Genomic DNA, 113,552 nt, shown 5'->3' on the forward strand with positions numbered 1-113,552 from the left:
TACCGCGGCACCATCCGCGACGACGGCCTGCGCTGGGTGAATCCGCTCACCTCCCGCACCCGGATCTCCACCCGGGTGCGCAACCACGAGACCGCCGTCCTCAAGGTCAACGACGCCTACGGCAACCCGATCGAGCTCGCCGCGGTCGTCGTGTGGAGGGTCGAGGACACCGCGCAGGCCACCTTCGAGGTCGACGACTTCCAGGAGTTCGTCTCGACGCAGACCGAGGCGGCCGTGCGCCACATCGCCATCGAGTACCCCTACGACGCCCACGACGAGGGCGGCCTGTCGCTGCGCGGCAACGCCGAGGAGATCACCGAGAAGCTCGCCCTCGAACTGCACGCGCGCATCGAGGCCGCCGGTGTGCAGATCATCGAGTCCCGCTTCACCCACCTGGCCTACGCTCCCGAGATCGCCTCGGCCATGCTGCAGCGCCAGCAGGCAGGAGCGGTGGTCGCGGCCCGGCGCCAGATCGTGGACGGCGCGGTCGGCATGGTGGAGGCCGCGATCAGCCGGATCGCCGAGCAGGAGATCGTCGAGCTGGATCAGGAACGGAAGGCGGCGATGGTCTCGAACCTGATGGTCGTGCTGTGCGGCGACCGCGCCGCACAGCCGGTACTGAACACGGGCACGCTGTACCAGTGAGCCGCACGGACGAGGGCGGAACCACGGCAGGCGCGGCGGGCGCGGCGGACGGGGCAGGCGCGGCGGACCGGGCGGGCGCGGCGGACGGGGCGGACGGGGCAGGCGCGGCGGACGGGGCGGACGGGGCGGCAGAGGTGACGGGCGGGACGGAGGCCCCGGGCGCGGCGCAGGCCCCCGGCCGGGCGGGGACCGCCGGTGCGGCACAGCCTCCCGGCGAAACGCAGGCTCGCGGGGGGACGCAGCCCCCCGGCGGGACGCGGGATCCCGGCGGGGCGGAAGGCGCGAAAGGGGCGGACAGCGCCGGGGCGGGGCGCGCCGGCGCCGGTGGGGCAGGCCCGCGCACCGCCCGGCAGGCTCGCAAACAGGTGCTTCTGCGGCTGGATCCCCTGGTCCACGACGCGCTGGCCCGGTGGGCCGGGGAGGAGTTGCGCAGCACCAACGCCCAGATCGAGTTCCTGTTGCGCCGGGCCCTCGCCGAGGCCGGACGGCTACCCCGCGGCGCGGGCCCGATCCCGCGCCGCGGGCGGCCCCGGCAGACGGATCCGGCCCCGGAGCCGAACCCGGACAGTTGATCGGGTCGGACGCCCGGACGCCCGGACGCCTCGCACGCCACGCCCGGCCCCCTCCCGCGCCCCGCAGCCCCGTACCCGGGATCGGGCCCCGGCCGCCTGGTCGCGTCGGACACACGGTCGGGGCACCGGGCACCGGGCACCGGGCCGTGCGCCGGACACGGAGCCGGGCCCGGACCACGCAGTCGCGTCCGGACCACGCTGGTCGGCTCACGCCCCAGCGCTGTGCCGCCCAGGAAGTGATCTTCCGGGGCGGACCGCGGAGCCCGTGGGCGCCGCCCGTGCACTCCCGGGCGCCCCCGGGACGGCTATACATGAGACGTATACGCCATGTGTATAGTGGCCTCATGTCCATTGGTCACACCCTTCTCGGTCTGTTGGAGTCCGGCCCCCGGCATGGTTACGACCTGAAGCGGGCCTTCGACGAAAAGTTCGGTCAGGACCGCCCACTGCACTACGGGCAGGTCTACTCGACGATGTCCCGGCTGCTGAAGAACGGTCTCGTCGAGGTCGACGGGATCGAGGCGGGCGGTGGTCCCGAGCGGAAGCGCTACGCGATCACCGAGGCCGGCATCACCGACGTCGAGCGCTGGCTCGGGACTCCGGAGAAGCCCGAGCCGTATCTCCAGTCCACCCTCTACACCAAGGTCGTCCTCGCCCTGCTCACCCGGCGGGACGCGGCCGACATCCTCGACACCCAGCGCTCCGAGCACCTGCGGCTGATGCGCGCCCTCACCGAGCGCAAACGCAAGGGCGATCTGGCGGACCAGCTCATCTGCGACCACGCGCTCTTCCACCTGGAGGCGGACCTGCGCTGGCTGGAGCTCACCGCGGCCCGTCTGGACAAGCTCGCCAAGGAGGTCCACGCATGAGCATCCCCGAAGGCTCCCTGCTCGCCGCCCACGACCTCCACAAGGCGTACGGCCCCACCAACGCCCTCGACGGCGCCGCGTTCTCCATCCACCCCGGCGAGGTCGTCGCCGTGATGGGCCCCTCGGGCTCCGGCAAGTCGACCCTGCTGCACTGCCTCGCCGGTATCGTCACCCCCGACTCCGGCACGATCATGTACAACGGCCATGAGCTGTCCGCGATGAACGACGCGGACCGCAGCGCGCTGCGCCGCACGGACTTCGGCTTCGTCTTCCAGTTCGGCCAGTTGGTGCCCGAGCTCAGTTGCCTGGAGAACGTGGCCCTCCCCCTCCGCCTGAACGGCACGGGCCGCAAGCAGGCCGAGAGCACGGCGCTCACCTGGATGCAGCGCCTGGAGGTCGAGAACGTGGCCAAACAGCGCCCCGGCGAGGTCTCCGGCGGCCAGGGCCAGCGCGTGGCCGTGGCCCGCTCGCTCGTCACCGGCCCCCGGGTGCTCTTCGCCGACGAGCCCACCGGCGCACTCGACTCGCTCAACGGCGAGCGGGTGATGGAGCTGCTGACCGACGCGGCCAGGTCCGCCGGCGCCGCCGTGGTGCTCGTCACCCACGAGGCGCGGGTCGCCGCCTACTCGGACCGCGAGGTCGTCGTGCGCGACGGCAAGTCGCGGGACATGGAGCGGGTCGTATGAGCACCTCCCCGCCCCCCTCCCCGGCCGGGCCGGTGTCGGCCCGGCCACAGGTGCCGCAGCGACCGGGCGCCCAGGCCCGGCCCGGCCTGGTGCGCGTCTGGGCGCGCGACCTCGCCATGGGCGTCCGGTTCGCCGTGACCGGTGGCCGGGAGAGCTGGGCGCGCACTTGGCTCACGGCCGTGGGCGTCGGACTCGGCGTCGCACTGCTGCTGGTCACCGCCGCGGTCCCGAGCGCCCTGGGCAACCGGCACGACCGCGGGGCCGCCCGCGCCGACATCACCTACAGCGGCAAGGTCCGCCCGAAGGGCGACGACACACTGCTGGTGGGCGTCAACGACACCACCTACCGCAGTGAGAACGTCCGCGGACGCCTCCTGCAGCCGGAGGGCCCGAAGGCGCCGCTGCCGCCGGGCGTCGCGGCCTTCCCGCGGCCGGGTGACATGGTGGTCTCGCCGGTCCTGAAGAAGCTGCTGGCGTCGGACGACGGGGCGCTGCTGCGCGAGCGGCTGCCGTACCGGATCGCCGGCACCATCGCGGACCGGGGCCTCATCGGCCCGAGCGAGCTCGCCTACTACGCCGGTACGCGCACGATGCACGTCATTGCCGGTCAGAACAGGGTGGAGCGGATCGACTCCTTCGGCTCCACGGCCTCCGACGACGAGTGGGATCCGGTTCTGCTCCTCCTGGTGCTGCTGGTCTTCGTCGTCCTGCTGATGCCGGTCGGCGTCTTCATCGCGACGGCCGTGCGCTTCGGCGGCGAGCGCCGCGACCGCAGGCTGGCGGCGCTGCGCCTGGTCGGCGCCGACGGCCGGATGACGCGGCGGACAGCGGCGGGGGAGGCACTGGCCGGGGCCGCGCTCGGGCTGGTCCTGGGAGCCGTGTTCTTCGCGGTCCTGAGGCAGCTTGCCGGGCGGATCACGATCTTCGACATGAGCGTCTTCCCGTTCGATCTGGACCCGACGCCCGCCCTGGCCCTGCTGGTCGCCTGCGCGGTGCCCGCGTCCGCTGTCGCGGTGACGCTGTTCGCGCTGCGCAGTGTGGTGATCGAGCCGCTCGGCGTGGTCCGCACGACGCGGCCGACACGGCGGCGCCTGTGGTGGCGGCTGCTCCTTCCGCTGTGCGGCGTGGCCCTGCTCTACCCGATGACCGGCCAGGGCAACGACAACGGACGCTTCAACGAGTGGATGGTCATCGGCGGCACGGTCCTGCTGCTGATCGGCGTCACGGCCCTGCTGCCCTGGGCGGTGGAGGCGGTCGTCGTCAGGATGGGCGGTGGCACGGTCTCCTGGCAGCTCGCGGTCCGCAGGCTCCAGTTGAGCAGCGGCACCGCGGCCCGGATGATCAACGGCATCGCCGTCGCGGTGGCCGGGGCGATCGCGCTCCAGATGCTGTTCTCGGGCGTCCAGGGCGACTACACCCGGCAGACGAAGAACGATCTGGACCGCGCCCAGATGACGGTCAACCTCCAGCAGGACACCTCGCTGGCGGCCGCCGACCACGCCCTGCGGACGACCGGCGGGGTGCGGCACACCACCCCGATCGGCAACGCCACCCTGGCCCCGGACCGCAGGAACCCCGAGGCCGAGGTCTCCTTGAGCGTGGGGAGCTGCGCCGACCTCCGCAAGCTGGCGCACCTGCCCTCCTGCCACGAGGGCGACGTCTTCGTCGTCAGCGACGCCGCGTACGACACCCACACCAGGCATCTCGTCAAACCCGGCCGGACGCTGTACGCGGACCCGAGCTACGAGAACCTGAAGGGGCGGGAGATCCCCTGGCGGCTGCCCATGGACCTGCGGCAGGGTTCGAGCCGTGAGGACCCGACCGGGGTCGAGCGGGGCGGGATACTCGCCACTCCCTCGGCGCTGCCGCGCGAGGTGGCGAGTACGCTCTCCAACCAGGTCTTCCTCCGGGTCGATCCCTCCTATCCCGACGTACGGGACGAGGTGCGCAACACGGCCGCGAAACTCGACCCGCTGACGGACGTCTTCGTATTCGCCGCCAGCGAGCAGTCCACGCGCTTCTCCTCGATCCGTACCGGCCTGTTCGTCGGTGCCACCTGCGTCCTGCTGCTGATCGGCGCCAGCCTGCTGGTCTCCCAACTGGAGCAGTTGCGCGAGCGCAGGAAGCTGCTGTCGGTCCTGGTGGCCTTCGGCACCCGGCGCCGTACGCTGAGCCTCTCGGTGCTCTGGCAGACGGCCGTCCCGGTCGCCCTCGGCCTGCTGCTGGCCGCCGTGGTCGGCCTGACGCTGGGCACCGTCCTGCTGAAGATGGTCGACGCCTCGGTCTCCGTGGACTGGGCCGCCGTCGGCTCGATGACGGGCATAGGAGCGGCCGTCGTCCTCGCGGTGACGCTTCTGAGCATGCCACCCCTGCTGCGGATGATGCGTCCGGACGGGCTGCGTACCGAGTAGCCCGAAGGAGCCGTCCCCTCCCCGCCGTCCGGCGGCCCGACCCCCCACCGGGCCGCCGGACGGTCTGTGCTGTGTGCACCGCGTTGGGCGGCGGTCCCAGGGCCCGGCGCCGGAAGGCCACCCGGGCAGGAACCGGTTGGCCTGCATGGTATGGCCGGCACCGGGAGGCGGACGCCGGCCGGCCGGCACGGCTCGGCCCGCGCCGGTGGGCGGCGATGCCTTGCCAGCGCCTCGGTCCGCCCGGCAGGCGGGCGTTGTTCGGGCGGGCGCCGCTCGGCGCGGGCTACTTCCTCCGCTCCGGGACCCCTCGGGCCTCTTCTTCCCCACTGGCCCCACCGGCCCCCCGGGCCTCACCGGACACCGGCGGGGCGGTGGTGTCGGCGGGGGTTCCGGCGCCCACGGGAGCGGCAGTGGCGGACGGGGCGCCGGGTTCGGCGGTGTCGCCGGGCGCCGGGGCCGCGGGGGGCGTCCCCGAGCCCGCGGTATCGGCCGGTCCCGCGGCCGGCCGCCAGGTCTCCTGGGCGTACGCCCGCAGATAGCCGACCACCGTGTTGGTCACGGCCACCAGCGGCACCGCCACCACCGCTCCGCCGACGCCCGCCACCATGCCGCCCGCGGCGACCGACAGCACCACGGCCAGCGGATGCACTCGCACCGCACGGCCCAGGATGAACGGCTGGAGGATGTGCCCCTCGATCTGCTGCACCGCCAGCACCACGACCAGCGTCATCACGGCCGTGAAGACGCCCTGGGTCACCAGCGCCACGACCACCGCGAGCGCCCCGGAGACCACCGCCCCGACCAGCGGGACGAACGCGAAGAGGAAGATGAACACCGCCAGCGGCACCGCCATCGGCACCCCCAGGAAGAAGATGCCGAGGCCGATGAAGATGGCGTCGATGAGGGCGACGATCACCGTGCCGCGCACGTAGGCCGTCAGCGTCCGCCAGGCCTGCGGTCCCGCGCCCGCCATGCCGTCCCGGGCCTGTGCGGGGACGAGTTTGAGCGTCCACTCCCAGATGCGCCGCCCGTCGTAGAGCAGGAAAAGCGTGGAGAAGACGGCCAGCAGGATGCCGGTGAGGGCCTCCACTATCACGGTGACGCCTTCGAGTCCGGCGGACGTGATCTCCTCGGTGTTGGCGCCGATCGCATCGCGCAGGCTCTTCGCGATGTCGTTGATCTGGTCCTCGGTCACGTGGAAGGGGCTGTGGAGCAGCCAGCGGCGCAGCTCGTCGATGCCGTCCTGGACCTGTGCGGACAGGTTGTCCAGGTTCTCCATGACCTGCCAGACCACGAACCACCCGACCAGGCCCATGATGACGAAGCCGGAGATCGCGGTGAGGGCGGTGGCGAGGCCGCGGGGCAGTCCGAGCCGCCGCAGCCGGGCGACGGTGGGCTGCATCAGCGCGGTGATCAGCAGCGCGGCGACGAACGCCAGCACCACCAGTTGGATGGCGCTGATGACCCTGATCAGCACCCAGAGGGTGCCCGCGAGGATCAGCAGCCGCCAACCGGCCTCGGCGGCCACCCGCACTCCCCAGGGCACGGCCGCCTTGGGATCGGGACGGGACGGTATCGCGGGCGCGTAGGCGGGCGGCGGCGGGATGCGGCCGGGGGGTGCGTCGGCGCTCCTCGCCCGGGGCAGGCCGTGGTCCGCGGCCTTCTCCGCCGCGGCGCGCGCCTCGCTCAACCGCTCGCCCATCTGGGTGAGCCCCCTGCCGAACCTGCCGACCCACCCTCGCAACTGCGACATGTCCTGTCCCTTCCCCCCGTGTTCTTCCCCCAGTTCCCCAGTTCCCCACGCGGTGCGCGTCAGTCCCCGAAGTCGCCCGCTCCGGGGCCCCGCTGGAGAGACCGTACAGGGCGAGAGCCCCTCACCGTAGGACGGTGAGGGGCTCTCGGGGGTTGAGCGGGGGCCGGGTGGACCGGAGGGCGACCGGTGTCCGGCGGCGGGCTCAGTACCAGCTATTGGCCTGCCAGAAGGACCAGGCGCTGCACGGGCTGCCGTAACGGCCGTCCATGTAGCTCAGGCCCCACTTGACCTGCGTGGCGGGGTTCGTCTGCCAGTCGGCGCCGGCGGACGACATCTTGGAGCCGGGCAGCGCCTGGAAGAGGCCGTAGGCGCCGGAGGAGGCGTTGACGGCGTGGTAGTTCCAACCGGACTCGTGGCTCACGATGTTGCTGAAGCACTGGAACTGGTCGGCGGGCACCATCTGCCGGGCCATGGCCTGCACCTGCGCGACCGTGTACGAGGCCTGGGTGGCGAAGCTGGAGGCGTCGCGGGTGGCGGAACGGCTGGCCGCCTCCTTGCGCTCCTTCTCTTCCTTCGCCTTGTCCTCCGCGGCCTTCTGCTTGGCGACGGCGGTCTCCGCGGCCGCCTTGCGGGCCGCTTCCTCTGCCGACTTCTTGGCTGCGATGTCGGCGGCGTCGGCCTGTGCGGACGCCTGCTGGGCCAGTGAGGAGACCTGGACCTGGGCCTGCTGGCCCGCGGGAATGTCAGCGAGGAGTGTCGCGTCGCCTACCATCGCCTCGGCTTCGTTCGAGGGATGCTGGGGGCTGCCCGAGGCAACACCCACGACGGCGCCGACAGTGGTGACCGCAGTGGCGGATGCCACCGCGAATCCCCGGACCGAAATCCGGCTCACACGTTTTCCTTCCAGCATCGCCCGCTTAGGTGACCCTCGCGGACGCAATCGTGCCCCTGGCACTGGCCTCCCAACTGCGGGTCACAGGAGGCAACGGGCCCGGTGGGCAACTTCCGGAACGGAAGCGCCGCGTGGTGCTCGGGCGGCATACGACGGTCTCTATGTAGTTCTGTGATCCACTACGGTCGGCGGGACAACGATCCCTCGACGGTACGCAAGTGTCGTATGCGGGGCCTGACAGGACCCAGACTCTGCCGTAGCGGGACGTCGCAAGGCAATTCTGCGTTGCGTGTGAAAGCTCACACCTTGTTCGCCTCATAAGACTTCCGTAAACCCCCGCGCACACAAGCGCCGTCCGGCTAAGCTCTTCAGCTTCACCGGACGGCGTACATGTCTGCGTTACCGACGGACACCCGTCCTGACCGGCGCGAACACCCTTGGACGGCGGGGCCGCAGGGGCTTTTCGGGCCGATCTGCCCGGCCTGTCCCCGTCCACCCCGTACCGTCCAGGACTGCCCCGGACCGTTCAGGACCGCCCGGACCACCCCGAACCGTCCGGGAACCGTTCAGGGCAGTCGGATACATCCGGTCGGGTCCTCGGATACACCCGATCAGAGGTGTCCCTCCTCCAGCATCTCCGTCACCAGGGCGGCGATCTGCGAGCGCTCCGAACGGGTGAGGGTGACATGCGCGAAGAGCGGATGCCCCTTGAGCTTCTCCACCACCGCGACCACACCGTCGTACCGTCCGACGCGCAGGTTGTCGCGCTGGGCGACGTCATGGGTGAGCACCACCCGCGAGTTCGCCCCGATCCGGGACAGCACGGTCAGCAGGACGTTCCGCTCCAGCGACTGGGCCTCGTCGACGATGACGAAGGCGTCGTGCAGGGAGCGGCCGCGGATGTGCGTGAGCGGCAGCACCTCCAGCATGCCGCGGGCGGTGACCTCCTCGATGACCTCGCGGCTGGTGACGGCGGAGAGGGTGTCGAAGACGGCCTGCGCCCACGGGCTCATCTTCTCGGCCTCGGTGCCCGGCAGGTAGCCGAGTTCCTGCCCGCCGACCGCGTACAGCGGCCTGAAGACCATCACCTTCTCGTGCTGCCTGCGCTCCAGAACGGCTTCCAGGCCGGCGCAGAGCGCGAGCGCAGACTTGCCGGTGCCGGCCCGGCCGCCCATCGACACGATCCCGATGTCCGGGTCGAGCAGCAGGTCGAGTGCGATGCGCTGCTCGGCGCTGCGTCCCTTGATCCCGAACGCCTCGCGGTCCCCGCGCACCAGCTTGACCTGGCCCTCGGAGGTGACGCGGCCCAGCGCCTTGCCGCGCTCCGACTGGATCGTCAGACCGGTGTGCACGGGCAGGTCGGTCGCTTCGGGCACGTACAGGGTCTCCTCTTCGAAGAGGAGGTCCACCTGCTCCGCGGACAGGCTGAGTTCGGACATTCCGGTCCAGCCGGAGTCCGTGATGGCCAGCTCCGCGCGGTACTCCTCCGCGAGCAGGCCCACGGAGGACGCCTTGATGCGCAGCGGGAGGTCCTTCGAGACGACCGTGACGTCGTATCCCTCGGCCTGCAGGTTGCGGGCGACGGCGAGGATCCGCGAGTCGTTGTCCCCCAGGCGGTAGCCGGCCGGGAGGACACCCGGGTCGGAGTGGTTGAGCTCGACTCGCAGTGTCCCGCCGAGGTCCCCGATGGGCAGCGGGGCGTCCAGACGGCCGTACCGGACCCGGCAGTCGTCGAGCAGACGCAGGGCCTGGCGGGCGAAGTAGCCGAGTTCCGGGTGGTGCCTCTTGGCCTCCAGTTCCGTGACCACCACGACCGGCAGCACGACCTCGTGCTCGTCGAAGCGGGACAGGGCGCCTGGATCTGCCAGCAGCACGCTGGTGTCGAGAACGTAGGTGCGCCGGTCGGGCGTGCGGCGCTTTGTGCTGGTCACCACGGAAGGACGTACCCCCTCGGAAGAGGTCGGGGAGCGACGGCGTCGCGGAGCTTCCCCCGGGGACAGGGCTGCCCCGAGGGACGGGAGAGAACCGGGCTCAGGCCACCGCGCACGGGCCTGGCTCGGCCCTCCGCGTCATCCGCGTGGTCCGTACGGTGGGTACGGTCCTTCTGGTGCAACGGGCCTCCCGGGCGGACGGCCCCACGCCGCCCGCTGAGGTGCGCCACCCCAAGACGGGCACCGACTGCCGGTACCGCTCGGGTGTCGACCTGGAAGACATATTCCCTCCAACAGGCGCAGGCATGCCATGGCATATGACGACACCCAGGTGAACTCGGTGTCGGCCCTGTGTGCCCGTGCCGCTCCGGCACCGTCGGCCGTGCCGTCCGGGCCGCGCCCCAACACCCTTGACGGGCTTGGCGGTCAGCCGCCGAAGCGCCGGTGGCGCGCGGCGTAGTCGCGCAGCGCACGCAAGAAGTCGATCTTGCGGAAGGCGGGCCAGAAGACCTCGCAGAAGTAGTACTCCGAATGGGCCGACTGCCACAGCATGAACCCTGACAGGCGCTGCTCGCCGCTGGTGCGGATGACGAGGTCGGGGTCGGGCTGGCCGCGCGTGTACAGGTGTTCGGCGATGACGTCGATGTCCACGAGGTCGGCGAGCTCCTCGAAGCTGGTGCCCTTCTGGGCGTGGTCGAGCAGCAGCGAGCGCACGGCGTCGGCGATCTCCTGGCGGCCGCCGTATCCCACGGCGACATTGACGAGTATGCCGTCGATGTCGACGGTGGCCTGCTCCGCCTCCTTCAGCACCCTTTGGGTCTGCGCGGGCAGCAGGTCCATGGTGCCGACGTGGTGGACCCGCCAGCGGCCGTCCTCGGCGAGGCCGCGCACCGCGTCCTCGATGATCCCGAGCAGCGGGACCAGCTCCTCCTCGGGCCGGTCCAGGTTGTCGGTGGAGAGCATCCAGAGGGTGACGACCTCGACATCCGTCTCGGCGCACCAGCCGAGGAACTCGGTGATCTTGTCGGCGCCCGCGCGGTGCCCCTGCGCGGTGGTGCCGCCGGCCGCCTTGGCCCAGCGGCGGTTCCCGTCGAGGATGACGCCGATGTGGCCCGGCACCTGCTCGTGGTCCAGGCGGCTCTCCACCCGGCGTGCGTAGAGTCCGTACACCAGGTCGCGCAGGTTCACCGTGGTCAGCCCCTCCATGCGGATAACGCCCCGAGGTCGAAAGCCTACCGCTGCGGAAGGGGGGTCCCGTCCCGGGTGCGGCGGCCGCGGACGGCACGGCCGGGGCCCGCCCACCCGCCCGGTCCGGGGCCGCCGGAACCGGGCGGCGCGGGGGTGCAGGCGCGAGGGGCCGGCGGTCCGAGACGCGCGGAGCGGCCGGTCCGAGATGTGCGCGGGCATCGGATCCGAGGCGTGTGCAGGCGTCGCCCCCGAGGTGTGCGCAGGCGTCGGGTCGGGGGGTGGGGAGCGGATGGGCGGGCGGTGCCGGGCCGCGGGGGCGCTGACGTAGTTTCGTACCCATGAACGACACCTTCCTCTACCGGGCCTCCGACCAGCGCTACGACTCGATGGAGTACCGGCGCTCGGGCCGCAGCGGGCTGAAGCTGCCCGCCGTGTCACTGGGGCTGTGGCACAACTTCGGCGACGACAGGTCGCTCGACACCCAGCGCGCGATCCTGCGCCGCGCCTTCGACCTGGGCATCACCCACTTCGACCTGGCGAACAACTACGGCCCGCCGCCCGGCTCGGCCGAGCTGAACTTCGGCAAGCTGTTCCGGCAGGACTTCGCCCGGCACCGCGACGAGCTGCTCGTCTCCACCAAGGCGGGCTACCTGATGCACCCGGGCCCGTACGGGGAGTGGGGCTCGCGCAAGTACCTGCTGTCCTCTCTGGACGCCTCGCTCGCCCGGATGGGCCTGGAGTACGTCGACATCTTCTACTCGCACCGCTTCGACCCGGACACCCCGCTGGAAGAGACCATGGGGGCGCTGGCGTCGGCGGTACGGCAGGGCAAGGCGCTGTACGTGGGCATCTCCTCGTACACCAGCGAGCAGACCCGTGAGGCGGCGCGGCTGCTGAACGAGATGGGGGTGCGGCCGCTGATCCACCAGCCGTCGTACTCGATGATCAACCGCTGGACCGAGGACGACCACCTGCTCGACGCGCTGGAGGAGGCCGGCATGGGCTGCATCTCCTTCGCGCCGCTCGCGCAGGGCCTGCTCTCGGACAAGTACCTCGCCGGCATCCCGGAGGGCTCGCGCGCCACGCAGGGCAAGTCGCTGGACCCGAACCTGCTCTCCGACGAGGTGGTGGCGCGGTTGCGCGGCCTCGACGAGATCGCGCGGCGGCGCGGCCAGTCGCTGGCGCAGTTGGCGCTGACCTGGGTGCTGCGGGACGAGCGGATGACGTCGGCGCTGATCGGCGCGTCGAGCGTGCGGCAGTTGGAGGAGAACGTGGCGGCCCTCGGTGGGCCGCGTCTGACGGCTGAGGAGATCGCGGAGATCGACACGTTCGCGGTCTCCACGCCGGGCACGAACATCTGGGCCGGGCGGCGCTGACGCCCCATGCCGCACCGGGCGGCGCCTGCGGACGGCCCTGACGCTCCGCCCCGGCCGGGCAGGGCCTTGGAACAGGGCGTGCGCGGGGCAGAGAAAACGGGCCGGTCCGTGGGGGGGGAGACGGACCGGCCCGAGGGGGGGTTTCCACCATAACCCTTCGTAAGTCCCGACGGGTGCACCGGCATGCCACAACTACTCTCCGAATTCGGTTCGCGACGCCTCCCGGGTGGCCGGGAGGCGCGAGAGGGCCGGTTCGGCCAAAGAGGGCCGGGAGGACCGGTTCGACCGGGAAATGCCTGTTCGACCAGGGAAAGGCCGGTTCGCGGGCGGGGAGAGGCCGGCTCGCGGACGGTGCCCGGGTGCGGCCGGCCGCGGCGTGTGCGGCCCCTCAGGCGCTCACACCGCGCCGAGCAGCAGTCCCAGGAACGCGCCGCCCAGCATGAAGGGGCCGAGCGGGATGGCCGACTTCCGGTCGGCCCTGCGCAGCACCATCAGCCCGATGCCGTAGGCCCCGCCCAGCACCAGGCCGGCCACGAAGCCGACGAGCAGTACGGTCCAGCCGTACCAGCCGAGGACCGCGCCGAGGGCGAGGGCGAGCTTCACGTCCCCGAAGCCCATGCCCTTCGAGTTGACGAGGAACAGCACGAAGTAGCCGGCGCCCAGGACGAGGGCCCCGAGCAGGGCGCCCGGCCACGAGCCCCGGTGGCCCGGCAGCAGTGCGACCACCCCCAGCAGCGCGAGGAGCCCCGCGGCCAGCGGCAGCGTGAGCACGTCCGGCAGCCGGTGCACCGCATGGTCGACGAGGGCCAGCAGGACGGCGACAGGGACGGCGGCCAGCCACACCGCGGCCTCCGGCCGTGCACCCGTGGCAGCGGCCAGCGCCAGGCACAGGAGCGCCGTCACCGCGGCGACGAGCGGCGCGCGGGGGCCGTAGCGGGCGGGGCAGGAGGCGGATCCGGCCGGGGCGGATCCGGCCGGGGCGCCTCCGCCCGGGGCGCCTCCGCCCGGGGTGGGGGCGTCGGCTGGTGTGTCGGTGGGCGGCCCGGGCGCCCCGGTCGCCGGTCCCGTCCCGTACGCGCCCTTCTCCCACTCCGGTGCGCCCGCGCAGCGTGCCCGACCGAGCCAGCCGCCGAACGGGCCCGTGATCGGGTGGCCGCCGGGGCACGCGGCACGCCAGTGCTCGTCCGGCTGCACGGCGAGCCGGTAGGCGGCCCGCGGGACCAGCAGCCCGGATCCCGCGCCCCAGACGGCGGCGACTACGAGGAGGAGTACGTGCACGGTCGGACCCTACGCACTCGACGCCCGCGGTGGCATGGGCCCGTGGGCCCATGCGGGACCCAGTCCCGTACGGATACGGTCCTGGACGGCAACGTGCGCGGGCGGCCGCGGCACCGGAGCGCCCCCGGCACACGCCGCGGGCACACGGCCGCCGGCCGCGGGCGAGAGGGAAGGGAGGTGCCGGCGATGGCGCGCTGGCGCAACGGGCGGGGCACACTGGTCGTCGGGCCCGCGGAGACGGGGGCCTCCGGGCACGGGGACCCGGCGGCGGAGACGGCCGCGGACACGGCCGAGCCCTGGGCCGGGGGGCCCGTCACCGTTCCGCTGGAGATCGCCGCCTCCTACCGTGCCCGTACGCACGGGCTGCTCGGCCGCGACGGCATCCAGGGGGCGATCCTGCTCTCCCCCGCGAACAACGTGCACACCTTCCGGATGCGGTTTCCCATCGACGTCGCCTATCTGGACCGGAAGTTGCGCGTCGTGGCCGTCCGCACCATGAGGCCCAACCGGCTGGGCGCCATCCGCCTGCGCGCCCGTCACGTCCTCGAGTCGGAGGCGGGCACCATGGCCGACTGGGGCATCCGTCCCGGCGTCCGGGTGGCGGTGCGGGAGCCGGATGGGCGGGACGCGTGAGGTGACCCGGCCGCGGTGCGGGCGCCATGCGGCGGGATGTGCCGCGGGGCGTGCGCCGGGGTGTGCCGCGAGGTGTGCGGCCGGGCGTGCCGCGAGGTGTGCGGCCTATCCCTCGCCCGTGGTGCCGCCGGGCGTGCGCCGGTCCACGCGGTGCACGTCGCGTACGCACAGGTTCAGGACCGTCGCCGCGGCGATGACGGCCGCGCACACCAGCAGGACCGTTCCGTTGCCCCAGGTGTGGGCGGCGAGGGCGGCGGCGAGGTAGGCGAAGGGGACGGCGAGGCGTTCGCCGATGCCCGTGAAGGAGCTCATACGGCCCTGTTCGCCCTGGGCTACGTGGTGCTGGAGCGCGGTGGTCCAGGCGACGACGGCGATGTCGAGGCCGATGCCGCCCGCCCCGGCGCCGAGCAGTACCCAGAAAAGCGGCAGACCGAGACCCATCGCCGCCGGGGGCAGTGCGAGGCCCGCGCTGCCGAGGACGGCGACGGCCACGAGGCGTTTCGGCCTCCAGCGCAGGCACACGACGGTGCCCGCGAGCAGCCCGAGCGCGAACGCGCCCTGCACCAGGCCCCAGGCGCGCGCCCCGTCGTACCGCTGCGCCGCCACGATCGGCCCGAGCAACTGGTACCCGGCGAGCCAGGCGGCGACCACGACGGTCCCCGCGACGCTGTACGTCCACAGCCAGGTGCGCGACCGGAAGGCGTGCCAGCCGGCGCGGAGGTCGGCGAGCGGGGTGGTGGCCGGCGTGTTCGCCGCGGCGGACGCCGGCGGGCCGGACGGCGGCAGGGGCGGGGGCGCCGGAGCGTTGAGGCGCAGTCCGAGGAGCAGGAACGCGGCGATGAGGAAGCTGCACGCGTCCCAGCCCAGCGCCCAGGCCGGACCCGCCGCGGCCACGAGCACGCCGCCGAGCGCCGGGCCGAGCACCCGGACCCCGTTGCCCGGCAGCCGGACCAGCGCGTTGGCCTGCTGGCGGTGCCCCGGCGCGACGATCTGGGCGACGACGCCCTGTGCGGCCGGTGCGATGAGGGCCGTGGCCACCCCGGACACGAATCCGCAGGCCGCGATGGAGAAGGTGCCGGCCTGCCGGAGGCCGACCAGGAGGGCCAGCGCGGCCTGTGCGCCGGCTGCCAGGAGGTTCCCGCCGAACAGCAGTCGGCTGCGCGGGAGCCGGTCCGCGAGGACGCCTCCGGCGAGGGAGAAGACGATGGCCGGGACGGTGGTCGTGGTGAGCACCACACCCAGCGAACCGGCGCCGCCGCCCGTGCCCAGCACCGCGTAGGCGAGGGCCAGCGGCGCCATGGCGGTGCCCGTCGCGGAGACCAGGTTCGCCAGCAGGAACCGGCGGAACGCGGGCGTCCGCAGGGGAGTCGGTGCACGGGGCTCGTCCGGTGCCGCACGCTCCGGCTCGTCCCCGACCACGGTCTGCACGCTCACCCGTCCCCCTGTCACCCTCGCCGTCCTGCTCCCGCCGCGCCCGGCGGCCGCACGTGGGGTGCGCTGCCCACCCCTCGCCGCCCGGAACCCTCGTTCGCCCCTGCCGTCCGAAACCGCACGCCGATGCGACCCGGCAGCGCATCGGGAAGGGGGCCCCGGGAGGGGGCCGGGCCCGCAGGACGCCGGCCTGGGGCAGCGGACCGGGAAGACACGGACGGCCGGGAAGACACGGACGGCCGGGAAGACACGGACGGCCGGGAAGACACGGACGGCCGGGAAGACACGGACGGCCGGCCCCCGGGGGCCGGCCGCCGTGTGGTTACGGGGCCGAGTCGCCGGAGCGCGGGAAGGAGATCTCCACGCGCCGGTTCTTCTTGCGGCCGCTCTCGTCGTCGTTCGAGGCGATCGGGTACTTCTCGCCGTAGCCGCGCACCTCGAAGGTGATGTCGGCGTTGTCGAGGCTCTTGGCCAGCATGTCCTGCACGGCGTTGGCACGCTGCTTGGACAGGACGTCGCCGTGGGCGGCGGACCCGAGGTTGTCGGTGAAGCCGAAGATGCGGACCTGGGTCGCCTTCTGCTTGTTGATCTCGGCCGCGACCTCGGCGATCCGGGTGCTCGCCGCACTGCTCAGCTTGGCGCTGTCCTTGCCGAAGAGGACCTCGGCCTGGAGGGCGAACTTGATGTTGGAGTTGCTCTCCTCACGGCGTTCCTCACCGCCCAGGTCCTCGACGACCGACTTGATGTCGAGCACCCTTGCGTCGGCCAGCGTCGCGCCCTGTGGCAGTTTGAGGTCGGGGTCGTTGCCGTCGACCTTGACGGGCGGGGCCGCGGACTCGGACGGGTAGGGACTGTCGGCCAGGGCCTGTGCGGTGGCGCATCCCAGTGCCAGCACCCCGGCGGCCACCGCGACGGCCGCGCGGACTCCGGCCCGTCGGGTGCGGGTGGATCCGGCGCTCATCAGGAGATCTCAATCGTGGTGTTCGGGAAGCCGGGGAACTGGAGGTCGACGGACGTGGTCGACTGCGGCGGCGCGGGGAACTGCGCGAAGAACCCGAGGCTCTTTCCCGCCTCGATGCTCGACGCGTAGTCGGTCGTGGTCAACGGGCGGTTGTCGGTGTCCCGCAGGACGTAGTAGCGCTTCCTGCCCTTGGAGTCCACCAGCGTCATACCCGCGAGTGACGGCCCGGTCGCCTTGACGTCCGTCTCCTGGCCGCTCCACTGCACCGGAGTGGTGAACGCGGTACCGCTGGTGTTCTTGAACTGGCCGCTCACCGTGAGGAAGCCACCACTGTCCCGCTTGGCCTGCAGGATCTCCATGTCGATGCCGCTGTCGCCCTTGACGGTCGCGATCGGCTGGCTGTCACCGGGGTCGGCGTTCGCACCGCCGTTGCCCTTGTCCTGGTCGCCGCCGCCCTGGCTGCTCGACGAGTTGGACGGTGTGTCCTTGCCGTCGTCACTGCCGCATGCCGTCGCGGTGAGGGCCAGAGCCGCCGCCATCAGGGTGGCCGCCCCCGCCCGGCGCAGGTGCCTCACGTGCCGCATACTCATTGGTGGTTTTCCTTTGCGCTCGTCGCGGTCAGTCTTCGGCCAGTCGGACGGTGAAAAGGTCCGCCATGTCCGGAAGAAGGTCCAGGTGGTCCGGGTCGATCTGCCAGTCTCTGTCGTCGCACGCGATTTTCCCCGGTGACGGCTTCTTGTCGTCGTCATCACCGCCGGGCGTGCCGCCGACATTTTCCGGCAGCGGCGAGGGCGAGGACCCGTCGTCATCGAGATTGGGCTCGAACCTGCACCGCGGCTGCACCACTGCGGTGGCGCTCGCGTTCGCGTGCTTGTTCTCGGTGCCCGGGAGAATGCTCCTGCCCATCGGCTTGTTCGATGTGACTTTCACATGAAATCCCCAGCGCCCGTCGGACAGCCGCGCGCACTGGACCTGGCCGGCGTCGTTGAGACCCGCGAACCGGCTCGCCTCTGCGCAGCCGTCATAGGTCCCGATCCGGTCTCCGTCGAGTACGTCGCGGAGCCAGTCGCCGTTGAGGACGTTCGTCAGGAACAGGGTCCTCAACTGGTCCCGGGATTCCTGGGCCGCGGCGAGCGCCGCGGAGTCGGCCGCTGACTGCGTGCCGCTCCTTGCCGCGTCGGCCTTGCCGAACGCGAAGAAGAGGAGCGCAAGAAAGAGCAGGCCGGCAACCGCTGTGACGTACAGCGGTGCGGCCTGCCCCTTGTCCTCGCGAATGGCGTCCCCGCGGATCAGCCGCCGCCGTTGAGGATCTTGTTGACGGTCTCCTTGAACTTGTTCGCGATCGTGTCGCCCATCTTCGTGTTGAGCAGCGCGATGACGATCGCCGCCACGAGGATGATGATGCCGACGTACTCGATCGCGCCCTGGCCCCTGTCGGAGCGGCGCCTCATCCGCTCGACCGTGGTGTTCGCCCAGTGGCCCACGTGCACCTGGGTCGCGGTGGCGGCCTTCAGCATGGCGTTGTTCATGAGTGTCCCCTCCGTTCTCGGCCGGCCCCCGACCGGCCGACACTGCGTAAGTCTCCGAGTCGCCACCCGCGCTTCCGGCTTCCTCCCGGCCGGTCTCGCTGGCGACAACGGAAAAGTACGCCGGGCAGGCACTCTCCTGCATGGGCCTGTGGGCCCAAGTGCGGGCCCAATCACGCGGCCGGGCGTGCTGGGCCTCCCGGCCCGCGCCGGGTCGTGCGGTGCGCACGCGCTCAGCCATGGTGCGCCCCGTTCCCCGGTGCGGTGCCCAGCCAGCGTGCGATGGCCTCGCTGCGGCTGCCCGCGTGCAGTTTGGCGAAGATCCGGTTGATGTGGTTCTTGACGGTCTTCTCGCTGATGAAGCAGGTGGCGGCGATCTGCTGGTTCGTCATGCCCGACGCGATCAGATCCATGACCTCCACCTCCCGCTGACTCAGTCCCGCACCGATGCCGCGGGACGCAGCTCCCGCCGGGGCCGATGACGACTGTGCCAGGTTCGCTTGCGAAAGCGAAGATGCCGGAGGGTACTGTTGCGAAGCTGTCACATGACCAGTACCTGGGAAATCACGTCCAGTTGGCGGTGGCTGCGGCGACTGATAGGGCGTTACGTGTGCAGGTGCAGATACTTGCGACGATGATGGGTCGCGGTGTCCTGAGCCGGTGAACGCGGTACCGAGGCCGTCCGGCAGCGGCGCCCGCTCACCGGCGGACGGGCCGCCGCCGCGCATGGAGGCGAGCAGCGCACTGGTCGCCGTCGCGGAGAGCGGGGCACGGCCCGCCTTCATGTCGCGTACCGCCGTGACCAGTTGGTCCGCCGTGAACTCGCCGTGCACCAGGTAGCCGCCGGCGCCGAGCCGCAGGGACTCGTGCACGATCTCGGCCTCGCGGCTGTACGTCATCATCAGCACCGGCGCGATGCGCACCAGGTGCGGCAGGGCCGAGATGCCGTCGACGCCCGGCATGCGGACGTCCAGCAGGATGACGTCGGGCCGGTGGAGCCGGGCCTGCTCGTAGGCGCCCCGGCCGTCGGACGCCTCCGCGACGACCTGGATGTCGTCCCGGCCGGAGAGCAGCACGGTGAGCCCGGCCCGCACCACCGGGTTGTCGTCGGCGACCACCACGCGCAGGGCCGGGGCCGCGTCCGGTTCTGGCAGGGCGGGGAAGCCGCCGGACGACGAGGGCTCCGGCAGCGGCGAGGACGGTCCCGGCAGCGCGGTGACGTGGGCGGGAGTGTGCTCCGAGCGGGCCACCGAATGGCCGGAGGTGTGCTGCGACGCCTCGTGGCTCTGGGCGGGCCCCGGCCCCGTGGGCCGGTGGCCGGTCGGCGGCCGGCCCATGGGCCGGCGGTCCGGCGGCTGGGCTCCGGGGTACCGGCCTCCCGTGGGCTGATGGCCGGTGGGCGGGTGCGCCGCGGGCTGGTGTCCCGCGGGTGAGGTGGGGTCGTCCGGCATGGTTCGCTGCCTCCTCTCAGGCGGTGTGGGGCGGGGTGGGGCGCGGCGGGTGCGGTGGCGCCGGGACGCCCGGCGGGGCACCGTCCCCCCGTTCGGCGGCGGGCCGGCCCTTGCGCGGCGCGGCGAGCCTGATCGTGGACGGGTCCGGGTCCTGCGCCGGGGCCTGCCGCGGTTCCCGTTCCTGTTCCGGACCCGGTTCGGCGGGCGGAAACCCGGGTGCGGCGGTGAGCGGGGCGGGTCCCGCAGGCGGGGCGGCCGGGACTGGCGGGACAGCCTGGGTCGGCGGGACGACCTGGGTGGGCGGGACAGCCTGGGTCGGCGGGACGACCTGGGTCGGCGGGACGGCCGGCAGCGCGGCCAGCGGCAGGTCGACGCGGACCTCCGTGCCCGCCTTCTGGTGCCCCTTGCCGATCCGGATCCGCGCCCCGATGCCCGCGGCCCGCTCGACCATGCCGACGAGGCCGAAGTGGCCCGAGCGGCGCAGTCCGTCGAGCGTGGTGTCGGGCGGCAGGCCCCGGCCGTCGTCCTGGACGCTCAGCCGCAGTTGGTTGCCGACGATGCCGGCCGTCACGTCGACATGACGCGCCTCGGCGTGCCGGTGGGCGTTCTCCATGGCCTCCGCGGCGATGGTGAGCAACTGGCGGGCGACGGCGGGCGGCACCGCCGGCAGCGCCGCGCCGGCCTGCGGACGGAACTCGGCCCGTACGCCGGTGCGGCGGGCGAAGTCGGACGTGCGGGCGGCGAGCTCGGCGGCCACGTCGACATGGGCGTCGACGCCGGAGGCGCGGCGCAGGTCGGAGAGGAGTTCGCGGGACTCCGAGGCGGCACGGCGGGCGGCGCGGGCGACCAGCTCCGCCTGGTGCTTGACGGTCGCCGGGTCCATCCGGTCGGCGGAGGAGGCGAGGCCGTCGGCGGCGAGCGCGAGGCCGTGCAGGGTCTTGGCGACGGAGTCGTGCATCTCGCGGGCCAGCCGGGCCCGTTCGCCCTCCACGGCCTCCGTCACGGCGAGCCTGGCGCGGGTCTCGGTGAGCGCCTGGGACGCTGCGCCGAAGCGCAGCAGCAGTCCGCGCAGCGTGCCGCCGACGGCGCCGGCGAGGACGCACAGGCCCATCAGCAGCAGGGCTCCGGCGTGCGCGGGGATGTCGTTGACCGCGTAGGCAGCGGCCAGCAGCACGATCTGCAGGGCGGCGAAGATGCCTGCGCCCCGCCAACTGTAGACGAGGCCGGCGAGCAGCGGGGTGCAGATGGTGACGATGCCGAGGGTCGAGTTCGGCGAGGCGGTGAAGAGCAGCAGCGCGCCGAAGAGCATGTCGGCGGCGAGCAGCGACGGGTGGCGCAGCAGGACGGGGCCGAACCGCTCCCAGTCACGCATCAGCACGTACGACACCATGAAGGTGACGAGCACCGCGGAGCCCACCAGCCAGGCGGCGAGGCCGCTCTCTCCCGAGGTGAGCGCGAAGGGCGCGGCGAGTGCGGTCATGGCCAGGCGGAAGCCGAACAACTGGCGGCACAGCGCCTGAAGGGCGTTGACCTGGATGGGCAGGGAGGGGACGTGGCCCTTGGTGCCGACCACGCCGACCACACCCCCGCCGGCGGGGCCCTCCGGGGCGCCGGGGCGCCCCGGCCCGCCGGTTGCGGCGTCCACCGGAACCATCGGGCCCATCGGGCCCGTCGGGTCGCCGCCGGTCAGAGCGGCCGGGGCGCGCAGGCGCTGGAACATCTTCCCGTCACCTTCTCTCCCGTCCTGCCGTCGTTGCTCGCCACGTGCCACGCTCCGCCGGGCGGCGGCGGTTCCCCCTCCGGTCGTCCCCCGGGCCGTCCTGATCGGCCGTCATCCGCCGAGCAGTTGGTTGAAGTCGACACCGGATCCGTAGTAGAAGCCGACCGCGATCAGGAGCATGGTCGCCGGCAGCATCACGCTGGTCACGATCAGCGTGGACTTCGGGACGGCCTTGGCCGCCTTGCGGCGGGCGTTCTGCGCGTCGGTGCGGCGCATGTCGTTGGCGATCTGGATGAGCGTGTCGACGATCGGGGCGCCGAGCTCCTCACCCTGCTGGAGCGCGGAGACGAACATCGAGACCTGCTCGGAGTCGTTGCGCCGGCGCATCTGGTCGAAGGCGTCCCGGCGGCTGACGCCCATGTCCATCTGGCGCAGGGTGATGCGCACCTCGTCGGCCCAGGGGCCCTGGTACTTATCGGAGACCCGCTCCAGGGCCTGCCTGAAGCCGAGGCCCGCGGAGACCACGACCGCGAGGACGTCCAGGAAGTCCGGCAGGGTGCGCTCGATGTCGTCGCGGCGGCGGCTGATGGCGACGCGGATCAGGGCCTCCGTCCAGAAGAACCCGTACACGGCGAAGATCAGTGCCAGGAAGAGCTGGTTGTCGAGCAGCATCACCAGCCCGGCGACGAAGCCGAGGACGGTGTAGACGGCGCGCCGGGCGGCGTACCGGTCGACGGTCATGCCGCCCGGGTTGCCGGCCATGTCCAGCTTGCGGCGGACCGCGTCGACGCGCTTCGGCCCCATCATGCGCAGCACGGTCGGTGCGTACCGCATGCCCATGCGGTCCACCAGGGACCCGGCGACGCTGGTGCGGGAGCCGCCGACCTCCAGGGCCACCGCGAGGTCGTCCGGGAGCTTGGCGTCGGCGCGGTAGCGGCGCACGCCGGAGAACGCCCCGTACACCGAGAGGCCCATGACGAGTGCGAGCGCTAGTTCTTCCATGCGAGTCCCCTAAGTCTCCTGCTCTCCTGCTCTCTTCCCCGCACCCCGCCGGGCCGTCAGATCCGGATCCTGGTCAGGCGGTTGATCATGAAGAAGCCGAGGCCGTACAGGACCGCCGCGATGACCACGACGACCTTGCCGACGGTGGCGCCCGTCATCGCGTCCAGGGCGCCGGCGCGCATGCTGTTGATGATGAGCAGGAAGCCGAGGCCGAGCACCGGCACGGCCACCGCGGTGACCTTGACCTGGGAGAGCAGGGTGGTGACCTCGCGGCGGGTCTCCTTGCGTTCCTCCAGGGTCTCGGTGAGGTTGCGCAGACTGGAGACGATGGTGCCGCCTGCCCGGTTGGACAGGATGAGGGTGGTCACCAGGACGGTCAGCTCACGGGACGGCAGCCGCTGGGACAGCTCGTTCATGGCGTCGTCGAGGGAGTGGCCCACGGCGAGCTGGTCGGCGACCCTGCGGAGTTCCTCGCCGGCCGGGTCGTCCAGTTCCTCCGCGGCCATGGCGATGGCGGTGCGCAGTGCGAGGCCGGCCTGGGTGGCGTTGGCGAGGATGCGGGTCAGCTCGGGGAGCTGGCCGATGAACGACTGGGTGCGCTTGGCCCGCTGCCAGTCGAGGAAGGCGTTGGCGCCCCAGATGCCGACCAGGACGCCGATCAGCCCGAAGAAGGAGGTGAAGATCGTCTCCATCACGAAGTACACCACCAGCAGCCCGGCCACGGAGTAGACGAAGTACTCCCCGGGCGTCAGGTCGAGGCCGGTCACCGCGATCTTGTGTTCGATGCTCCGGCCAAGACGGGTGGTGCGCAGTCGCCGGTCGACGGCGGGGAAGCGCCGCCTGCGGCCGCCGGTCATCTGTCCCTGGCCGGCGGCGGCGAGCCGTTCGACGAGGTCATCCCGCTGGGCCTTGCCGGCCGAGTAACTGTGCAGGCCGACGACGGCGAACACGCAGGTGAGCAGCGTGGCGCAGACCGTCAGGAGTGTGAGATCCATGGGGACGGGCTTTCTCCGTGGTGTGGGTCGGGCCGGCCGGCGGGCGGGCGGGGAGCGGGCTCGGCGGGGGTCAGGGGCGGGCGGCCTCGGTCATACGGGTGAGTGGCGTACGGTGAGGTCCTCCTCGGTGTCGGCCACCCCGAACACCGGGGAGACCGCTTCGTTCTTCATGTAGAGCCGGTCGGCGACGCTCCTGGGCAGCGGGAAGTACTCGAACTTCCCCTGGATCCGGCCGTCGGAGCCCATCGGCTGGGCGTTGAACCGGCAGACGGTGGCGATCCGGTACTCCTCGCGGCCGTGCGAGTGGACGAGCGCGATCTCGGTGATGCGGCGGGCGCCGTCCGCGAACCGGGTGAGCTGGACGATCACCTCGACGGCGCTGTTGATCTGGTCCTTGATCGCGACGAAGGGGATCTCGACCTCGGACATCGAGGCCAGCGTCTGCAACCGCATCAGCGCGTCCTCGGCGCTGTTGGCGTGCACGGTGGCGAGCGAGCCGTCGTGGCCGGTGGACATCGCCTGGAGCATGTCCAGGGTCTCGCCGCCGCGGACCTCGCCGACGATGATCCGGTCGGGCCGCATGCGCAGGGAGTTGCGCACCAGGTCGCGGATGGTGATGCGGCCCTTGCCCTCGACGTTCGCCGGGCGTGCCTCCAGGGTGATGACGTGCGACTGCTGGAGCTGGAGCTCGGCGGAGTCCTCGATGGTGACGATGCGCTCGCCGTCGGGGATCACCGCCGACAGGGCGTTGAGCAGGGTGGTCTTGCCGGTGCCGGTGGCGCCGGAGACGATCACGTTGAACCTGCCCCGGATCAGCGAGGCCAGCAGCATCGTCATGTGCTCGTCGAGCGAGCCGAGCCCGATCATCTCCTGGAGCGTGAAGGCCCGCGGGAAGCGGCGGATGGTCAGGACGGGGCCGGTCAGCGAGAGCGGCGGGATGATCACGTTGACGCGCTCGCCGGACGGCAGGCGGGCGTCCACCATCGGATTGGCCTCGTCCACCCGGCGGTTGACGGTGGAGACAATGCGCTCGATGGTCTGCATCAACTGGTCGGTGGAGCTGAAGCGCATCGGGAGCTGTTCGAGGCGGCCGCCGCGCTCCACGAAGATCTGGTCGGGGCCGTTGACCATGATCTCGCTGATGGAGGCGTCCTCCAGGAGCGGTTCGAGGATGCCGAGGCCGAGCGCCTCGTCGACGACCCGGCGGATGAGGACGGCGCGCTCGTGGGTGGAGAGGACGGGGCCCTCTCTGCTGATGATGTGGCCGAGGACGCGCTCCAGGCGGATGCGGCGCTCGGCGGCGGCCAGCGCGGACATCTCCGCGAGGTCGATCTCTTCGAGGAGTTTGGCGCGGTAGACACCGACGAGGTGGTTCTCCGCCTGGTCGCGGGAACGGGCGCCCTGCGGCTCGGGGCTGTTGAGCCGGGCCCTGAGACTCATCTGCGGTGCTCCTCGGGAGGGTCGTGACGGGTGGCGCGTGCCGGTGGGCGGTCAGTCGCGGGGCATGGTGACGGAGCGCTGCGCGGTGCCGAAGCCGACGCCGGGGATGATCGAGGGGACGTCGACGCGTGCGGTGTACTCGACGCTGTCGAAGCCGCCGCCCGACCGGCTGATGCTCGCGGTGAGCCAGTCGCTGACGGCCGCGCGGCCCGCGGTCTGCGGGTCGGCTGCGGGATGGGCCTGCGAGGCGACGCGTGCGGCGGCCCGTGCGGCGGTGCCGGCCTGCTGGACGGCGTACACGGCCAGGCCGAGCTGGATGGCGGCGAGGCCCACCAGCAGCAGGATCGGCAGCAGTCCGACGTACTCGATGGCGACCTGGCCGCGGTCGCCGCTGCGGCGGTCACCGCGCCGGGTGCGCGGCAGGCAGCGGGTGCGCGGCGGGCGGGCTTGGCGGGTGCGCGGCGGGCGGCGCCGGTGGGTGTGCGGCACGGTCATCCTCAGCTCTCCCTCGCGGCCGCGGCGTTGCCGGGGACCGTGATCGGCATGTCGACGAAGCCGGGGAAGAGCAGCGGCACGCTGAGGTCGGCGTGTGCCTTGACCACGCCGTCGGTCACCGTGCATCCGATGCTGGCGCCGGACCGCCAGGCGGGCGACAGGTCCTGCTCGCCCGCGGTGGCACAGGTGGCGTTGCGGTCCCGCCACGGATCGGCCTCGGCGCCCGCGTGCACGGCCCGGTCCGCTGCGCTGCCGGCCAGCGCGAAGGTGTAGCCGATGAGCACGGCCTGCCAGAGCACGATGAGCGTGGCCAGGATGACCGGGGTCATCGCGGTGAACTCCACCGCGATCTGGCCCCGGTCGTCCCTGACGACGTCGCGCAGCCGCCTCGGTATGTCCGGTACCCTCATCGCCGCTCCCCCCTCAGCCGTTCGTGGTTCTCGGTGTCCGTGCCGGGTTTGTGCCCGCGCCGCCGTCCTCGCTACCTCCTGCGCCCCTGCGGCGCAGTCCGAACGAGCCGCGGTCGTTGCCGCGCAGCCGTCCGCCCTTGGGCGCACCGCCCTCCGAAGCCTTGATCAGGCCGAGCTGTCCCGCCAGGGCCCACAGGGCCTGTTTCACGGTCGACCTGGCCTCCAGGTCCTGCATCCGGCCCGCGTCGACGACACCCTGCAGCTCCTTGAAGCCGGCGGGCACGGCGACGGGCGCCACCTGGGTGCCGGTGATCTTCTGGACGAGCGGGGGCTGGATCTCCGTGTTGCGTATGTAGCGGTTGATGACCGTGACGGTCTCCTCCGCCTTGCGCACCTGGAGCCGGTGCCACATCCGGACCATCCGCTTGGCGGCGCGTACCGCGAGCACGTCCGGGGTGGTCACCAGCAGGGCCGTGTCGGCCATCTCGATCGCCGCGGCGTTGGCACCGCCGAGCTGGGTGCCGCAGTCGATGACGACCACGTCGTGGCGGGACCGCAGGGCGCTGATGATCTGCCGTACGGTGCGGTCCGAGACCTCCTCGCCGCGCTCGCCCTCGGCCGGTGCGAGCAGCAGCACGATGCCGGTGTCGTGGACGAAGACGGCGTCCTGGAGCACCCGCGGGGAGATGTCGTGGACGGCGGCGAGGTCGACGATCGACCTGCGGAACTGCACGTCGAGGAAGGAGCCGACGTCGCCTGCCTGGAGGTCCATGTCGACGAGCGCGACGGTGTGTCCGGACGCGCGGGCCGCGAGCGCGAGCTGGACGGCGGTCGTGGTGGTGCCGACGCCGCCCTTGGCGCCGGAGACGGTGACGACCGTGCCGCCGGGCCCGGTGAACACCTCGGCGCCGCTGCCGAGGTGGCGGCGGACGCCCACCGACCACTGGGCGGCGGTCTGCACCCGGCTGGCCAGTTCCTCGTAGCTGATCGGCATGGCGACCAGGCCGCGCGCGCCGGAGTCCATGGCCGCCGAGAACAGGCCCGCGGAGGCGTCGGTGGTGATCAGGATGACGCCGACCGCGGGGAACCGCAGGGCGACCTCGCGGATCAGCTCCAGCGCGGGCACCGGGCCGATCCGCTCGTGCACGAGGACCACCTCGGGCAGTTCCTCCAGCGACTCCCCGGCGAGCCGGGCGAGGGTGTCGAGCAGGGAGGTGGAGTCGCCGACCGGCGCCGCCGGGTCGGCGTCCGGCAACTGGCTGAGCAGCGTGGTGACCGAGCGGGCCACGTCCGGGTCGCCGACCGCCGGGAGGATCCTTGTGGTCATCCGAACCTCACTGGTCCTCGTCGAGGGTGTAGGAGCGGTCGCCCGGCGGGATGGTCGTGTCGCTGCCCGGAGCCACCAGGGCGAGCCGCACGTGCTCGGCGAAGGACTCCGCGTAGGCCACGCGCTGGGCGTTCAGGGTGTTCAGGGCGAAGGTGATGGGCACGGCCTGGGTGGGCTCGCTCTGGCTGTCGTTGTTCTTCGGCTCCAGGGCGGTGATCCTGCCGACTTCGAGTACCCGGGCGTTGGGCACGATGACCCGGGACTGCGCTTTCTCCTTGTCGTTCTGGGCGGCGAAGGTGGCGTAGATGTTCACCGTGGAGCCGGGGGTGATCTTGCCGGCGACGCCGGTCTCCGCGTCGATCATGATGGCGATCTCCTGCTCGCCGGCCTTCAGCTCCGGCTGGTCCACCAGCATGTCGGACTGGAGCAGCGAGCCCTTGCGCAGGGTGGTCACCGCGATCTTCCCGTCGATCTGGGAGAGGTCGGTGACCGCGGTCTCGGACAGCCAGCGCTTCGGCATGGACACCTTGCGGAACGAGCCGCTGTCCAGCCTGGTGTACGGGGCGATGTCCGCGGTGAGCTCATACGCGGTGACCTCGGGGCCGACCTTCGAATTCACGTCGCTGATCACGGACACCACCCCGGCGAACGCGCCGAATGCGCACAGGACGGAGACGAGCAGAAGTATGACGCCACGGCGCTGACGTGAATTCATGAGCGAGACGACCTCGTTCGGGTTCCGGGGACTTGTATCGAGTTCTTGGGATCTTTATCGCCGGCCGTCGGGCCACGGGGCCGGCCGGTGTGGTGGGCGCGGGGGCGGGTGCCGCGGCATCGCGGTGCGGTTGCCCGGGGGCCACCGGGGCCGGCGGGCGGCCGCACCGCGGTCTACGGCCTCGGCGGCGCCGAGGGTGTCCCCTCGGTAGGGACACCGGCCGCCCGTTTCTGGTTCTCCCGGGAGAGCGGGGCGGCGCAGAAGCAGCAGCGGTCGCCGATCAGTTCGAGGCCGCACCAGTGGCAGTGCTCCCGCCGCACCGAGGAGACCAGTTGGTGGATGACGGAGATGTCGGAGAGGTGGGCGACGAACTCGATCAGCTTCGCCGTGCCCCACCAGCGAGCGGAGTCGGCGGGCAGCGCGGCCTCCTGCACCCCGTGCACCCCCCAGGCGGGAGCGAGTGTGCCCGTCACCCAGTCGGACTGCAACTGCCCCTTGGCGACGGTGAGCTGGGTGGCGTACTCGGGGCCGGTGAGCCGGGCGTCGCCGCCGATCCTGACGAGCTGCGGCTGGGGCCCCGCCACCACACCGAACTGGCTGCCGGGCACCCAGGACTTGGCGTGCGACTTCAGGCTGACGGGCACCCGGTCGAGGCGGGTCACCGAGTTCAGCAGGGCACCGGCGTGGATGTAGTGCGCGAGCAGCCGGGCCGAGGCCGCGACCACGCCCGCGCTGAAGTCACACACCGACAACTGCCTGAGCTGGCGCACCAGTACGGCGACGCCGAGCGGCGGCAGCTCCGACTCGACCAGGGCGATCCGGTCGCTCTCCAGGATCGAGCGCACGGTGTGCAGCCGGCGTACGAAGGCGACGTCGAGCGAGGCCGGGTAGACCACCACGACGTATCCGAACTGCTCCTGGAGCACCTGCATCTCGGCGAGCGCTGCCTCCAGGGGCTGCTCGTCGGGGGGCTGGAGGGCGACCGCCGTGGGCGTTTGCTGATCGGTCGGCGGCAGCACCAGATCGGCCCTTGTCACTGCAATTGCAGTCGGCACCTTGCGCTCCCCCCGTCCAACTTCGGCCAGCACCCAGCACCTTATCCACGTCATCGGGGGCAGAGAACACCGAACTTTTTCCCGGGACTCGACTCCCCGAGGAGAAGTCAGACCAAAGACGGACAGGCCGGACGCCCTGGTAACGCTATCCGCCCAACGGGTGATCAAAACCGAGTCGAACAGCCTTCAGTAATTCGATAGGCAAATGCGACCGGAAGTTCGGGTGCCCGGTGCCGCCCCGGCCCGAACGGGCGGGGAATTCGCCGGAATCGGGCCCGGAACGGGCTCCTTTGGGCCTGCCCGTGGGCCCACGGACCCATGCCGGCCCCGTCCCGTCCGGCTACTGTCCGGGCGTCAGCCGGGGTACGCGGGTTTCTCAGAGGGGGGCGGACCCATGCTCAAGGGGGACGGCGGCGGCGCGCCGCCGGGCATCGGCGGTCCGGACGGCGGAGCGGGGCGCAGGTGGGACGACCGGGGCGCCTCGGCCATGGAGTACGTGGGTGCGGTCATCGTGATGGCGGCCGTCGTCACCTCGCTGATGGCCACCGACGTCGGCCGGTCGGTCGCCGACAGGTTCAGGTCCGAGGTCTGCCGGGTGCTCGGCGAGGACTGCGGCGCCGGCAAGCCCCCGGACGGCGTCCCGCTCACGGACACGGACTTCGAGCCGCCGCTCTGCCAGATCTCCTCGATCACCGACAAGGCGGGCTCCAAGGCCAAGATCCTGTTCTTCGAGATCGGCAACGAATACGGCTTCCAGGAGCAGCACTTCAAGGCCAACACCGACGTCAACCACGACGGAAAGGTCGACGACCGCGACGAGCTGGTCTACCTGACCTTCACGGACGCCGCTTCGGTGGCCGCCAAGAAGGACTGGAAGCCGGGCGCCAAGGTCGGCAAGTTCGGCTCCGACAAGGTGGAGCTGGGCGCCGGCGTCAAGGTGACCAACGGTGACACCTGGGTCTTCCAGAGCCCCGAGGAGGCGCAGAAGTTCCGCGACGACATCGAGAAGCTCCAGATGTACAAGATGCGGCGGGAGTCCCCCGGCGGCGCGGACACCAGCCTCGGCGACGGCCTCCTCTACCTGTTCGGCACCGGCCCCCTCAAGGACGAGGAGGACACCGAGAAGCGGGTCAAGCAGGCACTGGGCGACAACCGGCAGATCACCTACGGCAAGATCGGCATCGACCTCTCCGCGGCGGGCGGGATGAAGCTGTCCGCCGGCGACGAGAAGAAGCTCAGCGCCTCCCTCGGCGGCAACTTCAAGTTCTCCCCCGAGGCGACCTGGACCGACAACAAGTACAGCAACACCAAGTCGTACACCTACTCCGCGTCGATCGACTACGGCACCAAGGTGGGCTACAACGCCGGCCCCATCAGCGGCGACTTCTCCGCGAACACCACCCAGACCGGCACCATCACGGTCACCAAGGACAAGAAGACCGGCAAGCTGATCCGCATCGACATGACCCGCACGGTGGAGCAGGGCGGCCAGAAGGACGGCGCCTCGGCCGGCGGCGACAACGGCAAGGACGGCAAGGACAAGCGCGGCGGCAGCGGCAGCGCCAAGGGCGGCGACAGCACGACCGGCATCCGGGTGGTCACCAACTCGGTCAGCTTCGACCCGGGCCCGGCCGGCGACAAGGACCGCGCCGTCGCCCAGACCTGGTTGGACGGCTCGGGCGACAACGCCGCCCCGTTCACCTACATGTTCGGCGACCACGCCCCGACGAAGCGGCCGGGCAGCGACGACCCCTTCGGGCAGCTCCTCTTCGACAAGGGCAAGTCGAGCAGGACGCTGTACACCGGCCGGACCGACGCGGCGGAGTACGGCTTCGAACTGAACCTGGGCCTCAGCCTCGGCTTCTCGGTGAGCACCGAGAAGAAGGAGGAGATGCTGAACGACGCACAGTTCCTGGGCGCGCCCCACGGCGGTCAGCGTGCGTACCTGCCCTACAGCTACTGTGCGAAATGACGCAAAAGGATGCCCCGACCGGTGCCGACGCGACGATCCCGGGCAAGCTTCCAGCGACCGGCCACCAGGGGCGACAGGAGCCAGCAGCCATGACCAGCACCCCCACCACCACCCGAACGAGCACCCGTGCGCCCTTGGCCGCGCACGGCACGGGACGCGTGCCGCCGAGGTCCGGCGCCGTCCTCGCCGGGCTGTGCGCCGCCGTGCTCGCCCTGAGCGGCTGCGGCGGGCAGAAGGGCGGCTCCCCGGCCGCGGGCTCGGTGCCGGACGGCTGGGGCACGCTGGCCACCAGCGGCGTCAGCGTGTCGTACCCGAAGGCGGGCTCCGGCTCCGGCGGGTACACCGTCCAGACCGCGGGCGAGCGCAGCAAGTACAACGCCGCGGCCGCCGAGCGCACCGAGCACGGCGTCACCGTCTCCCTGATCACCATCCAGCTCGGCTTCACCCGGGCCGACACCGCCGAGGACGCCGCGATCGCCGCCGAGGCCGGGATCCAACTGGGCTCGACGATCAGGAGCACCAGGAAGGTGAAGCTGGCCGGGACCGGCGACGCCCGGCGCATCGACTTCGAGTTCGGCTCGACCGGCGAGGACCGCACGCCCCCGAAGGGCACCCGGATCGAGGGGGTGATCCTCACCGGCCTCGACTCGAAGGACAGGACGTTCGCGGTCCGCGTCGACGCCCGCAAGGGCACGCTCCCGGACGCGGACCTGAAGAGGATCGTCGACTCCATCGAGGTGCACTGATCATGCACGTGCCCGGCGGAGGACTGCTCCTCTTCGGACTGCTCGCGGTGTTCTTCGGGGCGCTGACCGCCAAGTACGCCCGGCGCCTGGTGACGGTGGCGCGCATGCTGCGCCGCGGCGCCCGCACCACGGGGTCGTGCGTCCGCGTGGAGCGGGAGCCGTACAACCGCTCGGACGCCACCCGGCACTTCTTCGCCTTCCGCACCGCCGACGGCGAGACGGTCGAGTTCGAGGACCTGGCCGGGTGGTCCATGGCGAAGGGCACGGTCGTCACCGTCGCCTACGACCCGCGCGACCCGGCGCGCACCGCGACCATCGCGGGCCGCGGCAACTGGTCGCCGGTGCTCCAGTGCCTGGCGCTGGTGGGCGGCTGCTCGCTGGGCACGGCCGGGTTCGCCACGCTGTTCCTCGTCCAGGCACTCGGAGGCACCTGATGTCACGCCCCCCGCGACAGCCCGACTGGCACCGCGACTGGTCGCGCACGGGACCGCGTGCGGACTTCCGTACCGGTCCGGGCGCCTCGGGGCCCGGACCGGGCGCAGGGGAGCGCGGCGCAGGGGTGTTCGCCTTCGCACGCGCCTGGGCGGCCGGCATCGTGGTGCTGATCGCCACCGAGTACCTCCAGGTGACGCTGGTGTACCAGACGTTCGTCGGCCCCGGGGGAACCCGTTCGTTCGCCTCGGCGCTGCTGCTGGTGCACCTGCCCAACCTGGTGTGCGTGGCGCTCGCCACCTGGGCCGCGGCGCGGCTGCATCCCGAGCCGTACCGCGAGGCGCCCGCCCGGCACGCGGTGGCGGCCTGTGCGGTGCCGGTGTGCGGCCAGCTCCTGGCCCTGTCCATGCAGTGGGACCGGCCCGGCTCCGACGCGCTGGGGCTGTGGCTGTCCAACGCGGCGCTGCTCGCCGGCTGCACCGTCGGCTGGGCCGCCGACCGGTGGCAGCGGTCCGCCGCGTGAAGCGGCAGCCCAGGGCGAGGCCGGCGCGGCCCCCGAGAAGGACGGTCCTCTTCCAGAGGTCTTGACAACTCTATTGGTCTGAACCAGCGTTGTACGCCAGCGGTGGCCACCGTTTCGTAGCGCAAACCCCCACAGGCGCTTCCCGCTCCTGCCGTACCACCCGTATGACCTTCCCCCCACAGGAGGCCGCAGTGGACCGCGTATCGGACCCCAACGACCCGAGCACCACCCCCAGCAGACGCAAGAGGACCTGGTCGGCCATGGTGGCCGCGGCCGTCGCGGCCGCTTCCCTGACCCTCACCGGGCTCGCCACCGACCGTGCGGACGCGGCCGGCGCCCACCCGGTCGCCGGCAAGGCGTCCGCCGCGGCGGACCTGCCCGCGCACGCCGTGACCGGCTACTGGCAGAACTTCGACAACGGCGCGACCGTCCAGAAGCTCTCCGACGTGTCCGACCAGTACGACATCATCGCCGTGGCCTTCGCGGACGCCACCGCGACGCCCGGCGCGGTGTCCTTCTCCGTGGACTCGTCCGGTCTCGGCGGCTACACGGAGGACCAGTTCAAGGCCGACGTCGCCGCCAAGCAGGCGGACGGCAAGAAGGTCGTCATCTCCATCGGCGGTGCGAACGGCACGGTGAGCGTCACCGACGACGCCTCCGCGCAGGCCTTCGCCGACTCGGTGCACACGCTGATGCAGACGTACGGGTTCGACGGTGTCGACATCGACCTGGAGAACGGCCTCAACTCCACCTACATGTCCAAGGCCCTCCAGTCGCTGGGTCAGGAGGCGGGCAGCGGGCTCGTCGTGACGATGGCACCGCAGACCGTCGACATGCAGTCGCCGGACAACGAGTACTTCAAGACGGCGCTGAACATCAAGGACATCCTGACCGTCGTCAACATGCAGTACTACAACAGCGGTTCGATGCTGGGCTGCGACGGGCAGGTCTACAGCCAGGGCACGGTGGACTTCCTGACCGCGCTCGCCTGCATCCAACTGGAGAACGGCCTCGCGCCCTCCCAGGTGGGCCTGGGCGTACCGGCGTCGACCAGCGCGGCCGGCGGCGGCTACGTCGACCCGGGTGTCGTCAACGACGCCCTGGACTGCCTGACGAAGGGCACCGGCTGCGGCTCCTTCAAGCCCGACAAGACCTATCCGGACCTGCGCGGCGCGATGACCTGGTCGACCAACTGGGACGCCGCGTCCGGCAACGCCTGGTCCGACGCGGTGGGCGCGCACGTGCACGCACTCGCCTGACCTCCCACAGACCACTCTCCAACCCCCCACGGTCCGCAGCGCCGCCGTTCTCCGGCGGCGCTGCGGGCGCGCCCGGGGCCTTCTCGTACGGCTCCTCCGCGGGCGGCCCGGCGCGGGTCCGGCGGGGCCGACGGGTCCACAGGCCGACGGGTCCGGCGGGCACGGGCGGGCCTACCAGAGCAGCTCGCGCACCTGCTGGACGCAGAGCACCACGAACAGCAGGCCGCCGATGGCGAGCATGGAGTTGCTGAGGATGCCGTTGCGCCACGCGCCGGGCGTACGGGAGGTGTTCAGCATCCAGATCAGGGTCAGCGCCAGGAACGGCATGAAGAACGCGCCCAGCACGCCGTAGACGACGACCAGTCCGAAGGGCTGGTTCAGCCAGAGCAGCGCCATCGGCGGAAAGGTCAGCCAGAGCAGGTAGGCGCGGAAGGGCCGGGTGTGTTCGCGGGCGCCGGATGCGACCTCCTCGGCGCGGGACTCGCTGCCGCTGCGCAGCCGCTCGACGAAGTCGGCGAAGAGCAGCGAGACGCCGTGCCAGACACCGATCAGGGCGGAGAAGGAGGTGGCGCAGAAGCCGATCAGGAAGAGCTTGGCGGTGAAGGTGCCGAAGCGCCTCTCCAGGATGTCGGAGAGGTCGACCAGACCCCTGTCGCCGGAGGCGAGGGCGATGCCCGAGGCGTGCAGCAGTTCGGCGCCGACGATCAGCATCGCGACCACGAAGACTCCGGTGGTGAGGTAGGCGACCCGGTTGTCGAGCCGCATCACCTTCATCCACGAGGAGTCGGTCCAGCCCTTCGCGTTGACCCAGTAGCCGTACGCCGCCATGGTGATCGTGCCGCCGACGCCGCCGATGAGGCCGAGGGTGTAGAGGAACGAGCCGTCCGGCAGGACGGGCACCAGGCCGGCGAACGCGGCCGGCAGGTCCGGCACGACGCGGATCGCCACGTACACCACGATGAGGAACTTGATGCCGATCAGCACCGTCATCAGCTTCTCGAAGCGGTGGTAGCGGTTGAACCAGACGAGCACGAGGCCGATCAGTCCGGCCGCGATCGCGAACGTCTTCAGCCCGCCCGGCATGCCGGGGAAGAGCGCGGCCAGCGGCAGCGCGGTGGACGACATCGCCGTGGCGCCGTACACGAAGCCCCAGACGACCACGTAGATGCCGAAGTAGACCGAGGTCCAGCGACCGAGTGAGCGCCAGCCGTCGAACATCGTGCGGCCGGTCGCCAGGTGCCAGCGGCCCGTCGCCTCCGCCAGCGAGATCTTCACCAGGCAGCCGACGACCGCCGCCCACAGCAGGGTGTAGCCGAACTTGGAGCCGGCGATCAGCGTGGCGACCAGGTCGCCCGCCCCGACGCCGGTCGCGGCGACGACGATGCCCGGGCCGATGTGCTTCCAACTGGCCTTGCGCAGACCGGTCGCACCGGACGCCCGTGCCGTGGTGTCCGCTCCCCCTCCGGTGCCCGGTGGCGTGCCTGGTGCTGAGCCCGGTGCCGTGCCTGCGTTGTCCGCTGTCTCCGCCATGCGCATCAAGAAAGCGAAAGATCGGTGGGTGCACAAGGGGGCATGCGTGAGTGGTTCCGGTGCGCACCTGGCGGGGCGCGCCCCGCGTGCCGGGCGGATGCCCGGCGGATGCCGGCCGGGCGGCCGGGGCCCCGTGGGCGGTGGGGCGGTGGTGCCGGCGGCGGGCGACGCGCGGGCCACCCGCTCGGGGGGTGGCGACGCGCGGGCCCCGTCCTGGCCGTTCGCGCGACTCCCCGCGCCCCTGCGGGGCGGCGCCCTGGTCAGGGGCGCGGGGAAGTGCGCGCGCTGTTCGCCACCGGTGGCGGCCGGGGTCAGTTCTTGGCCGTGGACTTCTCCTTCGCGGACGGCTTCTCCCCGTCCGAGGGCCCGGTCCCGCCCGCAGGCTCCCCGGCGTCCGAGCCGGCCTCCGGCTCGGCGGGCTCCCCGGCCTGCTCACCGTGCTCGGCCTGCTCGGCCTGCTCGGCGGCCTCCGTCGTCCCCGCCGACTCCGTCGTCCCCGCCGGATCAGTCGTCCCCGCCGGATCAGTCGTCTGCGACGTCTCCTCCTCGTCCTCGGCCTCGTCCTCGTCTTCGAAGTAGGCGTCGAGGACCTCGTCGAGCCGGGCCGTCCACTCCTTCAGGGTTCCCCTGTCCGGGGCCTGCACCTCCGCCGGGTACCAGCGGCGGTCAGGGGTGTGGGCCGTGACGGTGAGCCGGCGGCCGAAGCGGGAGGTCTCGTACTCGACCGCGCCGATCTCGTCCCAGGTCCAGTCGGCGGCCTGGTCGTCCAGCGTGAACCGGACCCCTTCGGCGTTCAGCGTGATCGAGCCGCGGCGGTCGGCGGCCTCGAACGACGGCTTGCCGTCGCCGTCCGCGGCGCCCTGCTCCTCGTCCTCCGCCACATCCACTGCGCCCGGGGAGTCGGCGGAGTCGGCGGCCTCCGAGTCCTCCGAGGCCGCACCGGTCCCGGCGCCCTCTGCCGTCTCGCCCTTCCCGGGGCTCGCGGGGCCCTCGGCCCCGGCATCCTGCACCGGAGCGTCCTCCTCTGCGGGAGCGTCCTCCTTCCCCGCGGTCCTCGGACCGTCGGCGTCCGCGGTCGCCACCGCGTCGTCCTGCTCCACCTGGTCCGTGACGGCGACGTCCCCCGGGTCCCCGGGCTCGTCGCGGCCGGAGGACATGAGGCCGGAGATGAACGCAGGATCAGTCGAGGCGACCTGCACTGGCTGGATCTTCAGATCTTTGCGCTGCTCCACGGCGGGCAGTATGGACGACGAACCTGTGTTCGCGACAGTCGGGCCGGTCAGGCGCACGGCGCCCACGGCGGGCGCCCACGGCCCCGGGCGCCACTCCCCCGTGCCTAGACGAAGAGGCTCACCACCGCCGCCATCACGAAGCCGGCGACCGACAGCACGGACTCCAGGACCGTCCAGGTCTTGAGGGTGTCGCGTTCGCTGATGCCGAAGTACTTGGCGACCATCCAGAACCCGCCGTCGTTGACGTGCGAGGCGAAGATGGAGCCCGCCGAGATGGCCATGATCACCAGCGCGACGAACGCCTGCGAGTGCCCGCCGTGCTCCACCAGCGGCCAGACGATGCCCGCCGTGGTGACGATGGCGACGGTCGCGGAGCCCTGCGCGACGCGCAGCACGAGCGAGATCAGGTACGCCAGCACGATCACCGGCAGGCCCACGTCGTGGAAGGTGTCGGAGAGCGCCTGGGCGACACCGCTGCCCTTGAGGACGGCGCCGAAGATCCCGCCCGCGCCGACCACCAGCAGGATGTTGCCGACCGGCTTGAGCGAGGCGGTCGACACGGTCTCCAGGGACTGCCGCGACCAGCCGCGGCGCAGACCGAGCAGCCAGTAGGCGAGACCGAGCGCCAGGGTCAGCGCCACGAAGGGATGGCCCAGGAACTCCACCACGGAGCGTCCGGTGGAGGGGTCGAAGACGATGGAGGAGAAGGTGGCCAGCAGGATCAGCACCAGCGGGGTGCCGATGATGGCGAGCACGGTGCCGAGCGGCACGGGCTTCTCCTGGGGGGCGACGCCCGCGGCCCGCTGCTCGGCGACCAGCGCCTGCCGGGACTCCTCGGCGGCCTCGGCCATGTCCTGCGGCACGGGCACGAAGATCCGCCGGCCGATCCACGCGGACCAGACCCAGGCGGCGAGCACGGCCGGCAGTCCGCAGACGACGCCCATCAGGATGATCCAGCCGAGGTCGACGTGGAGCAGTGCGGCGGCGGCGACGGGGCCCGGGTGCGGCGGCAGGAAGGCGTGGGTCATGGACAGGCCCGCCAGCAGCGGCATGGCGTACAGGACGATCGACTTGCCGGACCGCTTGGCGGCCGCGTAGACGAGCGGCGCGAGGACGAAGATGCCGACGTCGAAGAAGACCGGTATGCCGAATATCAGGCCGGTCAGGCCCATGGCGAGCGGGGCGCGCCGCTCGCCGAAGAGGCGTATGAGGCGTCCCGCGAGCACCTCGGCGCCGCCGGAGACCTCCAGCACCGCGCCGAGCATGGTGCCCAGGCCGATGATGATCGCGATATGGCCGAGGGTGCCGCCCATGCCGGACTCGATCAGCGAGACCGCGTCCGACTTCTGAACGGTGCCGAACAGCTCGGTGACGGACAGGCCCGCCGCGAGGCCGACGGCTATGGAGACCGCGAGCAGCGCGACGAAGGGCTGCAACCTGATCTTGATGATCAGGAAGAGCAGCAGGAGGATGCCGAGCGCGGCGATCGTCAGCAGGCCGGGCGTACCGTCGATGAGGAGCAGCAGGCCACCCGTGTGGGGTGGGGTCTGCGGCGCGGGCCCGGCGGCCAGCACAGGGGTGGACAGCGGCATGGGGGACCTCGTGATTCCATCTGGCTTTCGGAGGATGGGCAGGGTGCATCGCGGCGCGGCGCCGTGGGTCGGCGCCGCGCCGTGTCATGGGTGTGGTCTGCGGCCGCGGTGAGCGGGCCGGCCGGCCGGCTCAGTCCAGCACGGCGAGCGCGTCGATCTCGACGAGCAGGCCCTTGGGCAGCCCCACGTAGACGGTGGTGCGGGCGGCGGGCGGCTCCACCAGGTTCTGCTCCTCGAAGTAGCCGTTGTAGATCGCGTTGAACTCCGCGAAGTGGTCGACGTCCGTGAGGTAGACGCGGATCATCATCACGTCGTCCCACCTCGCGCCGCCCTCTTCGAGGATCGCCTTGACGTTGGCGAGGGTCTGGAGCGTCTGCTCGCGCAGGGTGGGCCCTGCGGGGGTGGGCGGCACGCCCTCGGCGGCGGGCAGGAAGCCGACCTGGCCGGCGACCTGGAGGATGTTGCCCTTCCTGACGCCGTGGGAGAACTTCGCGGGCGGGGTGGTGTGGGTCGCGGGGGTGAGGGCGGTCTTCTGGGTCATGGGTGGTCCTCGGTGGGGTGTGCGTGGGGTGGGGCGGGCGACGCGGCCGCGGGGGACGCGGCCAAGGCCCGGTCCGGGAGGGGACCCGAGCCGGTGCGGCCCGAGTACTCCCGGCTGATGGCGTCCGCGGTGCGGCGCACCAGCGGCAGCAGGGTGAGCAGTTCCTCGGCCGTCACCACGACGTTCGGTGCGGACACCGACATGGCGGCCACGGCCCTGCCGTCCGCACCGATGACGGGCGCGCCGATGCAGTTGATGGACTCCTCGTGGCCGCCGAGGTCGGTGGCCCAGCCCTGTTCGCGCACGGTCGCCAGCTCCTTGAGGAAGGCGGTGGCGTTCGGCGTCGAACGGGACGTGTACATGGGGTAGTCGAGCCGCTGCGCCAGGGCCCTGCGCTCGGTCTCGGGCAGGTCGGCGAGCAGCAGCTTGGCGACCGCGGCGACGGTGATGGCGACCGGCTTGCCGATGCGCGAGTACATCCGGACCGGGTAGCGGCTCTCCACCTTGTCGATGTACAGCACCTCGTGCTCCTCGTGGACGGCGAGGTGCACGGTGTGGCCGCACCTCTCGTTGAGGTCGACGAGGTGCGGGTGCGCGATCTCGCGGACGTCCAGGCTCTCCACGGCCTGCTGGGCGAGGGCGAAGAGCCGGGCACCGAGGCGGTAGCGCTGGTCGGACTGGCGGTAGACCAGGCCGTGTTCGTGCAGGGTGCGCAGCAGCCGCAGGGCCGTGGACTTGTGCACGCCCAGGCGCTCGGCGACCCTGCCGAGGTCGGCGGGCCCCTCGGCGAGCAGGGGCAGGATGCTCAGCGCGCGGTCGACGGTCTGGCTCATGGCGCGGGCACCTCCTCGTCGGCCCCCGCGTCCCGTCCGGGAAGGCCGGTGCCGGGCGCGTCGAGCGCCTCCGTCCAGCCGGGGCCGAGTCGAAGTCTCCCCCACGCCGCTTCGTCCAGTGCGGCCAGCCGGTCGGCGCGGGGGCGCCCCGGCGGGGGGCCGAGGTCGCCGGCGACGGTGAGCGCGGCAGCCGCCATGAGGTGCCCGTGCCGGATCCGGTCCCGCAGCGGCAGGCCCCGCAGGGTGCCCGAGAGGAACCCGGCGGCGAAGGCGTCGCCCGCGCCGACCTCGGCGACCACGTCGACGCGCAGGGCCGGGACGAAGGTGACGGTGTCGCGCACGGGGGCGGACTCCGCGGACGCGCCGCCGCACGGGTTGTCCGCGGCGCCGGGGCTGTCCGCGGTGCCGGAGCTGTCCGCGGTGCCGGGGCGGCGGACGGCATCGGGGCGGTGGACGCCGAGGGCCGCCCGGTGGAAGACGGTGGCGCCGGTGGCACCCTGCTTGACGACGAGCGTCCGCGGCTCGGGCAGCACCGCGCGGACGGCGGCGGGCCCCCCGGTGACGCCCCAGGCGGCCTCGGCCTCGTCCTCGCCGACGAAGACCAGGTCGCAGCGGCGCCCGAGACCGAGCAGCGTGGTTCCGGCCCGTTCGGCGTCACGCCACAGGCCGACGCGGTAGTTGACGTCGAAGGAGAGCAGCGGGCGGTGCCCGCCTGCCCGGCCCCCCGGGCCGGTGCCCGGTGCCGTGAGGTCGTCCAGCAGGGCTAGGCAGTCCGCGGAGAGTGCGGCCGTGATGCCGGTGAGGTGCAGGATCCGACCGGAGCGCAGGACGTCGCCCGGCATGTTCGCCGGCGACATGGCGGACGCGGCGGATCCGGCGCGGTAGTAGACGACTTCGGCGAACGGCGCGGCGGGCGGCCCCTGCCGTGCGGGGACTGCGGGCGCGGAACGGGACAGCGCGCGCTCCCCCGCCGTGCGGAAGTAGATGCCGGTCGGACGGTGCGGGTCGTACTGCACATCGCCGGTGTCGACACCGTACGAGGCGATCCTCTCCACCAGGTGCTGCCCGAAGCCGTCGGCACCGACCCGGCCCACCCACTTCGCGCTGTGCCCCGCGCCGGCGACACCGCAGGCCACGTTGGACTCGGCGCCCCCGATGCCCCGTTCGAAGGACGCCACGTCGGCCAGCCCGCCCGGCTCCCGGGGCAGGAAGGTGACCATCGACTCGCCGAGTGTGACGAGGTCGAGGCGGGCGGCGCCGGACGGGACCGGGCGGGCGGCGCCGGCCGGAACGGCGCCGGGGCGCTCGTCCCGCGGGCGCTCTGGTTCTGCGGCTCCACAGGGGGTCACAGTGGTCGGGCTCCTCGCTCGTCTGGCTCCGCCGTGGCGTGGGGGGCGGAGGGCTCCGTTGACCCGGCGTGGCTCGGATGTTAGACAGCAGTGAGCGACATACGCAATGACGGTTGCACGATATGCAACGAAGCAGGAGGCTCCATGGCGTCCGACCACCTCGCCGGTGACACCGTCCCCGCCTCGAAGGGCTCCGAGGACCCCGCCGTGCGCAGGGTCCGCGACGCCGTAGGACGCCTCGCCGACGAGCGCGTCGACCACCGCTTCCGCGGCCTGCCGCCGGACGCCGACGGCCTGACCGTCGGCGAACTCGCGGCCCAGCGCAGGAACCTCTTCACGGGCGGCTTCACCACGCCGGTCCTGACGCTGTCCGCCGAGCGCCTCGCGCACAACCTGACCCTGATGGAGACCTACGCCGAACGGCACGGCCTGTCCTTCGCGCCGCACGGCAAGACCTCGATGGCACCGCAGCTCTTCGCCCGCCAACTGGAGCACGGCGCGTGGGGCATCACGCTCGCGGTGCCGCACCAGGTGCGGGTGGCGCGCGCGTTCGGCGTGCCGCGCGTCCTCCTCGCCAACGAGGTGGTGGACGCCCCCGCCCTGACCTGGCTGGCGGCCGAGCTGGCCGCCGACCCCGGCTTCCGCTTCATCTGCTACGTCGACTCGGTGCGCGGCGTCGAGCTGATGGACGCCGTCCTGAAGGAGGCGGTCCCCCCGCCGGGCGGCACCCCGCGCCCGGTGGACGTCGTCGTGGAACTGGCCGCGGGCGACGGCGCCCGCACCGGTGCCCGCACGGAGGCGGAGTGCCGTGCCGTCGCGGACGCGGTGGCCGCGGTGGGCACCCTGCGGCTGGTGGGCGTCGCCGGTTACGAGGGCGAGGTGCCGAACGCCGAACCGGACCGGGTGCGCGACTGGCTGCGGCGGCTGACGGCGCTGCTGGTCGACTTCGACGAGGCGGGGCTGTTCGGCGGTTCGGGACTGGACGAGATCGTGCTGAGCGCGGGCGGCAGCGCGTGGTTCGACTCGGTCGCGCAGGTCTTCGCCGAGTTGCCCGGCCTCTCCCTGCCGGTGCGCAAGCTGCTCCGCTCGGGCGCCTACGTGTCGCACGACGACGGCCACTACCGGCATGTGACCCCGTTCAACCGGGTGCCGGAGGAGGGTGCGCTGCACCCGGCGTTCCGGCTGTGGGCGCAGGTGGTCTCGCGGCCGTCGCCGGACCAGGCGTTCCTGAACGCCGGGAAGCGGGACGCCGCGTACGACCTCGATCTGCCCGAGGCGCAGGTGGTCAGGGCGGCCGGCGGGAGTGGCGCGACCGAGCGGCCGGCGACCGCGGTGGCGGTCGAGAAGCTCTCGGACCAGCACGCCTGGCTGCGCACCGGTGCACAGGCCGGACTGCGGGTCGGTGACTGGGTGGGGCTCGGGCTGTCGCATCCGTGCACGTCGTTCGACAAGTGGGCGCTGATCCCGGTCACCGAGGCGGATGGGACGGTCACGGACTACGTCCGCACCTTCTTCTAGTTCTTCTAGCCCCGTCCGCCTGCGGGCACCGCCGCCGGCCACCGGGCCACCGACCGCGGTCCCCGGGTCCCGGCAGGCGCGGCCCCTTCCTCCACCTTGCGCCCCCTGGGCGCGGAAAGCACCGTCATGGACCTTGTCATTGAGGACACCCTCGTCGTCGACGGCACCGGAGGTGCCCCCTACCGGGCCGACGTCGGTCTGGACGGTGGGCGGATCACCGCCATCCGCACGGGCGGGGCGCGGCTGAGCGGGCGCCGGACGCTGGACGCGCACGGCCTCGCCCTCGCCCCGGGCTTCATCGACATGCACGCCCACAGCGACCTGGCACTGCTGCGCGACCCGGACCACAGCGCCAAGGCCGCGCAGGGCGTCACCCTCGAAGTCATCGGCCAGGACGGCCTGTCGTACGCGCCCGTCGACGACCGCACCCTCGCCGAGGTGAGCCAGGCCATCGCCGGCTGGAACGGCGACGTGCTCGACGACCCGCTCACCACCCCCACCTGGCGCTCCGTCGGCGAGTACCTGGACCGCCTGGACCACGGCTTCGACGGCGCGGGGATCGCCGTCAACGCCGCCTACCTCATCCCCCAGGGCACCGTGCGGATGCTCGCCGTCGGCTGGGACGACCGCGAGGCCACGCCCGACGAGCTGGACCGGATGCGGCAGTTGGTCGCCGCGGGGATGCGCGAGGGCGCGGTCGGCATGTCCTCGGGCCTCACCTACACCCCCGGCATGTACGCGAAGGACTCGGAACTCACCGCGCTCTGCCGCGTCGTGGCCGCACACGGCGGCTACTACTGCCCGCACCACCGCTCCTACGGGGCGGGCGCCCTCAAGGCGTACGAGGAGATGGTGGCCCTCGCCCGCGAGGCGGACTGCCCGCTGCACCTCGCGCACGCCACCATGAACTTCGAGGTGAACGAGGGCCGCGCGCCCGAGCTGCTCGCCCTGCTCGACCGGGCCCTCGCGGACGGCGCCGACATCAGCCTGGACACCTATCCCTACACGCCCGGCTCCACCACCCTGGTGTCGATGCTGCCGAGCTGGGCCTCGGTCGGCGGCCCCGAGGCGATCACGGCCCGGCTGCGCGACGACGGCACCGCCGAGCGGATCCGCCACCACGTGGAGGTGACCGGCTCGGACGGCTGCCACGGTGTGCCGATCGACTGGGCCGCCATCGAGATCTCCGGCGTCCGGGACCCGGCGCTCGCCGCCTACGTGGGCCGCACGGTCCGCGAGTCGGCTGGGCTGCGCGGGGAGAGCCCCTGGACGACCGCCCGCCGGCTGCTCCTCGACGACCGGCTCGGGACGACGATCCTCCAGCACGTCGGCCACGAGGAGAACGTCCGGCAGATCATGCGGCACCGGGTGCACACCGGGGGCTCGGACGGCATCCTCCAGGGCGACAAGCCGCACCCGCGCGCCTACGGCACCTTCCCCCACTACCTCGGCCACTACGTCCGCGAGTTGGGCGTCCTCTCCCTCCCGGAGTGCGTCGCGCACCTCACGGGGCGCCCCGCCGCACGGCTGCGGCTCGCCGACCGCGGTCTGGTGCGCGAGGGCCACCGCGCCGACCTGGTGCTCTTCGATCCGGACACCGTTGCGGCCGGCTCCACCTTCGCGGCCCCGCGCACCCTGCCGACCGGCATCCCGTACGTGCTGATCGACGGCCGTTTCGTGATCGAGGACGGGCGGCGCACGGACGTACTGGCGGGGCGGACGATCCGTTCCACGGGCGCCCGCGCGTAACACCCGTGTTAGGCGCCGTCCGTCATGCTGGCCGGTATCCGAACCACAGAGAGGATGCGCCATGGACAAGCGGACCCTGGCCCTGGCCGGAGCCACCGTGCTGTGTGCGGGTGGTGTCGCGTTCGCCGCGACGGCGAGCGCGTCGACCGGCGGCGCGGGCCCGGCCCCGGCCCCGTCGTCGTCCGACGGCTCGCCCAAGGCCCCGGCCGCCCCGGACGTGCCGCGGGTGCTGCACAGCGAGTCGGTGGCGCAGGACCCGGACACCGGCAGGCTGACCACCCGTGACGTCCAGAGCGGCAAGGTGGTGTCGGCCTCGGGCAGCACCCTCACGGTGCGCAGCGCGGACGGCACGCAGTGGACCTGGACCCTGGCGAAGGACACCAGGATCGCCACCGAGAAGTCCGGCCGCGCCGCGGCGAAGGACGTCGGGACGGGCGACTCGGTCACCGTGACCGGCACCCGTGACGGCGACACGCGCACGGCGCGGACCGTCAGCGACCCGCCCCGGGCGCTCGCCGGGGACGTGCGCAAGAAGCTGCGCAAGCGGCTCGGCAGGGAACTCGGCTCGAAGGACCTCGACGCGAAGGACCTCAAGGAACTGCGCAAGGAGTTCCGCAAGCACTTCGGGGACCTGCCGCACGTCCGGGACCTGCCCGGCGGGCAGGACGGCGCCCGGTCCAGCGTCTGAGCGCCGGGCGGGTGGGCCGGAGGGGCAGAGCCGCTGTGCGGGCCGGGCGGGTGAGCCGAGAACGCGGGCCGGGCGTGCGGGCCCGGCGCGCGGACCGGGCGCCTGAACCGGGTGTGGGAGTCAAACGTGTGCACCGGCAGGTGCACCGGGCGACCGTATGACCTCGACGCCCCTCGCCGGCCCTCGCCGGCCCCGGCGGCCGCTCGATCCGACCGTCCCGCCCCCGGCCGCCCCCGCCGACGACCCCCGGCCCGGTCGGCTCGGGCCCGGGGCCGGCGGTACCGGGCTCAGGTCCTGGCCGGCGGTACCGGGGGCGACGGCGGCACCGCCGGCACGGGCGGCACCGGCCGCTCCCGGTGGCCGGCGCCCGACTGGCGGTGGGGCAGCAGGTGGCCCGGGTGCCGCGGCCCGCCGCCGGTGGGCAGGGACACGGACACCTCCAGACCGCCGCCCGCACGGGCCCGGGCGGTGCAGGTGCCGCCGTGCGCCGCGGCGATCGCGGCAACGATCGACAGTCCGAGCCCGGCGCCGGCCGGCGCCGCCGCCACGGACGGCGCACCGCCCGCCGCCCCCGCGGACCCGGGCGGCACCCGGTCCGCCTCCGCAGGACCCGGTGCCGCCCGCTCCCCCGGGCGCCCCGCGACCGGCTCCCGGCCGGGCCCCGAACGTCCGGAGGCCACCCGGTCCTGGTCCATCCTGCCAAACGGCCTGAACAACTCCGCGACCGTCTCCCGCGGCAGCTCGCGGCCCGAGTTCACGACCCGGAGGGTGACACGGTGCCCGTCATCGCGGGTGGTCACGCCCAGCCAGCCGCCGTCGAGGTTGTGCCGGGTCGCGTTCTGCACCAGGTTGACGGCGAGCCGCTCGATCAGGACGGGGTCGCCGAACAGCACCGCCGGCTCCAGGCCGCGCTCGACCCGCAACTCCCGTCCGCGCACCTCGGCGGCCGCGCCCGCCAGCGCGGCCCCGGCCGCCGCGGCCAGGTCGACGCTCTCGCAGCGGTCCACACCGCTCTGGCTGCGGGCCAGCGTCAACAGGCTCTCGATCACGTGCTCGTGCCGCTCGGTGGCGGCGCGCAGCCGCAGCGCCATGGTGCGCAGCGACGCCTCGGTGGGGTTGGCGAGGGCGACGTCGATGGCGGCGCGCTGCACCGTCAGCGGAGTGCGCAGTTCGTGCGAGGCGTTCGCGGCGAACCTCCGTTGGGCCTCGAAGGCGGCCGACAGCCGCGCCAGCATGCCGTCGAAGGTGTCCGCGAGGTCCTTGAGCTCGCCGCCGGAGCCCTCCAGGTTGATCCGCTCGTCCAGGTTGTGGGTGGAAAGCCGCCGGGCGGTTGCCGTGATCTCACGCAGCGGGCGCAGTGCCCGGCCCGCGAGCACCCAGCCGAGGACGACGGCGATCAGGGTCATGAAGGCCAGGGCGATGGCGGACTGCGTCATCAGCTCGTGCAGGGCGTTGGCGCGCTCGCCCTGCTGGGCGTCCCTGATGGCCCGCAGGGTCTCGCCGCGGCCGGCGCCGAGCAAGCGCCGCAGCGCGGGCGCCGGTACGCGCAGCTCGTCGACCCTCGGCAGGCGGGCGGCGCGGGCGCCGATCTGCCGGGCCACCAGACCGTAGGTGATGGCCAGCAGGGCCGTACCGGCGATCAGGAAGAGGCCGCCGTACACCGCGGTCAGCCGCAGCCGCAGCGATCCCGGGAACCGGGCCCGGCCGACACGGCGCGCCAGGGGCGGCCCGCTCACCGCAGCCGGTACCCCGCGCCCGTGACCGTCTCGATCAGCTCCGGGCCGCCCAGTTTGCGGCGCAGCCGCGACAGCGTGGTGCGGACCGTGTTCGTGAAGGGGTCGGCGTGCGCGTCCCATACCCTCTCAAGCAACTCCTCACTGGTGACCACCGCGCCGCGCGCCCCGAGCAGCACCTGGAGCATCCCGAACTCCTTGCCGGTGAGCGCGAGGGGCCGCCCCGCGCGGGTGGCGGTGCGGCGTGCCGTGTCCATGATGACGTCGGCGTGGCAGAGCACGGGAGGCAGCGCCGGATGGGCCCGCCGGCCCAGGGCCTGGATGCGGGCCACCAGCTCGGCGAAGGCGAACGGCTTGGGCAGGTAGTCGTCCGCGCCCAGGTTCAGGCCCGCGACCCGGTCGTCGATGGTCGCCGCCGCGGTCAGCATGAGCACCTTGGCGTGCCCGCCGCCCTCGACCACCGCGCGGCAGACGTCGTCGCCGTGCACCCGGGGCAGGTCGCGGTCCAGGACGACGACGTCGTAGCGGTTGACGGCGGTCCGCTCAAGCGCCTCGGCGCCGTCCAGCGCCACGTCCACCGCAAAGCCCTGCTCGCGAAGCCCCTGCGCCACGATCTCCAGCAGTTCGACGCTGTCCTCGACGACCAGTACCCGCACGCGCTCCGCCCCTTCCCGTCCCTGCACGCCCGCATGCCCCGCATGCCCGCACGCCCCGGCGTTCCGCCCGGCACGACCCTGCCACGCCGGCCGTAACGGCGGCATAACACGCCGCCCGGGGCGCGTGCCCCGGACGGGCGAGCGCCCCGGGAAGCCGCGGCCCGCGGGGAAACCGTGTCAGCGCACCCCGCGCGGCCGGAACTGGATGCTGATGCGCGGCCCGGCGGCCCGCGCGGTCTTGGGGATCGCGTGCTCCCAGGTGCGCTGGCAGGAGCCGCCCATCACGACCAGGTCGCCGTGGCCGAGCGGGCGGCGGATCGAGGAGCCGCCGCCGCGTGGGCGCAGCAGCAGGTCGCGGGGCGCGCCCACGGAGACGATGGCGACCATGGTGTCCTCCCGCGAGCCGCGCCCGATGCGGTCGCCGTGCCAGGCGACGCTGTCCCGGCCGTCGCGGTACAGGCACAACCCGGCCGTGGCGAAGGGTTCGCCCAGCTCAGGCGCGTAGTGCCGGGAGAGCGAGGTCCTGGCCTCCTCCAGGACGGGATGCGGCAGGAGGTCGTCCGCGTCGTAGAAGGCGAGCAGGCGCGGGACCGCGACCGTGTCGTCGTACATCCTCCTGCGCTCGGCACGCCAGGGGACCTCCTCGGCGAGCCGTTCGAAGAGTGCGTCCGCTCCGGTGAGCCAGCCCGGCAGCAGGTCGATCCAGGCACCGTCGCCGAGCACGGTCCTGCGGACCCCGGCGAGCGTGCCGAGCCCGATGTCCTCGCCCTGGTCGAAGAGCGAGCCCTGGAGTGCGAGGCGGTCGCCCGGGCCACCGGGCCCGTGCGGTTCCCGCCCCTGGTGCGGTGCGGACATACGGACAAGCGTACGACGCAATCCGAACAACTGATCTAATTCGACGCCCGGGCCCGCCGGGCGTCACCCGAACGCCTCGCGTTGCCCAAAACACGCGGCGCTCGCCGTTACGCCCCCGTAAAGTTGCGGCATGCAGGTGATCCAGTCGACGAAGCTCGCCAACGTCTGTTACGAGATCCGGGGCCCGGTGCTCGAGGAGGCGATGCGTCTGGAGGCCGCAGGTCACCGCATCCTCAAGCTGAACACGGGAAATCCCGCCGCATTCGGCTTCGAGTGCCCCCCGGAGATCCTGGAGGACATCCTCCGCAACCTCGGCGACGCACACGGCTACGGCGACGCCAAGGGCCTGCTCGCCGCCCGGCGCGCGGTGGTCATGCACCACCAGACGCTGGGCGTGGAGACGGACGTGGAGCACGTCTTCATCGGCAACGGCGTCTCCGAGCTGATCGTGATGGCCATGCAGGGCCTGCTCGACGACGGCGACGAGGTGCTGGTCCCGGCTCCCGACTACCCGCTGTGGACCGCCGCGGTCTCCCTCTCCGGGGGCACCGCCGTGCACTACCGCTGCGACGAGCAGTCCGACTGGATGCCGGACCTCGCCGACGTGGAGCGCAAGGTCACCGACCGCACCAAGGCCCTGGTGATCATCAACCCGAACAACCCGACGGGCGCCGTGTACGACAGGGAGGTGCTGCGCGGCCTCACCGACATCGCCCGCCGCCACAACCTCCTCATCTGCTCCGACGAGATCTACGACAAGATCCTGTACGACGACGCGACCCACATCCCCACCGCCGCCGTCGCCCCCGACCTGCTCACCCTCACCTTCAACGGCATGTCCAAGGCCTACCGCGCGGCCGGCTACCGGGTCGGCTGGCTGGCGCTCTCCGGCCCGCGGGCGCACGCGGACTCCTACATCGAGGGCCTGACGATCCTCGCCAACATGCGGCTGTGCGCCAACATGCCCGGCCAGCACGGGGTGGTCGCGGCGCTCAGCGGCCGGCAGACGATCAAGGAGCTGGTGCTGCCCGGCGGCCGCCTGCGCGAGCAGCGCGACACGGCCTACGAGCTGCTGACCCAGATCCCGGGCGTGACCTGCGTCAAGCCCAAGGGAGCGCTCTACCTCTTCCCGCGCCTCGACCCCAAGGTCTTCAAGATCAGGGACGACCGGCAGATGGTGCTGGACCTGCTGCGCACCGAGAAGATCATGGTCGTCCAGGGCACCGGGTTCAACTGGCCGGAGCCCGACCACTTCCGCGTGGTCACCCTGCCGACCACCGCCGACCTCACCGACGCGGTGACCCGGATCGGCTCGTTCCTCGACGGATACGGACAGCCCTGACCCGGGCCGCACGGCCGCCGGACGGGACCGGACTCAACTTTAGACGAAATCCAATGTAGGATGGTTTCCTGTCAGTGGCACAGGAAGGCATCCCCCATGTACGAGCCGATCCGCTCCAAGTCGGTCCACTCGATCGCCGGTGCCCGTGCCGACTTCCCCCACCGCTCCCGCGAGGAGGAGCTGGACATCCAGCTCGCGGGCCATCTGGCGGCACTGCTCGCCGTCACCGACGAGTTGCGGGCACTGGCGCCCGACGCCGGGCTCGACACCGCCGCCGAGCGGCTGGCCGCACAGGTCGCGCGACTGCGCGGCGGTGCCCTGCCGGCCCGGGCCGTCGCCGTTCCCGCCCCCGGCCCGGTGGACCGGGCGCGGTCGGCGGCACTGCACCGCAGAGCGCACGCGCTGGCCGGTCGGGCCCTGGTGGTCGCGGCGTCCCGTGCGGACACGGCCGCGGCGATCCTCTCCGCCGAGTGCATGGACGCGCACGCCGCGGCCGCCGGCGAGCCCCGGGTACCCGCCCCCCTCCAGGTGTCCGCCGGATAGCGGGGGCCCACCGGGCAGCACCCGGCGGAACCCCGCGCCCTCAGCCCAGGCGGCGGACCAGCGCCTCGTACTCCTCCCACAGCTCCCTCGGGGTGTGGTCGCCGAAGGTGCGGAAGTGGTCGGGGATCAGGGCGGCCTCCTGCCGCCATGCCTGCGGGTCCACGGTGAGGAGGAGGTCCAGGTCCGCCTCGCCGAGGTCGAGTCCCTCCGTGTCCAGGGCGTCCCTGCTCGGCAGGATGCCGATGGGCGTGCGCACGCCCTCGCCGCGGCCGTCGAGGCGGTCCACGATCCACTTCAGCACCCGGCTGTTCTCACCGAAGCCCGGCCAGACGAACCGGCCCTCGGCGTCCTTGCGGAACCAGTTGACGTAGTAGATCCTCGGCAGCTTGGACTCGTCGCCCTCCCTGGCCACCGAGGTGCGGCCCATCTCGATCCAGTGGGCCATGTAGTCGCCCATGTGGTAGCCGCAGAACGGCAGCATCGCGAAGGGGTCGCGGCGCAGTTCGCCGACCGTGCCCTCGGCCGCCGCCGTCTTCTCCGAGGCGACGTTCGCGCCGAGGAACACCCCGTGGTTCCAGCCGAAGGACTCGGTGACCAGCGGTACGGCAGTGGCCCTGCGCCCGCCGAAGAGGATCGCCGAGATCGGTACGCCCTTCGGGTCCTGCCACTCCGGCGCGATGGTCGGGCACTGCGCCGCCGGGGTCGTGAAGCGGGCGTTGGGGTGCGCGGCGGGGGTGTCCGAGTCGGGCGTCCAGTCGTTGCCGCGCCAGTCGGTCAGGTGCGCGGGGGGCTCCTTGGTCATGCCCTCCCACCACACGTCGCCGTCGTCGGTGAGGGCCACGTTGGTGAAGACGGAGTTGCCCCAGAATGTCTTCATCGCGTTGGCGTTGGTGTCCTCACCCGTGCCGGGCGCGACACCGAAGAAGCCGGCCTCCGGGTTGATCGCGTGGAGCCGCCCGTCCGCGCCGAACCGCATCCAGGCGATGTCGTCGCCGATGGTCTCGACCGTCCAGCCGGGCAGGGTCGGCTCCAGCATGGCCAGGTTGGTCTTGCCGCAGGCCGAGGGGAAGGCCGCGGCGACGTACTTCGCCTCCCCGCGCGGCGGGGTCAGCTTGAGGATCAGCATGTGCTCCGCGAGCCAGCCCTCGTCGCGGGCCATCACGGAGGCGATACGCAGGGCGTAGCACTTCTTGCCGAGCAGCGCGTTGCCGCCGTAGCCGGAGCCGTACGACCAGATCTCGCGGTCCTCGGGGAAGTGCGAGATGTACTTGGTGGTGTTGCAGGGCCAGGGCACGTCGGCCTCGCCCGGGGCGAGCGGGGCGCCCACGGTGTGCACGGCCTTGACGAAGGCCCCGTCCGTGCCGAGCTCGTCGAGCACCGGCCGGCCCATCCTGGTCATGGTGCGCATGGAGACGGCCACGTACGCGGAGTCGGTGATCTCCACACCCATCGCGGAGAGCGGCGAGCCGAGCGGTCCCATGCAGAACGGCACGACGTACATCGTGCGCCCGCGCATCGCGCCGCGGAACACGCCTCCGCGGCCGCCCTCGCCCCGGAAGATGGCCCGCATCTCGCCGGGGTCCATCCAGTGGTTGGTCGGGCCCGCGTCCTCCTCGCGTGCGGAGCAGATGAAGGTGCGGTCCTCGACCCTGGCGACGTCACGGGGGTCGGAGGCGGCGTAGTACGAGTTCGGGCGCTTGACCGGGTCGAGCCTGGTGAAGGTGCCGTTGGCCACCAGTTCCCCGCAGAGGCGCTCGTACTCCGCCTCGGAGCCGTCGCACCAGACGACCCGGTCCGGCTCGGTCAGCCCGGCGATCTCGTCCACCCAGGCGACGAGGTCCCGGTGGGAGGTCGGGGGTGCCGACGGGGACCCGGCGGTGTCGGGGGCATCAGGAGGACGGGAGCCCAGCTCGGAGAGGACGGCATCGCGCGCCACGATTGCTCCTAAGTGAGGGATTCATGAGTTGTGGCCCAGGGGGCCAGCGGCCCGGACACCTGCGTCGCGGCGTCGGGAGGACACATGTCGAGCATGCACCCGCCCGCGTATTCGCTCATCCGGAACCGACCGCACTCATATGATCATGCGTCGCATGCGCCCATCTGTCCAGAGGGACGCACACATGAGCAGCGTGACCCTTCACACGTCCGTGTGACGTCCCGCGCCCGCCCGCGCCGCGGCCGATCTGGCACGCTGCGACTGATCTGTCACTTACGGGAGCGTCGGTACGATGCCGCTCATGACTGCGCCCGTCCCCGACGCACCCCTCACTCCCCCGGCCGCCGGCGACACCCCCGGCGAGCCGGTGTCGCCGCCCCAGCAGCCGGTGTCGCTGCCCCAGCAGATGTCCCAGTTGCCCCAGCAGGTCAAGCCCCGGCTGCGCGGCTGGCTGCACGCCGGGATGTTCCCGGCCGTACTCGTCGCCGGCCTGGTGCTCACCGCCCTCGCGGACTCCCCCCGCGGCCGCATCGCCTGCGGGATCTACGTCCTGACGGCCTGCCTGCTGTTCGGCGTGAGCGCGCTCTACCACCGCGGCAACTGGGGACCGCGGGCCGGCCGCATGCTCCGCAGGCTCGACCACGCCAACATCTTCCTGATCATCGCGGGCACCTACACGCCGTTGACGTTGCTCCTGCTGCCGGACGCCAAGGGCGAGTGGCTCCTGTGGGGGATATGGGCGGCCGCGGCGGCGGGCATCGTCTTCCGGGTGTTCTGGGTCGGCGCCCCGCGCTGGCTCTACACCCCGTGCTACATCGCCATGGGCTGGGCGGCGGTCTTCTTCCTGCCGGACTTCCTGCGCGCGGGCGGCATCGCCGTACTGGTCTGCGTGGTCGTGGGCGGCGTGCTGTACAGCGCCGGCGGGGTGGTCTACGGCATCAAGCGGCCGAACCCCTCACCCCGCTGGTTCGGCTTCCACGAGGTCTTCCACTCCTTCACCCTCGCCGCGTTCGCCGTGCACTACGTGGGCATCTCACTGGTCGCCTACCGGCACGGCTGACCGGCGCCGCACCCCGGCCCGCCTCCGGCCGCCCCCGGCCGGCCCACGGTGCGGGCATGGCCCCTGCCCCGGCAGATGGCCGACAATGATCCCATGACGGCCGCACGTACCCCCACCTCCCGTCCCTTCCCGGTCTCCGGCGCCACCACCTCGTCCGGCCGGCCCCCGGCCGCCGGCTCCGGCCGGGACGGGGCTGGGGCCCCGCGGCCCGGGCTGCGCGAGCGCAAGAAGATCAAGACCAGGGCGGCGATCCGCCGGGCGACCTACCGGCTGATCGAGGAGCAGGGGTACGAGGCCACCACCGTCGAGCAGATCGCGGAGGCCGCGGAGGTCTCGCCCAGCACGGTCTTCCGCTACTTCCCCACCAAGGAGGACATCGTCCTCACCGACGAGTGCGACCGGCTGCTGGACGGCGAGCTGCGCGCCCGGCCCGCCGACGAGCCGCTGGTCGACTCGCTGCGGGCCGTGGTGCGCTCGTCCTGGGCGGTCCGCTCCCACGACGAACCCGAGATCGTCCGGCTGCGCACCCGTCTGATGGTGCAGGTGCCGGCCGTGCGCTCCCGGATGATGGAGGGCATGTCCGCGACCGGCAGGATGCTCTGCCGCATCCTCGCCGACCGCACCGGCCGCGACGCGGACGACCTGGAGGTGCGCGTCTTCGCCACGGGCCTGGTGGGCGCCCTGCTGGAGACGGCCCTCTACTGGGCCGAGCACGACTACCGCGACGACCTGCCCGACCTGGTCGACCGGGCCCTCGCCGCCTTCGAGAGGGGTCCGGCGCACTGAGCCGCCGGCGCGGGCGCTCCCCGGGCGGACACGCGGGCGTTCCCCGGGCGGACACGAGGCCGTGCTCCCGGCGCCCCGCCCGCCCCCCGCCGCCGGCGGGCGCCGCGCGGTTCCCGCCTCGTCCGCATGCCATCCTTGGGCCCGTGAACGGTCCCGAGATCCGCGTCGAGCTCGCCCCCGAGCTGGGCGTCTTCGTGCCCCAGGGCCGGCGGCGCGGAGCCACCGCGGTGGTGACCGACGGCGTCTCCTCGCTCGGGCATGTCGTCGAGTCACTGGGAGTGCCGCTGACCGAGGTCGGCGAGCTGCTCGTGGACGGCCGCCCGGCCGCCGCCGCACACGTGCCGGGCGCAGGCGAGTCGGTCCGGGTGCGGGCGGTGGAACGGCCCCAGCGCGTGCCCGGCGCTCCGCTGCGCTTCCTGCTCGACGTCCACCTCGGCACGCTGGCGCGCCGGCTGCGGCTGCTCGGCGTCGACGCGGCCTACGAGTCCACCGACATCGGCGACCCCGCGCTGGCCGGCCGCTCGGCGGCCGAGCGGCGGGTGCTGCTCAGCCGGGACAGGGGGCTGCTGCGCCGCCGTGAGCTGTGGGCCGGTGCGTTCGTGTACAGCGACCGGCCCGACGAGCAGTTGCGGGACGTCCTCACCCGGTTCGCCCCGGTACTGCGGCCCTGGACACGCTGCACCGCCTGCAACGGCCTGCTCAGCGAGGCCCGCAAGGAGGAGGTCGCCGCTCTCCTGGAGGGCGGCACCCGGCGTACGTACGACGTCTTCGCCCAGTGCACCGAGTGCCGCCGCGTCTACTGGCGCGGCGCCCACCACGACCGCCTCGAACGGATCGTGGACGACGCGGTCGCGGAGTTCGGCGCTCGCTGAGCGGCGCGGCGGGCGCCGGCGGACGGGGCAGCCTGCCGGCCCCCGCCCGCCGGGAGTCCTCACCCCGTGCTCAGCGCGCCCAGCGCCTCCCGCAGGGCCGCCGCGTCCGTCGTGGGCGCGTCACAGGTGAAGTGGCGGCAGACGTAGGCGGCGGGGCGGCCCCCAACGAGCGGGCGGTCGGCGAGGAGGGGGAGTTCGTCGCTGTCCGGCGGGCCCGCGGCGACCACCGCGCCGGGTGCCGTGCCCAGCAGTGCGGCCCGCCGCAGCTCACCGGCGTCCGGGTCGTCCGGGGCCCCCACCACGGCGATCTCCCGCGGCCCGTCCAACTGCGCCTCCGCCACCGCGAGCCCCCAGCCGACGAACCGCGGCACCCGCGGGCCGAGCGCCCGCACCACGTCCAGGGCGCGTTCCGCGGCCGTGCGGTGCCGCTCGGAGCCGGTGTGGGCGGCATAGCCCAGCAGGGCCCCGGCGGCCGCGGTCCAGCCGGACGGCACGGCGTTGTCGGTGGGGTCCTGCGGGCGGTGGATCAGCCGCTCGGCGTCGTCGGCCGTGTCGTACAGCTCGCCCTGCTCGCCGGAGAACCGGGTCAGCACCTGGTCGAGCAGGACTTTGGCGAGCCGCAGCCAGGCGCCCTCGCCGGTCACCGACGCCAGCGTGAGGAAGCCCTCCGCGACGTCCGCGTAGTCCTCAAGGACACCCGCGCTGGTACCCGCCCTGCCGTCCCTGGAGGTCCGCACGAGCCGCGCGCCGTCGTCCATGTGCACGCCCACCAGCAGGTCGGCCGCGGCCACCGCGGCCTCGACCAGGTCGGGGCGGTCGAAGTAGGCGCCGGTCTCCGCCAGCGCCGCGATCGCCAGGCCGTTCCAGGCCGCGACCACCTTGTCGTCCCGTCCCGGCGCGGGCCGCCGGTCCCGCGCGGCCAGCAGCCGTTCGCGCACGGACGCGATCCTGGCGGCGTCGAAGACGCCCTCGGCCTGTGTGAGTTGCAGCACGGACGTGCCGGGCGGGCCCTCCGTGAAGGTGCCCTGCTCGGTCACCCCGAAGTAGTCGGCGGCGATCTGCGCGTCCGCCTCGCCGAGCACCTCGCGCAACTGCGCCGGGGTCCAGACGTAGTACGCGCCCTCCGCGTGCCGTCCGCTCCCGTCGTCGCTGTCCGCGTCCAGCGCGGAGGCGAACCCGCGCTCCTGCGTGCCCAGCTCGCGCACCATGAAGTCGGCGGTCTCCAGCGCCACCCGCCGGGCCATGGCGGACCCGGTGGCCCTCCACAGGTGGGCGTAGACGCGGCACAGCAGGGCGTTGTCGTAGAGCATCTTCTCGAAGTGCGGCACCGCCCACTCGCCGTCCACCGAGTAGCGGGCGAACCCGCCGCCGAGCTGGTCGTAGATGCCGCCGCGGGCCATCTGCCCGCAGGTGTCGGCGGCCATCTGGAGCGCACCCTCCGCACCGGTGCGGGCGTGGTGGCGCAGCAGGAACTCGATGACCATGGACGGCGGGAACTTGGGCGCCCGGCCGAAACCGCCGTACGAGGGGTCGTAGTCGCGCGTCAGGCCCAGCAGTGCCTGGGCCAGCTCCTCCTCGCCGGGCGGCCGCCCCTCGCCCGCCGCGCCGTACATCGCCTCGCGCCCCGCCAGGTCCCTGACGATCCGCGCGGCGACGTCCGTCACCTCCGAGCGCCGCTCGTCCCACGCCTGGAAGACGCCTTCGAGCACCTGCCGGAAGGCGGGCATGCCGTGCCGCGGCGCGGGCGGGAAGTACGTGCCGAAGTAGAAGGGCTCGGCCTCCTGGGTGAGGAACACGGTCATGGGCCAGCCGCCCTGGCCGGTCGCCGCCTGCACGGCCTCCATGTAGACGGCGTCGACGTCCGGACGCTCCTCGCGGTCCACCTTGATGTTGACGAAGTGCTCGTTCATCACGGCGGCCGTCTCCTCGTCCTCGAAGGACTCGCCGGCCATCACGTGGCACCAGTGGCAACTCGCGTACCCGACGCTCAGCAGCACCGGGACGCCTCTGCGCCGCGCCTCCTCGAACGCCTCCGGCGACCAGGGCCACCAGTCGACGGGGTTGTCGGCGTGCTGCAGGAGGTAGGGGGAGGTTTCCTGGGCGAGTCGGTTAGGCATACGTCAATCCTTGCGCATGGGGCGGCCGAGTGGGCGACCTCCGCCGGGGCGTGCCGCACGCCCGCGGCCGGGGCCGCGGTCCGGGGCCGTGCGGGAACCGGCGGCCCGGGGCCGCGTCCGGGCGCGGTCAGGGCGTGGGCCGCCGGCCGCAACACCACCGCGTGACGGCCCTCGCGCCCGCCGCCGTCCGGCACGACACTGGTCGGACAGGGGTGGCGGCCGGAGGGGGACACGTCATGCGCGAGGATCACCGTGCCGATGCGGAACGGCTGTTGGTACGGGCCGTGGAGGAGGAGGCGCGCCGGCCTGGCGCGCACGTGGACCAGCGAGTGCTGCTGAGCCGGGCGCGCGGCGCGCTGGAGGCGCTGGCCGAGCCGGCCGCCGAGGAGTACGCGGCCTACCTCCGCGCTCTCGACGAGGCGGAGGCGGGGCGGCTGACCTTCCGACGGCGCTTCGCGCAGGGGAAGCCGTCGACGCCGCTGGCGGTCACGGCGGCCACGGCGCTCACCGCCTGCGTCGCGGACCTCGCGGCGGGCACCGGCACCGGCACCGCACTGGGCGTCGGTGCCGTGGTCGCCCTGGTGGGTGCCGCGGCCACCGTCGCCAGGGTGACGGCCGCCCATCTGCCGGCCGCGAGCCGGCAGGCCGCCGCCCTCCACCAGCCGGGCGGCGCGGAGCAGTTGCGGCTCCAGTGGCTGACGGCTCTGGAGGTGCGGTGCATCCGCCCGTTCCTCGACCAGCAGCGGATGCTGGCCGCGGCCTCCGGTTCCGCGCAGCGGGCGGCGCCCCGGCTGCGCCGCACCGACAAGAGCGCGGCGGCCAGGCGGCGTACCGTGCTCCAGCAGTCGCTCGCCCGACTGCCCCGGGCGAGCGGCCCGTTCACCGGGCGGCGGCAGGAGCTGGCGCAGATCGCGCAGTGGGTGCACGCGGCGCGGGCCGCCCCGGGGACCCGGCCGGTGGTGGTGCTGCTGCACGGCGAGCCGGGCTCCGGGCGCAGCACGCTCGCGGTGCGTGCTGCGGACGCGCTGAAGGACCAGTTCCGCGGCGCGTGCGTGGTGGACCTGCGGGGCGCGGGGCCCGACACGGCACCGCTGTCCACCCGGGACGCCCTGCTCCACCTGCTGAACCGGCTCGGCGCGCCCCGTGAGCAGCTCCTCTTCCGCGACCGCCCCTCCCAGGAGCAGCAGGGGAACCAGGTGCGGCGGCTGGCCGAGCTGTACCAGCGGCACCTGACGGGCCTGCCCGTGGTGCTGCTGCTCGACGACGCGAGCGACGCCGCGCAGATCGGCCCGCTGGTTCCGGAGCACTCGGAGAGCCTGGTCCTGGTCACCACCCGCGAGGCGTTCCCGCTGCCCGGGGACCTGCACGCCCGGGTGCACCGGCTGCACGTGCCGCCGCTGGACGCCGCGGGCGCCGAGGAGCTGCTGCGCGCGTCGGCCGCTGACGACCCGGGGCCCTACGACGCCGAGGCGGCCGAGCGGGTGAGCGAGCTGTGCGGCGGGCTGCCGCTCGCGCTGCGGATCGCGGGATCCTCGCTCGGCCCGCGTACCGCCCGGCAGCTCGCCGACGAGCTGGGCGCCTACGGCCCGGTGGGCCCCGTCGAGCGGGCGCTGTGGCTGCGCTACACCGAGCAGCCGGAGGGCGGCCGGCGGCTGCTGCGGCGGCTCGCGCTCGCGGGCCGGGCGTCGCTGGGCGCGGCCGCGGCCGCGGCACTGCTGGCCACCGACGAGAGTACCGCCGGGGAGCAGCTCTCCGCGCTGGCCGCCGCGAGCCTGCTCGACCGTGTGCGCGGCAGCCGCTACCGCCTGCACACGGCCGTGCGCGCCTTCGCGCGGGACCGGCTGCGGGACGAGGAGACGACGGCGGAGCGCACGGCAGCGCAGCAGCGGCTGATCGTGAACTACGCCGAGCTGGCCGACTCGGTCATCCGGCTGGTGGACGGCAGGACGTCGACCCGCGCGGACGCCGCCTTCCACGCGGACGCGATGGGCCCGCACGGCTTCGCCTCGCTGGAGGCGGCGCTGCGCTGGCTGGACGACGAGTCGAGCTTCATCACGGCCGCGCTGCGGCACGCGGAGGGCGTGGACGAGGCGGCGGTGCTGCACCTGCTGGGCGCGCTGTGCGACTACTGCCTGCTCCGCGGCGACCTGTACCGGCTCGGTGAGATCAGTGAGCTCACCCAGTCCGTCGACCGGGGGCTGCTGGGCCGCAGCGTGCAGTGGCGCACCGGTATCGCGGCCCGGCAGGTCGGCGAGCTGGACACCTCGCGCACCACCCTGGCCTCGGTGGTGGACCTGTACTTCGAGGCGCACCACGAGGCGGGTGCCGCCCGGGCCCTGGGCTCGCTCGGCATCACGCTGCACCACCAGGGCAACCTGACCGGCGCCGAGGAGAAACTGCGGGAGGCGCTGGCGCTCCAGGCGCCGCAGGCGCTGGCCGGCGACCGGGGCTGGACGCTGCACGCGCTGGCCGCGGTGCTGCGCGACCTCGGCCGGCCGCGCGAGGCGCTGGACCTGCTGACCGGCGCTCTGGAGCTGCACCGGGCGAGCGAGTCGGTGCACGGCCTGGCCTGGACGCACTTCCAGCTCGGGCAGACCCTTCTGCGCCTCGGTGACGTGCCGCGCGCCGAGACGGAGCTGCGCGAGGCCCTGGAGCTGTACGGGCGCACCCGCGATCCGCGCGGCGAGGCATGGGCCCTGACGCAGCTCGCCCGCGCGCGTCTCGTCGCCGGCGACGCGGGCGCCGCCGTCGAGGGGCTGCGCCAGGCGGCGGCCGCGCACCGGGACAACGAGGACGCGCGCGGTGCGGCCTGGAGCACCTACTACCTCGGCCAGGCGCTGGAGGACGCCGGCGACCTGGACCCGGCGGTACGCGATCTCGAACGGTCACGGACGATGTTCTCGCGGATGCGGGACGTCTACGGGCTCGCCTGCGCCCGGCACCATTCGGCACGGGCCACCAGGGACCAGCGGGCGGCGCAGACCGGGTCGCTCCTCAACAGCGGTTTCGCCCGCCAGTTGCTGGTGGACGCGCGGGCCGACTTCAGACGGATCGGGGTCGCGCACGGCGAGGCGTGGACGTGTCTGGAGCTCGCGGTGGTGGAGGCGGGCAACGCCCGCACCCCGCAGGCGCTCGCGCTGTGCGGCGAGGCGGCGGAGCTCTTCGCCTCCTACGGGGACCTGCGCGGTGGCGACTGGGCCCGCTTCCTGCGCTGCACCCTGCTGCCGTACGCCTCGCCGGGCGGGGTCGAGATCGGCACGGCCGTGGCCCAGGAGGAGCTGGCGCTGCTGGATCGCGCCCCGCATCCGGCCCGCGACCCCTCGCTGGAGGACTGCGTCCAGGCGTACGCCGTCCTGCTGGACCGCGGCGTCGACCTGGCCGCGGGCTGGCAGGCATGGCGCCTGCGGATGGTGCCGGGGCGGCAGGCGCGGCAGGTCATGGGTGTGCGGGCGGACGACGGTGGCTAGTGCCCCGGCGGGCCGGCCAGGCGGGGGCTCGGGCGCGCACCTGTCCAGGGGCGCGGGGAGTCCGCGCCCCTGGCCGGGGTGGACCGGGCCTCAGCCCCTGTGGTCCTCGGTCCCGGTGGTCCTCGGTCCCGGTGGTCCTCAGCCCCGGCGGGGCTCGGGCGCGGACGAGGAGTTCCGCGGCTCCTCGTCCCTCGCCTCGGGGGACTCCTGGAAGTCCACCTTGCCCATGTGGCGGTTCATCGACTTCATCAGGCCCCAGACCGCCAGGGCCATCACCGCGAAGACGATGAAGCCGAGGACGCCGGGGGTCACCTTGTTCTGGTCGACCTCCTGGGCCAGGGGCACGAGATGCGTGACGGCCATGCCTGCGCTTGCGCTCATATCAGGCATTGTCGCGGATGCCCGCGAACAGGTCGTCCTCGGGGAGGGAGGTGTCGACGAGGGACTTCACGAGCTCGTACTCCTCCGTCGGCCAGACCTCCTTCTGCAGCTCCAGCGGGATCCGGAACCAGCCCCCGTCGGGATCGATCTGCGTGGCGTGCGCGATCAGCGCCTTGTCACGGATCTCGTAGAAGTCGGCGCACGGAATGTGCGTGGTGAGCGTCCGCTCCTTGCGCTCGAACTCGTCCCACCGCTTCAGCCAGTCCTCGTACGGCGACTCCAGGCCGCGCGCCAGCATCGCCTCGTGCAGGGCGACCGTGCGTGCCCGGTTGAAGCCCTGGTTGTAGTAGAGCTTCTGCGGCTGGTAGGCGGGGCCGAACTCCTCCTCCGGGTACTTCTCGGTGTCCGCGGCACCGTCGAAGGCCACCACCGAGATCTTGTGGGTCATGATGTGGTCCGGGTGCGGATAGCCGCCGTTCTCGTCGTAGGTGGTGATCACCTGCGGCCGGAACGCGCGGATCGACCTGACCAGCCGGCCCGCGGCCTTGTCGACGTCCTCCAGGCCGAAGCAGCCCTCGGGCAGTGGGGGCAGCGGGTCCCCCTCCGGCAGGCCGGAGTCCACGAAGCCCAGCCACTCCTGCCGGACGCCGAGGATCTCACGCGCCTCGTCCATCTCCTTCTTGCGGACCTCGTGGATGTGCTCCTCGACGTACGCGTCACCCTGGAGCCTGGGGTTGAGGATGGAGCCGCGCTCGCCGCCCGTGCAGGTCACGACCAGCACGTCCACCCCCTCGGACACGTACTTGGCCATCGTGGCCGCGCCCTTGCTCGACTCGTCGTCGGGGTGGGCGTGCACGGCCATCAGTCGCAGCTGCTCAGTCAAGACTCGATCCTCGTTGATTAGTCGATTCATCGCGATACATGGGTCTCCCCCGGCAAGACCTGCGGTCGGCAGGCGGCGGATCATGGTGCTGCGTCCGACAGGACGTCGTGCGGGGCGGTGGTCGGGTGACGTGCGGGCGCTTCTATAGTGACCGAATCGGGGGACGGATAATTCCGGAACCCCGTCCCTGCCCTGGAGGACGATCATGAGCGTGGTCCGCGAGCAGCCGTCGGAAGGCCGGCCGGCAACGGGCGCGTCCGGTGGCACCGCCGGACTGCCCGAGGGGCGCTACGGTCGGCCCGCGGGCCGCCGCGCCGACCGGAGGCTGCGGATCGTGGGCTCGGTCCTGGGGGTGGCCCTGCTCGGAGTGGTCGGGTGGGCCGGCTACGACTATATCGCCGGTCAGAAGATCAGCGCCGAGCTGATCAAGTTCAAGGTGGTCTCGGACAGCACCGTGGAAGCGCACCTGGAGGTGCACAAGGACGCCGGCGCCAAGGGCTACTGCACCCTGCGCTCGCAGTCCCCGGACGGCACCGAGGTCGGTCGCGCGGACTTCCGCTTCGACGAGCACACGGGCCGCCTCGACAAGGTGGTCACCCTGCGCACCACGGCCCGCGGCACCGACGCGGAGCTGCTGGGCTGCCACGCCGACTGACCGCCGCGCCTTCCTGCCTTCCGTATGCGGGGGTGCGGCTCACGACCGGGCGCCGTCTCACGCCCGCTTCACGCCGTCCGGGCCACCGGAACCGCCCGTGGCCGGTTTACCGCGGCCCCGGCCGTGGGCACCACTGGTACACCGCCGCTCTACGGACGGCCACGACCGGACCCATACGTTCCCCGACCGCCCATGACCTGGGTTGGCGGTATTCTGATGCGTTATGTCCTCCCTCTTCGTCGAGGGAATTGTTAGGCTCGTGGTTTCGCCCACCCGTCGAGGAACATGCTTCATGGGTAGGGCGATGCTTTGTATTCCCAGTACCTACGAGGAGCACCTGTGACCCAGACCAGCGAGAACGTCACCTGGCTGACCCAGGAGGCGTACAACCAGCTCAAGGCGGAGCTGGAGTACCTGTCTGGTCCCGCGCGCACCGAGATCGCGAAGAAGATCGAGGCTGCGCGCGAGGAGGGCGACCTGCGCGAGAACGGCGGGTACCACGCGGCCAAGGAGGAGCAGGGCAAGCAGGAGCTCCGCGTGCGCCAGCTAACTCAGCTTCTGGAGAATGCCAAGGTCGGCGAGGCCCCCGCGGACAATGGCGTGGTGAAGCCCGGCATGGTCGTCACCATCGCCTTCGACGGCGACGAGGACGACACCCTGACCTTCCTGATGGCCTCGCGCGAGTACGCGAGCGCCGACATCGAGACCTACTCGCCCCAGTCCCCGCTGGGCACGGGCGTGAACGGCAAGAAGGTCGGCGAGGACGCCGAGTACGAGCTGCCGAACGGCAAGATGGCCTCGGTCAGGATCCTCGAGGCCAAGCCGTACCAGGGCTGAGCGGCCGCGTTCACCGCTGACGGAGCCCCCGGGGCGGCCGGTGCACCCGGCCGCGGCCCGGGGGTTTCGTCATGGTCGCGAGCCGGGTGCGCTCACGCCGTCGCGTTGCGGTACTTGCGCACGGCCAGGGTGCGGAAGACCGCGATGATCAGCACCGACCAGATCAGCGACGCCCACACGGGGTGCTGCATCGGCCAGGCCGAGGAGTCGGCCACTCCCGGATTGCCGAAGAGCTGCCGGGCGGCCTGGACGATGGCGCTGAACGGGTTCCACTCCGCGATGTGGCGCAGCCAGGGGGTCATGTTGTCCGTCGGCACGAAGGCGTTGGAGACGAACGTGACCGGGAAGAGCCAGACCAGGCCGCCGGAGGTCGCCGCCTCCGGAGTGCGCACCGACAGGCCGATCAGCGCACCGATCCAGGTGAAGGCGTAGCCCAGAAGGAGCAGCAGGCCGAAGGCGCCCAGCACCTCGCCGATGTTGGTGTGGGTGCGCCAGCCGACCAGCAGGGCCACCACGGCCAGCACCAGCAGGGTCAGTGCGGTCTGGACGAGATCCGCGAGGGTGCGGCCGGTGAGCACCGCACCGCGTGCCATGGGCAGCGAGCGGAACCGGTCGATGAGGCCCTTGTGCATGTCGTCCGCTATACCGGCGCCCGCGCCTGCCGTGGCGAACGTCACGGTCTGCGCGAAGATCCCGGACATCAGGAACTCGCGGTAGACCCCGGCGTTGGTGGAGCCGCCGATGCTCATGGAGCCGCCGAACACATAACTGAACAGCACCACGAACATGATCGGCTGGATGAGGCCGAAGATGACCACCTCCGGAATGCGGGTCATACGGATCAGATTGCGCCGGGCGACCACCAGGGAGTCCCGGACGGACTGCCCGATACCGCCGTCGCCTATGGGTGCCCCGGTCCGCGGGGTCTCGGTCACGGCGGTCACTTCACGGTCTCCTTCTTGCTCTTCCTGCCCTGGCTTCCCTTGCCGCGGCCCGGCGCCGCGCCCTCGTCCTCCGTGTTCCGAGCGGCCTCCTCGGCGGCGTGGCCGGTCAGGGAGATGAAGACGTCGTCGAGGGTGGGGCGGCGCAGGCCGATGTCGTCGATCTCGATGCCGCGGGCGTCGAGCTCGCGGATGATCTCGGCGAGGAGCTTGGCACCGCCGGCGACGGGGACGGTGAGCTTGCGGGTGTGCTCCTCGACCGCGGCGGCGCCCTTGCCGAAGCCCTCCAGCAGCCCCGCCGCGGTGGTGATGTGCTCGCGGTCGTGCACCACGACCTCGACGCGCTCGCCGCCGGTCCGGGCCTTGAGCTGGTCGGAGGTGCCGCGGGCGATGACGCGGCCGTGGTCGACGACGCAGATGTCGTGCGCCAGGCGGTCGGCCTCCTCCAGGTACTGGGTGGTCAGCAGCAGGGTGGTGCCGCCGGAGACCAGCTCCTGTATGACCTCCCAGAGCGCCTGGCGGTTGCGCGGGTCGAGGCCGGTGGTGGGCTCGTCCATGAACATCACCGGCGGGGAGACCACGAGCGCGGCCGCCAGGTCCAGGCGGCGGCGCATACCGCCGGAGTACGTCTTGGCGGGGCGGTCGGCCGCTTCCGCCAGGTTGAACCGCTCCAGCAGCTCGCCCGCCCGCACCTTCGCGGCCTTCGCGCGCATCTGGTAGAGCTGGCCGACCATCTGCAGGTTCTCGCGGCCCGTCAGGTACTCGTCGACGGCGGCGAACTGACCGGACAGGCCGATGGAGCGCCGCACCTCGTTCGGATGTCTGAGGACGTCGATGCCCGCCACCACCGCCTTGCCGCTGTCCGGGCGCAGCAGGGTGGTCAGACAGCGCACGGCCGTGGTCTTGCCCGCCCCGTTCGGCCCGAGCAGGCCGAGGACGGTTCCTTCGGGGACATCGAGATCGACGCCGTCCAGAGCCCTTACGTCGCCGAAGGTCTTCACGAGACCTTCGGCGTAGATGGCGCCTGGCATGGGGTTTCTCCAAGAGTTCGGGTCGTCCGGCGGACGACTTCCAACGGACGGGCTCGGCTCCCCGTGCCGCGCGTACGGCGCGGCGGGACGGGGAGGGGAAGGGGCCGGGAGGGCCCGCGGATGGCGAGGAACACACCATAACGCGATACATCGCGTTCCTCAACGGATTTCGCGATCCACCGGCACCCGCCGGTCCCGTGCCGGCCTCCTTCCGGCGCCTTCGAGCCGTCCCGGGGAACAGCCCGCACCGGAACAGCCCGCCGGAGCGGTGCCGCCGAAGCAGTGCCGTCCGAGCGGCCCGCCGTCACGTCATGATCGTGTAGCCCGCCTCCCGCAGCGCCCCGCGCACCTCGGCGCAGTGCTCAGGACCCTTCGTCTCCAGGTGCAGCTCGACCTCCGCCTCCGTGAGCCCGAGCCGTGGATCGGTCCGTACGTGACTCACGTCCAACACGTTCGCATCCACCACTGACAACACGCCCAGAAGCGTGGCCAGGGCGCCGGGGCGGTCCGTCAGCCGCAGCCGTACCGCGAGGTAGCGGCCCGCCGCCGACATGCCGTGCCGCAGGATCCCCTGGAGCAGCAGGGGATCGACGTTGCCGCCGGAGAGCAGCGCGACGACCGGCCCCTCGAAGGTCTCCGGATCGCTCAGCAGCGCGGCGACCGGGCTCGCACCCGCCGGCTCGACGACCAGCTTGGCCCGCTCCAGACAGTGCAGCAGCGCCCGCGACAGCTCGTCCTCCGTGACGGTGCGCACCTCGTCGACGAGGTCCTCGATGATCCGGAAGGGCACGTCACCCGGCCGCCCCACCTTGATCCCGTCCGCCATCGTCGTCTGCGCCTCGATCGACACCGGGCGGCCCGCCGACAGCGACGGCGGATAGGCCGCCGCACCCGCCGCCTGCACCCCGATGAGCCGGACGTCGGGCCGCAGCGTCTTCACGGCGACCGCGATGCCCGCCGCGAGCCCGCCGCCGCCGATCCCCACCACGATCGTGCGCACCTCGGGGCACTGCTCCAGGATCTCCAGGCCCACCGTGCCCTGCCCCGCGACGACGTCCGGGTGGTCGAAGGGGTGGATGAACACGGCGCCCGTCTGCGCCGCGTACTCCTGGGCCGCGGCCAGCGTCTCGTCGACCACCTGGCCGTGCAGCCGCACCTCCGCGCCGTACTCGCGGGTGGCGGCCACCTTCGGCAGCGGCGCCCCCACCGGCATGAAGACCGTGGAGTGCACGCCCAGGAGGGACGACGCGTGCGCCACACCCTGCGCGTGGTTGCCCGCGCTCGCCGCGACCACGCCCGCGGCCCGCTGCTCGGGCAGCAGCCCGGCGATCCGCACATAGGCGCCGCGGACCTTGAAGGAGCCCGTGCGCTGCAGGTTCTCGCACTTGAAGTGGACGGGGGCGCCGACCAGGCGGGACAGGTGCCTGCTGCCTTCCATCGCGGTGACTCGTGCCACGCCCGCGAGCATCTTCTGGGCGCCACGCACGTCGTCGAGGGTCACCGTCCGTACGGAGTCAGCTGTGCTATAGCTCATGGCGGCAAGTCTTACAGCTCGCCGCGCGCCGACTTCGGCGGCACGGCTTCATGGCGCACCCGGGTGCGGTCCGTACGCAGAGTGTCCGCATGTTTGCGCGGCACGGGTACGAGGCGTACCACGGCCGCGTAACCTGTCCTGCACCCATACGTCCCCCATGAAGTGAGCCCCCGGCCATGCCCACAACACCGGAAATGTCGATGGACATGACGACCGCCGGCGACACCGGCCTTCTCGACTCCCTCCAGCACCAGGTGGCGGTCTTCGCGCGCCGCGCGGAACAGACCCGCCTCGGCGGGGTCGGACAGGTCCGCAACTCCATGGACCGCGCCGCCTACCTGCTGCTCAACCGGCTCGACAACGAGGGCCCGATGGGCGTCAAGGCGCTCGCGGCGAGCATGGGCATCGACTCCTCGACGGTCACCCGGCAGGTCGCGCCGCTGGTCGACACCGGCCTGGTCAAGCGCACCTCGCACCCCGAGGACGGCCGCGCGGTCGTCCTGGAGCTGTCGCCCCGCGGGCACGCCCGGCTCGACGAGGTGCGCTCCTCGCGCCGCGAGCTGATGGCGCAGCTCACCGGGGACTGGGAGCCGGACGAGCGCAGGCAGTTCTGCGCCCTGCTCACCCGCTTCAACACCGCCCTGTCGGCCCGCCAGGCGGCCGTGCAGGGCACCGCGCCCGCCGAGGACCCGGCCACCTCCTGACCCTCTTCGCGGAGCGCGGCCGCCGGGTGTGCGCCGGTACCGCCGCGGCGGCCGGGCGGCACGCCGCGCCGCCCGCCTGCCGCCGAACACTTGACCTGGGCGCGCGCGTGGCCTGATATGAGATCGAGAATCCGATTTCGCTGAGATCGCTGTTTCCGTGCCGTACGGCCCGCCCGGGCCGTACGTCGGACGGGAGGCGCGGTGCACCAACGGCATGTGTCGAAAGACGCCCGCCGGGCCCGGGAGTTCGAGTCGTTCGTCGCGGGCGCCGCCGGGCGGCTGCTGCATGCCGCCACCCTGCTCACCGCCGAGCACCCGGACGACAACCCGCGCGCCCGGCGGCTGCTCGCCGCGGCGCTCGCACACACCTACGCCACCTGGGACGGTCTGCGCGGCGAGGACCCCTACGCGCGCGCCCGCCAGCAGCTCGCGGTGCGCTTCGCGCGCGGCGCATGGCGCCGGCACCGCGCCCCGTCCCGCCCGTGGTCCACCGGCGGAGCCGGCCCGGGACAGGTGCCCGGTGCCGCTGTGCGGCAGCTACGGGCCGCTCTGCGGCAGGCGCTCCTGCCGCAGGCGCTGCGCACGGGCGCGGACGCACCGGCGGACCGCGCCGGCGCCGGGCGTCCCAGGGGCGTGCTGCACCGCCTCACCCCCCAGGAGCGCCTGGTCCTCGTCCTGCGGATGTACGAAGGTGTGGCCGAGGAGCAGACCGCGGCGCTGCTCGGTCTGTCCGTGGAGCGCGTCCACACGATCTGCGCCCGGGCGATGTCGACCCTGCTGCACCCGCCGTCCGGCCGCACCGCGTCGCTGCCGAAGGTGGTGCCGTCGTGACCCGTACGCCCGGAGGTGCGGCATGAGCAGGTACGACCGCAGGGAGGCCGCCATCAGACAGCTCCTGGAGGGCACGCCGCCCGTCGTGCCGCCCGACCTGTACGGCGAGGCCCTGCGACGGGGCCACCGGATGCTGCGCCGCAGGGCGGCGGTGCGGCGGGTGCTGTGGGCCCTGCTCTGCGCGGTCGTGCTGGTGTGCACCGTATGGGCGCTGTCCGCGCGGCCCTGGGACCGGCCTCCGTCGGACACGACACCGTCCTTCACCACCTGGTGACGGGGCGCCGCGGCAGGCGGCGGGCCGGCCTTGCGGCGCCCGGCGAAGGCCCGGGACGGCCCGGGGACACCGGCCCGCCACCGGCAGCCCTGTGCGCCGGGCCCCGCGACCCGCAGCCCTGTGCGCCGGGGCCTCGGCCGGCAGCCCTGGGGCGCGCCCGGCAGCGGCCGCCCCGGGACGCCGGCACGGCCAGGCGCCCCGGGGTGCGGGTGGCCGACGCCTAGCCCAGGGCCTGCTTGAGGTCGGCGATCAGGTCGTCGGCCGACTCGATGCCCACGGACAGGCGCACCAGGTCGGCGGGGACCTCCAGGGCCGAGCCCGCGGCGGAGGCGTGGGTCATGCGCCCGGGGTGCTCGATCAGCGACTCGACACCGCCCAGCGACTCCCCCAGTGTGAACACCTGGGCGCGGTTGCAGACCTCCACAGCCGCCTGCTCGCCGCCCTCCACCTGGAAGGACACCATGCCGCCGAACGCCTTCATCTGCTTGGCGGCGGTCTCGTGCCCCGGGTGCGTCGCGAGTCCCGGGTAGAGCACACGGGTCACGCGCGCGTGCCTGCCGAGCATCTCGGCGATCCGGCCGGCGTTCTCGCAGTGCCGGTCCATCCGCACGGCGAGGGTCTTGATGCCGCGCAGCACCAGCCAGGAGTCGAAGGGCCCGGCGATCGCGCCCATCGCGTTCTGGTGGAAGGCCAGCTCGTCGCCGAGAGCGTCGTCGTCGACGACGAGGGAGCCGCCGACCACGTCGGAGTGGCCGCCCATGTACTTGGTCGTGGAGTGCACCACGGCGTCGGCCCCGAGGGAGAGCGGCTGCTGCAGGTAGGGGCTGGCGAAGGTGTTGTCGACGACGAGCCGGGCGCCCGCGGAGTGGGCGACGGCCGCGACGGCGGCGATGTCGGTGATCCCGAGCAGCGGGTTCGACGGCGTCTCGACCCAGACGACCTTGGTCCGCGGAGTGATCGCGGCCCGCACTGCGGCCGGGTCGCTGCTGTCGGCCACCGACCAGGTCACCCCCCACCGGGTGACGACCTTCGCGAACAGCCGGAACGTGCCCCCGTAGGCGTCGGCCGGGATCACGACGTGGTCACCGGGGCTGAGCAGTGTCCTCAGCAGGCAGTCCTCGGCGGCGAGGCCCGAGGCGAAGGCCAGGCCGCGGCGGCCGCCCTCCAGAGCCGCCAGGTTCTCCTCCAGGGCGGCCCTGGTGGGGTTGCCGCTGCGGCTGTACTCGTAGCCGCCGCGCAGGCCGCCCACGCCGTCCTGCTTGTACGTCGAGACCTGGTGGATCGGCGGCACGACGGCGCCGGTCAGGGGGTCGGGGGTGTTGCCCGCGTGGATCGCCACGGTCTCGAACCCGTGCCCTGCGTGCGGGCCGGCGGGGCGCGGGTCGCTGGTGTGCCTGGTGGTCCTGGGGTGCGAGTCACTCATGGGCCTGAGCGTAATGCCGCCCGGGCCCGCACAAGGGGCCTGCCGTTCCGGGCGTGCGACAGGTTGGCCAATTGTCGGACCCGTCTGGTTCGCTTGGGGCATGGAGATTCTCTGGGTCTTGGTGGCGGTGGTCCTGCTCGGGGCGGTGGCCGGCCCCGTCCTGCTGCGCAGGGGCGGCGGGATCCGCCTCACCCACCCCGGCGACCCGGACGCCGCCGACCCGGCGAACTACGGCTTCGTACGCCAGGAGGAGCTGGACGTCCGCGTCCCGGGGCCGGACGAGGACCTGATGGACGTGCTCGACCTCGTGCAGCGCACCCAGGAGTGGCGCCCCGCGGGCCAACTGCTCGCGGGCACGGAGACGGCGGGCGAGGTCCGCTGGCAGCGCGTCCAGGCCTTCGCGGGCGCGGCCGCCCTGGAGCTCCAGCAGCGGCCCGGCGGGGTCAGCGAGAGCCCCGGCGGGCAGTGGCTGCGGGTGTGGCGCGCCGAGTCGCCCAAGGACCCGGGCGGTGCGGCGGTGCACGCCGAGTTCCTGGTCCAGCAGGCCTGGCGCTCCTCCACGGCCGGCACGGACGAGCACCGCATCATCCTGGAGGAGGCCAGGGCGGCCTGCGGGAACGCCGCCCTGCTCGCCCCCGGCGACCCCATCCCCTACATCATCGAGCTGTCCATCGCGCGCGGACTCGCCTATCCCCGCGAGGAGTTCGAGCAGCTCTGGCTGAAGATCCTGGACCGCGCGCCCACCCATATGGGGGCCCATCTGGCTGCCCTGCACTACTGGTGCGAGAAGTGGCACGGCTCGCGCGCGCTCGCGTACTCCTTCGCGGAGGCCGCCGCGGCCCGGGCCCCCCGCGGCTCCCTGCTCGCGGCCCTCCCGCTCTTCGCGGTGTACGAACACCTTCCCGAGGTCAACCTCGTGCGCGAGTTCTACCGCAGCGAGGTCGTCACCAAGGCCGTGGAGGGCGCCCTCTACGCGGTGCACTCCGCCGCCGCGGACGATCCGATGCTCGCCCACGTCCGCCACCTGCTGATGTTCTTCCTGGTCCGCGGCGAGCGCTGGGCCGAGGCCATGCACCAGTTGGTCCACGTGGACGGCCACGTGGGCGCCCTCCCCTGGACGGTCTCGCCCGACCCCGCGGGCGAGTACGCGGTCTACCGCGCACTGGCGGTCGCGGGCTACGAGGCGAACGGCGGGAGCCCGGCCACGTTGCGGCAGTAGGGGGCGCAAGCGGGGGCGTGCGCCGGCTCCTGCGGGCGGTCGGGCCCGGGGCGCGGCGACGCGGAGGGCCCGTAGAACCCGTAGAACTCGTAGAACCCGGAGAACCCGGGGACCCGCAAAAGACGGCGGTGGCCCGGGGCCGCCGGTGGGCGGGGTGGCGCGCACTCGGGCCACGCGCCCCAGGAGTCAGCCGGTCACCGGGCGCCGGGGCGCCGGGTCCGGGCCCGGCGGCGCCCGGCACCGGGAATCCATGGCACCCGTGGGACGTTGCACAGATCGCCCCCTCCCGTAGGAGACGAAATGATCTTCGGTCGAACCCCCGTACTACCGGCTCCCGGCGAGGCCCTGCGCGGTCGCACGGAGCCGTCGTTCAAGGTCCCCGAGCGCCACACCGTCCTCGGCAACCCGCTGCTCGGCCCCTATCCCGAGGGCCTTCAGACCGCCGACTTCGGCCTGGGCTGCTTCTGGGGTGCCGAGCGCGTCTTCTGGATGACCGACGGCGTGTGGACGACCCTGGTCGGCTACCAGGGAGGCCAGACGCAGAACCCGACGTACGAGGAGGTCTGCTCCGGCCTGACGGGCCACACGGAGGCGGTCCGCGTGGTCTACGACCCGGCGAAGATCTCCTACCCCGCCCTCCTGAAGACCTTCTGGGAGGCCCACGACCCCACCCAGGGCTTCCGCCAGGGCAACGACGTGGGCACCCAGTACCGCTCGGCGATCTACACCCACACCCCCGAGCAGGCCGCCGCCGCGGAGTCGTCCCGCACGGCCTACCAGGAGGTCCTCACGTCCTCCGGCTACGGCGGCACCATCACCACCGAGATCCTCCCGGCCGAGGGCCGCCCGTTCTACCCGGCGGAGGCGTACCACCAGCAGTACCTCGACAAGAACCCGCTGGGCTACTGCGGCCTCGGCGGGACGGGCGTCAACCTAAGTGACCCTTCGGAGACGAACTGGGGGGCGGCGTGCCCGGTGGGGATCGCTCCGGCTCCTGAGCCCGAGTCCAAGTAGCCCGATCTCGTACGGAGACCGCCCGACCACAGCGTGTCATCGAAAGTGAGCCTTTCAGCACTGGGTTCCGGACACGCTGACCCCTTGGAGCATGAAGCGTCGTTCGGTTCGGGACTTATCCCGGCATGGCGACTTCGAGGACCAAGAGCAAGGCGTTGGGCGGTCTCGGTCAGTGGTGGGGCGTACTTGCCGGCGCCCTCCTGATCGCGGCGTGGATCAACAGGGCAGCCGGCCCGGCGGTGGTGGTTGCCCTCTCGGCTGCCCTGCTGATCTGGTGCCTGTTTCAAGCGCCCGTCACATGTGGCGCAGAGGTACGCGTCAGAGGCGGACTGGACGGTTGCCGCAACAACGCTCGCGGGCTCCTCCTCGGTTGCCACATCCGACAGCACCGCTTCCAGAAGCTCCGGATGCTGATCCTCCGCCGGCAGGTCCGCGCCTTCTGCTCCGGCCTGTTCTCCGACGGCAAGGCCACCATCGTCACCCTTGCCGGCATAGGCAGCTTCGTCTCAGCCCTCGTCGCACTTGTGCCAGGTGCATCGATCAAGTGATTTGCACCAGCGCGGGGGCGAGAGAGACAAGCGCACTCTCCTTCGAAAACGAACTCTCCACTCCGGAAAGCGGCTCATGCATCCTAATTCGCTGCCGTGACGAAGCGTGAGTGTGCCTGACTTGGGCGCAACGGGGGATCAGTCAACGGAATGCTGCTTTAGATCGTCAATGATGGCCGCCCATGTCTCCTGTGCCGGCTTCGGGATCTGCGATGTTGCTCCTTCCATCGCTTCGATAGTCTCGTTCGCGCGGCTGGAGAACTCAATGGACCAGCTAGCGTCTGCTATGAGACCCCGAAGTTCGCAGAGGGCCTTGTCAGGGTGCGGGTGGTCGCGCAGCAGGATGGCCGTGCTGGAAGCGCTGCGGGTCGGGTAGGTGAAGACCTGCCCATCCGGATTGATGAACAGGCCTTGGAGCGCACCTTCACGGTAGGCGGGTGGCCACCCGCTCGGATCATCGGCACACGCTTCGATGCCCTCGATTCGCACGTTGAAGGTCTCCCGGGCGGAGCGCTGGCCGACGGCCACGCCAAGGGCGCGTTGGTCTGGCTCATCGAGTTGGGCAATGTTGGCGGCGCGGAGGCGGTCGGTTAGGTCGCCTCCATAGAAGGCTATTCCTCCGTTGAGAAGGAGATCGTCGATAAGAGGCTGGACCGCGCCCATGAGCACGGTTTGCATCCGGGAGAGAGTCCACCTCGTCCAAATGAGCGCTCCATGGACGCAGGTTTCAACGACCTCGTCGGTGATATCGTGTACGACCGCGCGACCATGCCCGGTCCCATAGCGGTTGCGGAGCTCACGAAGTTGATCGGCCATCTTCCTCGCTTGCATGGGCACCTGCCGCAAAGGATGATTAGCTGGCAGTTCCGGCCCCACGGCGTGCTCGACGGCCTTGTGCGCCGCGTTGAGCACCTGCTGGTAGTCTGCGTTGTCACCGCTGGGGCGGCCTGCTGCGGACAGAGCTACGCGTGCGACAGATTCCACCAACTCCTTGGCGCAGCCCACGATCAAAGGCCGGTCATCTGTCTCCGCCGCCCGGCCGAGACGTTCGTAGGCATCAGTGATGGCAGCCCAGCCCTCCTTCCGCAGCCACTCTGCTCGTGGTAGGGGTTCGGTCAGCAGTTTTTTGATCACACATGATTATCGACACAGTGCGTAGGGGCAGGGGCCCGTTCTCCGCATCGTTGCCTCACCTCATATCGCAACCGTGATGTCACCGGCGCGTGGGGGCCAGCGATGGAGCACCCACTTGCCGGTCAAGTGGTCACGCACGCTGACATGAGCCAGTTGTTAGATCGCTGACTGGGGTCGTCGACCTCGCTACCGGACACTACCGCCGAGCCCTGGAGGCACCTTGCTGTTCTCCCCGAGGTGAAGTGGGCGTGAGCCCGTAGATCACGACCGCTGCGGTTCGTCGCCAGACTAGGTATTCGAAGAGGTTTTCGAATACCTCAAGTGGCTACTTTTCTCCGGATCACGGTCACTCATCCACCACGCGGCGTACCATAGTGGCCAGTTGGTAACACATGTCACGGTGGCCCATCGCTTCTCGCTCGCCCCGGACTGAGCCACATTGCTGGGGAGGGGTGTACTGCACTGACTGCTCAAAAGTCGGTCACTGATGGCGGGTACCATGCCATCAAAGGATTCGCATTCCAGTTTGACGCGTCACTGCTGCAAATCTTCGCCCATCCCGGTGCTGCTGTTGAGATTGAAGGCGCCCAGGATATTGCCGTGCGAACCTTTCACATTCAGGTGAAACATAGAAGCGCATCCTATGCAGCATCTCGGATCGCGCCGGCAGTAAGGCAGATGATTCGCCAATTTTCCGCAGATCAGGGGGCAAGGTTCGCTCTATATTGCTATTTTCCGGATCGCCCCCCAGGTCAGATTATTCGACTCACGCGCGAAGAGCTCGAATCTAGCCTGGGCAGCCTCTCCGACAGCTACACCAGCGAGCTGAAGGACTGGTTCATTAAGTCCTTTGAGGTCATTTTCGCCCCGGACTTCATCGCGCAGTTTCGCTCAGTTCTCGACCATCTGAAAAGTGTACTCCGAGCACGAAATGAGGCCGAGGCTCTGTGCTGGCATGCGGTAATTCACGGCCATCTACGCGATGTCATCCTTGGAAGGCCTCCGGGGGAGCGCAAGGTCTCACTTGACGACCTGCGAGACCTCGTTCATGATGCGCGGGCCGCTGTATTCGAAGCGAGCTACGCACAGGTATGCGGCCATGAGAAGTACCTGAAGTTGCTGAGAGAGCAGTATAAAAGCCGCACCGCCAACGTACCGAATCGAGAGCGACTCTTCGTCATCGAATGTGATGATAGGGTCCACATCTTGGATCTAGTTGAAATCGTTACCTGCCTGCGAGACCGTTATCATGTGGGTGATTCTCCACCTCCGTACATTGCATTCCGAGGAGAAGTAAACCTAACGCATCTCAAGCATGCCCTCTGGCAGGAGAGGATATATTTCCACGACGGATTTGACTACGGTGGAGCGGACTTCAATCCGGACAGTCTTGTTTCTCCGCCGCTACCAGGATACGGTGTTAAGCTGGTCGAGTTTAAACATCTCGCAGAATTGTCTGGATGTGTAAGGATCCACGAAGTCCACGACTTCTATCTCCGTAATCCGGCTACGGAATTTTTCTCAGAGGCACGAGCCCGCCATGCTGTCGTTGAGGCTCCTTCTGATTTGCGAGTCATTCTTGGGGGAAAGCATGGCAGAGGCAAACGCTGAGGTCGTAGGAGTTTACCCGGACCGCGTAAAGATTGCGGTCAATAACATCAAGGAACTCTCTGAAGGTGAACCTCTCAAGGTAGGAGCATATCTGCGAGTTTTCGACAGCGCAGACTGTTCGATCATCGCCATCATCGAAAACTTCTCAATTGAGTTGAAGTCGGTTCCTGGCGACTCCGATGGGGCTGCTCGCTACGAGCGTACTTACATCCTCGAAGCTCTTCCACTTGGATTCCTGGACGCTGACGGAAATTTCGAACGGGGCGGCGGAAGCATTGCCATCCCACCGAAGTCGGTTGAAGTCGCTAAACGAAGCGAAGTGCAACGGGTTTACGATACCGTTTCCAAGGAGAAGAGGTTCCTCTTCGCGCAGTTGGCACATGAGCGTCATGTAGACGTTCCTGTCGATGGAGACAAATTCTTTAATCGACACTTGGCGATCGTTGGTTCTACAGGATCCGGCAAATCGCATGCTATGGCTCGAATCATTCAGACTGCCACGAGCATGCGCGATAGCCGTCACGGCGACTACCGCCTAAACAACACCCACATCGTAATCTTTGACATTCACAGCGAGTATCAGACTGCTTTCCCGAACGCGAGCTTTCTGAACGTTGAGCAGTTGACCCTCCCCTACTGGATGTTGAACTCCGAAGAGTTGCAAGATCTACTCATCGAGAGCCGGGAAGAACAGTCGCATAATCAAATCGCCGTGTTGAAACGTGCCGTGACTGAAAGTAGGCGTGCGCACTACGAAGGAGAGGAGAAAATCAGAGAGCACATCCACTATGACTCGCCCGTATTTTTTGATATCGACGAAGTCCTGACGGCTGCGCGCTCCAAGAATGAGGAAATGGTAGAGGGGGCGCGGGCTGGACAGGTAAAGCAAGGTTCCTTGCATGGAAAACTCGACAACTTCATCACGCGTCTCGAGAATCGCATCCGTGATCGCCGTCTCGACTTCCTGATGGGTGAGCGCGCCAAGCGAACGACTCTTGAGGATACTCTGCGACAGTTCACCGGCTACACTGCCAGTGCTACTTCCAACGTGACAGTGATCGACCTTAGCGGCGTACCGTTTGAGGTTCTTAGTGTCACGGTTTCCCTTATTTCTCGACTCCTGTTCGACTACGCCTATTATTACAAGAAGACGCACCCTGAGATGCGGACTGATACGCCGATCCTGGTTGTGTACGAAGAGGCGCACAAGTATGTGCCTAAAGGCGGACCAGCGAGATACAACGCCGCAAGAGCTGCCATTGAGAGGATCGCTAAGGAGGGTCGCAAATACGGCGTCACTGCCGCCATTGTCAGTCAAAGGCCATCGGAAATTTCCGAAACGATCTTCTCGCAGTGCAGTAACTTCATCGCTATGCGGCTAACTAATCCCGAAGATCAGAACTATGTGAAGCGTTTGATCCCGGATTCGCTGGGTCCACTCACTCAATCGCTGCCAATGCTTTCGTCTGGTGAGGCATTGCTGATTGGCGACGCCGCTGTAATGCCATCCTTGGTTCGGCTTGAAGATGCGTTGCCGGCGCCTTCCTCAAGTGATGTGCGCTATCTTCAAGAATGGGTGCGTCCCTGGTATGACGTACTTTTCCAGCCGATCATTGCCGATTGGGAGCGTTAATGCTTATAGGTGTGGCTGATAGGTTCCCGTAATTCGTTCTGGTCGTGCGAGGGGCTTGCCAGGCCCGTGCGCCCCTCGACCACTGCTGCCACTCCCGATACGGTCGGCATAGTGTCCGGTGCACGTCGGGTTGGTCACCCGTAGACGTGCGCCGGTTGATCGCGCGCGACTAGGGGAGCTGGTGCGGGCATGGCGGCTCATGCTGCTCGAACGCAAGAGGGGTTCACGTCGGCGAGGGCTACGCGAGTGATGGTTGCCGCGTGTCGGGCTGCGGGGCTCGATGACGGAGGGGCAGAGCTGATCCGGCTCGGGGAGAACGCGTTGTTTCGGCTGGTCTCGGCACCGGTGGTCGTTCGCGTGACGCGAGGGGAAGAGTGGCTGTCCACTGCTCGTAAGGAAGTGGCCGTGTCGCGGTGGCTGGCGGAGGAAGGGTTCTCGGCTGCTCGCATCGTCGATGACCTGGAGCAGCCGCTGTTGATCGAGGGGCATCCCGTGACCTTCTGGCGTCTGATCGCTGAGGGTGATCGGAAGGCGACTTACGGTGAGCTAGGCGGTGTGTTGCGGGACCTGCACTCGCTGTCTCTGCCGGATGCGCTTGATGACCTTCCGTCGTTCTCTCCCTTCGACAAGCAGCAGCTAAGGATTGACCGTGCGGCGGTTCCGGACGATGACAAGGTCTTCCTGCGGAAGCGGTGGCGAGAGCTGCAAGACAAGTTCACGGGGTTGACGTTCAAGACTCCAAAGGGGCCCGTGCATGGGGATGCCCATGTGCAGAACCTCATGGTGGATGATCAGGGGCAGGCCATTCTGATCGACTTTGAGGCCTTCTGCTTCGATCATCCTGAGTGGGATCTCATGGTTACGTCTGTGGAGCATCACAGCCTTGGCTGGCAGACCGACGAGCAGTACGCCGACTTCGTGGCTGCGTACGGACGTGACCTGTACGAGTGGCCTGGGTACGAGACGCTGCGAGGTATCCAGGAGTTCGGCATGACGACGTGGCTCATGCAGAACATCCAGGAGAACGAGGAGACGGCGGCCGAGTATCGGCGGCGCATGGCGGGTCTGCGGAACGACGATGCGCCTCGGAACTGGCGTCCTTGGTAGCTGCTAGTCGTCCTCGTCCAGGCGGGCAAGCGCGTCGTGCACCTTCTCGTTGAAGGCAGCCACTGCGGGGTTCGTCAGGTGCACGCTGACCTCGGTCTGGAAGTCGGTGACGTAGCGCTGGAAGCGTGTGGACTGGAGGGAGTCGCCGGCGTCGACTGCGAGGCTCGCCGTGGTGACGGCGGCCTCCAGCTCCCCGTTGAGTAGTTGGCTCTGGGCGAGGACCATTCGGCAGAAGCCCAGGGTGCGTGCGTATTTCGGGTCAGTGCTGTCTACGGCGAGTTGGGCCTGGTTGACGGATTCTCGGCGCATTTTGAGGTCGCGGAAGCAGTGGCAGAGTTCGCCCATGAGTTCTGCCTGGTCGAAGTAGCTGAGCCATGCCGGGTCTTCGCCGGTGTCGGCCCGTTCGAAGTGGCGTTCTGCTTCGTTCATGGCGCGGCCTGCTGCGGCCTGGTGGCCTGCGTTCGACAGGGCGCGGGCTTCCATGGCCGAGTTCAAGGCCATGGCACGTGGGGTGGCTCGGCCTTTGGCGCCCTCGACGGCGGCACGGGATAGCTGGATGGCCTGGGCGTGGTTGCCGAGGTAGTTGGCCTGGTGGCTGAGGTTGCCCAGGATGCGGGCGCCGAACATGCGGTCGTCGATGACTTGGGACAGGCGCAGTGTGGACGTGAGGTAGCGGTGGGCGAGTCGGTGGTTTCCTGCGTCGTACGCGGTCCATGCGAGCAACTGGGAGACCTCGGCGGCGGCGCCGTATAACGCAGTGCCCACCTTCTCGCTGTAGCTCGCATCGAGGAGCGGCAGCACTTCGTGCCGGAAGTAGTGGCGTAGCGCCTTGTGCCCGTGGCCACCGCCGTACTTGAAGTCGAGTGCCATGAACGTGCCCGCGGCGTCCTTGATCGCGCGGACGTCGCGCATGCCGACTCGTTGATGAGCGGGCCTCTCGGGCTGGATGCCGTCGGGGCGGGCGATCATCCACGACAGGACCGCGGAACTGAGGTCGGCGTCCGCGATGATCAGTTCGTCCGAGGCGGGGACGTCGGCGCGCTCCTGGGCGAGGGTGTCAAGGGCGGCCAGGACGTCAGGAACGGTACCCGGGTAGCTGACCGGTTCGGGGGTTGTCGACTTGGTGTGGTCGAAGAATCCGAGATCACCCGGTGTGACGCGGCGCCCGAGTTTGGCGGAGAGCACATCTGCCATGATCGCTGCGGTCTGCGGTCTGATGCCGGCGCCTTCTCGCCATCGCTTCACCGCGACGTGTGTGGTCCCGAGATCGATTCCGCGCTGCGCGGCCTCGTCCGTCATGCGTTTTGCGAGGCCCTTGTTCGAGACGTTCGCCTCGTGCATGACGGCCATCAACTGGGCGTTCGGCTCTCGGCTCATGCTCTCCTACCAACCCGAGAATGAGGGCGAGCGTTCATCGTGTCACAGCAGTGTCGCCAAGGGGGGTTCATTACTGAACCCCCCTTGGCTTTGCCGGTGTGCATCTGAACCCCCAGGTGAACTCTCCCGCCCGAGCCTCCGCAGTCGTTCACTGGTCGCCACAGATCAACGGACTACGGAGTCCGTCAGCGCTCGGGAGGGAACGCGGTGGTGGCACGAGAGAGCAAACACGCAGCGAACACCTTGGCGGTAGGCGCTCCGCGTCGCTCGATGCACGATGCGGCGAACGGGCACTTCCGTTCGCTGACGGTCTACGCCGAATCGCCGGACTGTGCAAAGGCGGCGCGGGACATGATCCGTTCCTCGCTCCAGACATGGGGGCTGTCACACGCGGTTGACGCCGCCCAGCTCGTCGTCTCGGAACTGGTCGCCAACGTCGTGCATCACGCCGTGCCTGACAACCACCTGGCGGAGCCCGGTGCAGGGCGGCGCATCGACGTGACGGTGATGACGTGGCCCGAGGTGCTGATCCTCGCGGTCTCGGACGAGGACTCGGCTCCCCCCGATCTCCCACCGGGTGAGTTCGTCTCGCCGAATCTGGCAGGCGGCCTGCTCGAAGCGATGGTGCCGGATCGGGGGCGCGGGTTGTTGATCACTCAACGGTTGGCCGAGTCGGTGTGGTGGTCACCAGGAGTCAAGGGCGGCAAGAGCGTGTGGTGCCGCTTCGACCTCGACCGATTGAGGGCCTTCTAGGCCTGACAGACCCCGGGGCGCTGCTCTCGTCCTGTTGCCACCGTACTTGAGCAGCGGCCCGGTTCATGACCGGAGGCTGACCTCTCCGGCCGGAGGCGCGGTTCCCCAGCTCCCCTGGGGGCCCTGGCTCCCGTGCTTGCGGAGCCGCGCCTCACAAACACATACCGAGACCGGGCCACCCCCTCTGCCCTGGAAAGCGAAGGGTGGCCCGGCTGGGAACACGGCGGTCCCCGGTGCCTGATGGTACCGGGGCCGCCGTGCTGCGGTTTAGCCCTGGTCCCAAGGAAGTTGACGATTCATTACCTAGATCAGGGCAGAGGTGGGGCAAGGTGACTGGCTCGGGTGAGGGCTGGCTGAGCGATGGTCTCGACATGCCGGGCGCGGACTCGGGGCTGTGGCGGTCCGGCGTCGACTACATCGCGGCATGGCGTGAGGCACACGAGGCTGCCGACCGGTTGAACCGGGCGCTCCTTGGCGCGGGCTTCGAGCTGTCCTCCGTACGGGCCGTCGCCTCGACGAACGAGACCGGGCGCGGAGTGGTGCGGCTGGCGGGCTGGCCGGGCGCCGTGGACCGACTCTCACGGCTCCTTGAGGCGCGGGCGGAGGACGGCGGCGGTGCAGCGTGAGGCATCTTCTTGCTGGTGAGCGGGTCACGTGGGCACGTCGGCGGCCTCCGAGGCTTTGGACGGTAGCTGCCATGGGGCGAGTGAGCAGGGGGCCTTACTCTGGCCCGGCGAATCGGGCAGGCACCTGCCCTGCCCGCTGTAGTGCCCGATTGGCCCCCTGCTCTTCGAGGCTCGCCCCATGGGAGCTGTCTAAAGCCTCGGAGGCCGCCGACCCCCAGCCACCCAGGCCCCGGCCAGCGTCGGTCGGCTGGCGCTTCTCGGTCCTCGGCGCGTGGTGCGGGGCGTCGGGCGACCGGACGGGACCGGCGGTCACGCCGCATGCCCGGCCGGGGCGGCCGGGCGCCCCGGCGCGCCGCAGGCGCGCCCTTGAGGAAGTAGAGAAAGTTTCGACAGATCGGCTTCGACGCTCAGGTGGGGGTGTGGCGTGTGGTGGGGTCGTCGGGGCTGATGCGGTAGGCGAGTTCGGCACGGTCCGCGCCGACGCGCAGTTCTTCGAGGATCAGGGGGCGGTCGTCGGTGCCGTGGGTGACGCGGGCCAGGTGCAGGAGCGGGGTTGCGTCGGGAAGGCGGAGGGCAGCGCGTTCGTCGGGCAGGGGCATGCGGGCGCGTACCGTCTCCGACCACCACAGTTCGTGGCCGGCCTCGGCGAGCAGCGCGTAGATCGACGCGGGCGCGCGGTCCGGGGCTTCGGCGAGTTTCGGAACGGACTCGGCGATCTCGAAAGGGATCAGGGTGCGCTGCATGGTGCGGGCGCCGGTGGCCCGGTCGACCAGGAATCGGTCACAACCGAAGAGGGCTTCTTCCTCGTTCAGGGCGAGCAGCGGGGCCGTGTCCTTGGTGGTGTGGGTGCGGTAGACGCTGGGGGCTTCGGCCTCGTCCCACACGGTGCCGTTGGGCATGGCGAACCGGCCTTCCGGCGTGCGGCCTACGCGGCGGTCGAGGGTGACGGTGGGCTGGCCGTCGGAGCGGACGAAGCTGCCTTTGCCGTGGCGGACCTCGATGAGTCCTTCCGCGCGCAGTGCGGCGATGGCGTTGCGGACGGTGGGGCGCGAGACCTTGTAGCGGGCCATGAGCTGGGCTTCGGACGGCAACAGCGTCTCGGGGGCGAACTCGCCGGAGAGGATCGCTTCGCGAATGGCTGCGGCCACCTGCTGATACAGCGCGCCGGGGCGCTGGATCTCCGTCATCTCGGCACCTTCGTGGTCGTCGTGGTCGTAGGGCAGTTGTAGGGACGTCGCACGCGCGGCGTCACTCGTCAGCATAAGCACTTGCGCTCGGACCGCATAGCCCTTCATAGTCGTAACTCGTTAGGACAAGTGACGTCAGCCAGGTGGGCTGACGCAGATGGCCAAGGAGGCCGCACAGAATGCAGTCCATTCCCGTGGACACCACCCGGCTCGGCGTACTGCGGTGCGCCATCCCGCCGGAAGCCAAGATCAGCAACGCCGAGACCGGGGAGGTCAAGAAGGACCGGGACGGCAACACCGTCTACACCGTGGCGGTGACCGTCCGGCAGGACAGGCGGCGCATCTCCGTCATCGAGATCGCCGTCCCCGGCGAACCCAAGGGGCTCGAAGAGGGACAGGTCATCAAGGTCACCGGGCTGGTGGCGTTCGCCTGGGCGATAGGCGACCGGCACGGCATCAGCTTCCGGGCCGACGCCATCACGCCCGTGCACGGCAGCGCTGCACCGAAGGGCGGTGCGGCCTGATGACCACGTTCGTACTCGTGGCCGCGTTAGTGGTCATAGTCTGGTCGCTGTTCCTCGGTAACCTGCTGCGCCGCAAGCGTCCGGCCTGGCACTGGTACCTGAGCGGCTACCTGCCCACCGCGTGGCGGGTGCTGAGCACTTGGCGCAAGGTCGCCATCCTCAACGACCTCGCCATCTCCCGGCGCCCGCCCCGCGGCCTGATCGGTGACCTCCTCGTCAAAGGGGAGCCGCTGCGGCCCGTCGCGCCGCGCATCTCGTTCCCGTGGCCGACCCGGACGGGACTGACCGTGGCGGTGCGGCTGCATCCGGGCCAGGTTCCGCAGACCTTCGCGGGGGCGGCCGATGCGCTCGCACATGCATGGAAGGTGCACGCCGTGCGGGTGACGTCCCCGCACCGGGGTCTCGTGCTGCTGACGGCGACGGGCAGTGACCCGCTCGAACGTCCGGGCTTGGTCACCGCTCCGGTGCAACTGCTGTCCGCACTCGTCGGCGTGCTGGAGAACGGCACAGCGTGGGTGATGGATCTGCTGATGGTGCCGCACTGGCTGATAGCCGGCGCCACCCGCTCCGGAAAGTCCACCCTGCTGGCCCGACTGATCACCCAACTGGCACCACAACCGGTCGCGCTGATCGGGATCGACTGCAAAGGCGGCATGGAACTGGGCCTCTTCGCCGACCGGCTCAGCGCGCTGACGACGTGCCGGCGTGAGGCGGTGGCGGTGCTTTCCGCGCTCGTCGTCGACATGCACGACCGCATGCGCGCCTGCCGTACGGCAGGGGTCCGCTCCATCTGGGAACTGCCCGAGAAGCTGCGGCCCGTACCGGTCGTCGTGATCGTCGACGAGTTGGCGGAGCTGTACCTGTCGGACGGCACGCGGGAGGGCAAGGCGGAGGCCGAGCAGTGCTCCACGCTCCTGCTGCGCCTGGCCCAGCTCGGTGCCGCACTCGGCATGCACCTGGTCGTGGCAGGGCAACGCGTCGGCTCCGACCTCGGCCCCGGCGTCACTGCCCTGCGTGCGCAGCTCGGCGGACGCATCTGCCACAGGGTCAACGACCCCGGCACCGCAGAAATGACCCTCGGCGACCTCAACAAGGACGCCGTGACCGTCGCTCAGTCCATCACTTCGGAAGAGAAGGGCGTCGCCGTGTGCACCGGCCCTGAAGGCGGCTGGAGCCGCGCACGCTCCCACCTCACCACCACGAAACAGGCGGCGGCCACCGCCCACCAGTACGCCGACCTGACCCCCGACATGCCCGCCGTTGACCGTGCCCTGAACGCGCTTGCAGGAGGCGAGAAGTGATCAGCACAGGTGTCGCCGTGTCCCTCGTGGTGCTCTTCGGGATCATCACCGTCCTCCTGGTCCGCTCCCGCGACGTCCGCGTCTGGGAAGCCGTGTGCATCGCCCTCTTCGGCGTCTACCTCGGCCACACGCCCGCCGTCGCCACCATCGATGGCTTCGTGACCTGGATCTTCAGCGGCTTCTCCCACTTCTGAGCAGAAAGGAACCCCTACCCCCCCATGCCCATGCCCCGCGTGAGGTGCCCCCACTGCAAGGGAGAGGGTGCCCGCACCACCTGGACCGGACGGCGCCGCCGCTGCCGCATCTGCCGAGGCACCGGCACCATCCGCTGACCCACCCCCACCCAACCAAGAGAGGGAGGACCCCATGAACCACAGCGCGCCACCACCCACCACCCGCGCCGCTTCGGCGGCCCACCCCGAAAGGGCACCTCCATCACACCCGATGCCACTGCCGGCAACAGGCGCGCCGCCCTCAACTCCGCGGCGCGCCTGCGCCACCTCTCCGAGATCGACCGCGACGCCATACGCCTCGCCCAAGACCCCAAGTTCCCCCGTTGGCTTCAGCAGGTCACCGCTACCGGCGGCTGCGCCCACCCGGTCCACCTCTCCGGCTCCATCACGACCCTGGACCCGGACACCGGCGAGATCCTGCACCACTACGACACCCACGACGAACCCGGCGAACGCCTCCTCATCCGCTGCCGCAACCGCCGCGCCACCGTCTGCGCCCCCTGCTCCAGACTCCATGCAGGCGACACCTTCCACCTGGTCCGCGCCGGCCTCCTCGGCAGCAAAGGCGTCCCCACGGACGTCCGTCACCATCCGCGGCTATTCGTCACCCTGACTGCACCGTCCTTCGGCCCCGTCCACCGCACCGGAGACATCTGCCGCCCCCGCCGCAACGGCGGCACCTGCGAACACGGCCGCCCCCTCGGCTGCGGACTTGTCCACGACCCTGCTGACACCGCGGTCGGGCAGCCCCTCTGCCCGGACTGCTACGACTACGTGTCCCAGGTCCTGTGGCACGCACACGCAGGGAAGCTCTGGGACCGCTTCGCCCTGGGCGTCCGGCGACAGCTCGCCTCCGCGGCCGGCCTCGCCCAATCCGACTTCACCGCACACGCACGGCTCTCATTCGCCCGAGTTGCCGAGTACCAGCGGCGCGGAGCCGTGCACATTCACGCGGTGGTCCGTCTCGACGGCCCGGCTGGCCCAGACGATGAAGCCCCGTCTTGGGCAACGGTGGATCGGCTCACCGAAGCCGTGCGCACTGCCGCCCGGCGAGTCACGGCGATGACGCCCTACAGTCCCGCGGTCGGCGAACTCGCACTCTCCTGGGGCGCCCAGATCGACGTACGCCCGATCCGCACTAACGACGGCGGGCCCGACGATGACGCCGTGGCCGCGTACGTGGCCAAGTACGTCACCAAGGGAGCCAGCGAAACCGGGGCCGGCCTCGACCACCGGATCTCGTCCACAGACGAGATTGACGCTGCCGCCGTGGGTCCCCATGTACGCACCCTCATGCGCACCTCCTGGCGCCTCGGCGGCCTGCCCGAATATGCGCCCCTACGCCTACGGGACTGGGCTCACACCCTCGGCTATCGGGGGCACATCCTCACGAAGTCCCGGGCGTACTCGACGACGTATGCCGCGCTCCGTGCCCAGCGTGCGGAGCATGCCGGCCACACGGACAGGCCCGGCACGGTGACGGACGCCTACTGGCGCTACGTCGGCTCCGGCCACTCCCCCGCCGGGACACTCATCGCCTTCGGCATAGCAACAGATGCGACGACGAATCGAGAGACCATCCGAGACGAAGCACTCAGGACCACCGGGGGCGCCATTGGTGCCCAGTGAACTGCGGCAAAGGGTCGCTGCCTCTCGGGCGCGTCAAGGGCTGCCCTCGGTGATAGAGGATTTCGCCGTGATCGAGCAGATAGCGCGAGTTTTCGAGTTGTTCGAACCGGTGCGCCCCTCTTCGCGGGCTGGAGCTACGCGACCCAATCGAAGACGAACCGGTCAGGGTCCCACCGCTTCCGTGGATTCGCGGGACTCACCTCCACCGACCGTACGCACGCCGTGACGATGGCCCGGCGCTGCGAGTTGTTCATCTGCTTCCATCGCTCCTGCATGTCCTCGAACGTGCCGACGAACCCACTGAGGACCGCAGCCCGCGAGACCTTCGACAGCTTGGCCCGGTTCAGATTCAGTCGCTCCTCGATGGACTGGCGGGCGACCATCCATTCCTTACGGGTGATCCTGCGCTCGCCCATGTCCCGGGCAAGCGCTTCAAGCTCCTCTTCGTCCTCCCGGATCTCCTCATACAACTCGCTCCCGGCGTCATCCTGCCCGCGCAGACGTTCCATGAAGGCAGGCGACTCCAGAGCGGCCAACACCATGTCGCGCACGTGCTCGTCAGTACGCTCGGCGTTCGTAGCCGTACCTGCGCACGCGTCCGTTCCCGGAACATTGGGACAGACGTAGCGGGGTACGCCGCTGCGTGGACGTCCGCTCATGGGCCACCCGCACGACTCCCCATTCTCCTTCGGCTTCCCGCACCGCAGAATGCCGGAAAGAAGGTAGCTCCGCTTCGTCGTGCCCTCGACCCTTTGGCGTCGCGCCGGGTCGCTGAGGATTCTCCGCACACGGTCCGAGTCCTCGTGGCTGATGATGCCGGGCCACACGCCATCCGCAACGATCTCCCCGAGCAGCGGACGGGTGCTCTCCCACGACCCACGCGGTGTGTGCTCACGGCGACCACTGATTCGCGCCGATGCCAAGAGACGGCGCAGTCCGCTCGGCTTCCACGGCTTGCCCGCCGGGCTCAGGATGCCTCGCGTCTGCCAGTCCCGGCAGATGCTCGCCAGGCTCTCGTTCGCCAGCACCCGCCGGACGCCTTCCCGGATCACCTCGGCCTCGCTACTCCGCACGGTCATGCGGTCGTCCTCGTAGCCGAACGGGCGCTTCCCTCCCCCGGCTATCCGGCCGGCCTCCGCCGCCTGGCGGCGCTGCCGCTTCTGACGCTCTGCCTTGTGCTCGGCCTCGTGGCGAGCGGCGGCACCGAGCATCCGGGCGACCATGCGGCCGGTCGGTGTCGCAAGATCGATCTCACCACTCACCGTAGCCAGCTCGACGCCGTGCCGGTCGGCAAGGTCGATGACGTCTTCAAGCTCGCGCGGTGAGCGCGTCATCCTGTCCACGTGCCATACCGCTATCGCGTCGATCTCACCACGGCGCACTGCGCCAAGGAGTTCCGTCCACTCCGGGCGCGTCGCCCCCGAATAGGCGCTGACGTCGTTGTCCGTGTGAACGGCTATGACATCCCACCCCAGGCGGGCGCACAGTGCCCGGCAGTCTTCCTCCTGCCGTGCGACACCGAGTCCCGCGCCGCCCCGGTCCTGGCTGATCCGGCAGTAGATCGCTGCTCGTCGCGTTCCCGTCAAGTTCGCCATGGGTCACATGGATACACTCTCGTAGGGACGGGCGTGGCCTGCCCGGTGGGGATCGCTCCGGCTCCTGAGCCCGAAGCCAGGTAATCCGATTGCTTACGGGGACCGTCCGACCACAGCGTGTCATCCAAAGCGAGCCGTTCCGCGTTGGGTTCAAGACACGCTGATCTTTTGGAGCATGAACCGTCACTTGGCTCGGGACTTATCCCGGCATGGCGACTTCGAGGACCAAGAGCAGGGCGTTGGGCGGTCTCGGTCAGTGGTGGGGCGCAGTTGCCGGCGCCCTGTTGATCGCCGCGTGGATCAACAGGGCGCCGGCCCCGCGCTGATGGTCGCTCTCTCGGCTGCCCTGCTGATCCGGTGTCTCTTCCCGGCACCCGTCACATGTGGCGCAGGGGTACTCGGCAGAGGCGGACCGGACGGTGGCCGCAACAACGCTCGCGGGCTCCTCCTCGGCCGCCACATCCGGCAGCACCGCTTCCAGAAGCCCTCCGCCTGCCCGATCTCGGCCGCCGGTGGCGAAACGAGTCGCCGTTTTCGTCATCGGGCCCACCAAGAAGGATCGAGGGCCAGGAACTCGCCGGCGAGGGGGAATGGGGTGTGCTCCCTTCGTGAGCAGGAGCTGTGACCGTGCGGCCTTTCGGTTATTTTCGAGATGATTCCCGCTTCTTCCCCGTACCTCGGTAAACAGTTTCTCTTCAGGTGGACCCGAAGCACGCCAAGATGCTGGACGGCGCGCTAGGATCGGCGCGAAAAATCAGGCCGGACGGGCACCGTGGGACGGGTTGCCACATAAACAGGGGGAAGCTTGTGACCGAGTGGATATTGGCATTCGATGCCGACTGTCGATTCTGTGAAGAAGTGGTGAATCGGGTTCGCGCGTCCGTCGACGGCACATTGACGACCGCGGGCCTCAAGGAACCCCGTATTCGCGACCTGCGCACGCGTGCCCTGGGGGAAGGGGCCGAGTGGGCCCCGACCCTGTTGGCGGTCAACGGCGACCAGGTGCGGGCCTGGACCGGAACCGCACTGTCCCTCCGCCTGGCGCGGCTGTTGGGGCCGTCGGACTCGCTGCGGGTGGTGCGCGCGCTCCGCGGTCTCGATGTGCTGCGGTCCCCGAGCCGCCGAGGGATCCTCAAGGCCGTGCCGGGGCTGGCCCTGGGAACGTTTCTGATCACCGGCGGCCTGGCAGCCTCACCCGCGCAGGCCCTGACCCGCGCCAAGGGCAGTAAGGCGTCGCGATGGGTGAAGGCCAATCTCGACCGGCTGCCTTCCGGCTACTCCGAGTTCGCCTCCTACCCCGCGGACTATCGGCGCGCCATTTACGGGGCGCTGTCCGCCTCGGCTCGGAGCGATCTGTGGGTGGCGCACTTCGCGAACTACCGGAAGACACATCCCGGCCTGTCGGCCGAGCAGTCCGCCGTCCTGGACGACGCGACGCGGCTGGCACCGCAGATCATCGCGGGGCGCGAGCAGGGAACAGCCCTCGAAGGGCTACGAACGGCGGCTGCCGCGGCGTTCGGCGAAAGCGGGGCGCAGGCGATGCTCATGACGCTGGGCCCTGCCGACACACAGAGTGTGACGCCGCGGAGCGGCGAGAGCATCCAGGTCCTCGACTGCAATTCCCAGTGCGCAACGATCGGAAGCTGCGACACGGTGTGCTACGCCAATCCGTATTACTGCAACTGGACCGACTACGGCTGCGGTCCACTGTGGCTGGGAGCATGCGACGGGTACTGCATCTGAGCCACCCCTGCTCGGAGCACACGCCTTCCCATGACCGGCTGGGGTACTTGAGGGTGGTGGCGAGGGCGGTCCAGGCGGTGGTTGACACGCGAAGCAGGCCGGGCCGCGGGGTCGGATCCGGTGCGCCCGGCTGGGGGCGGGCCGACGGCACGGACGTGCGCGCGGGTGCCGCCCGGTCGTCTCGCCATGGCGCCTTCTAGGACCGGCGAACAGGGCGACGAGGTCTCGGGCGGTCAGCGGCGGGGACCGCCCTTCGCGGACGCCGCTTTCCGGCGTGCCCGAGCCCGGTCGAGGAAGTACGCGCACGGGCCCACCACCACGGCCGCCGCGAGTCCGTACACCGCCAGCCAGAGGGTCGTGGCCCGCCAGGCAGTCGGCCACGGCGTCATGGCTCCGGATGCTCCGTGCGTCAGCCAGGGCGGCACGTTCGCGACCGGCGGGGTCCGCTGGCGGGGCCGTGACGCGTGCGCGCTCGAACCGTCCCAGCCCGCGGCACTGGCTGCGGGTGCCGGGGACCGGGAACAGCCACGCCCAGCGTTGCAGCATCGGAGCCGGCGCGATCGCGAGGCACAGGCCCACAACCAGCGAGTACGCCGCCAGGTTCACGGCGTACGCGGACCGGAGGCCGGGCGCCCACGTCGGCAGGCGGCGGAAGCAGAAGATCAGTGCGAGAAGCGTCGCTCCGATGTACGTGGCGAACCACTGCCAGGAACCCTGCGCGAGGGTGACCGTCAGCACGGCGGCAAGCGCGATGCCGATGACTCCCGGCTGAGCGAGGGTCCCGTGGGGGGTCCCGTGGCCGTCCGCGCCGCCGTTCTTCCGGCCTCCTGGGCGGCTGGGGTCGTCCACGGTCTCTCCCGGCTGCGCTGGGAAGCCACCAGTGTGCGTGCCGATCGCTCCCTCGGCCCCGCGCCGTGGTGGACGGGTCGAAAGTCCCGCCCGCTTGGCGGTAAGGGCCCGCGCCCGGGCCGAACAACCGGTCACAGGGTCCCGTGCCCGCACTGCCTCGGGTCGGGGAGCAGTACGGCACAGAGACCGAGGCGCCCCTGGACGACCGCCTTCCAGGAACCCCGGACGGCGGGGCGGGCAGCGGACGGGCGGGGGGCTGTCGTCCCACCCGATCAGCGCGCGGGGACCGTCGGCCCGGTCCCGCACTGGTGTTCAATGGCCCCGGGACCCCGCGTTGCGATCGGCCGGCGGTTCCGTCCGCCGACAGCCCCGTGCCACGGCGCCGTACCACCGAAGTGAGGCCGCAGCAGGTGAGTTCCCGTCCCGTGACCCTCCGGAGCCTGATACCGGCCGTGTTCCTGCCGACTCTGATCTTCGAGACGGGGATGGGCGCCCTCGCTCCGGTGCTCGCGCTCAGCGGCAGGGCGCTCGGGGCCTCCGTCGGTACCGCGAGCCTGGTCCTCGCGCTCCTCGGGGTGGGGCAGATCCTCGGGGACGTACCGGCCGGCGCACTCGCCGCGAGACTCGGTGACCGCAAGGCGATGCTGGTCGCCTCGGGGGTCGCGATGGTGACACTGACCGGGTGCGCACTGGCCACGCGCGTGTGGCTGCTCGCCCTCGCGGTGACCGCCACCGGGGCGACGAACGCCGTGTTCATCCTGGCCCGGCAGTCCTACCTCGCGGAGGTGGTCCCCACCGGGCTGAGGGCCCGGGCGCTGTCCACGCTGGGCGGCATGTCACGGGTCGGCGCCTTCGTCGGCCCCTTCATCGGGGCCGCCGTCCTGACGGGCCGGCCGTTGCGGGACATCTACTGGCTGGCGCTGCTGTTCACCGTCATGACCGTCGTGGCGCTGCTCGTCGTGCCCGACATCGCCGACCCGGCCAAGGCCGCTCCCGGCGGTGCGGCGCCCGTCTCGGTGCGCACCGTGGTGAGCCGGCACCGCAAGGTCTTCCTGACCCTCGGCCTCGCCGTCCTCCTGGTGGGTTCGGTCAGGGCCACCCGGCAGACGGTACTGCCGCTGTGGGCCGAACACCTGGGCCAGAGCCCGTCGTCCACCAGTGTCATCTTCGGCATCGCAGGGCTGGTCGACACCCTGACGTTCTACCCCTCGGGGAAGGTGATGGACCGGGCCGGCCGGCTGTGGATCGCGGTGCCCTCCATGCTGGTGCTGGGACTGTCCCAGGCCGCTCTGCCGCTCACGCACGGACTGGCCTCGCTGACCGTCGTCGCCCTGCTCATCGGGTTCGGCAACGGCATCGGCAGCGGGATCCTGATGACCCTCGGCGCGGATGTGGCGCCGCCGCGGACCCGCTCGCAGTTCCTCGGCGTCTGGCGGCTGTGCGCCGACTCGGGGAGCGCCGGCGGACCGCTCGTCGTGTCGGCGGCCGCGGCGCTGGGCAGTCTGGCGACCGGGATCGCCGTGATGGGCGGCATGGGCGTCGTCGCGGCCGCGGCCCTGCTGCGATGGGTGCCGCGCTACTCGGAGTTCGCCACCAAGGGCACCCGTCGCACGAGCACGCAGGTGCCGGCCCCGCAGCCGCCACCGCCCGAGGACCCCGGCACCTCGAAGGCGGTGCCCGGGCCGGGCGCCCGGGACTGAGGACTCCCCACGGCGAGGCCCGGTCCCACGGCAGCCGGGTACTCCGCGGTGGGTCCGAGCACGCCCTGTCGCCCGACGGCACACCGCACCGCGATATGCCGTCGGAGACGCGCCGGGCGGGCCGGCGGCGGGCCGGGGCCGAGGCGGGCCGGACCCGGGGCCGGCCGGGCCGCGCAGCCGGCGGGGGCGCACGCCCGGCCGGAGTGTGCGTCCGGCCGGAGTGTGCGTCCGGCCGCGGCCGGACGACTCCGGTGGCCCGCGGTCGCGCGCCGTCGCGCGGAACGTCACGTCACTGCGTCAGAAGGTCACGTCACTGCAGAAGAAGTAGATCTGGTCCGCGTGCGAGGCCTTCCAGATCGTGTAGACCACGTGGTGACCGGTGCGGCCGGGCGCACTGACGCCGACGGTGTAGTGGCTGGCGGGCGCGTACCTGCCGGTCGTGGCCACCTGCTGCAGGTCGCCCCAGTCCAGGGCGTCCGTCTCGGCGTTGTAGCCCTGCTTGGTCACGTAGACCTGGAGGTAGTCGGCACCGTGCAGGGCCTGGTCCAGGACGTCGACGGTGAAGTTGCTGCTGATCCGCGAGGTCTTCCACGGGCCGGGGGTGTCCATGGAGTCGTACCTGCCGTCCCCGGTGTGGCCGGCGCTGCAGAGCTGGTTGTCGGGGATGAAGGCCTTGAAGTCGCCGCCCGTGCCCTCGCGGTACAGGCCGTTCCAGTTCCACATGGCGTTGGTGTCGTGCTGCCAGGCCTGCCAGCACATGGGGTCCTGCTGCTCCATGGCCGGGTTCTGGAAGTCGCTGCCCCAGCGCTGCCAGCAGCCGTAGTTGCGGGAGACGGGGTCCGCCGTCGAGCCGTGGGCGGAGGCGGTCGGGCTGAACAAGGGCGTCGCCAGGAGCATGGCGGCGGCCAGGACCGCAAGGAGGGCGCGGAGGGGCCAGCCATGTGCGTCGGTGCGTTCAGGTCTCAGCGATAACACTGCGACTCCTCGTCCGGAGGGGTGGATGTCGTCCGGTTTGGGAGCGCTCCCATTGCCCTGTGTTCCCTGGGGCGGGTCACTGAAACGCTCCAAATGGCGGTGACTCGTGACAACAGCCGACCGTTTCCGGCCGGTTCCGGGCAGGGGAACGGAACCGGCCATGGGACCGGGCCATGGGACCGGGCCATGGGACCGCAACCGGTCAGGGGAAAGGGAGGCACGGGAGGCGAGGGCCCGCCGGCGCGCCCCGTCCCCGACCGTCCTACAGTCCGTCGCATGGACTGGATCGAGCGGGTGGGGAACCTGCGGCAGTGGTCGCGGAACGGGTTACGCGCCCCGCACAAGCCGCTGTTGCTGCTGTACGCGCTGGGACGGTTCCAGCGGGAGCCCGACCGGGCGCTCCGCTACTCGGAGATCGAGCACGACCTGAAGGCGCTGCTCCAGGACTACGGACCGCCGCACCGCACCTCGCCCTCCTACCCCTTCCACCACCTGGCCGGTGACGGGGTCTGGGAGGTGCTGACGGACCGCGGCACGACCAGTTCGGGGACGGGCGTCCGCGCGCTGCGGGAGAGCGGTGCGCAGGGGCGGCTGGTCCCGGAGCTGCGGTCCGCGCTCTCGGGCGACCCGGCGCTGGTCGGCCGGCTCGCGCAGGTCCTGCTGGAGGTGCACTTCCCGCCCTCGCTCCACTCGGACATCGCCTCCGACGTGGGGCTCGACCTCGATGTGCCCGACAGGGCCGTGCGGGCCGCCGCGGCACCGGGAGACCGGCGGCGCGCGGCGGACCTGCGCAGGCGGGTGCTGGTCGCGTACGAGTACCGCTGCGCCTTCTGCGGCTTCGACGGGGCGATCGGACGGGTGCCGGTCGGGCTGGAGGCCGCCCACGTACGGTGGTGGGCGTTCCAGGGCGCGGACGAACTCTCCAACGCGCTGTGCCTGTGCTCCCTGCACCACAAGCTTCTCGACAAGGGGGTGCTGGGCCTCGACGCCGGGCGCCGGATCATCGTCTCGCAGGAGTTCGTCGGACGCAGCACGGCAGCCCGCAGCCATGTGCTCGACCTTGCCGGCCGCGCACTGATCGGACCTCAGAACGGCAGCGCTCCGGTTGCTCCTGACAACGTCAACTGGCACACGGCGCAGGTCTTCCGGGGCGCGGCACGGGTGGTCGGCGGGATCTGACCCGGGGAGGGACCGGTGCCGGCCGGGCGGGAAGCCACCGCCGGGCGGGAAGCCCCACCGAGCGGGAGAGCCCCCACCGGACAGGGCCGGTCACGGAGAGCACCGGTCCGGACAGAGTCGGTCACGGACCGGGCCGACCGGGGCCGAGGGGGGCCGGTCGGCGCAGGCGCAGCCGCATGTGCAGGGCCCGTGCGGCGACAGCACGCTGCGCGACAGGGCCCGTGCCCGACCGGGTACGGGCACGAGGTCCCAGCGGGCGGCGATGGACGCCAGGGCCGGCACGGCCTCGGTGAGTCCGAACGTCTCCCCCACGCACCGGGTCGGCCCCGATCCGAACGCCAGGAAGCCTTCCGGCGGCACCCGTGTCGTGCCGTCGGCACGGCGCCGCCAGCGGTCGGGCAGGAAGCGGTCGGCGTCCCGGTGCAGGTCGGAACGGTGGTGCACGACGTACGGGCTGTGGACGACCATGCTCCCCGCAGGGATGCGGTGCCCGGCGAGCTCCGGGGATGCGGTGCCCGGCGAGCTCGGTGTCCCGTACGGCCGTGCGGGACAGCGCACCCACGCATGCCAACGGCGCACCTCCACGGTGCGCCGCGACTACGGCCCCCGGTGCGTCCCGATCACACGTCCGCATTTCCACACTTTCGTGTTTCACACTTTCGTGCTCTCAGAGCCCGCCGGGAGCCTGGCCGGTAAACCCGACAGGTCCTCTGCTAAGAGTCCTACCGTGGTCAACCGGTCTACTTACTAGGATTAGTCCGATTTGTCGTGAAGTCAAGGGATCCGGGGGATTGCAGAAGAAAAATCCGGCAGGAGACGAGCGCGCCGACCGCACACGGGCCGAAGCCGGGACGGACGGCACCCGCGCGCGGTGAACGGCTGTCGCGCCGAGGGCGGGCACCTTCTTCGTGCCCGCGCTTCCTGCGCCCCCTCCGCAGGGATACCGTCCGGACGGTATGAAGGTTCCGATGGTACGGAGGAGGAGACCGTGGGCGATTTCGGTGTGGAGGCGGATGCCGGTGAGCTCGGGTTCGACGCGGGGCGGCTCGCGCGCATGGACCGGTTCTACCAGCGCTACGTGGACGACGGCCTGCTGCCTGGGTGGCTGCTGGCCGTGAGCCGGGCGGGGCGCGTCGTCCACCTGTCCTCGTACGGCCACCGCGACGTGGCCTCGGGCCGGCCGGTCGAGACGGACACGCTGTGGCGCTGGTACTCCATGACCAAGCCCGTCACCTCGGTGGCGGCGATGATGCTGTACGAGGAGGGCGCCTTCCAGCTCACCGACCCCGTCAGCCGCTTCATACCCTCCTTCGCCGATCTGAGGGTGTTCCGGGGCGGCAGCGACGTGAAGCCGGTGACCGAGCCCGTGACGGAGCCGGTCACCATCTGGCACCTGCTCACCCACACCGCCGGACTGACCTACGGCTTCCTGCGCGCCCACCCCGTCGACGCCATGCTGCGCGCCCGCGGCTTCGAGTGGACCCGGCCCAGGGAGTACGACCTCGCCAGGTCCGTGGACGCGTGGGCCGGGGTACCACTGCTCTTCCAGCCGGGCACCGAGTGGAACTACTCCCTGGCCACCGACGTGCTGGGCCGCGTCGTCGAGGTGGCCTCCGGCCTGCGCCTCGACGAGTTCTTCCGCACCCGGATCTTCGAGCCGCTCGGGATGACCGAGACCGGCTTCCACATTCCCGCGGGGACCGAGGAGCGGCTCGCGTCGCTGTACGTCCCCGCTCCGGGCGGCATCACCCACGCCAAGGGCCTCTCCCAGGGCCCCACCGAGCCGCCCCGCCACCTGTCCGGAGGGGACGGCCTGCTCGGGCCGGCCCGCGACTACCACCGTTTCAGCCAGATGCTGCTGGGGCGCGGCGCGTTCGACGGAGTGCGGCTGCTCGGTTCCCGCACGGTCGACTTCATGACGCGCAACCACCTGCCCGGCGGTGCCGACCTGGAGTCCTTCGGCAGGCGGCTGTTCGGCGAGGTGCCCTTCGAAGGGACGGGTTTCGGACTGGGCTTCTCCGTCGTCGAGGAACCGGTGGCCCTGCACGGGCTCGCCTCCAAGGGCGAGTACGGCTGGGGCGGGGCGGCCAGCACGGTCTTCTGGGTCGACCCGGCGGAGGAGGTGACCGTCATGTTCTTCACCCAGCTCCTGCCGTCCAGCACCTATCCGATCCGCTCCCAGCTCAGGGCCCTCGTTCAGCAGGCCCTGGTGGACTGAGCCGGCGGTGCCCGCGGTTCGGCCGGTGCGGTGGGTTCCTCCGCGGCTCCGGCGGCCGGACAATGGGCGCGGGCGCGTGAGGTCGCGTCCGGTCGGGTGCAGGGAGCGAGGGGAGCGTCATGGTGTTCGCGCGGGGTCGGGGATTGCGCATGCCCACGCCGGAGGAGGCGCCGGTGGGACGGGACGCGCTCGCGTACGCGGTTCCCGAGCGGCACACCGTCCTCGGTACGCCCCTCCAGGGCCCCTGCCCGGAGGGTTTCGAGGTCGCCGGGTTCGCGCTGGGCTGCTTCTGGGGCGGCGAGCGGGCGTTCTGGCGGACCCCGGGCGTGTGGACGACCCTGACGGGCTTCCAGGGCGGCTTCACCCCGCACCCGGTGGACGACGAGGTGCGCACCGGCCTGACCGGGCACGCCGAGACGGTACGGGTGGTGTTCGACCCGGCGAAGGTGGCCTACGCACGTCTGCTGCGGCTCTTCTGGGAGTCCCACGACCCCACTCAGGGCTTCCGCCAGGGCAACGACGTCGGCACCCACGTCAGGTCGATCGTCTTCGCCCACACCCCCGCCCAGCGTGCGGCGGCCGAGGAGTCCCGCCGCCGCTACCAGCAGGACCTTTCCGCCGCCGGCTACGGTGCGATCACCACGGAGATCCTCGACGCCGGGGACCACCCCTTCTACCCGGCACAGGCCCTGCACCAGCAGTACCTGGACAAGAACCCGTGGGGCTACTGCGGGGCGGGCGGCACGGGCGTCGAGCTGAGCGAGCTGCCGAAGGCCGCACGCGGGGCGGCCTGACCGGCCGGCACGCTCCGCCGCGGCTCCGGGCACGGCACCACCCCGTGGCCGCCGCACCCGGCACGGCACCACTCCATCGCCGCCGCACGACCGGCCGCGCCGTTCCGGCTGCCGCCGCCGCACCGGAAGCGTCCGGTCGGCGGCCCGGCACGGCGCGGCAGGCGTTCCACAGCCGGCGGTGGGGCGCCGACCAGGTGTCTCCATCGGCGCGGGCTCGATGACGTGGAGCCTGCGCCGTGCCCCCGGCCGGACGCGCACGGACCCGCGTCCCGCAGCACCCGCAGGCGCACGGACCCGCGTCCCGCAGCACCCGCAGGCGCCTGGACGCGCTCGGGCGGCTCGGCCCGCACCCCTGCGCCGGTCCCCCGGGCGAAGAAGCCTCTGCCTCCAGCGAATCTGCTCCCGGCCAAGATCCCTGCCACTTCCGCCCGGGCCCGCCGACAGTGGAGAACGACCGCGGCGACCGAAGCCGCGCACTGCCAAGGAGGCCCCATGCCGTCGTTCGGCACCCGCTGGGACCCGGTCCCGACGTCCGCGTCACGGCCGGTCGTGACGATGCCACGCGCGCAGGAGGACGACACCCCTCCCAGCCGCTTCGACGACCACCTCGCGGAGCTCCTGCTCGCGCAGCGCATCGTCTTCCTGGGGACCCAGGTCGACGAGGTGTCCGCGAACCGGATCTGCGCGCAGTTGCTGCTGCTCTCGGCGGAGGACCCGCGCACCGACATCAGCCTGTTCATCAACAGCCCGGGCGGCTCGGTGACCGCGGGGCTCGCCATCTACGACACCATGCAGCTCATCCCGAACGACGTCTCGACGCTCGCCATGGGGTTCGCCGCGAGCATGGGCCAGTTCCTGCTCACCGTGGGAGCGGCGGGCAAGCGGTACGCGCTGCCGAACGCGCGGATCATGATGCACCAGCCGTCCGCCGGTATCGGCGGCACCACCGCGGACATCGCGATCCAGGCCGAGAACCTGGAGTTCACCAAGAAGACCATCGAGCGGCTGAACGCCCGGCACACCGGCCAGAGCGAGGAGACCATCTCCCGCGACGGCGACCGTGACCGCTGGTTCACGGCCGAGCAGGCGAACGAGTACGGCATGGTGGACCGCGTCGTCGCCACGCTCGACGACGTACGGCCCGCCGGGATGCGCCGGCGGATCGGGCTGGGAGGCTGACATGGGCCAGTACACGATTCCGAACGTGGTCGAGCGCACCCCGCACGGCGAGCGGTCCCACGACGTCTTCAGCAGGCTGCTGTCCGAACGGATAATCTTCCTCGGCACGGAGATCGACGACGGCGTCGCCAACGTGGTCATCGCCCAGCTCCTCCACCTGGAGTCGGACAACCCGGAGCGCGAGATCTCCCTCTACATCAACTCGCCCGGCGGCTCCTTCACGTCGCTCATGGCGATCTACGACACGATGACGTTCGTCCGCGCCCCCATCTCGACCTTCTGCGTGGGCCAGGCGGCCTCCACCGCGGCCGTGCTGCTGGCGGGCGGGGACGCGGGACGGCGGTTCGTCCTCGAACACGCCCGGGTGCTGCTGGGCCAGCCCGCGAGCGGTGGGCGGCAGGGCGTGGTGTCGGACCTCAGTCTGCAGGCCAAGGAGATGCTCCGGATCCGCTCGCAGGTGGAGGAGGTGCTGGCGCACCACACCCGCCACGACATCGCGACACTGCGCACGGACATGGACCGCGACAAGGTCTTCACCGCACACGAGGCGGTGGCGTACGGGCTCGCGGACGAGGTGCTGAACCGGCGGGCACTCACGGCGGCGTGAACCGACGGGCGCTCACGGCGGCGTGAACCGGCAGGTCCCGGCGACCTGCCCACGCTGCTCCAGCTCCTGCCGCTCCAGCTCCCCTGCTCCTCCGGCTCCTCGGCTCCTCGGCTCCTCGGCTCCTCGGCTCCTCGGCTCCGATCCTGCTCCCTTTCCTGTTCCCGCTCCCGCTCCCGCTCCTGCTCCCGCTCCGCGCTCAGCCGGCGGTCGGCTGCCGGTCGGCTGCCGACCGCCGGACCACGGCCGCGCCGTGCCGCGCGCTCACGCCGCGATCGCGAGGCGCACCTCGCCACCGGGCCGCGGACCGGAGCCGGGGCGGGCCCGGGTGCCGAGGCGGGCCCGGGTGCCGAGGCGATGGCTCGACGCCGGCCGGGCGGCGGCCGCCGCGGCGGTGGGCGTGGTGTCGGTGCGCGCGGGGCGGCGCGGAGCCGGGCCGGCCAGCTCGCCCTGGACCAGGGCGAGCAGGTCGGCGAGACCGAGACCGAGCGCACGGGCGGCGGCCGCAAGCACCTCGGACGAGGCCTCCTTGCGGCCGCGCTCCAGCTCGGAGAGGTAGGGCATGGAGATCCGAGCCGCCTCGGCCACGTCCTTCAGCGTGCGCTCCTGAGCCAGGCGTTCGCGCCGCAGGACGCCTCCCACCACATTGCGCCACAGCGGTTCCCTCGGGGGCCAGCCGCCCGCCTCACCGGGCGCGGCGGACGGCGGCGCGGTGACCGGGCGGGCCGGTGCCGGGCGCACGGGGTGCGCCGCGGGTACCGGACGCAGCGGGATGACACGGGCTCGGTTCGGCGCGTCGCTACTCACCCTCCCAGATTAGGAGCGTTGCGCCGGGCCGGCAGCGGGGCTGCGTTCCGCCGCCCGCGAAATCCGGTCCCCGGCCGCGGAGTCGGCTCCGGGACGGACCGCCGGGACCCAACGGACCACCGGGACGGGCCACCGGGGCGGGCCGGGCCACCGGAACGGACCACCCGCGTCCGGCGCACCCGCCGGGAAGCCGCCTCGCACACCCGCCGGGAAGCCGCCTCGCACACCCGGTCGCAGGGCGCGCCGGGGACACCCCGTCAGGAAGCCGCGCCCCTCCCCGTAACGCCGCGCGCCCACCCCGTCAGGAGGCCGGCGCGCGCATCCGTGCCGCCGTGGCGGACGGGTCGTGGTGGGACGGCACTCCGTCGACGACGATCCCGTCACCATCCCATTGACGGAGTGAGTACTCACTCCGTATGGTCCCCGCTATGCCTTCCTCCCCCGGTGCCGCCACAGGCACCCACACGTCCTCCCCCGCCCCGCGCCGCCGGGCGCCCGGCATGAGCGTCGAGGAGCGCCGGGCGATGATCGTCGCGGTGGCCCTGCCGCTGATCGCCGAGCACGGCACGGCCGTCACGACCAGCCGGATCGCCCGCGCCGCGGGTATCGGCGAGGCCACTGTCTTCCGCGCCTTCAAGGACAAGGACGAACTGCTCGACGCCTGCGTGGCGGAGGCCGTCAGCCCCGGCCACGTACTGCGCGAGCTGGCCTGCATCGAACTGGAGGAGCCGCTGGCGGCCCGTCTGGTGCAGGCCGCCGAGGCGATGCGCGCCCACCTGGACCGGATGGGCTCCGTGCTGGGCTCGCTGCACGCCTCGGGCCGCAGGCGCGGGCGGACCCCGGACGGGCCACCCGCCGAGGACGGCCGCGCGGCGTCGATGCGCGCGTTGCGCGAGGCGGTGGCCGAACTGCTCGAACCGGACCGCGCGGCCCTGCGGATCGGCCCGGAGAGGCTGGCCGCGATGTTCCTCGGCATGGTCCTCATGCACCTGCGCGAGACCGCGGGTGACGCGGTGCGGGATCCCGCGGAGTTGGTGGACGTCCTGCTGTACGGGGCGCTGGAGCGCACCGGGGCCGGCGGGGGCGCCCCCGCCGGGGGCTCGGGGGGCGGCGGCCGGGACGCGGCGGGCGGCGGCGGGCGCGCGGCGGGCGGCGGCGCGTGACCGTCACCCTGAACCACACGATCGTGCCGGCCGCCGACCACCGGGCCGCCGCCGCGTTCTTCGCGTACGTCATGGGCCTTGAGGCACTGCCGCCGGCCGGCCGGCATGGGCACTTCGCGCCGGTCAGGGTCAATGACGCCCTCACGCTGGACTTCATGTCCGTCGAGCGGCCCGAGGGCCACCACCTGGCCTTCGACGTGGACCCGGAGGAGTTCGACGCGATCCTGGCCCGGCTGACGGCCCGCGGCATCCCGTACGGCAACGATCCGGCGCAGCCGGACAACGGCCGTGTCGACCATCCGCTCCGCGCACGGGGCCTGTTCTTCGTCGACGAGGCACGCAACCTCTACGAGGTGATGTCTCCGCGGTGACGGAGGCGGCGGCCGCGGCCTGCCGTACGGACGCCCGGACACCGTACATACGGAAGGTGCCGTGTCCGGGAGTCCCGGACACGGCACCTTCGCCGCCTGGACGTCAGGCGCCGGCCGCCACGCGTCAGACCGCGGAGCCCGCCTGCCACTGGGACCAGTCGAGGTTCCAGCCGTTGAGACCGTTGTCGGGCTGGATGGTCTTGTCCCCGGTGTTCGCGACGACGACCACGTCACCGATCAGCGAGTGGTTGTAGAACCAGGACGCCGGGGTGTTCGGGTCGTTCGCACCCTTCTTGTCCTGGAGGCCCACACAGCCGTGGCTGGTGTTGACGCTGCCGAAGACGGACGGGGAGCCCCAGTAGTTGCCGTGGATGAAGGTGCCGGAGCTGGACAGGCGCATGGCGTGCGGCACGTCCTTGATGTCGTACTCGCCCTTGCCGTCGTCGTCGGTGAAGCCGACCGTGGCGCCGTTCATCCGGGTCTCCTTGAACTTCTCGGAGATCACCATCTGACCCTGGTACGTCTTGTGCTCGGGCGCACCCGCGGAGATCGGGATGGTCTTGATGACCTTGCCGTCCTGGGTGACCTTCATCGTCTTCGACTTGGCGTCGACGAACGAGACCTGGTTGCGGCCGATGTGGAACTGGACCGTCTTCTGCTGCACCCCGTAGACCCCCTGGGCGCCCTGCACGCCGTCCAGGGCGAGCTTGAGGGTGACCGTGGAGCCCGCCTGCCAGTACTTCTCGGGGCGGAAGTCGAGACGGTTGGCGCCGAACCAGTGGCCGACCACCTGCTGGCCGCTGCTGGAGGAGACGGTGATCCCCTTCTGCACCGCCGCCTTGTCGGTGATCGCCTTGTCGAAGTTGATCGACACCGGCATGCCGACACCGACGGTGGAGCCGGCCTCGGGCGTGAAGTTGCCGATGAAGCTGTTGGCCGGGGAGACGGTGGTGAACGACGCGTTCTCGTGGGCGGCGCGGCCCTCCGTGTCCTGGGCGGTGGCCGCGACCTTGTAGGTGGTCGCCCGCTCCAACTGCACGCTCGGCTTCCAGGTGGTCTTGTCGGGCGATATCTGCCCGGCGACCTCGGTGCCGTCCGCGGTCCTCATCGAGACGCTGCTGAGCGTGCCCTTCTTGACCGTGACCTGCGCGGCGTTGTTGATACTGGCGTTGTTCGAGCCGTCTTTCGGGGAAATAGTGATCTGGGCCTGCGACGCCTTCTTGGCGGCCGCCTCGTCGACCTGCGCCTGCGACTTCCCGCCGCCGTCGCCCGTGGCCCCTTGGCCGTCACTCTTCGAGTCATTGCAGGCGGAGAGCACCAGCACCCCTCCGAGCAACGCGGACACCGCCATTATGCGCCTGCGCCGCTTGCTGTCCGTCATCACACGCATCTCCATCGTCGCCGAATCCCGAAAGAAGCAAGACGTCCCCGTAACCGTCAACAACGCCCCGTCTGCTTCATCCCGTTCCACTTCCGGCAGATATGTGGCACGCACCACTCATGTGGCGCGCTCGTTGCAGCCGTGCCTGGGGAGACGACGGAAACCGGGGAGGCGGTTGCGGTCCGGACGGTATCCCGCGCGGCACCGGCACCGGGGGACCCGCCGGAGCGTGGTCGCAGGGCCGGATGCCGCGGTGCTCCCGCGGCCGTCCCGAGGCCGCCCGAGCCCGCTAGTCCTCTTCGGTCTCGCCGTCTTCGCCGCCATCATCCACGCCCAGGTGCCAGTCAGGCGAATCCGGATCGTAGTCGATCTCCTCACTGCTCCACGAGGCCTGCGCGAGGTCCACCCCGGGAACGCCGATGACCAGGTCGAACGGATCGACGAGATACGCCAGCGCCTCCGCCTCGTCCTGCTGCACGGCGGTGATCGCGTGGATGCGCTCCTCGGTTGACATGCCGTGCGTGTCCACCGCGAGGCCGCCCTCGGACGGAGTCGGGCCGCCGTGGGAGCCGGAGGCCGCGGCATCCTCCTCGATGCGCTGCAGGGCCGCGCCGGTGAGGGCGACGGAGTCCTCGATCGCGACCACCAGATCAACCCGCAGCCGGACAAAGCGTGATGTCTCAGTAGTGCCCATAGGACGGAGGGTACGACTCGATCCCCCCGTGGCTTTCCTGCGACCCGCCCCTTTCATTAGCATCGGTCAGCACGGTCAATTCGCCAGCACCACAAGGGGATCGATATTCCGTGTCAGCCGCCCGCCGTTCCTTGTTGACCGCCACCGCCGCCGCGGTCGTGCTGGGCGCCCTGTGGTTCGTCCCCACCGCGCACGCCACCGCGGGCGCCCTCGCCCCCGCGGCCGGCGCCCCGCACGCGGCCCCGGCCACCCTGGCCACCTCGCCGCGGTCGGCGTCCACCGGATCCGCGGGAGCCGCCGGATCCGCGGGGGCCGCCGGGGCCACAGGCTCGAAGGACACCGGCCGCCTGGCCGACACCGGCGGCGTGAGCACCACTCCGTACCTGGTCGGCGGCACCCTCTTCCTCGGCCTGGGCGCCGGTTTCGTCGCGTACTCGGTGCGCAGGGACCGCCTGGAGTGGGACGGGGAACCCGGCCTCTCCGGGGGCGGGGCGAGCCCGTCCGGAGCCTGACGGCGGCCGGGCGCCGCAGGGCGACACGGCTAGGCCAGCGGCCCCGTCACCGTCTCGACCGCCGCCACGAGCCGGCCCGTACGGACGAACTCCTCCGCCGCCCCCAGATCCGGCGCGAGGTAGCGGTCGGGCCCGGGCCCCTCGACACCCGCCGGCCGCACCGCCGCCAGCACCGCCCTGGTCGCCGGAGCGGGCGTGAGTCCCTTGCGCAGCTCTATCGCCCGGGTCGCCGCGTACAGCTCGACGGCCAGCACCCGGGTGAGGTTCGCCACCGTCGTCCGCAGCTTGCGCGCCGCCGACCAGCCCATCGAGACGTGGTCCTCCTGGAGGGCGGAGGACGGGATGGAGTCGACCGAGGCGGGCACGGCCAGCCGCTTCATCTCGCTGACCAGCGCGGCCTGGGTGTACTGGGCGATCATCAGCCCGGAGTCCACTCCCGGGTCGTCGGCCAGGAACGCGGGCAGGCCGTGCGAGCGGTTCTTGTCGAGCAGCCGGTCGGTGCGGCGCTCGGCGATCGAGGCGAGGTCGGCGGCGGCGATGGCGAGGAAGTCGAGGACGTACCCGACGGGCGCGCCGTGGAAGTTCCCGTTGGACTCCACCCGGCCGCCGCCGAGCACCACCGGATTGTCCACGGCCGAGGCCAGCTCGCGCGCGGCGACCAGCCGGGCGTGCGCGAGGGTGTCCCGCCCGGCGCCCGCCACCTGCGGCGCGCAGCGCACCGAGTACGCGTCCTGCACACGGGGGGCGTCGCCGATGTGGTGGCCGGTGAGTCCCGAACCGGTGAGCACGGCGAGCATGTTGGCGGCGGACGCGCCCTGTCCCGGGTGCGGGCGGATGGCGTGCAGCTCGGGCGCCAGGACCTTCTCGGTGCCGAGCAGTGCCTCCAGGCTGAGGGCGGCGGTGATGTCGGCGGACTTGTAGAGGGTCTCCAGGTCGTCGATGGCCATGAGCAGCATGCCGAGCATGCCGTCCGTGCCGTTCAGCAGCGCCAGGCCCTCCTTCTCGCGCAGCTCGACGGGGGTGATGCCGTGCTCGGCGAGCAGTTCCGCCGCGGGCCGCACCGTGCCGTCGGGACCCTCCGCCTCGCCCTCTCCCATCAGGGTCAGGGCGCAGTGGCTGAGTGGCGCGAGGTCGCCGGAGCAGCCGAGTGAGCCGTACTCGTGCACGATCGGGGTGATGCCGGCGTTGAGCACGTCGGCCATGGCCTGGGCGACCTCGGGGCGTACGCCGGTGTGGCCGGAGCAGACCGTCTTCAGGCGGAGGAACATCAGCGCCCTGACCACCTCGCGCTCGACGCGCGGGCCCATGCCCGCGGCGTGCGAGCGGACGATGTTGCGCTGCAGCACGGCGCGCAGCCCGGGGCCGATGTGGCGGGTGGCCAGCGCACCGAAGCCGGTCGACACCCCGTAGACCGGCTCCGGCTTGGCGGCGAGTGCGTCGATGACCTCGCGGGCGCCGGTCAGGGCGGTGATCGCCGCGGCCGACAGCTCCGTCCTGGCGCCGCCCCGGGCGACGGCCAGCACGTCCTCGGCACGGGTCCCGGTCGGCTCCACCACCACGGTATGCATAGTCATATTCAGGAGACTACGCACTGAATCAACGGCTGTCACGAGCGGCGGCCGGCGCGGATCCCGGCACCGCCGCGCCGCACTTCCCGCCGCGCGGGGCGGCGGGGCGGACAGCGGGACGCCCCGCCCCTGGTGGGGGAGCCCGCCGGGCGGGGAGACCCGCCGGAGCGCGGCGGAGACCCGCCGGGCGTGGAAACCGCCGGGCACGGAGACCCGCCAGGGCGGTGGAACCGCCGCGCGGCCACGCGCGAGCCCGGCCCGTCCGGCCTGTTTGGCCTGTTTGGCCTGTCCGGCCCGTCGGACTGCCTAATCCCTCCGGCCTGTCCGGCTGCCCGATCCCTGGCCCGACCGGCCTGCCCAATCCCCCGGCCCGACCGGCCCGCCCGACTCGACCGGCCTGCCCGACCCGACCGGCCTGCCCGGCCCGTCCGGCCTCCGCCTACGGGAGTTCTCCGCCGGGGGAGCGGCGGCCGCGGATCCTGCGGCGTTCGCCCGCGGGTGGCGCCGGTGCGTCGGCGAGGCGTACCACGGGGTCGTCGGGGCCCTCGCGGCCGGCCACCACCGGCTTCTGGGCGCGGGCCGCCTTGGCGCGGTACTGGGCCGCGTCGGCCAGCCGGAACAGCCGCCGGGACGAGCGCAGCGGCCCGATCGGATCACCGGTCGACGCCACCCCGCACGCCACGCCCTCGCCGAGCCGCAGCCGTGCGGCACGGCGGCACAGCTCACCGGCGACGCGAACCACGTCGTCCGCGGACGGCCCCACCGCGAGCAGGCAGAACTCGTCCCCGCCCAGCCGTGCCGCGAGCGCACCCGGCAGCATCGCCCCGCACAGCGAGAGCACCGAGCCGAATCGTTCCAGCAGCCGATCGCCGGCCGCGTGGCCCTGTGTGTCGTTGACCCGTTTCAGGCCGTTCAGATCGCAGACGACCAGGCTGACCACGGCCTTGTCGGTGCGGTGGCTCTCGATCGCCTCGTCGAGCCGGGTGTCGACGGCGCGCCGGTTGGCCAGGCCGGTGAGCGCGTCGGTGAAGGCCAGCCGGCGGGCCTCCTCCAGGCGTTCGGTCTGGGCGAGCCCGGCCGCCACCACGCTGGCCAGCACGGTGGCGAAGTCCGCGTCGGACCGGTCGAAGACCGGCGCGCCGACCGGCCGGGCCACGTACAGCTCGCCCCATGCGCGCCCGTGCAGCACGATCGGCGCGACCACGCAGCAGCCGCGCCCCCGGCGCCGCAGCGCCGCGGCCCGCCCCCAGCTACCGCCCGGCGGCCCCGGCACGGCTCGCCCGCCGGCACCCGCGACCCGTTGTGCGTCCTGCGCGACCGCCACCCAGGCGCGGGGCTCCCCGCCGCCCGCCCAGCGTTCGTGCAGCAGCTCGGCGATCTCCGGGAACTGGTGCACCGGATACGCCTCGGCCTCGGGAAACTCCTCCTCGCCCAGGGCGCGCTCACCGGTGTTCACCAGCACCCGCAGACGGCCCAGCTCGCGCTCCCAGACGGACAGCGCGGCGAAACTGCCGGTCAGCGCGCGGCGGGCGCCCTCAGCCGCCGCGCTCCAGGTCTCCCGCGGGGTGTGCACGGCGGCCATGCCCCGGGCCAGCTCCACCACGGCACGCAGCCGCGCTTCCTCCGCCATCATCCCAGGCTATGAAGGTTTGCCACATTTTGAGAGGTTGTTACGGCGAACAGGTTCCACTGCCCGGCGGCCGCCCGCCTACTCCCCGGGCCACTGCGGCGCACGCTTCTCGTTGAACGCGGCCACGCCCTCCGCACGGTCGCCGGAGAAGGCCACCGTGCGCCAGGCCGCGTCCTCCACCTCAAGGCCGGCCCGCAGGTCCAGCCCGTGCCCGAGGCGCAGGGCCCGCTTCGCGGCACGCAGGCCCACGGGAGAGTTTCCGGCGATCCGCGCGGCGAGGTCCAGGGCCTCGGTGCGGTCCTCGCCCTCGGCGGTGAGCCGGTCCACCAGACCCAGCGCGTGCGCCTCCTCCGCCGCGACCCGCCGGGCCGAGAAGATCAGCTCCGCGGCCCGGGCGGCGCCCACCCGGCGGGGCAGCAACTGGGTGCCGCCACCGCCCGGGATCACGCCGACCGACACCTCGGGCAGGCCCACCACGGCGGTCGGGTCGGCCACGATCAGGTCGCAGGCCAGGGCCAGCTCGAAGCCGCCGCCGAGGGCGTAGCCGTGCACCGCGGCGATGGTGGGCACGGGCAGGTCGAGGACGGCGGTGTAGGCGGCCCGGGCCACCGGGCGCTGGCGGTGCAGGTCGGCGTCGGTGAGGGAGTTGCGTTCCTTCAGGTCGGCACCGACGCAGAACGCCCGCTCGTGGGTGGAGGTGAGCACGACGGTCCTGGTGCCACGGTCGGCGGCGAGGTCCGCGCAGGCCGCCGCGAGGGCGCGGGCCATGGCCGTGGAGACGGCGTTCATGGCCTGGGGCCGGTCGAGCACCAGCTCGGCGACGTGGTCGTGCCGCCGGATGCGGACGACGTCGTGGTAGCTGCTCATGGCGTTCATGCGGGCTCCTTGGGCGTAGACCGTCGTGGCAGGCACCGTACGCGGCGCTCCCCGCCCACGGCACCGGGCCCCGGCCCCCGAAGCACCGGGCGAGCGCCCCGAAGGCGCGCGGGGAGCCGCGCGACCGGCCGCAACCGAGCGCGAGCGCCCCCACCGGCTCGCACAGCCCCGGGAAACCCGAACGAACTCGAACGAACTCGAACGAACCCGAACGACCCGAGAAGGACCGAGACAACCGAGAAGAGCGGGAAGAGCGGGAAGAGCAGAACCCGGGAAGCGGGAAGCCGGAAGCCGGAAACCCGGAAACCCGGAAACCCCGAAAAGGGGGACCAGGTGCCCGAGGAGCCGATCGAGCCGATCGGCAGGCCGTCACCCGGCGGCAGCCGGGAAGGGAGACCTCAGCCGCGCCGGGTGAGCAACCACGGCTCCACCACCCCGAGCCCCCGCACCGGCCGCTGCCACATCGGCTGGAGCGCGAACCGGTAGGAGGGCGGTTCCTCCCCCTCCTTCTCCGCCGCCGCGGTGGCCTGCGCCGCATCCGCCTCGGAGGTCGGCGCCGCCCCGGTCCTGATCAGCTCCGCGGCGAGGGCTCCGTCGACGAGGACGGCGTCCCTGGGCGCTATCGAGGTGAGGCGGCTGGCCAGGTTCACGGTGGTGCCGAAGACATCGCCCATCCGGGTGGTGACCGTGCCGAAGGCGATGCCGACGCGCAGCTCGGGCATCGTCTCGTCGTTGGCCATGGTCTCTATCAGGCGCAGTGCGATCTCCGCGGCGATGGCGGGATCGTCCGTGGCGAACAGCACCTCGTCGCCGAGGGTCTTGATCAGCCGGCCGCCGTGCGCGGCCACCAGGTCGGCGGCGGTGGTCTCGAACGCCTCCACCAGCTCGCCGAGCTCCTCCTCCTCCATCCGGCGGGTCAGCCGGGTGAAGCCGACGAGGTCCGCGAAGCCGACGGCGAGGCGCCGGTCGACCATCTCCTCGTCGTCCGCGGCCTGCACGACCCGGCCGGTGGCCGCGGCGAGCTGCCGCCGCCAGACGTAGACCAGGAACTCCTCCAGCTCCGGCAGGAGCAGCTCGATCAGCGGATAGGTGACCTCGGTCCGCGTCATGCCCGGCTCCGGGGGCTCGGTCAGGCCCTCCAGGAAGGAGTCGATCTGCCACTCGGCGAGCCGGGCCGTGGTCTGGCCGGTCGAACGCGCCACCTGGACGGCCATCGCCTCGCTGAGCAGTCCCGCCTCCACCAGGCCCGCGAGCCGCCGCAGCGCCAGCACGTCGGCCTCGGTGAGGGCCTTGGCCTGCCCGATGTCGGCGAAGCCCATGGCCCGCCAGAACCGCGAGGCCAGCTCCATGGAGACGCCCGCGCTGCGCGCCGCCTGGAAGGGCGTGTAGCGGCGCTCGGCGCCGAGGATCAGTTGCTCCAGACGCAGGGCCAGCGGGTCGTCGCCCGGCTCCTCGCCGTCCTCGGGTCCGTCCACACGGTCGGCGGCGGGCTCCACCTCGTGGCGGCCCGGGGCCCGGGGCGTGTCGGCCTCCCGACGGTCCGCCTCCCGGTGCCGGGGGGCGGCACCCGGCTCCTCGCCGGGGTCGGGCTCACCGGGGGTGCGGGGTGTGCCCGTACCGGGGCCCGGTTCGTCGACGGTCACGCCTGCTGCCCTTCCGATCTGCCGCGGTCAGGTATCGACCGGCCCCAACTCTACTGAGACGGTGCTCAGCGAGCGGCCGGACCTGGGGTCCGACCTGCTCTTTCCGGCCGGGGTGCCGGGGGCGGTGACACCGCCGGCCGTGCCGTCCGGCCGGTGTCGCGGTCCCGGGAACACACAGTACGTCAGGTGTGCGCTGGCTCACTCCCCCGCGCCGGGCCGGTCGGCCCCGTGGCGCCGCGCGGCCGGCCGCGCGCCGGTCATGCCCCGTCGCCCCCTCCCGCGGGCCGCAGGTGCACGATGTCGCCGGCCCCGATCGGCTGCTGCATCCCGTCGGCGGTGGCAAGCACCAGCCGGCCGTGCCCGTCGAGGGCGACCGCCTCACCGGTCACCGCGCGGTCGCCGGGCAGCTCGGCCCGCACCTTGCGGCCCAGGGTCGCGCAGCCCGCCGCGTACGTCTCCTGGAGGCCGCTGGCGGCCGGATCGCCGTCCGCGCCGGTCCACGCCTCGTACCACGTCTCCAGGGAGCGCAGGACGGCGCGCAGCAGCGGATCGCGATCGGTCGCGGTGGCCCCGGCGAGCGCGAGCGAGCCGGCGGTGGGCACCGGGAGCTCGGGGGCGCGCAGGGTCACGTTGAGCCCGATGCCGAGCACCACCGCGGCGCCACCCGCGCCGTCCGCGCCCCCGGCGTTCTGCCCCCCGGCGCGCTCGGCCAGGATGCCTCCGGCCTTGCGCTCCGCACCGCCGACCGTGACCAGCAGGTCGTTGGGCCATTTGAGTGCCGTGTCGACGCCGGCGGTGCGGGAGACGGCGGTGGCGGTGGCGACGCCCGCGAGCAGGGGCAGCCAGCCCCACCGCTCGGCGGGCACGGCAGGCTTCAGCAGCACGGAGAAGAACAGGCCGGAGCGGGGCGGCGCGCTCCACCGCCGGTCGAGGCGGCCCCGTCCCGCGGTCTGCTCCTCCGCGACCAGCACCGCGCCCTCGGCCAGGGCGCCGGCGCGGGCGGCCAGGTCGGTGTTGGTGGACCCGGTGGACGCGACGACGTCCAGGGCGCTCCACAGGGTGCCGGGCCGCACCAGGGCACGGCGCAGCGACGAGGCGTTGAGGGGCGGCCGGTCCAGGTCGGACCAGGGGCTGTCATGGGCTTCCTGCGGGGTCATGGGCCCACCCTAGGCGCGCCCGCGGCCCCGCCCCGGATGTGGTCAACGCCGCACTGCCGAACCGTATCCGCGCCGATACGCTACGAGTCGGTAGCCGCATGTGATCCTTCTGCCGTACGCCCCGCGTACGGCAACCGGAGTAACGTCCCGACTGCCCCGTCCGCACCCACCGGAAGGCACCCACCAGCCGCAGACACCAGCCGCGCCCGCCACTGGGCCCCACCCCGCCCCACATCCCCCTCGTCCCCCGTCGTCCACCCCCTGACGTTGCCCACCGCCCACCCGCAGTCCCCCAGCAGGCAGGGAGCCGCACCCCGATGTCCGAGCCTGAAGAGCCCCGTCCGTCCGCCGCCCCGGCCCGCGAAGCCGACCCGGCCCGCGAAACCGACCCGGCCGCCGCTTCGGAGGCGGCCGCAGCGCCCGGGGCAGCCGGAGTCCACACCACCGCGGGAAAGCTCGCGGACCTGCAGCGCCGTATCGAGGAGGCCGTGCACGCGGGCTCCGCGCGTGCCGTGGAGAAGCAGCACGCCAAGGGCAAGCTCACGGCGCGTGAGCGGATCCTGATGCTGCTCGACGAGGGCTCGTTCGTCGAGCTCGACGAGTTCGCCCGGCACCGCTCCACGGACTTCGGCCTGGAGAAGAACCGCCCCTACGGCGACGGCGTCGTGACCGGCTACGGCACAGTCGACGGCCGCCCCGTCGCGGTGTTCTCACAGGACTTCACCGTCTTCGGCGGCGCGCTCGGCGAGGTGTTCGGGCAGAAGATCATCAAGGTGATGGACTTCGCGCTGAAGACCGGCTGCCCGGTGGTCGGCATCAACGACTCGGGCGGCGCGCGGATCCAGGAGGGCGTGGGCGCGCTCGGCATGTACGGCGAGATCTTCCGCCGCAACACCCACGCCTCCGGGGTCATCCCGCAGATCTCGCTGGTCGTCGGCCCGTGCGCGGGCGGCGCCGTGTACTCCCCGGCGATCACCGACTTCACGGTGATGGTGGACCAGACCTCGCACATGTTCATCACGGGACCCGACGTCATCAAGACGGTGACCGGCGAGGACGTCGGCTTCGAGGAGCTGGGCGGCGCGCGCACCCACAACACCGCCTCCGGGGTCGCGCACCACATGGCGAGCGACGAGAAGGACGCCATCGAGTACGTCAAGTCGCTGCTCTCCTACCTCCCGTCGAACAACCTCAGCGAGCCGCCCGCCTACCCCGAGGAGGCGGACCTCGCCGTCGGTGACGAGGACCGCGAGCTGGACTCGGTCGTCCCGGACAGCGCGGGACAGCCGTACGACATGCACACCGTCATCGAGCACGTTTTGGACGACTCGGAGTTCTTCGAGACGCAGGCGATGTTCGCGCCGAACATCGTCACCGGCTTCGGCCGTGTGGAGGGCCACCCGGTGGGCGTGGTGGCCAACCAGCCGATGCAGTTCGCGGGCTGCCTGGACATCGACGCCAGCGAGAAGGCCGCCCGCTTCGTGCGCACCTGCGACGCGTTCAACGTCCCGGTGCTCACCTTCGTCGACGTGCCCGGCTTCCTACCGGGCGTGGAGCAGGAGCACACCGGCATCATCCGGCGCGGCGCCAAACTGATCTACGCCTACGCGGAGGCGACCGTCCCGCTCATCACGGTGATCACCCGCAAGGCGTTCGGCGGCGCGTACGACGTCATGGGCTCCAAGCACCTGGGTGCGGACCTCAACCTCGCCTGGCCGACCGCGCAGATCGCCGTCATGGGCGCCCAGGGCGCCGTGAACATCCTGCACCGCAGGACCATCGCCGCCGCCCCCGAGGTGGAGCGTCCGGCGCTGCGCGAGAAGCTGGTCCGGGAGTACGAGGACACCCTGCTCAATCCGTACACGGCCGCGGAGCGCGGCTACATCGACGCCGTGATCATGCCGTCCGACACCCGCCGCCACATCGTGCGCGGGCTGCGTCAACTGCGCACCAAGCGGGAAAACCTCCCTCCGAAGAAGCACGGCAACATCCCGCTGTGAGCCGTCGCCCAACCGCAAGGAGCCGTTGGTGATCAAGGTGGTACGGGGCAATCCCACCCCGGAGGAACTGGCCGCCGCCGTGGCGGTGGTCCGGGCGCGCGCCGCGGCGCTCGCCCAGGGGCCGGCCTCGCCGTGGCCGGGCGGGCAGGGCGCGCAGGGCGGCGCGGCCGCACCACCCGCGTGGTCGGACCCCGCCCGAGTGGCCAGGACCCGGCTGCCCGCGCCCGGGCCGCGGTCCTGGGGCCGGACGTTCTGGCCGGTGTGACGACCCGCGGGCCACGCACTCCGGGTGCGTTCGCTCGGAGTGCGCCCGCTCCGGGTGCGCTCACTCCGGATGCGCCCACTCCGGATGCGCCCACTCCGGGTCCGCACTCGGCAGCACGCTGACGTGCGCGATCGCTGCCGATGTAGGCGGTCGCTGCCGATGTACGCGGTCGCCTCTGCTGACGTAGGCGGTCACGGCCGGCGTGGGCGGTCACAGCCGGCGTAGGCGGTCGCGGCCGGCGTACGCGATCACCACTTCGACCCGGGCGGCCACGCTCGGCTACGCGATCACCGCAGTGTGCGCGGTCGCGCCGTGTGCGGTACCGCCGTGCGCGGGAACGGGTGCAGCGCGCGCCCCGCGCACACGGCCCAGCGCGCACGGCCCGGTACTGGCGCGCGGCTGCGCTCCCGGGCGCCTACTTGAGTACGCGTACTCAGGCGCCCCCTGCCGCCGGGCCCGCAGGATCGATCACATGCTGTGGTCAGAACCCGACGACAAGCCGCCCGAGGACCTGCGCGCCGTCCAGGCGAAACTGCGGCGGCTGGGCGTGGTCCTGGCGCTGGCCGCGGTCCTGGTGATGATCGTGCTGTGGTGAGCCGCGGCACTGCCGGGGCCGCCCGCCCGCCGTGCGGGACGGGCGGCCCCCGCCTGCCGGAGCGCGCCGATACGCTGACCGCCATGAGTGATCAGCCCCGCCGATTCGTGCTCGCCTCCCAGTCCCCCGCCCGCCTCGGCCTGCTCCGCCAGGCGGGCCTGGCGCCCGACGTGATCGTCAGCGGTGTCGACGAGGACGCCGTCTCCGCCCCCACCCCCGCCGACCTGGCCCTGGCGCTCGCCGAGGCGAAGGCGTCCGTGGTCGCCGCACGCCCCGAGGTGATCAGGAGCGGTGCGCTGGTCGTGGGCTGCGACTCGGTACTCGACCTGGACGGCCAGCCGCTCGGCAAGCCCGCGGACGCGGAGGAGGCCACCGCGCGCTGGAAGGCGATGCGCGGCCGGGCGGGCACCCTGCAGACCGGCCACTGCGTCTACGACACGGCCACCGGCCGGCACTGCTCGGCCGTGGCCTCCACGGTGGTGCACTTCGGCGAGCCGAGCGACGCGGAGGTCGCGGCCTACGTGGCCTCCGGCGAGCCGCTGCACGTCGCCGGCGCCTTCACACTGGACGG

102 protein-coding genes and 2 pseudogenes (2 of these 104 cut by a window edge) are annotated in these 113,552 nt (G+C 71.7%); 52 read left to right on the forward strand and 52 right to left on the reverse strand.

Going from position 1 to position 113,552, the window contains the following annotated elements:
* The 5 genes and pseudogenes from IE313_RS12210 to IE313_RS12230 all read left to right on the forward strand — a co-directional run.
* A protein-coding gene (locus tag IE313_RS12210; RefSeq protein ID WP_189931567.1) for an SPFH domain-containing protein crosses the window boundary here: on the forward strand, positions 1-645 show its 3' portion. Its footprint begins 249 nt before the window's first position; 645 of the gene's 894 nt are visible here — the last part of the coding sequence; its start codon lies beyond the left edge, outside the window; the stop codon is at positions 643-645.
* Between the two features lie 314 nt (positions 646-959).
* Positions 960-1,217 (forward strand): annotated as a pseudogene (locus tag IE313_RS12215) (type II toxin-antitoxin system antitoxin); the annotation flags it as partial.
* Positions 1,218-1,561: 344 nt separating this feature from the next.
* Positions 1,562-2,086 carry a PadR family transcriptional regulator gene (locus IE313_RS12220; RefSeq protein WP_189931183.1) on the forward strand — a complete coding sequence of 175 codons (525 nt, stop codon included), beginning with the start codon at positions 1,562-1,564 and terminating at the stop codon, positions 2,084-2,086.
* Positions 2,083-2,772 carry an ABC transporter ATP-binding protein gene (locus IE313_RS12225; RefSeq protein WP_189931185.1) on the forward strand — a complete coding sequence of 230 codons (690 nt, stop codon included), beginning with the start codon at positions 2,083-2,085 and terminating at the stop codon, positions 2,770-2,772. Before IE313_RS12220 ends, IE313_RS12225 begins: the two co-directional genes overlap by 4 nt.
* A 116-nt stretch (positions 2,773-2,888) precedes the next feature.
* A complete protein-coding gene (locus IE313_RS12230) occupies positions 2,889-5,183 on the forward strand; it encodes an ABC transporter permease (RefSeq protein WP_189931569.1) in 2,295 nt (764 codons plus the stop codon).
* Positions 5,184-5,466: 283 nt separating this feature from the next.
* Here the strand turns inward: IE313_RS12230 and IE313_RS12235 are convergent, their stop codons facing one another.
* The 4 genes from IE313_RS12235 to IE313_RS12250 form a co-directional block, all read right to left on the reverse strand.
* Entirely contained in the window at positions 5,467-6,936 is a 1,470-nt protein-coding gene (locus tag IE313_RS12235) for an AI-2E family transporter (RefSeq protein WP_189931187.1), read from the reverse strand.
* A 202-nt stretch (positions 6,937-7,138) separates the two neighbouring features.
* A complete protein-coding gene (locus IE313_RS12240) occupies positions 7,139-7,828 on the reverse strand; it encodes an aggregation-promoting factor C-terminal-like domain-containing protein (RefSeq protein ID WP_189931201.1) in 690 nt (229 codons plus the stop codon).
* A gap of 611 nt (positions 7,829-8,439) precedes the next feature.
* Positions 8,440-9,762, reverse strand: a complete 1,323-nt coding sequence (gene phoH2 / locus IE313_RS12245) for an RNA 5'-3' helicase PhoH2 (RefSeq protein WP_189931204.1) — start codon at positions 9,760-9,762, stop codon at positions 8,440-8,442.
* 423 nt (positions 9,763-10,185) lie between these two features.
* Entirely contained in the window at positions 10,186-10,947 is a 762-nt protein-coding gene (locus IE313_RS12250; RefSeq protein WP_229924600.1) for an isoprenyl transferase, read from the reverse strand.
* A 338-nt stretch (positions 10,948-11,285) separates the two neighbouring features.
* On the opposite strand from IE313_RS12250, the gene mgrA reads away from it, so the two are divergent.
* A complete protein-coding gene (gene mgrA, locus IE313_RS12255; RefSeq protein ID WP_189931208.1) occupies positions 11,286-12,323 on the forward strand; it encodes an L-glyceraldehyde 3-phosphate reductase in 1,038 nt (345 codons plus the stop codon).
* 396 nt (positions 12,324-12,719) lie between these two features.
* Here the strand turns inward: mgrA and IE313_RS12260 are convergent, their stop codons facing one another.
* Positions 12,720-13,601, reverse strand: coding sequence for a prepilin peptidase (locus IE313_RS12260; RefSeq protein WP_189931210.1), 882 nt, complete (start codon positions 13,599-13,601; stop codon positions 12,720-12,722).
* Between the two features lie 186 nt (positions 13,602-13,787).
* Between IE313_RS12260 and IE313_RS12265 the strand changes: the two genes are divergently transcribed.
* Entirely contained in the window at positions 13,788-14,234 is a 447-nt protein-coding gene (locus IE313_RS12265) for a DUF192 domain-containing protein (RefSeq protein WP_189931212.1), read from the forward strand.
* 105 nt (positions 14,235-14,339) lie between these two features.
* Here IE313_RS12265 and IE313_RS12270 read toward each other — a convergent pair whose 3' ends face one another.
* The 16 genes and pseudogenes from IE313_RS12270 to IE313_RS12335 all read right to left on the reverse strand — a co-directional run bounded on the left by IE313_RS12270 (position 14,340) and on the right by IE313_RS12335 (position 28,744).
* The gene (locus IE313_RS12270) at positions 14,340-15,596 is read right to left on the reverse strand and encodes an MFS transporter (RefSeq protein WP_189931571.1); all 1,257 of its coding nucleotides are present in this window, start codon (positions 15,594-15,596) and stop codon (positions 14,340-14,342) included.
* A 391-nt stretch (positions 15,597-15,987) separates the two neighbouring features.
* Positions 15,988-16,626 carry an OmpA family protein gene (locus IE313_RS12275; RefSeq protein WP_189931214.1) on the reverse strand — a complete coding sequence of 213 codons (639 nt, stop codon included), beginning with the start codon at positions 16,624-16,626 and terminating at the stop codon, positions 15,988-15,990.
* Complete coding sequence (locus tag IE313_RS12280) at positions 16,626-17,216, reverse strand: hypothetical protein (protein WP_189931216.1); 591 nt, start codon at positions 17,214-17,216, stop codon at positions 16,626-16,628. The genes IE313_RS12275 and IE313_RS12280 overlap by 1 nt, the downstream gene beginning before the upstream one ends.
* Before the next feature lie 28 nt (positions 17,217-17,244).
* Positions 17,245-17,730, reverse strand: a complete 486-nt coding sequence (locus IE313_RS35125; protein WP_229924617.1) for a hypothetical protein — start codon at positions 17,728-17,730, stop codon at positions 17,245-17,247.
* A gap of 27 nt (positions 17,731-17,757) precedes the next feature.
* Positions 17,758-17,919, reverse strand: a pseudogene (locus tag IE313_RS35130) (pilus assembly protein TadG-related protein); the annotation flags it as partial.
* Entirely contained in the window at positions 17,916-18,155 is a 240-nt protein-coding gene (locus IE313_RS35135) for a hypothetical protein (RefSeq protein WP_229924601.1), read from the reverse strand. The gene IE313_RS35135 and the pseudogene IE313_RS35130, both read right to left, overlap by 4 nt.
* A 230-nt stretch (positions 18,156-18,385) precedes the next feature.
* Positions 18,386-19,489 carry a response regulator transcription factor gene (locus IE313_RS12290; RefSeq protein WP_373316978.1) on the reverse strand — a complete coding sequence of 368 codons (1,104 nt, stop codon included), beginning with the start codon at positions 19,487-19,489 and terminating at the stop codon, positions 18,386-18,388.
* Between the two features lie 130 nt (positions 19,490-19,619).
* Positions 19,620-21,266, reverse strand: coding sequence for a sensor histidine kinase (locus tag IE313_RS12295; RefSeq protein WP_189931573.1), 1,647 nt, complete (start codon positions 21,264-21,266; stop codon positions 19,620-19,622).
* A gap of 168 nt (positions 21,267-21,434) precedes the next feature.
* Positions 21,435-22,325: a DUF5936 domain-containing protein gene (locus tag IE313_RS12300; RefSeq protein WP_189931222.1), complete on the reverse strand. Its 891-nt coding sequence runs from the start codon at positions 22,323-22,325 to the stop codon at positions 21,435-21,437.
* Positions 22,326-22,381: 56 nt separating this feature from the next.
* Positions 22,382-23,320 carry a type II secretion system F family protein gene (locus tag IE313_RS12305; protein ID WP_189931234.1) on the reverse strand — a complete coding sequence of 313 codons (939 nt, stop codon included), beginning with the start codon at positions 23,318-23,320 and terminating at the stop codon, positions 22,382-22,384.
* A gap of 90 nt (positions 23,321-23,410) precedes the next feature.
* Positions 23,411-24,760, reverse strand: a complete 1,350-nt coding sequence (locus IE313_RS12310) for a TadA family conjugal transfer-associated ATPase (RefSeq protein ID WP_189931235.1) — start codon at positions 24,758-24,760, stop codon at positions 23,411-23,413.
* A gap of 51 nt (positions 24,761-24,811) precedes the next feature.
* Positions 24,812-25,255 (reverse strand): TadE/TadG family type IV pilus assembly protein, encoded by a 444-nt coding sequence (locus IE313_RS12315; protein WP_189931237.1) that lies wholly within the window; start codon positions 25,253-25,255, stop codon positions 24,812-24,814.
* 2 nt (positions 25,256-25,257) lie between these two features.
* Positions 25,258-25,665 carry a TadE/TadG family type IV pilus assembly protein gene (locus IE313_RS12320; RefSeq protein ID WP_189931239.1) on the reverse strand — a complete coding sequence of 136 codons (408 nt, stop codon included), beginning with the start codon at positions 25,663-25,665 and terminating at the stop codon, positions 25,258-25,260.
* 13 nt (positions 25,666-25,678) lie between these two features.
* Positions 25,679-26,992 carry a CpaE/TadZ family protein gene (locus IE313_RS12325; protein ID WP_189931241.1) on the reverse strand — a complete coding sequence of 438 codons (1,314 nt, stop codon included), beginning with the start codon at positions 26,990-26,992 and terminating at the stop codon, positions 25,679-25,681.
* 7 nt (positions 26,993-26,999) lie between these two features.
* Entirely contained in the window at positions 27,000-27,707 is a 708-nt protein-coding gene (cpaB, locus tag IE313_RS12330; protein ID WP_189931243.1) for a Flp pilus assembly protein CpaB, read from the reverse strand.
* 173 nt (positions 27,708-27,880) lie between these two features.
* Positions 27,881-28,744 (reverse strand): hypothetical protein, encoded by an 864-nt coding sequence (locus IE313_RS12335; RefSeq protein WP_229924566.1) that lies wholly within the window; start codon positions 28,742-28,744, stop codon positions 27,881-27,883.
* Between the two features lie 412 nt (positions 28,745-29,156).
* On the opposite strand from IE313_RS12335, the gene IE313_RS12340 reads away from it, so the two are divergent.
* From IE313_RS12340 to IE313_RS12360, 5 genes are all read left to right on the forward strand, one after another.
* The gene (locus tag IE313_RS12340) at positions 29,157-30,734 is read left to right on the forward strand and encodes a hypothetical protein (RefSeq protein WP_229924567.1); all 1,578 of its coding nucleotides are present in this window, start codon (positions 29,157-29,159) and stop codon (positions 30,732-30,734) included.
* An 89-nt stretch (positions 30,735-30,823) separates the two neighbouring features.
* A complete protein-coding gene (locus IE313_RS12345; RefSeq protein WP_229924568.1) occupies positions 30,824-31,480 on the forward strand; it encodes a hypothetical protein in 657 nt (218 codons plus the stop codon).
* A gap of 2 nt (positions 31,481-31,482) precedes the next feature.
* A complete protein-coding gene (locus IE313_RS12350) occupies positions 31,483-31,914 on the forward strand; it encodes a DUF3592 domain-containing protein (protein ID WP_189931247.1) in 432 nt (143 codons plus the stop codon).
* Entirely contained in the window at positions 31,914-32,435 is a 522-nt protein-coding gene (locus IE313_RS12355; RefSeq protein ID WP_229924569.1) for a hypothetical protein, read from the forward strand. Before IE313_RS12350 ends, IE313_RS12355 begins: the two co-directional genes overlap by 1 nt.
* 260 nt (positions 32,436-32,695) lie before the next feature.
* Entirely contained in the window at positions 32,696-33,694 is a 999-nt protein-coding gene (locus tag IE313_RS12360; protein ID WP_189931580.1) for a chitinase, read from the forward strand.
* 171 nt (positions 33,695-33,865) lie between these two features.
* On the opposite strand, the gene IE313_RS12365 is transcribed toward IE313_RS12360, so the two are convergent.
* The 6 genes from IE313_RS12365 to IE313_RS12390 form a co-directional block, all read right to left on the reverse strand.
* Complete coding sequence (locus tag IE313_RS12365; protein WP_189931248.1) at positions 33,866-35,224, reverse strand: Nramp family divalent metal transporter; 1,359 nt, start codon at positions 35,222-35,224, stop codon at positions 33,866-33,868.
* A gap of 311 nt (positions 35,225-35,535) precedes the next feature.
* Positions 35,536-36,456, reverse strand: coding sequence for a hypothetical protein (locus IE313_RS12370; RefSeq protein ID WP_189931250.1), 921 nt, complete (start codon positions 36,454-36,456; stop codon positions 35,536-35,538).
* Between the two features lie 104 nt (positions 36,457-36,560).
* A complete protein-coding gene (locus IE313_RS12375; RefSeq protein WP_189931252.1) occupies positions 36,561-38,048 on the reverse strand; it encodes a GntP family permease in 1,488 nt (495 codons plus the stop codon).
* Positions 38,049-38,178: 130 nt separating this feature from the next.
* Positions 38,179-38,589 (reverse strand): RidA family protein, encoded by a 411-nt coding sequence (locus tag IE313_RS12380; protein WP_189931254.1) that lies wholly within the window; start codon positions 38,587-38,589, stop codon positions 38,179-38,181.
* A complete protein-coding gene (locus tag IE313_RS12385; protein ID WP_189931256.1) occupies positions 38,586-39,422 on the reverse strand; it encodes an IclR family transcriptional regulator in 837 nt (278 codons plus the stop codon). The genes IE313_RS12380 and IE313_RS12385 overlap by 4 nt, the downstream gene beginning before the upstream one ends.
* Positions 39,419-40,642 carry a sugar kinase gene (locus IE313_RS12390; RefSeq protein ID WP_189931581.1) on the reverse strand — a complete coding sequence of 408 codons (1,224 nt, stop codon included), beginning with the start codon at positions 40,640-40,642 and terminating at the stop codon, positions 39,419-39,421. Before IE313_RS12390 ends, IE313_RS12385 begins: the two co-directional genes overlap by 4 nt.
* Positions 40,643-40,915: 273 nt before the next feature.
* Between IE313_RS12390 and IE313_RS12395 the strand changes: the two genes are divergently transcribed.
* The 3 genes from IE313_RS12395 to IE313_RS12405 all read left to right on the forward strand — a co-directional run bounded on the left by IE313_RS12395 (position 40,916) and on the right by IE313_RS12405 (position 44,726).
* Positions 40,916-42,289, forward strand: coding sequence for an alanine racemase (locus IE313_RS12395; protein WP_189931258.1), 1,374 nt, complete (start codon positions 40,916-40,918; stop codon positions 42,287-42,289).
* A 126-nt stretch (positions 42,290-42,415) separates the two neighbouring features.
* Positions 42,416-44,038 carry an N-acyl-D-amino-acid deacylase family protein gene (locus tag IE313_RS12400; protein ID WP_189931260.1) on the forward strand — a complete coding sequence of 541 codons (1,623 nt, stop codon included), beginning with the start codon at positions 42,416-42,418 and terminating at the stop codon, positions 44,036-44,038.
* Between the two features lie 61 nt (positions 44,039-44,099).
* The gene (locus IE313_RS12405) at positions 44,100-44,726 is read left to right on the forward strand and encodes a hypothetical protein (protein WP_189931262.1); all 627 of its coding nucleotides are present in this window, start codon (positions 44,100-44,102) and stop codon (positions 44,724-44,726) included.
* 287 nt (positions 44,727-45,013) lie between these two features.
* On the opposite strand, the gene IE313_RS12410 is transcribed toward IE313_RS12405, so the two are convergent.
* From IE313_RS12410 to IE313_RS12420, 3 genes are all read right to left on the reverse strand, one after another.
* Positions 45,014-46,462, reverse strand: coding sequence for a sensor histidine kinase (locus tag IE313_RS12410; RefSeq protein ID WP_189931649.1), 1,449 nt, complete (start codon positions 46,460-46,462; stop codon positions 45,014-45,016).
* A complete protein-coding gene (locus tag IE313_RS12415; protein ID WP_189931264.1) occupies positions 46,459-47,115 on the reverse strand; it encodes a response regulator transcription factor in 657 nt (218 codons plus the stop codon). The genes IE313_RS12410 and IE313_RS12415 overlap by 4 nt, the downstream gene beginning before the upstream one ends.
* Before the next feature lie 177 nt (positions 47,116-47,292).
* Positions 47,293-47,970, reverse strand: a complete 678-nt coding sequence (locus IE313_RS12420) for an alpha-ketoglutarate-dependent dioxygenase AlkB (RefSeq protein WP_189931266.1) — start codon at positions 47,968-47,970, stop codon at positions 47,293-47,295.
* 130 nt (positions 47,971-48,100) lie between these two features.
* On the opposite strand from IE313_RS12420, the gene IE313_RS12425 reads away from it, so the two are divergent.
* Positions 48,101-49,312 carry a pyridoxal phosphate-dependent aminotransferase gene (locus tag IE313_RS12425; protein ID WP_189931268.1) on the forward strand — a complete coding sequence of 404 codons (1,212 nt, stop codon included), beginning with the start codon at positions 48,101-48,103 and terminating at the stop codon, positions 49,310-49,312.
* Between the two features lie 96 nt (positions 49,313-49,408).
* Positions 49,409-49,855 carry an SCO4983 family protein gene (locus tag IE313_RS12430; RefSeq protein ID WP_189931270.1) on the forward strand — a complete coding sequence of 149 codons (447 nt, stop codon included), beginning with the start codon at positions 49,409-49,411 and terminating at the stop codon, positions 49,853-49,855.
* Positions 49,856-49,895: 40 nt separating this feature from the next.
* Here the strand turns inward: IE313_RS12430 and IE313_RS12435 are convergent, their stop codons facing one another.
* A complete protein-coding gene (locus IE313_RS12435) occupies positions 49,896-51,764 on the reverse strand; it encodes a phosphoenolpyruvate carboxykinase (GTP) (protein ID WP_189931583.1) in 1,869 nt (622 codons plus the stop codon).
* Between the two features lie 328 nt (positions 51,765-52,092).
* Between IE313_RS12435 and trhA the strand changes: the two genes are divergently transcribed.
* From trhA to IE313_RS12450, 3 genes are all read left to right on the forward strand, one after another.
* A complete protein-coding gene (trhA, locus tag IE313_RS12440) occupies positions 52,093-52,851 on the forward strand; it encodes a PAQR family membrane homeostasis protein TrhA (RefSeq protein ID WP_189931278.1) in 759 nt (252 codons plus the stop codon).
* Positions 52,852-52,944: 93 nt separating this feature from the next.
* Entirely contained in the window at positions 52,945-53,637 is a 693-nt protein-coding gene (locus tag IE313_RS12445; RefSeq protein ID WP_189931280.1) for a TetR/AcrR family transcriptional regulator, read from the forward strand.
* 143 nt (positions 53,638-53,780) lie between these two features.
* Positions 53,781-54,509: a Mut7-C RNAse domain-containing protein gene (locus tag IE313_RS12450; protein WP_189931281.1), complete on the forward strand. Its 729-nt coding sequence runs from the start codon at positions 53,781-53,783 to the stop codon at positions 54,507-54,509.
* A 59-nt stretch (positions 54,510-54,568) separates the two neighbouring features.
* Here IE313_RS12450 and IE313_RS12455 read toward each other — a convergent pair whose 3' ends face one another.
* Positions 54,569-56,626 (reverse strand): thioredoxin domain-containing protein, encoded by a 2,058-nt coding sequence (locus IE313_RS12455; RefSeq protein WP_189931283.1) that lies wholly within the window; start codon positions 56,624-56,626, stop codon positions 54,569-54,571.
* A 236-nt stretch (positions 56,627-56,862) separates the two neighbouring features.
* On the opposite strand from IE313_RS12455, the gene IE313_RS12460 reads away from it, so the two are divergent.
* Positions 56,863-60,093, forward strand: a complete 3,231-nt coding sequence (locus IE313_RS12460; RefSeq protein WP_189931285.1) for a tetratricopeptide repeat protein — start codon at positions 56,863-56,865, stop codon at positions 60,091-60,093.
* A gap of 138 nt (positions 60,094-60,231) precedes the next feature.
* On the opposite strand, the gene IE313_RS12465 is transcribed toward IE313_RS12460, so the two are convergent.
* Both IE313_RS12465 and mca read right to left on the reverse strand, forming a co-directional pair.
* Entirely contained in the window at positions 60,232-60,483 is a 252-nt protein-coding gene (locus tag IE313_RS12465) for a hypothetical protein (RefSeq protein WP_189931287.1), read from the reverse strand.
* The gene (gene mca / locus IE313_RS12470) at positions 60,476-61,357 is read right to left on the reverse strand and encodes a mycothiol conjugate amidase Mca (protein WP_189931289.1); all 882 of its coding nucleotides are present in this window, start codon (positions 61,355-61,357) and stop codon (positions 60,476-60,478) included. Before mca ends, IE313_RS12465 begins: the two co-directional genes overlap by 8 nt.
* Positions 61,358-61,562: 205 nt before the next feature.
* Between mca and IE313_RS12475 the strand changes: the two genes are divergently transcribed.
* Both IE313_RS12475 and greA read left to right on the forward strand, forming a co-directional pair.
* Entirely contained in the window at positions 61,563-62,012 is a 450-nt protein-coding gene (locus IE313_RS12475; protein ID WP_189931291.1) for a DUF4307 domain-containing protein, read from the forward strand.
* Between the two features lie 339 nt (positions 62,013-62,351).
* Positions 62,352-62,849 (forward strand): transcription elongation factor GreA, encoded by a 498-nt coding sequence (gene greA / locus IE313_RS12480; RefSeq protein ID WP_189931293.1) that lies wholly within the window; start codon positions 62,352-62,354, stop codon positions 62,847-62,849.
* A 92-nt stretch (positions 62,850-62,941) separates the two neighbouring features.
* Here the strand turns inward: greA and IE313_RS12485 are convergent, their stop codons facing one another.
* The 3 genes from IE313_RS12485 to ilvA all read right to left on the reverse strand — a co-directional run bounded on the left by IE313_RS12485 (position 62,942) and on the right by ilvA (position 66,355).
* Entirely contained in the window at positions 62,942-63,793 is an 852-nt protein-coding gene (locus IE313_RS12485) for an ABC transporter permease (RefSeq protein WP_189931295.1), read from the reverse strand.
* Positions 63,790-64,821, reverse strand: coding sequence for an ATP-binding cassette domain-containing protein (locus IE313_RS12490; RefSeq protein WP_189931303.1), 1,032 nt, complete (start codon positions 64,819-64,821; stop codon positions 63,790-63,792). The genes IE313_RS12485 and IE313_RS12490 overlap by 4 nt, the downstream gene beginning before the upstream one ends.
* A 304-nt stretch (positions 64,822-65,125) precedes the next feature.
* Positions 65,126-66,355, reverse strand: coding sequence for a threonine ammonia-lyase (gene ilvA / locus IE313_RS12495; RefSeq protein WP_189931305.1), 1,230 nt, complete (start codon positions 66,353-66,355; stop codon positions 65,126-65,128).
* A 194-nt stretch (positions 66,356-66,549) separates the two neighbouring features.
* On the opposite strand from ilvA, the gene IE313_RS12500 reads away from it, so the two are divergent.
* From IE313_RS12500 to IE313_RS12515, 3 genes are all read left to right on the forward strand, one after another.
* The gene (locus tag IE313_RS12500; protein ID WP_189931585.1) at positions 66,550-67,059 is read left to right on the forward strand and encodes a MarR family winged helix-turn-helix transcriptional regulator; all 510 of its coding nucleotides are present in this window, start codon (positions 66,550-66,552) and stop codon (positions 67,057-67,059) included.
* Positions 67,060-67,260: 201 nt separating this feature from the next.
* Positions 67,261-67,890, forward strand: coding sequence for a sigma factor-like helix-turn-helix DNA-binding protein (locus tag IE313_RS35140; protein WP_373316971.1), 630 nt, complete (start codon positions 67,261-67,263; stop codon positions 67,888-67,890).
* Between the two features lie 22 nt (positions 67,891-67,912).
* On the forward strand, positions 67,913-68,164 hold the full coding sequence (locus IE313_RS12515; protein WP_189931307.1) for a hypothetical protein: 252 nt from the start codon (positions 67,913-67,915) through the stop codon (positions 68,162-68,164).
* Between the two features lie 220 nt (positions 68,165-68,384).
* Here the strand turns inward: IE313_RS12515 and IE313_RS12520 are convergent, their stop codons facing one another.
* Complete coding sequence (locus IE313_RS12520) at positions 68,385-69,587, reverse strand: cystathionine gamma-synthase (RefSeq protein ID WP_189931309.1); 1,203 nt, start codon at positions 69,585-69,587, stop codon at positions 68,385-68,387.
* Between the two features lie 100 nt (positions 69,588-69,687).
* Here IE313_RS12520 and IE313_RS12525 point away from each other — a divergent pair, with 100 nt between their 5' ends.
* The 3 genes from IE313_RS12525 (at position 69,688) to IE313_RS12535 (ending at position 72,368) form a co-directional block, all read left to right on the forward strand.
* Positions 69,688-70,806 carry a hypothetical protein gene (locus IE313_RS12525; RefSeq protein ID WP_189931311.1) on the forward strand — a complete coding sequence of 373 codons (1,119 nt, stop codon included), beginning with the start codon at positions 69,688-69,690 and terminating at the stop codon, positions 70,804-70,806.
* Between the two features lie 300 nt (positions 70,807-71,106).
* Positions 71,107-71,820, forward strand: coding sequence for a peptide-methionine (S)-S-oxide reductase MsrA (gene msrA, locus IE313_RS12530; protein ID WP_189931313.1), 714 nt, complete (start codon positions 71,107-71,109; stop codon positions 71,818-71,820).
* 125 nt (positions 71,821-71,945) lie between these two features.
* On the forward strand, positions 71,946-72,368 hold the full coding sequence (locus IE313_RS12535; protein ID WP_189931315.1) for a hypothetical protein: 423 nt from the start codon (positions 71,946-71,948) through the stop codon (positions 72,366-72,368).
* A gap of 138 nt (positions 72,369-72,506) precedes the next feature.
* On the opposite strand, the gene IE313_RS12540 is transcribed toward IE313_RS12535, so the two are convergent.
* Positions 72,507-73,502 carry an abortive infection family protein gene (locus IE313_RS12540; RefSeq protein ID WP_189931317.1) on the reverse strand — a complete coding sequence of 332 codons (996 nt, stop codon included), beginning with the start codon at positions 73,500-73,502 and terminating at the stop codon, positions 72,507-72,509.
* A gap of 600 nt (positions 73,503-74,102) precedes the next feature.
* Between IE313_RS12540 and IE313_RS12545 the strand changes: the two genes are divergently transcribed.
* The 3 genes from IE313_RS12545 (at position 74,103) to IE313_RS12555 (ending at position 77,853) form a co-directional block, all read left to right on the forward strand.
* Entirely contained in the window at positions 74,103-75,113 is a 1,011-nt protein-coding gene (locus tag IE313_RS12545) for a hypothetical protein (protein WP_189931319.1), read from the forward strand.
* Positions 75,094-76,746, forward strand: a complete 1,653-nt coding sequence (locus IE313_RS12550) for an ATP-binding protein (protein ID WP_189931326.1) — start codon at positions 75,094-75,096, stop codon at positions 76,744-76,746. The genes IE313_RS12545 and IE313_RS12550 overlap by 20 nt, the downstream gene beginning before the upstream one ends.
* A gap of 189 nt (positions 76,747-76,935) precedes the next feature.
* Positions 76,936-77,853 carry a phosphotransferase enzyme family protein gene (locus IE313_RS12555; protein WP_189931328.1) on the forward strand — a complete coding sequence of 306 codons (918 nt, stop codon included), beginning with the start codon at positions 76,936-76,938 and terminating at the stop codon, positions 77,851-77,853.
* Positions 77,854-77,856: 3 nt separating this feature from the next.
* On the opposite strand, the gene IE313_RS12560 is transcribed toward IE313_RS12555, so the two are convergent.
* On the reverse strand, positions 77,857-79,230 hold the full coding sequence (locus tag IE313_RS12560; RefSeq protein WP_189931330.1) for an NsdA family TPR-like regulatory protein: 1,374 nt from the start codon (positions 79,228-79,230) through the stop codon (positions 77,857-77,859).
* A 210-nt stretch (positions 79,231-79,440) separates the two neighbouring features.
* Between IE313_RS12560 and IE313_RS12565 the strand changes: the two genes are divergently transcribed.
* The gene (locus IE313_RS12565; protein ID WP_229924573.1) at positions 79,441-79,983 is read left to right on the forward strand and encodes an ATP-binding protein; all 543 of its coding nucleotides are present in this window, start codon (positions 79,441-79,443) and stop codon (positions 79,981-79,983) included.
* A 329-nt stretch (positions 79,984-80,312) separates the two neighbouring features.
* Positions 80,313-80,609, forward strand: a complete 297-nt coding sequence (locus tag IE313_RS12570) for a hypothetical protein (RefSeq protein WP_189931334.1) — start codon at positions 80,313-80,315, stop codon at positions 80,607-80,609.
* Between the two features lie 407 nt (positions 80,610-81,016).
* Here the strand turns inward: IE313_RS12570 and IE313_RS12575 are convergent, their stop codons facing one another.
* Entirely contained in the window at positions 81,017-81,796 is a 780-nt protein-coding gene (locus IE313_RS12575) for a GntR family transcriptional regulator (protein WP_189931587.1), read from the reverse strand.
* A 179-nt stretch (positions 81,797-81,975) separates the two neighbouring features.
* Between IE313_RS12575 and IE313_RS12580 the strand changes: the two genes are divergently transcribed.
* The 4 genes from IE313_RS12580 (at position 81,976) to IE313_RS12595 (ending at position 85,483) form a co-directional block, all read left to right on the forward strand.
* Entirely contained in the window at positions 81,976-82,320 is a 345-nt protein-coding gene (locus IE313_RS12580) for an SCO3933 family regulatory protein (protein ID WP_189931336.1), read from the forward strand.
* On the forward strand, positions 82,320-83,621 hold the full coding sequence (locus IE313_RS12585) for an FtsK/SpoIIIE domain-containing protein (protein WP_189931339.1): 1,302 nt from the start codon (positions 82,320-82,322) through the stop codon (positions 83,619-83,621). The genes IE313_RS12580 and IE313_RS12585 overlap by 1 nt, the downstream gene beginning before the upstream one ends.
* Positions 83,618-83,815 carry a hypothetical protein gene (locus IE313_RS12590; protein ID WP_189931341.1) on the forward strand — a complete coding sequence of 66 codons (198 nt, stop codon included), beginning with the start codon at positions 83,618-83,620 and terminating at the stop codon, positions 83,813-83,815. The genes IE313_RS12585 and IE313_RS12590 overlap by 4 nt, the downstream gene beginning before the upstream one ends.
* A 297-nt stretch (positions 83,816-84,112) precedes the next feature.
* Positions 84,113-85,483, forward strand: a complete 1,371-nt coding sequence (locus tag IE313_RS12595) for a replication initiator (protein WP_189931589.1) — start codon at positions 84,113-84,115, stop codon at positions 85,481-85,483.
* 134 nt (positions 85,484-85,617) lie between these two features.
* On the opposite strand, the gene IE313_RS12600 is transcribed toward IE313_RS12595, so the two are convergent.
* On the reverse strand, positions 85,618-87,078 hold the full coding sequence (locus IE313_RS12600) for a recombinase family protein (protein WP_189931342.1): 1,461 nt from the start codon (positions 87,076-87,078) through the stop codon (positions 85,618-85,620).
* Between the two features lie 807 nt (positions 87,079-87,885).
* Here IE313_RS12600 and IE313_RS12605 point away from each other — a divergent pair.
* Entirely contained in the window at positions 87,886-88,821 is a 936-nt protein-coding gene (locus IE313_RS12605) for a bacteriocin fulvocin C-related protein (RefSeq protein WP_189931344.1), read from the forward strand.
* A gap of 1,274 nt (positions 88,822-90,095) precedes the next feature.
* On the forward strand, positions 90,096-91,370 hold the full coding sequence (locus IE313_RS12610; RefSeq protein WP_229924574.1) for an MFS transporter: 1,275 nt from the start codon (positions 90,096-90,098) through the stop codon (positions 91,368-91,370).
* A 297-nt stretch (positions 91,371-91,667) separates the two neighbouring features.
* Here the strand turns inward: IE313_RS12610 and IE313_RS12615 are convergent, their stop codons facing one another.
* The gene (locus tag IE313_RS12615) at positions 91,668-92,345 is read right to left on the reverse strand and encodes a lytic polysaccharide monooxygenase auxiliary activity family 9 protein (RefSeq protein ID WP_229924575.1); all 678 of its coding nucleotides are present in this window, start codon (positions 92,343-92,345) and stop codon (positions 91,668-91,670) included.
* A 276-nt stretch (positions 92,346-92,621) separates the two neighbouring features.
* On the opposite strand from IE313_RS12615, the gene IE313_RS12620 reads away from it, so the two are divergent.
* Positions 92,622-93,524, forward strand: coding sequence for a phosphorothioated DNA-binding restriction endonuclease (locus tag IE313_RS12620; protein WP_189931346.1), 903 nt, complete (start codon positions 92,622-92,624; stop codon positions 93,522-93,524).
* A 90-nt stretch (positions 93,525-93,614) separates the two neighbouring features.
* On the opposite strand, the gene IE313_RS36385 is transcribed toward IE313_RS12620, so the two are convergent.
* A complete protein-coding gene (locus IE313_RS36385; RefSeq protein ID WP_373316972.1) occupies positions 93,615-94,109 on the reverse strand; it encodes a cytochrome P450 in 495 nt (164 codons plus the stop codon).
* Positions 94,110-94,512: 403 nt separating this feature from the next.
* On the opposite strand from IE313_RS36385, the gene IE313_RS12630 reads away from it, so the two are divergent.
* The 4 genes from IE313_RS12630 to IE313_RS12645 all read left to right on the forward strand — a co-directional run bounded on the left by IE313_RS12630 (position 94,513) and on the right by IE313_RS12645 (position 98,322).
* Positions 94,513-95,742 (forward strand): serine hydrolase domain-containing protein, encoded by a 1,230-nt coding sequence (locus IE313_RS12630; RefSeq protein ID WP_189931356.1) that lies wholly within the window; start codon positions 94,513-94,515, stop codon positions 95,740-95,742.
* A 119-nt stretch (positions 95,743-95,861) separates the two neighbouring features.
* The gene (gene msrA, locus IE313_RS12635; protein ID WP_189931358.1) at positions 95,862-96,536 is read left to right on the forward strand and encodes a peptide-methionine (S)-S-oxide reductase MsrA; all 675 of its coding nucleotides are present in this window, start codon (positions 95,862-95,864) and stop codon (positions 96,534-96,536) included.
* A gap of 555 nt (positions 96,537-97,091) precedes the next feature.
* A complete protein-coding gene (locus IE313_RS12640) occupies positions 97,092-97,715 on the forward strand; it encodes a ClpP family protease (RefSeq protein WP_189931595.1) in 624 nt (207 codons plus the stop codon).
* A 1-nt stretch (position 97,716) separates the two neighbouring features.
* Positions 97,717-98,322 (forward strand): ClpP family protease, encoded by a 606-nt coding sequence (locus IE313_RS12645; protein ID WP_189931360.1) that lies wholly within the window; start codon positions 97,717-97,719, stop codon positions 98,320-98,322.
* Between the two features lie 261 nt (positions 98,323-98,583).
* On the opposite strand, the gene IE313_RS12650 is transcribed toward IE313_RS12645, so the two are convergent.
* On the reverse strand, positions 98,584-99,126 hold the full coding sequence (locus IE313_RS12650; protein WP_308439167.1) for a helix-turn-helix domain-containing protein: 543 nt from the start codon (positions 99,124-99,126) through the stop codon (positions 98,584-98,586).
* Between the two features lie 428 nt (positions 99,127-99,554).
* On the opposite strand from IE313_RS12650, the gene IE313_RS12655 reads away from it, so the two are divergent.
* Together IE313_RS12655 and IE313_RS12660 are read left to right on the forward strand one after the other, a co-directional pair.
* The gene (locus IE313_RS12655; RefSeq protein ID WP_373316973.1) at positions 99,555-100,289 is read left to right on the forward strand and encodes a TetR/AcrR family transcriptional regulator; all 735 of its coding nucleotides are present in this window, start codon (positions 99,555-99,557) and stop codon (positions 100,287-100,289) included.
* Positions 100,286-100,660 (forward strand): VOC family protein, encoded by a 375-nt coding sequence (locus IE313_RS12660; protein WP_189931363.1) that lies wholly within the window; start codon positions 100,286-100,288, stop codon positions 100,658-100,660. The genes IE313_RS12655 and IE313_RS12660 overlap by 4 nt, the downstream gene beginning before the upstream one ends.
* Before the next feature lie 124 nt (positions 100,661-100,784).
* On the opposite strand, the gene IE313_RS12665 is transcribed toward IE313_RS12660, so the two are convergent.
* On the reverse strand, positions 100,785-102,041 hold the full coding sequence (locus tag IE313_RS12665) for a L,D-transpeptidase (RefSeq protein WP_189931365.1): 1,257 nt from the start codon (positions 102,039-102,041) through the stop codon (positions 100,785-100,787).
* Positions 102,042-102,330: 289 nt separating this feature from the next.
* Positions 102,331-102,735 carry a hypothetical protein gene (locus IE313_RS12670; RefSeq protein WP_189931367.1) on the reverse strand — a complete coding sequence of 135 codons (405 nt, stop codon included), beginning with the start codon at positions 102,733-102,735 and terminating at the stop codon, positions 102,331-102,333.
* A 110-nt stretch (positions 102,736-102,845) separates the two neighbouring features.
* On the opposite strand from IE313_RS12670, the gene IE313_RS12675 reads away from it, so the two are divergent.
* Positions 102,846-103,247 carry a hypothetical protein gene (locus IE313_RS12675; RefSeq protein ID WP_189931369.1) on the forward strand — a complete coding sequence of 134 codons (402 nt, stop codon included), beginning with the start codon at positions 102,846-102,848 and terminating at the stop codon, positions 103,245-103,247.
* Positions 103,248-103,276: 29 nt separating this feature from the next.
* Here IE313_RS12675 and hutH read toward each other — a convergent pair whose 3' ends face one another.
* The 5 genes from hutH to IE313_RS12700 form a co-directional block, all read right to left on the reverse strand.
* Entirely contained in the window at positions 103,277-104,815 is a 1,539-nt protein-coding gene (hutH, locus tag IE313_RS12680; protein ID WP_189931601.1) for a histidine ammonia-lyase, read from the reverse strand.
* Between the two features lie 439 nt (positions 104,816-105,254).
* The gene (locus IE313_RS12685; RefSeq protein ID WP_189931371.1) at positions 105,255-106,445 is read right to left on the reverse strand and encodes a GGDEF domain-containing protein; all 1,191 of its coding nucleotides are present in this window, start codon (positions 106,443-106,445) and stop codon (positions 105,255-105,257) included.
* 78 nt (positions 106,446-106,523) lie between these two features.
* Complete coding sequence (locus tag IE313_RS12690; RefSeq protein ID WP_189931603.1) at positions 106,524-107,312, reverse strand: enoyl-CoA hydratase/isomerase family protein; 789 nt, start codon at positions 107,310-107,312, stop codon at positions 106,524-106,526.
* 407 nt (positions 107,313-107,719) lie between these two features.
* Positions 107,720-108,817 (reverse strand): adenylate/guanylate cyclase domain-containing protein, encoded by a 1,098-nt coding sequence (locus IE313_RS12695; protein WP_189931605.1) that lies wholly within the window; start codon positions 108,815-108,817, stop codon positions 107,720-107,722.
* Between the two features lie 404 nt (positions 108,818-109,221).
* Positions 109,222-110,121 (reverse strand): biotin--[acetyl-CoA-carboxylase] ligase, encoded by a 900-nt coding sequence (locus IE313_RS12700; protein ID WP_189931373.1) that lies wholly within the window; start codon positions 110,119-110,121, stop codon positions 109,222-109,224.
* Positions 110,122-110,438: 317 nt separating this feature from the next.
* Here IE313_RS12700 and IE313_RS12705 point away from each other — a divergent pair, with 317 nt between their 5' ends.
* The 4 genes from IE313_RS12705 to IE313_RS12715 all read left to right on the forward strand — a co-directional run.
* Positions 110,439-112,121, forward strand: coding sequence for an acyl-CoA carboxylase subunit beta (locus tag IE313_RS12705; RefSeq protein ID WP_229924577.1), 1,683 nt, complete (start codon positions 110,439-110,441; stop codon positions 112,119-112,121).
* Positions 112,122-112,146: 25 nt separating this feature from the next.
* Entirely contained in the window at positions 112,147-112,386 is a 240-nt protein-coding gene (locus tag IE313_RS12710; RefSeq protein WP_189931375.1) for an acyl-CoA carboxylase epsilon subunit, read from the forward strand.
* A 472-nt stretch (positions 112,387-112,858) separates the two neighbouring features.
* Positions 112,859-112,981 (forward strand): morphogenic membrane protein MmpB, encoded by a 123-nt coding sequence (gene mmpB, locus IE313_RS35995; RefSeq protein ID WP_268256702.1) that lies wholly within the window; start codon positions 112,859-112,861, stop codon positions 112,979-112,981.
* Between the two features lie 83 nt (positions 112,982-113,064).
* Positions 113,065-113,552: the 5' portion of a nucleoside triphosphate pyrophosphatase gene (locus tag IE313_RS12715; RefSeq protein ID WP_189931377.1), read on the forward strand. Its footprint extends 124 nt past the window's final position; 488 of the gene's 612 nt are visible here — the first part of the coding sequence; the start codon lies at positions 113,065-113,067; the stop codon falls past the right edge of the window.

It is taken from the genome of Streptomyces sulfonofaciens (assembly GCF_014656295.1).
Taxonomy (GTDB): Bacteria; Actinomycetota; Actinomycetes; order Streptomycetales; family Streptomycetaceae; genus Streptomyces; species Streptomyces sulfonofaciens.

What these genes read in the sequence shown, in the direction of transcription:
- IE313_RS12220 (WP_189931183.1), top strand. Translation starts at nt 1,562, where the DNA reads ATGTCCATTGGTCACACCCTTCTCGGTCTGTTGGAGTCCGGCCCCCGG.
- IE313_RS12225 (WP_189931185.1), top strand. Translation starts at nt 2,083, where the DNA reads ATGAGCATCCCCGAAGGCTCCCTGCTCGCCGCCCACGACCTCCACAAG.
- IE313_RS12230 (WP_189931569.1), top strand. Translation starts at nt 2,889, where the DNA reads ATGGGCGTCCGGTTCGCCGTGACCGGTGGCCGGGAGAGCTGGGCGCGC.
- IE313_RS12235 (WP_189931187.1), bottom strand. Translation starts at nt 6,936, where the DNA reads ATGTCGCAGTTGCGAGGGTGGGTCGGCAGGTTCGGCAGGGGGCTCACC.
- mgrA (WP_189931208.1), top strand. Translation starts at nt 11,286, where the DNA reads ATGAACGACACCTTCCTCTACCGGGCCTCCGACCAGCGCTACGACTCG.
- IE313_RS12265 (WP_189931212.1), top strand. Translation starts at nt 13,788, where the DNA reads ATGGCGCGCTGGCGCAACGGGCGGGGCACACTGGTCGTCGGGCCCGCG.
- IE313_RS12275 (WP_189931214.1), bottom strand. Translation starts at nt 16,626, where the DNA reads ATGAGCGCCGGATCCACCCGCACCCGACGGGCCGGAGTCCGCGCGGCC.
- IE313_RS12280 (WP_189931216.1), bottom strand. Translation starts at nt 17,216, where the DNA reads ATGAGTATGCGGCACGTGAGGCACCTGCGCCGGGCGGGGGCGGCCACC.
- IE313_RS35135 (WP_229924601.1), bottom strand. Translation starts at nt 18,155, where the DNA reads ATGAACAACGCCATGCTGAAGGCCGCCACCGCGACCCAGGTGCACGTG.
- IE313_RS12290 (WP_373316978.1), bottom strand. Translation starts at nt 19,489, where the DNA reads ATGGGCCGGCCGCCGACCGGCCACCGGCCCACGGGGCCGGGGCCCGCC.
- IE313_RS12295 (WP_189931573.1), bottom strand. Translation starts at nt 21,266, where the DNA reads ATGGGCCCGATGGTTCCGGTGGACGCCGCAACCGGCGGGCCGGGGCGC.
- IE313_RS12300 (WP_189931222.1), bottom strand. Translation starts at nt 22,325, where the DNA reads ATGGAAGAACTAGCGCTCGCACTCGTCATGGGCCTCTCGGTGTACGGG.
- IE313_RS12305 (WP_189931234.1), bottom strand. Translation starts at nt 23,320, where the DNA reads ATGGATCTCACACTCCTGACGGTCTGCGCCACGCTGCTCACCTGCGTG.
- IE313_RS12310 (WP_189931235.1), bottom strand. Translation starts at nt 24,760, where the DNA reads ATGAGTCTCAGGGCCCGGCTCAACAGCCCCGAGCCGCAGGGCGCCCGT.
- IE313_RS12315 (WP_189931237.1), bottom strand. Translation starts at nt 25,255, where the DNA reads ATGACCGTGCCGCACACCCACCGGCGCCGCCCGCCGCGCACCCGCCAA.
- IE313_RS12320 (WP_189931239.1), bottom strand. Translation starts at nt 25,665, where the DNA reads ATGAGGGTACCGGACATACCGAGGCGGCTGCGCGACGTCGTCAGGGAC.
- IE313_RS12325 (WP_189931241.1), bottom strand. Translation starts at nt 26,992, where the DNA reads ATGACCACAAGGATCCTCCCGGCGGTCGGCGACCCGGACGTGGCCCGC.
- cpaB (WP_189931243.1), bottom strand. Translation starts at nt 27,707, where the DNA reads ATGAATTCACGTCAGCGCCGTGGCGTCATACTTCTGCTCGTCTCCGTC.
- IE313_RS12340 (WP_229924567.1), top strand. Translation starts at nt 29,157, where the DNA reads ATGCTCAAGGGGGACGGCGGCGGCGCGCCGCCGGGCATCGGCGGTCCG.
- IE313_RS12345 (WP_229924568.1), top strand. Translation starts at nt 30,824, where the DNA reads ATGACCAGCACCCCCACCACCACCCGAACGAGCACCCGTGCGCCCTTG.
- IE313_RS12350 (WP_189931247.1), top strand. Translation starts at nt 31,483, where the DNA reads ATGCACGTGCCCGGCGGAGGACTGCTCCTCTTCGGACTGCTCGCGGTG.
- IE313_RS12355 (WP_229924569.1), top strand. Translation starts at nt 31,914, where the DNA reads ATGTCACGCCCCCCGCGACAGCCCGACTGGCACCGCGACTGGTCGCGC.
- IE313_RS12360 (WP_189931580.1), top strand. Translation starts at nt 32,696, where the DNA reads ATGGTGGCCGCGGCCGTCGCGGCCGCTTCCCTGACCCTCACCGGGCTC.
- IE313_RS12365 (WP_189931248.1), bottom strand. Translation starts at nt 35,224, where the DNA reads ATGGCGGAGACAGCGGACAACGCAGGCACGGCACCGGGCTCAGCACCA.
- IE313_RS12375 (WP_189931252.1), bottom strand. Translation starts at nt 38,048, where the DNA reads ATGCCGCTGTCCACCCCTGTGCTGGCCGCCGGGCCCGCGCCGCAGACC.
- IE313_RS12380 (WP_189931254.1), bottom strand. Translation starts at nt 38,589, where the DNA reads ATGACCCAGAAGACCGCCCTCACCCCCGCGACCCACACCACCCCGCCC.
- IE313_RS12385 (WP_189931256.1), bottom strand. Translation starts at nt 39,422, where the DNA reads ATGAGCCAGACCGTCGACCGCGCGCTGAGCATCCTGCCCCTGCTCGCC.
- IE313_RS12390 (WP_189931581.1), bottom strand. Translation starts at nt 40,642, where the DNA reads ATGGTCACCTTCCTGCCCCGGGAGCCGGGCGGGCTGGCCGACGTGGCG.
- IE313_RS12395 (WP_189931258.1), top strand. Translation starts at nt 40,916, where the DNA reads ATGGCGTCCGACCACCTCGCCGGTGACACCGTCCCCGCCTCGAAGGGC.
- IE313_RS12400 (WP_189931260.1), top strand. Translation starts at nt 42,416, where the DNA reads ATGGACCTTGTCATTGAGGACACCCTCGTCGTCGACGGCACCGGAGGT.
- IE313_RS12405 (WP_189931262.1), top strand. Translation starts at nt 44,100, where the DNA reads ATGGACAAGCGGACCCTGGCCCTGGCCGGAGCCACCGTGCTGTGTGCG.
- IE313_RS12420 (WP_189931266.1), bottom strand. Translation starts at nt 47,970, where the DNA reads ATGTCCGCACCGCACCAGGGGCGGGAACCGCACGGGCCCGGTGGCCCG.
- IE313_RS12425 (WP_189931268.1), top strand. Translation starts at nt 48,101, where the DNA reads ATGCAGGTGATCCAGTCGACGAAGCTCGCCAACGTCTGTTACGAGATC.
- IE313_RS12430 (WP_189931270.1), top strand. Translation starts at nt 49,409, where the DNA reads ATGTACGAGCCGATCCGCTCCAAGTCGGTCCACTCGATCGCCGGTGCC.
- trhA (WP_189931278.1), top strand. Translation starts at nt 52,093, where the DNA reads ATGACTGCGCCCGTCCCCGACGCACCCCTCACTCCCCCGGCCGCCGGC.
- IE313_RS12445 (WP_189931280.1), top strand. Translation starts at nt 52,945, where the DNA reads ATGACGGCCGCACGTACCCCCACCTCCCGTCCCTTCCCGGTCTCCGGC.
- IE313_RS12455 (WP_189931283.1), bottom strand. Translation starts at nt 56,626, where the DNA reads ATGCCTAACCGACTCGCCCAGGAAACCTCCCCCTACCTCCTGCAGCAC.
- IE313_RS12460 (WP_189931285.1), top strand. Translation starts at nt 56,863, where the DNA reads ATGCGCGAGGATCACCGTGCCGATGCGGAACGGCTGTTGGTACGGGCC.
- IE313_RS12465 (WP_189931287.1), bottom strand. Translation starts at nt 60,483, where the DNA reads ATGCCTGATATGAGCGCAAGCGCAGGCATGGCCGTCACGCATCTCGTG.
- IE313_RS12475 (WP_189931291.1), top strand. Translation starts at nt 61,563, where the DNA reads ATGAGCGTGGTCCGCGAGCAGCCGTCGGAAGGCCGGCCGGCAACGGGC.
- IE313_RS12490 (WP_189931303.1), bottom strand. Translation starts at nt 64,821, where the DNA reads ATGCCAGGCGCCATCTACGCCGAAGGTCTCGTGAAGACCTTCGGCGAC.
- ilvA (WP_189931305.1), bottom strand. Translation starts at nt 66,355, where the DNA reads ATGAGCTATAGCACAGCTGACTCCGTACGGACGGTGACCCTCGACGAC.
- IE313_RS12500 (WP_189931585.1), top strand. Translation starts at nt 66,550, where the DNA reads ATGTCGATGGACATGACGACCGCCGGCGACACCGGCCTTCTCGACTCC.
- IE313_RS12515 (WP_189931307.1), top strand. Translation starts at nt 67,913, where the DNA reads ATGAGCAGGTACGACCGCAGGGAGGCCGCCATCAGACAGCTCCTGGAG.
- IE313_RS12520 (WP_189931309.1), bottom strand. Translation starts at nt 69,587, where the DNA reads ATGAGTGACTCGCACCCCAGGACCACCAGGCACACCAGCGACCCGCGC.
- IE313_RS12525 (WP_189931311.1), top strand. Translation starts at nt 69,688, where the DNA reads ATGGAGATTCTCTGGGTCTTGGTGGCGGTGGTCCTGCTCGGGGCGGTG.
- msrA (WP_189931313.1), top strand. Translation starts at nt 71,107, where the DNA reads ATGATCTTCGGTCGAACCCCCGTACTACCGGCTCCCGGCGAGGCCCTG.
- IE313_RS12535 (WP_189931315.1), top strand. Translation starts at nt 71,946, where the DNA reads ATGGCGACTTCGAGGACCAAGAGCAAGGCGTTGGGCGGTCTCGGTCAG.
- IE313_RS12550 (WP_189931326.1), top strand. Translation starts at nt 75,094, where the DNA reads ATGGCAGAGGCAAACGCTGAGGTCGTAGGAGTTTACCCGGACCGCGTA.
- IE313_RS12555 (WP_189931328.1), top strand. Translation starts at nt 76,936, where the DNA reads ATGGCGGCTCATGCTGCTCGAACGCAAGAGGGGTTCACGTCGGCGAGG.
- IE313_RS12560 (WP_189931330.1), bottom strand. Translation starts at nt 79,230, where the DNA reads ATGAGCCGAGAGCCGAACGCCCAGTTGATGGCCGTCATGCACGAGGCG.
- IE313_RS12575 (WP_189931587.1), bottom strand. Translation starts at nt 81,796, where the DNA reads ATGACGGAGATCCAGCGCCCCGGCGCGCTGTATCAGCAGGTGGCCGCA.
- IE313_RS12580 (WP_189931336.1), top strand. Translation starts at nt 81,976, where the DNA reads ATGCAGTCCATTCCCGTGGACACCACCCGGCTCGGCGTACTGCGGTGC.
- IE313_RS12585 (WP_189931339.1), top strand. Translation starts at nt 82,320, where the DNA reads ATGACCACGTTCGTACTCGTGGCCGCGTTAGTGGTCATAGTCTGGTCG.
- IE313_RS12600 (WP_189931342.1), bottom strand. Translation starts at nt 87,078, where the DNA reads ATGGCGAACTTGACGGGAACGCGACGAGCAGCGATCTACTGCCGGATC.
- IE313_RS12620 (WP_189931346.1), top strand. Translation starts at nt 92,622, where the DNA reads ATGGACTGGATCGAGCGGGTGGGGAACCTGCGGCAGTGGTCGCGGAAC.
- msrA (WP_189931358.1), top strand. Translation starts at nt 95,862, where the DNA reads ATGGTGTTCGCGCGGGGTCGGGGATTGCGCATGCCCACGCCGGAGGAG.
- IE313_RS12640 (WP_189931595.1), top strand. Translation starts at nt 97,092, where the DNA reads ATGCCACGCGCGCAGGAGGACGACACCCCTCCCAGCCGCTTCGACGAC.
- IE313_RS12645 (WP_189931360.1), top strand. Translation starts at nt 97,717, where the DNA reads ATGGGCCAGTACACGATTCCGAACGTGGTCGAGCGCACCCCGCACGGC.
- IE313_RS12655 (WP_373316973.1), top strand. Translation starts at nt 99,555, where the DNA reads ATGCCTTCCTCCCCCGGTGCCGCCACAGGCACCCACACGTCCTCCCCC.
- IE313_RS12665 (WP_189931365.1), bottom strand. Translation starts at nt 102,041, where the DNA reads ATGACGGACAGCAAGCGGCGCAGGCGCATAATGGCGGTGTCCGCGTTG.
- IE313_RS12670 (WP_189931367.1), bottom strand. Translation starts at nt 102,735, where the DNA reads ATGGGCACTACTGAGACATCACGCTTTGTCCGGCTGCGGGTTGATCTG.
- hutH (WP_189931601.1), bottom strand. Translation starts at nt 104,815, where the DNA reads ATGCATACCGTGGTGGTGGAGCCGACCGGGACCCGTGCCGAGGACGTG.
- IE313_RS12685 (WP_189931371.1), bottom strand. Translation starts at nt 106,445, where the DNA reads ATGGCGGAGGAAGCGCGGCTGCGTGCCGTGGTGGAGCTGGCCCGGGGC.
- IE313_RS12690 (WP_189931603.1), bottom strand. Translation starts at nt 107,312, where the DNA reads ATGAGCAGCTACCACGACGTCGTCCGCATCCGGCGGCACGACCACGTC.
- IE313_RS12700 (WP_189931373.1), bottom strand. Translation starts at nt 110,121, where the DNA reads ATGACCCCGCAGGAAGCCCATGACAGCCCCTGGTCCGACCTGGACCGG.
- IE313_RS12705 (WP_229924577.1), top strand. Translation starts at nt 110,439, where the DNA reads ATGTCCGAGCCTGAAGAGCCCCGTCCGTCCGCCGCCCCGGCCCGCGAA.
- mmpB (WP_268256702.1), top strand. Translation starts at nt 112,859, where the DNA reads ATGCTGTGGTCAGAACCCGACGACAAGCCGCCCGAGGACCTGCGCGCC.